Here is a 115343-nt window from a genome sequence, read left to right as displayed (position 1 = left end):
GCGGGCCGGCACCAATGAGGCGATCGGTACAGGACGCTCGGGGAAGAAAAAGCCATAAACGTCATCCTCTATGATGGCGAGATCGAGCTCCTCGGCGAGTTCAGCGATGCGCCGCCGGCGGGTAGGACTCATTGTGCGAGCCGTGGGGCTCTGCAACGTCGGCATGCAATAGAGCACTCGCGCTCGGGACGCCCGGCAGGCTTTTTTCAGCGCCTCAGGGTCCATCCCCTCCTCATCCATCTCCACGGGCACCAAATTGAGGTGGCTGGCAGCGGCGATGGCCTTGAAGCCGGAATAAGTCAAAGCATCCACCAAGACACTGTCGCCGGGCTTTGCGACGAGGCGCAGGGCGACATCGATCGCGTGCTGGGCGCCATTGCACAGAAACAGCCGTGCCGGTTCGACCGCAAAGGTGTTGTCAGACAGCGAGGCTGCGATTGTTTCACGATGCTGGGGAACGCCACCGTGAGGATGGTAGCCCAACAAGGGCGCAAGATCCGGCTCGCGCACCACCTCGCCAAACAACGCGGAGAGGACCTGCGTTTCGCTTCCTTGGGCAGGTACGTTCAGTGCTAAATTGACCGGTTCATGTCTTACCGTGGCCGCCTCGGCCTGCGCGGCGGAACGGCGCCGGACGAAGGTGCCCTGCCCGACATGTCCGCTGATGATGCCGCGTTGTTCGGCCTCCTGATAGGCTTTGCTGACGGTGCCGACCGACAGGCTGAGCTCTCGCGCCAGATCACGATGCGGCGGAAGGCGGTCGCCATCGCACAGCCGGCCGTCAGCGATGTCCCTCTCCAGAGCACTGACCAAGGCAAGGTAGCGCGGTCCCTCGGAGGCGAGTTTCCGCGGCCGCCAACCCGAAAATGTCCCACCCAAGCTCACGTCCCGCGCTCCTTTTCTTTTTGGTCTCATCGGCTGCTAGACATGAAGATGGCCGACGTATTTTCGTACCGTATAGGATTCTAAACCCTCAACGCCGCCCTCGCGACCCCAGCCGCTGTCGCCGATGCCGCCGAACGGAGTTTCGGGGATCGTCACCACCATCTGGTTGATGCCGATGACGCCGACCTCCAGCTTCTCCGCTATGCGGTTGGCGGTCGCGGCGGAGCGGGTGAAGGCATATCCGGCCAGACCGTAAGGCAACGCATTCGCCCGTGCGATGGCCTGTTCTAGATCGTCAACAGGTTGTACGAGCGCGAGGGGACCGAACGGCTCCTCTCGCATGGCCCTCGCTTTGTCGGGCATATCCGCCAGGATAGTTGGCCTGTACATCAGACCGGTCCCCTTCAGCCGTTCACCTCCGACGACAAGGCGGGCCGAATGCGATAACGCATCGGAGATCAGGTCGTCCATCGCAGCAACGCGGCGGGCGTTGGCGACAGGGCCGACAGTGGTGCCCTTTTGCATCCCATCGCCCACGACTTGTTTCTCCACGGCGGCACGAGCGTGTTCGAGGTACTCTTCATAGACCGAACGCTCGACGAAGAAGCGTGTCGGCGAGGTGCAAACCTGGCCAGTGTTGCGCAGCTTGATAGTCATGGAGAGCTCTGCCGCACGCGGGACGTCGGCGTCTTTCGCGACAATAACAGGCGCGTGGCCGCCGAGCTCCATTGTCGCCAGCGTCAACGTCTCTCCTGCTAAGCGAGCAAGATGGCGTCCGACTGCCGTCGATCCGGTGAAGGAGATCTTCCGGATCACGGGCGAACGAATGAGATACTCGGAGACGTCTGCCGGTGCACCGAACACCACGTTCAGAACGCCCTTGGGCAGTCCTGCATCGGTTAGGGCCCGTGCCAATTCTAGCGTCGTCCCCGGCGTTTCCTCGGCCGGCTTGATGATGCAGCTGCAACCAGCAGCAAGAGCTGGGGCGATCTTGCGCGCGGGCGTCACCGCCGGAAAGTTCCAGGGGGTGAAGCAAGCGACGGGGCCAACCGGCTCTTGTGTCACCGTCTGGCGCATATCGGGCAGGCGCGCGGGAATAACACGGCCATAGGTGCGCCGCCCCTCTTCTGCGAACCAATCAAAGAACTCTGCCGCGGCCGTGATCTCGCCTCTCGCTTCCGCCAGAGTCTTACCTTCCTCCAGGGTTAGCACCGTGGCGATGTGCTCCAGACGCTCGCGCATGAGATCAGCGGCGCGTCGCAGGATCTGCCCGCGTTCGTAAGGCGAGGTACGCTTCCAGCTCTCAAATGCCCGGCTTGCCGCCGCGATTGCGCGGTCAAGTTCTGGCTTTCCGGCGTGCGGCAGTGTGCCCAGAGGCTGTTCTGTAGCAGGATTGAGAACGACTTCACTCCCAGCGCCAGTTTCCGGGACCCATTCACCGTCGATAAGGAGTGCAAGTTTCGTATACATCTTCTATTCCTTGGAAGGCTGCGCTCAAATGCCAGCAGGCGGAGGCCCGATTGGACAGGCCCTTGCGTTTACGGGCTCGTTGATATTGGTGCGGTTACCAGCTGTGCATGCGAGTGCCCTGCAGCTGCTGGTCATCCCAACATCGGAAAACCCGCGCCTTCCATGGTGGGCTTCACCAGGAAATCGTGGATCCCTTGAATGTTGGAATGGGATCGCATGTTGCCGCACCTTAAGGTTTGGCCCAGCGGGCAAGACCGGCCTCGGCGATGATCTTGGCGATGGCCGCCTTCTGTTCGTCTGCCAGCGGCAGCAGCGGCAGGCGCGGGCTGCCCGCGTCGCGGCCAAGCTGGCTCATTGTCTCTTTGATCGCCGCATAGTAGGAGCCCGACTGGAAGCATCGATAGAAGGCGAAGACGTCACGGCCCAGGACACTTAACGTCTTATCGCCTGTGATGGCCTTGTCCCAGTAATCGCGGATCAAGGGCCCGGCGATTTGGTGCGCCATGGCGACCACCCCATGCGCGCCAACAGCGCGGGCTGGAACGATCATGGTCTCGTAGCCGACGAAGACGCGAAGTCTATCACCGACGCGCTGCACGAGTTCGCTGACCTGAGTAATGATTCCGGAGCTGTCCTTGATGGCGACGACCGTTGGCAGGTTGGACAGCTGCTCCACGAGAGCCGGGGTTATGTCGACGCCCGCGCGACGCGGGCTGTTGTAGAGCATCAGCGGCAGTGAGGTGTTGCGGGAAATATGCTCGAAGAAGGCCACGATCTCACGCGGGCTCGGCATGGCATAGATAGGTGGAAGAATCATGCCGCCCGCGCAGCCCGCAGCGACGGCCGACTGACACGCTTCCAGTACATCTTCGACACGCAGGTCGGCGACGCCTGCAAGGACGGGCACCCGGCCAGCCGCGTGGTCCACCGTCAACTTGTAAAGGCGCGCACGCTCAGCCTTGGTAAGCGCATAGAATTCCCCGGTGCTGCCCGCCGCTACGACGCCCTGCGCGCCATTGGCAATAGCCTCGTCGATAAGCGCCTTGTAGCGAGGCTCATTGATGGAGCCATCGGCTCCGAACGGAGTGACTAGAACGGGGAAGATACCGCCCCACTTTGTATCGGCCATGAGCTTTTATCCCTGGTTGGAAGATGTGGTGAGAGGTACGGCTGCCGGCGCTGCGAGCGGACCAAGAAGACGAGCCTGTTCGGTGAAGCGTCCGACGAAAGCTGCGAGCCGCAGATTGGCCTTCGACAGCAGGAGCTCACGGGGCGCGCCGCTGGCAGCAACAACGCCTTCGTCCATGAAGACCACCCGATCGGCCAACTCATAGGCAAAGCCGATCTCATGCGTAACGATGACCATGGTCATGCCCTCGGCGGCGAGCTGGCGAATTGCGGCGAGCACCTCGCCCACCAGTTCCGGATCCAGGGCCGATGTCGGCTCGTCGAACAACATGATGATGGGCTGCATGGCGAGTGCACGCGCGATGGCGACCCGCTGCTGCTGCCCGCCAGACAGCTGAGAAGGGTATTTATGCTCGGCGTCAGGAAGGCCCATGCGGGTGAGGAGCTCGCGCGCCCTCCCCTCGGCTTCGGGGCGGGGCATTTTCTTCACCACCACCGGGGCTTCGATAATGTTCTCCAGAGCCGTGCGGTGGGGAAAGAGGTTAAAGCTCTGAAACACCATGCCGGTCTTGATGCGGACGGCGCTGACCTGCCTGCCGGAGAGCTTCAGCCGCTCGCCGCCGGTGCTGCGGAAAAGAGGCGCGCCCTCAATGATGATCTCGCCCTGGTCTGGCTCCATCAAGAGGTTCATGCAGCGCAGCAGCGACGTCTTGCCTGAGCCGCTCGCGCCGATCAGACAGACCACCTCTCCGCGATGGACGTCGAGGTCGACGCCGCGTAGCACATGATTATTCCCGTAGGACTTCTCGATCCCGCGTACGCTCAATACGATTTCGGTGGATGTTGCGCTCATCACGCGGCCTCCTTGCGTTCGAACCGGCGCGAGAGAGCGCTCAGCGGGAACAGCATGAGGATGAAAACGGCGCCGATGACAGTGTAGACCTCCATCGGCCGGTAGGTGAAGCTCGCAATATAGCCGGCTTGATAGAGCAGATCAGGAATCGTCAGGACTGACAGAAGCGTCGTGTTTTTGAGCTGCATGATGGTCTGTCCCATCAGCGGCGGCACCATGCGGCGCAGTGCCTGCGGCAAGATGATCCTCTTCATGCGCTGCACATAGCCCATACCCAATGCAATCGCGGCGTCAGTCTGGCCACGGTCGATAGATTGGACTCCGGCGCGCAGGATCTCGGCATAGAAGCCGCTGGCGTAGAACCCTAGACCGAGGATGCCCGCAGTCTCTTTGCCGATCTGGATCTGAAGAAAGATTGGCAGCGCATAATAGGTCCACATCAGCAAGACCAGAAGCGGGATGTTACGGAAGAACTCGACCCAGATTCGGCCGGCCCAGCGCACGAGCGGCCAAGGCGTGAGCTGAAGGAGCGCCACAAAAAGACCCATCGCGAGCCCGATGGCGCAGGTGTAAACCGTGTATTTAACGGTGACGAGCAGGCCGTAGGCTAGAATGTCCCAATTCGCAAAGACGATGGACGGGTCGAATTTCATGGCGCTCTCTCCGTCAAATGGGAAGGAAGCCGGCGGGCAGCGGATCGCCTGTTTCCAGGACAAGGGTGGAAAAGGCCGTGACATGGGCCATGCCCCGAACCTCCGGAATTACGGCGGGCATGCCGTCACCAGCCGTGGTCAAGCCTGCTATCCTGCCTTCAAAGGGCACGCCCAGGACGTTTTCGGCCCGGTAGGAGGCGCCTACAGCCAGCTGCCCACGGGCGCTGAGCTGCGCAAGCCTGGCGGACGTGCCGGTCCCACAAGGCGAACGGTCGAATTTGTTGCCTGCCAAAACGACCAGATGCTGCGCGCCGCCTTCGACAGAATGATAAAAAAGAACGCTGTCAACCTGATGAACGGTGCTCCCGGAATTTAGCGCTTCCTTGATCGCAATTCCCGCGCCGCACCACCTGCTGGCATGTCCAATGTGGAAGGGAAGATCGATTTGGTCAGCCTCGACGAGGGCATAGGTGATTCCGCTATAAGCAACATCGCAGATGACCGTGCCGAGTCCTTCGACCTCTGAAACGATATCGCGGGCGAGAACGAATGAGGGCACGTTGCGTAACAGAACAGAAGCTAGCCGCCCTGCCTCGAACGTGCCGGTCACATGGACCACACCTGCCGGAGTCTCGATTGACATGCCGTTCTGTTCAAAGCCTGGCGGCAGCGCTCCTACAGCCGCCAGACTTGCGATGTAGCCGATGGTGGCATGACCGCACATGTCCGCGTAGACGTAAGAGAAAATGAAGAACAGTCCCTGATCTGCCTCGCGGGAGGACACGGGAATTGCCGCCGCCATTGCGGCGTGCCCGCGCGGCTCGTGTAGCAGTAGCGTCCTCAAGTCATCGTGAGTATCGCGGAAATAGTCCCGCTGCTCGCGCACGCTGCGCCCACGTAGCGAAGGAATGCCCGCGGTCACTGTGCGAGTGGGATGCCCCGCGGTATGGCTGTCAATGACAGTGAACAGACGGCTTGTACGCATGGTCAGCAATACTTGCCGGACTGAGGAACTACCTTCATGTCGATGCCGCGATCGAGCATGTAGCGGGTAATGCGCGAGCAGGCCAAGCCCAATGAATTTTGCTGGGACATCCAGTTGGCCAGGAAATTGGCGTAGCCCTCATTGCCGGCTTCGCGGCGGATACCGATCGTCGCCGGGTTGCGCAGCACGGGCGTGGGCACCACGGCTTTCCCAACCCCCTTGGAGTCGAGGAGCGCAGCGTCTTGGTCAGCAATGATTATGGCGTCGACCTTGCCTGATTGTAATTCCAGCACCGCCTGGTCGCGGCTGGGCACGGCCACGATTGTGGAGTTTGGGATCACCGATTCGGCGATCACCTGCATGGTGCCGCCCTTCTGCACGGCGACGCGCACTTCCTTTTTGTCCATCTCGCGCCAAGTTTTGGGCGCGAAGCCAGGACGCGCAACAAGCGCCCAAACGCCCTCGACAATAGCGCCGGGCACATAGTCGATGACGAGGCCGCGGCGAGGATTGGGATTCAGTGCCACAGCAAGGTCAATCTTGCCGGCCTGGAAGTCGGCTGCGAGATTACCCCAGCTTGTCTCGTAGTATTCGATCTGCACGCCCAACAGACTGGCGATATCCTTGCCCCAATCTACGAAGAATCCGCTCCACTCACCGGTGCGCGGATCCTTGATGTAGCCAGGCTCCTCCGCGACCATGACCGGAAATTTGAGCTTGCCGCTCGCCTTGATGCGCTCGAGCACCAGGGACGGGTTCTCGGCTCGAGCCGGCACCGAGGCTGGCCCAAACAGCGCGGCCGCCCCAATAACAGCACCGATGACAGCACATATCCAGCGACTCATTGGGATCTCCTCATATTGACCTATGTCAATTCACAGATTGGACCATATCATCTGTGCCGGACGGCGCAAGGTCAAACTGCGCGACTCGACCATTATCGGATGCGATAAGGCGCGTTTGAAATCCGGACAGGGCGGCCCGCGACAAGGTCGGAGATAATGGCTGCTGTCATGGGGGCGCCGCTGATACCCATGTGACCGTGGCCAGTGGCGAACAGGACGGCGTCGTGCCGCGGATGGCGAGCGATGATCGGCAGGCTATCGGGGGTCGATGGCCTTACGCCCATCCAGTCACACACCTGAGTAATGGAAATGTCCGGCAGCATCGCGCGCGCGTATGCCTGCAGCTTCTTGTTTTGCTTCGGATTGCGCGCCGCGCCTGGGGCATCGAATTCGGCGATGCCAACGATGCGCAGACCCTCCTGCAGCGGTGTAGCAACGAAGGCGGATGCCGCATCTGTGACCGGGCGGCTGATGCCGCCTGAAGTGCCAGGGATGGTGATGTGATAGCCACGCTCGCTGGCCAGCGACAGGGAAACTCCCAGAGCGTGCGCCAGATTGCGGCTGGCAATACCCGCCGCGATAACCACTGTGTCGCAGCGGTGAGCGCCGGTGCTCGTGTGCAGCGTTACACCTTCGGTGCAGGGCTCTATGGCTAGAACCCGCCCCGCCCAGATGGAAGCTCCGAGTGCTGCGGCTCGAGCCATTAGACCCTCCACCAGCGCCGGAGGTGAAGTCACATAGCCACTGCCCGGGAAGAAGATCCCGCGCTTGTAGCCGTGGGACAAAGCCGGCTCCAACTCCCGCAATTGCTCCCGGTTCAGCCTCTCAAAAGGCACCCCATGCTTCGCCCGCATTCTGTCCACCCGCTCATCGAGCGAGCTCGGCGATACGTCACGCCATACATGCAGGGCACCGCTTGGACGGAATAATCTCTGCCACTCGGTCTCGCCGAGCACGTCGCGGTAGAGAGCGGAGCATGGCTGGTTGAGAGCGTGCAGGGCGTCATACGCCGTCTCCCAAGCCTGAGCGCGTCCAGTGCGCAGGAACTTGAATAGCCAAGGCAGCGTGCGCGGCAACTCTCGCGGGGCAAGACGCACTGGACCATCGGCATCGGCGAACCACCGCAGCGCACGCCACATCACGCCGGGATAAGCCATCGGCAGAGCCGATCCCGCATTGTACTGTGCGCCGTTGCCCCAAGAGCAGCCATGACCGATCCGGCTCTCCTCGACTACGGTGACACGGTGCCCTTCCCGCGCCAGCATGAGCGCGCAACTCACGCCAATGACGCCCCCGCCGATGACTGCAACCGTGCGGTATTCAGCCATATGATGTCTCCTATCGCCACCCGCCGGGTCCAGTGTATCAATATTGGCATGGTACAATATGGTAATCGAGAGTCAATTGACCTATTGCAATAGTGGCGCTCACGGCGTGCGCGCTTAAGGTGTCAAGCTTACTGACGGGGGACGGTATGTCCTACCGCCTGACACCTCGCGCTGGGCGCGCGCCTATAATGACGTGGACCATGGGACGCCCGTTTAGCCGGCGCTCAAATGAGCCCGGCCTGATGTTCCGGCATCTATCCAGGGGCAACTTATCCGCGGGATCGTGCGTTGAATGGTCTTGGTGCTTTCTGTACCGCGCAACTTCCAATGCAGCGTTCACCATCGCCCAGCCAAGGTTATCCGCATCGCGCGAGGTTCGGCCGGATGCACGTGACGATCCGCTAGGCCGCCGATCGGTTCCCCAGGCAGACGCGACAGATAGTAATATTCGATCTGGTTAGTCTGGGCGTCGAACAGATTGAGTACGTCCAGCACTAGCCGCATGCCGTTGTTAAATCGGTAGCCGGCGCGCGCATTGAAGATCAGCGAGGAAGCTGAATGAACGGTATCGTCCTCGATCAATGGCCGCGAACCGAAATAGCGTAGCTTCAGCGCGCCGAACCAGCCGGTCTCACCGCCCGCGGTGACGCTGCCGCTAGCGATCCAGGCCGGCGCACCGGGAATGCGGTCGCCCACAGGATCAAAATCGGTGAAGCGCGCTCGCGTATAGGCAAGATCAAGGTCGAGGGTGAGCCAGGGCGCGGCCTTATAGCTATTGGTCCACTCCGCACCGGCGCGGCGGCTGGGGCGGCTCGGTTCGGTCGTGCCCGCGTCCCCGACGAACAGGAGTTCTGAATCAAAGTCGAGCACAAAGACTGCGAGCGAACTGGTAAGCCTGTCGATCGCCTTTGTGCGGATACCGAGCTCAGCGCCCCGCGAGCGCACAAGAAGGGGCACGCGACCGAGGGGGCTTACCTTGTCGTTTGGATCGACGGTAATGGTCGCGCCGCGGACATCATTGCTGTGCAGCCCATACCCGGCGTTCCCGTAGAACTCTGTCTTGAACCACGGGCCAAAGACAACACCGGCTTTCGGGCTCATCATTGAGGCCTGCGCCTTGCCGGAATTCTGGGGCGTATCGCTGAGAACGCGTCCGGCAAAGATATCCTCGCGAATTCCAACCGTGGTGCGCAACCAATCGGTCCATCGTGTGGTGCTATCTATCCAGACGCCCGCATTCCCTTGCTGCACGTGATCCGCCCGGACGGTCGAAAGCCATGCGCGCTGCTCGGTCTTGAACAGGCCGACCTGGATATCGTCCTCGCGGCCCTGCACACCGATCCGAGTTTGTGTCTCGCTCCCCCAGAAACGCCAGTCGAAAGCGTGCCGGGCATCGAAGCCGGCCAACACGCGGCGATCGCGCTGGCTGAACTGGTCGCCATTGAGCGGGTTTTCGAGGACATACGTGAAATTGTTAAAGAGCTGCAGGTCGGAGCGGATCACATAGGCGCTGATATTACTCTGCCCAAATTCGCTTGAACGGGCCCAATTGCTGGACAGGCTGAAACGGCTTGAGGTGCCGCCGTCGGTTGGGTCAAGTGAGCCGAAGCGGCCGATAACTCCCAGATCTATGGCGCGCTGCGCGATCTGGTCGCTCGAATTCCAACCATTTGAGTAGGCCATTCCAGTGAGGGTGAACCCATCGGTTGAGGTGCCCTGGCTAAAACGCAGCATGCCGTTGGCCTTGCGAACATTGTCCGGCACGTCCCAAGGGCCGTCGTATTTGTTGCCGTCGACCGCCGCTAGCAGAGTTCCGTCCCCGACCGCGGTCGAACTGGCAGCCAGTGCACGGCGGTAACCGAAACTGCCGAACGTCATCTCAGCGATGTTACTTGGCAGCTTGTTAATGTAGTCGATCCCGACTGCGCCGGCGGAGCCTAAGTCGCCGACGTCGGCGAAGTATGGACCCTTGCGGACATTCACCGAGTAAATTAGCTCGGGAATCAGGAAATTGATGTCGGCGTAGCCCTGCCCATGGCCGTGCGTCGGCATGTTGACCGGCATGCCATCGACGCTGATCGCGAGATCAGTGCCGTGATCCAAATTGAAGCCGCGAAGAAAATATTGGTTCGCTTTGCCTTCGCCGGAATGCTGCGTGACAATCAGTCCGGGTACGAGTTCCAGCGCCTCGCCTGGCCGCGAAAATGGAATCGCGTTTACCTGCTCGCCGCTGAAATGCATCGCGCTCGCGGCGGCAGGCTGAAGAGCGGCGCCCTCGGACGATGCCGCAGGAATGATCTGGTTGCTGCCGGCGGTCGTCGTTTCCGTCTGATTGGAGCCGATCGCACGCTTGATCCGCGCCTCCCTGTTGCGCGACGGATTTGGCCCGGCGGTTCGCTTCGCCGGTGCAACTCCCGGCGATGTCACCGTGACCGGTGGAAGCTGGGTGAGCTGCGCGGCCGGAAGCTCTTGCGCGGCTGATGGTTCGGCCTGCCCAATCATGGCAGCGAGGGTTCCACAGCAGAGCAACGTCCATGGCGACTTGAAGACGCGTTTCCTTCTGGCAGAGCTGAGATCCTGCGCAGCCCTGGCGCAACGAGCGTCTCTGCATTCCCTAAGGATTGCGATAAGGATCGATCGATCACGATTGGAAGCGCGGACACGCGGGAGACAAGTTCGCAATCCCCGCATCGTTGCCTGCCCCGTCGCGCAAAGTCAAAAAGTGAATACTGTCAGCTCATCGCGAAATTGTAGGCGAACGCCGTTGTACAGATTGTCAGTGCTCCGATCGCTGTGGTGACGACGCCGACAAAGGCTTGGAGCGCATGATTGGTCCAGGTCAGCCAGCGAGCCGAAATTGCAAGCGGCACCGCGATGACTATGGACAGGCAACCCATTCCAAACATCGATCCGATGCCAAAGAGCCCGACATACATCATTCCGTAGACCGGATTTGCGATCTGCGACACGGCAAGCACAAGCAATGCCGCTGAACCGGCAATTCCATGCGCAAGGCCTACCAGCAAGGAACGCCAGCGAAACCCGTGCACATGCGTGTGCGTGCTTTTTTGGTGGATCAAGGTCTCATGCCGGTGGCTATGGACGTGGCTGTGCTTTGTTCCGTCGCTATGTCCATGGTGATGAAAGTGAAGGCGATCACGCCAAAGCTTCCAGAGCACATTGAGCCCGAGGCCGATCAACATCACGCCGACGGCGCTTTCGAGCGGTCGCGCGAGGGTTTCTGGAATTGCGTGACCCAGCAGGACGGCCAAGCCGGCGAAGATGAACAGGGCCAGCGTGTGTCCAAGCCCCCAGGTCAGCCCGTGCTTGATGATATCGCCAACGTGAGTGCGCCGCGCTGCGATACTGGAGACCGCCGCAATATGGTCCGGTTCGAGCGCGTGCTGCATCCCGAGGATAAATCCCAGCCCTAGAATCCCCAACATCCGCGCCCCCCTTGCTCTTCCGGCACACGTAGCCAGTCGCGTTCCACCCGGCCCGCGCTCGCACAACAATGAAAGTTACCGCAGACTGGGTCCGGCTCTCCTGGACCTAAGCGAAAGCGGCCTCTCCGGCCTTATTCAGTTCGACCCGCAACCAAGCGTACCACTCGGGAAGTCCCTCGCCAGTTCGTGCTGAAACCTGAAACACGGTGATGTCCGGGTTGACAGTCCGGGCGTTGGTAATCGCCTGCGAGACGTCGAAGTCGACATGCGGCAACAGATCGACCTTGTTTAAGATCATGATCTCCGCAGCACGGAACATGTGCGGATATTTCAGCGGCTTGTCTTCGCCCTCGGTCACCGAGAGGATTACAACCTTGGCACGCTCGCCCAGATCGAACATCGAAGGACAAACCAGATTGCCGACATTCTCGATCATCACCACCGATCCCGCTGCGGGTTGCAGTTCGCGCAACCCGCGCGCAACCATGTCGGCCTCGAGATGGCATCCCGTGCCCGTGTTGACTTGCACTGCCGGCGCTCCGGCCGCCCGAATACGCTCGCCGTCATTGGCGGTCGCCTGATCGCCCTCGACGACGTAGATCTTTAGCGCGAGGTGTAGGTCGCGAATGGTGTGCTCCAGGAGCGTCGTCTTGCCCGAACCCGGCGAGCTGACCAGATTGAGCGCGAGGATTTCGCGACCTGCAAACCATGCGCGGTTTTTAGCAGCCAGCCCATCGTTCCTGGCGAGGATACGTGTTTCCAGCTCGATCACACTGCTCCCAGCGTGATCGTGTCGATGCTGCCCGCTGTGATCATCGTGGGCTGCATGACTGTGGCTGTGACGCGTGCCATCGGCGTGGACATGTTCGTAGACATGGTCATGGCCCTGGAGATCGTCATGGGCATGATGGTGATCGCGACTGTGCCTGACACCATCGCCAGGCAAAGGATCATGTTGGTGGTGATGCGCGTGCTCATGGCCGTGATCGCCATCATGTGAATGGCCGCTCATATCGATTTCTTTCCCGGTCTGAAGGTTAAGGACGGTGGCGCCTCGCTTGTCCCCGCATCCGCAATGACCGCACATCAGGCGACCTCCTCTCCCAGTTCCATGCTCTTGATGTTTAATTCCTCCCCCTGCAATCGCGTCAGGCGTCGCGAACCGCATCTGCAGGCAGTGAACAGCGTCGGAGTCGGCAGCTCCAACCCACAGGAATCGCAGCGGGCGCGTCCCTCAATCTTTCTGATCTCCAGCGCTGCGCCTTCCAGCATCGTTCCCCGGGCAACCGTCTCGAAGCAGAAGGCGATTGCGTCCGGCATCACGCCGGACAATTCGCCTACATCAAGATTGACGCGGCGGACCCGACGGCCCTTCGCGGCGTCGCCCACGATTGCGACAATGTTTCGGGTAATGCCTAACTCGTGCATGAGCGGCCTCAACAAATCCGCGGCAACTGCTCGCCCACCAGCATGTCAACGATTCGTTGTCCGCCAAAAACGGTGCGCATGGTGACGCGCCCTGGTTCTCCGCGATTGACCCGGCCGACGATTGCTGCTCTCCCACCCAGCGGGTGCGCCCGCATAGCTGAAAGTGCTGCGTCGCCTTCTTCCGGAGGTACGATCACCACGATCTTCCCCTCATTTGCGAGATAAAGCGGATCAAGGCCGAGTATTTCGCAAAACGCCTTCACTTCCTCGCGAATAGGAGTGGCACGCTCGTCGATTTCTATCGCAACCTGGGAGGCCTCGGCGATCTCGTTGAGTACGGTCGCCAATCCGCCGCGTGTCGCATCGCGCATGAATCGAACTTCGGGCGCCGCCTCTAGAAGAGTCTCGATCAGACCGTGAAGGCAAGCGCAATCGCTTTCAATCGTTGTATCAAGCGCCATGTCCCCGCGAGCGCACAAAATCGCTGCGCCGTGGTCGCCGAGCAGACCATTGACTATCACCACATCGCCTGGCCTGGCGTTGCCGACTTCGAGTTCGAGGTCTCTGCGGATCACGCCGATCCCCGTCGTTGTGATGAACAGCTTGTCGCACGCGCCACGTTGCACCACCTTGGTGTCGCCGGTGGAGATGACAACGCCGGCTGCTTGGGCGGTCGTTGCCATCGAGCGCGCAACTTGGCGCAAGAGATCGATGCTCGTCCCCTCCTCGATGATCACTGCACACGATAAATATAGCGGCTTCGCTCCACCGACCGCGAGGTCGTTGACCGTGCCGCAAACCGCAAGTTCTCCAATGTCGCCGCCAGGGAAGAATAACGGATCAACCACAAAGGAGTCCGTCGTGAAAGCGAGCCGGTCTCCATAGCCAGCCAGTTCGGCCAGGCTGAACCGAGCCTGATCTTCGAGGGGCGCGAGCGAACGATTGTCGAAAGCCGCGACGAACACGTCGTCGATCAGATCCTTCATTGCCTTGCCTCCACCACCGTGGGCAAGCGTGACCTTATCGACACTGACTTTGCCGAGCTTGCGAGCATGAATGAACGGCGCGACGTTCATACTGCCTCCTTGTAGCTCTTCTGGCCGCCATATTGGTAATAAGCTGCACAGGCGCCCTCGGACGAGACCATCAGCGACCCGAGCGGCATCTCCGGCGTACATGCCGAGCCGAATACTTTGCACTGCCACGGCTTGATAACGCCCTTGAGCACCTCGCCGCACTGGCACGACTTCGGATCGGCGATCTTTAAGTTGGGGATGGGGAACTTTTGCTCAGCGTCGTAGCCAGCGTACGTTTCGCGTAGCTTGACACCGGAGTGGTCGATCGAGCCAAGCCCGCGCCATTCGAAGAACTCACGCAGTTCGTAGACGCGTGAGACCGCTTGCAGCGCGGCTGCATTTCCGCCATCCGGAACGATGCGGGCGTACTGATTTTCGACCTCGCTGCGGCCGTCCTTGATCTGCTTCAACATCATCCAGATGGACTGAAGGATATCGAGCGGCTCAAAACCGGCCACCACCATCGGCTTTCGGTAGAACTTGGCGATGAATTCGTAGGGCGCTGTGCCGATCACCATTGAGACGTGACCGGGTCCAAGGAAGCCATCGAGCTGGAGGCCCGGGCTGTCCAGGATCGCCTTGATTGTGGGAACAATGGTGATGTGATTGCAGAACACGGAGAAGTTGGTAATTCCCTCGGCTTCCGCCTGCAGGACAGTCAGCGCCGTCGATGGCATCGTGGTCTCGAACCCGAGCCCGAAGAAAACGACATCGCGATCCCTGTTCTTGCGGGCAAGCGCAAGCGCGTCCATCGGCGAATAGACCATCCGGACGTCGGCACCATCGGCCTTCGCCTGCAGCAGGCTCTTCTTCGAACCCGGAACCCGCATGGCGTCGCCGAAAGTTGCAAAGATGACGCCAGGGTTCTCTGCAATCGACACGCAATCATCCACGCGTCCCATGGGCAATACGCAAACCGGGCAGCCCGGTCCATGGATCAGTTCGATCTCCTTGGGCAACATGCCCTCGAGGCCGTAGCGGAAGATTGAATGCGTGTGACCGCCACAGACCTCCATGATATAAATTGGCCTGTCGGGCGGCAGCGTCATGGTTGAGACTAGCGCTTCGATTTCCCGGACCAGGAAGCCGGCCTTTTCAGAATCGCGAAATTCATCGACATATTTCATGCTGCGGCCCCCTTCGTGGTGGCTGATCCGCGATCGTCCGCCAGTAGGGTGTGCACGAGATCCCACAAGATGTGATACGCCGCCACGTGACATTCCTGGACGCGGTGGATGGATGTCGTTGGCACCACCAGGCAGAAGTCGACCAGACCTGATGATCTCATCTTGCCGCCTTCGCCCCCGGCAAGACCGATCGTGAGAATGCCGATTTCCTTGGCCTTGGCGAACGCAGCCATCAGATTGGTAGAATTGCCGCTCGTGGAGATGCCAACCAGCGCGTCACCGGCTTTTCCCTGTGCCAGCAGCTGACGGACAAAGACGTGCTCGAAGCCGAGATCGTTGCCAACGGCGGAGATCATTGCGAGGTCCGCAACGAGATTAGTCGCGGCGAGTGCCGGCCGGCCTGCAGTGATGGGGTGAACAAATTCCACGGCCACATGGGAAGCATCGCAACTCGACCCGCCATTGCCCATCGAGAACAGCCGACCGCCCTGCCGGTAGACGTGGGCCAGGGCCTTGGCGGCGGCAACCAGAACCGGCCCCTGCTCGTCGAAGAAGCGGGAGTTGGTCTCGCGGGAATCGCGAGCTTTCTCATTGACGGAATGCAGGAGTGCCACGTCTAACCGCTCCGGTGACTGAGGTTGTCCGTGCAAAAATGGGTAAAGTGCCGTGAGATCGCTCTCGTTGGACATGGTGAGACCCTCCTTACTGGGCCGCCGACAGCTTCATTGCCTCGATCTCGGCCTGGGCTTCGCCGAGTTCGATCAGTATTTTCAAGGTCTGGGCTGCCTCTTCCTCGTTGATCCGGCTCATCGCGAAACCGACGTGAACCAGCACCCAGTCGCCTACGCACGACTCGACCGGATGGTCGTCGTTCACGATGCAGGCGATGTTAATTTGTCGCTTGACGCCACCAACATCGACCGTTGCGAGGCGCTTGGTCACATCGTCGATCTTCACGATGCGTCCGGGAATGCCGAGACACATGACCTGCTTCCTTCTGTTGACGGCCTTTGTTTATCGATCAGATGCGCGGCAGCGATGGCCGCTTGCCCCAGTGCAAGTCCACCGTCATTGGCGGGAACCTGAGCATGCGAGAGCACCGAAAATTTCGCCTGTTCAAGACGACGGCTGACTTCCTCGAATAGAACCCTGTTCTGGAAGCAGCCGCCCGACAAGGCGACCGTCGAGAAACGCGGTTGCGTCGCATCGTCCTCGCCGCCGGCGAGCTTTCTCGTCATGGCGACGATCGATATCGCCAAGCCCTTATGGAAGCGTGCGGCCATGACTGGCGCTGGCGTGTTCAAGATCAGATCACCCAACACCGCGGCCCACATTGCTCTCGGCTCAATGTACGGCAGTCCCGAACCGGGCAGATTCGGAATAGTCAAGGGATAGCCGAGCTCATCCCCCTCATTCAGCATCGTATCGGGGTCAACCATGGCTTCCAATCGCGCCGCGGCCTCGCCCTCGTAGGCCTGTCGCTCGCGGCAAACATCCAGCGCCGCGGCAACGGCATCGAACAGCCGACCACATGATGACGCCGGCAGCGCATTGATGCCCTTCTTGATCATGGCATCGAGGGTGCCGCGCGGCTTGGCTGACAAATAGCCATGAACTGCGAGCTGATCGAAATTCATGGAGAATTCCGGCCACTTCATCTCGGCCATCAGGTGCGCGTACAGGTTTCGCCAAGGCTCGCGGGCTGCAGTAGCCCCACCGATCATCGCGACCGGCTTGAACGTGCCAAGCCGTTGATAGTCCCTGTAATCGGCGAGCAAGAATTCGCCGCCCCACAGCGTACCGTCGCCCCCCCAACCCAAACCGTCGAGCACAATACCGAGCACCGCGGGGGCATCCAGCGGATATTTGTTGTCGGCCAGGCAGGAGGCGATATGGGCGTGGTGGTGCTGAACTGCAATCAGGGGCAACCCGTCGGCGACGGCACGCTCGTGGGCAAATTTCGAGGGCAGATATTCGGGATGCAAGTCGACGGCCAGAGCGGCCGGTGAGTGATCGAACAAGCGAGCATAAAGCACGAGATTCGTCCGGTAATCATCGAAACATCTCGCATCCTCGAGATCGCCCTGATGCTGCGAAAGGATAGCGGCACCATCCTTGAGGAGGCAGAAGGTCGACTTCAACTCGCCGCCCATCGCCAGCACATCTGGCGCTGCCTCGAATCCCCTAGGCAGGACTATCCACTCCGGTGCGTAGCCGCGGGCTCGGCGCAGCAGCCTCACGCGGCCGCCGAGGACGCGCACGACAGAATCGTCAATTCGGTTCGCGATTTCACGATCGTGGATCAGCGCATAGGAGGCGATCCCGCCAAGCCGTTCGCGCGCTTCCTCGTCTAACACAACCTGCGGCTCGTCCGAGAGGTTGCCGCTGGTCATCACCACCGGCCGGGCCATCCTACGCAACATGAGAAGATGCATCGGGGTCGTCGGCAGCATGAACCCCAGCGTGGCAAGACCCGGCGCAATTGTGGCCGGTAGTCTTTCCGCGCCATTGGCCTCGAGCAGCACGATCGGCCCTGAGGGAGTCGACAACAGTGCTGACTCTTGGGCGCTCACGCTGCAATAGCGACGGATCACGCCGAGATCACGGGCCATCAGGGCGAACGGCTTGGCGTCACGATGCTTCGTTCGGCGCAGCCTTGCGACGGCCGCGGCGTTCGTGGCATCGCAGGCCAGCTGATAGCCTCCGAGACCCTTGATCGCGACAATCTCGCCATTCTTTATCAGGCCACAGGCGGCATCGACATCATCCATCATCGAGAACTGGTCGAAGCTGAACGCCCGGCCGTCGAAGCGAACCAATCTCGCCTTCGGACCGCAGGCATGGCAGGCGATTGCTTCGGCATGGAAGCGGCGATCGGCAGGGTCTTCGTACTCGAGACGGCAGGCTGCGCACATCTCAAATGGCGCCATCGTGGTACTGGCGCGGTCATAGGGGATAGCGTTGACGATGCCAAGCCGCGGTCCGCAATTGGTGCAGTTGGTGAAGGGATAGCGATAGCGGCGGCCGAACGGGCTCGTAATCTCTTCGGCACATTCAGCGCAAATCGCGGCGTCAGGTGCAACTTGGGTATTTGCGCCGCCGGTAAGGCTTCCGGCAATGAGGAAGTGCGCCGGCAGACCGCCACGACCGGGCCGTGTCTCGATTGCATCGATACGAGCCAGTGGTGGCGAGTCAGTGTGGATGCGGGCGATGAGTGCAGCTATCGTGCGCTCGCTGCCGAAAACCCGGATCAGCACACCGTCCGCGTCATTTCGAACGTCGCCCGACAGACCAAGCTCACGCGCGAAACGCCAGACCGCCGGCCGAAAGCCAACCCCTTGCACGCGGCCGCGCACGCGAATCTCCGCTCCGACACTGGGCTCAGATTGCGCGATGCTGCTAAGATGGGTCACAAGCCGCCTCCCAGAGGAGTATGCGGTTATTGCCAGCGTCGGCCACGACCAGCAGATCATCGCAGGCTAAAGCAGCGTAGGGCCAGCAAAGGCTGTCCCGCGTGGCAGAACGCCACCGATTGTCTCCTTTGGCCGAGAACATGGGCTGCCCAGCCAGCGCTATGGCAGGAGAATCCATTGATAGCCCGTCCAGTTCGAATCCAAGTAATCGCGAATTGGCGGTATCGGTCACGATCAGCATTTCGCCTTGCACGGTCAGTCCGTACGGCATGTTCATCGCGCTAGATGTCGGATGATAGGAGGCGCGGTTGTGATCGAGGTGCGTGAAATCGCACTGGCCGAGCACGAAATCGCAGGCTTGACCGATGGAACGTGGAAATGTTCGCCAGGCCATGACTCGATTATTGCCAGCGTCAGAGACGAACAACATACCCCTAGAGACCGCTATGCCGTGGGGCCAGCGCATGCCGACCGCGCCGCCGGCCTGCCCAGCATTGTCATCGCGGGTCACAAAGTCGAGCTGCCCCAAGACCAGATCGGCCGGCGTGCCATTCGAGATTGGAATACGATCCCAGACCAGGACACGGCGATTGCCCGTGTCGCAGACGATCAGTTTCCCGTCCACGATGGCCACGCCGTAGCACCAATTCAATGTGTCCGGTCGGGGCGCGTCAGCGCCGCGATTGGCAAGACCGCTGGAAAAATCTGTCTGCCCAAGCACGACATCGGCAGGCTGGTTGGATGTTTCAGGATAGGTATGCCAGATCAGAATGCGGTGGTTCCATGCATCGGCTACGGCCAGGACGCCATTAGACGCTGCGATTCCAGTCGGCATGTTGAGCGTCGCTGGCCCCACATCGCCTTCGGCGTTGCGTCCTTCCCGTGAAAAATCCGGTTGGCCTATCACCAGATCCGCCGGTTCCTGATCTGCCAATGGCAGAGATCGCCAGATCATGAGCCGATGATGGCCTGTGTCAGAGACAAACAGCGGTCCGCCCGCGCCGGCAAGGCATGCCCCCCGCGGGCCGAACAGCGTCGTCGGGCCCGGCACGATTGATTGCGCCAGACCATTCGGCAGCGCCTCGCCCCCAAGGACCGCGCGTGCGCCGTCATGAGCCAAGAGCGGCCGCGCGACGTGATTGTCTCCGGCCCGGGTAAGAGCCTTATGCAATCGGCGAGGAGCAAAGGACACCTGCATGGCTACACCGAAATCCTGACCTCAACCTGAGCGCCGATAACGCGAACCGCATGGGATTGGAGGGCGACCTCTGGCGCGGTGAGGCATTCGCCACTCGAAAGGTCATACTGAAAGCCATGATGCGGACAGGTGATAATGCCGCTTTCCACCTCGCCGTCGTGGATCGGAAATCCCAGATGAGCGCAGGCATTCTGAAAGCAAGTGACACTCGCGCCGCCGCGGGACAACAATAGCTTCTCTCCGCCAATCGTGATCGCGCGAACCCCACCTTCCGGAATGTCGGCCAAGAGACCAGCCGAGAGCCAGTTCCCTTGTGCGTCAAGCGCGAACGGGCTGACGAAGCGAACGCCGTTGTCGGAGCTGCCCAGTCCCTTCACCTGTACAATCTCTGTAATCTCTGGACATGCCTCCTGAACTGCCTTCTTCACGCCGGCGTGGAACGTCAATGCGGATGCGGGACAGCCGTCGCATGCCCCGATGAAACGCACCTCCACCTTGGGTGGGTTCACTTTGACGAGCTCCACGTCGCCACCATGCGAGCCCAACATGGGGCGGACGGCCTCAAGCGCGGCTTCGACGCGTTCGTTTAGACTGGGTTTGACTATCTGATGCCGGCGCAAAACCGCGTAGACAACCTCGTCGGCGACGGCATTCTTCATCGCAGCAAGCGCGGCAGGATTAGTTTTGAGCGCACGGATCAACCGCCGCAACGCTTCCCCCTCGAGCGCCTCGATGGCTAGTTTGTAAGCGCCGACCGCCGCCTGCTGGGTATGGTCCCACGTCGCAAATATGGCCTCCAGTCGCTCGATGTCGCCGACCAAGCCGGCAAGATCGTCGCGCGTCGTCGAGGTCATATCGTGAGCGTTCATATCGTTCTCACATGCGGATTCCCGGCAGCGTCACCGATAGCGAAGGTTGCGAAACAGGTAGGGCTGCAACCCACCGCCGACGAACGCCGCGACGGGCGCCGCCATCCACAATGGGGCACCCAGCTTTGCGATCATGACCAGCAACGATGCAGTCACAAGCACGCCCAAAAAAATCATGAGGAATGCTTTGCGCGGTTCGGCAAACAACTTGCCGCGGAAGAACAGAACGATTGAATTCTGAGCCATTGCCCACATGATATCGTTCTCTCAGCCGACAATCGTAACGATGGCGAGCCCAAGAAAGGTGCCGGCAACGCCGGCCAGGGGCCCATAGAAGCCCCCCAGTAGCGCGGCCAGTTCATTCCCCAACACCTTGCCGCCGACGACTACGCCTCCGATGACGCCGCCGCCAATCGAGGCAACGACGCCCAGGATAAACGAAACAACCAACATTTCTGGAGAAGACGGTAGGGTCATAGATCGGATGCTCCGGTTTCGTTCGGTTGACGATTGCTAGAATGAGAACGCACGACTTGGCCATCGGCCGAATTCGATGCGAGCAGCTCGCGCTGAATCTGGTCGATCGCTTCGGCAACAACCTTTCCCTTCTCCAAGTCGCCATGCGCCATGAAGATCTCCCGCGCTTCGCCGTAGTAGGCGCGCGCTTGTAAAAGATTGGATCGATTGCCACTGTCTGGATCGCTGGGATTGTCGGGCAGATTCCACAGACAGTTCGCTTTGTTGCAAATCGTGTTCGCATATTCCAGAGGGGTCGTCTCGCGCGTACGCACCTTCAACGCTTCGTCGTAGGCCTCAAGTGCCCGTATGTTGTTCGCGATCGTGTGGCTCGAGGACACATATTGCAGAGCATTGCCGAGATTGTTTTGCAGCATCGCATATTCAGTTGGATTGTCGATCAGCGTGATGACTTTGAGACCTTCTTCGAAAGCCTGCACTGCGAGTGCTTCACGCATTTTTCCGCGTTCGTCCGTCATGGGGATCGAGAGAAACGCCGTGGCAAGGTTGTTCTGCAGGATCACGAACTCCTGCGGAAACTCAGATCGCGTGAAAGTCCGCAGCGCACGTTGATAAGCGGAAATGGCGTCTGTGATGCGGGCCTTGTTCACGCCTGCAAGATTCTGCAATACCAGCCCGAAATTCATCTCAGCTTCGGCAAGCTCCTCAGGCCTGCCGAGCTCGGTCATAGTCCGGATTGCCTGCTCAAAGGCCGAGCGCGCCTGCTCAAGCGCCGCTGTACCTTCCTCCGGTATGGCCTGTAGCGCAGTGCCTTTGCGCGCCAGAATTCGAGCCGACAGAAGCCGCATGTCCTCAGGACAAATCGCCAGCGCCTTGTCATAGAGGGCAACCGCAGCATGAAGCTGATCCGGCGATTTGGGCTGCCGCTGCAGACCCATCGCAATCTCCATCAGCATCTCGGCCCGCTCGGAGGGGCTCGCCTCGGCGTCATCAGCAGCCGCGAGGGCCGCACGCACTTCATCGCCGAGAAGTCCTGTAATCACTGCTTCCTCCGACCAGCGCATTTTTGGCTGCACGCTTGGTACGAGAGCTACTCTAGCAGCACGAAATCGGAACTGTCTATCTATTATGCGTTATGTAAACTTAGTTTGCAGGAAAGCGCCAAGGGCGATGAGCGCACCAGCTTCCGGCGACCACGCGACCGGCAGCTGCGAGGCGACGTATTCATCGACTGCGTGCTCGCGCAGGAAATCTGGCGCATGCACCACGCGGTCTCCTCGGCTGTTGCGAAGCTTGAGGAGATAGCCCCCGGCGGCGGCGTGACGGACTGGCATGATCCAGAGGTCATCCGCGCGGCGTAACAGGATGACCGCCTCCAACCCTGCAAAATAGCGGTCGTATGTTTCGCGGCTCAGATAAAGTGCCCCGCGCGCTATTCTGACAAAAAAGACAGCGGTCACGACGATCCCTCTGGACCAAGACGTGCATCGATGAGCGTGGCAATGCGGTCGGTCACTTTCGCGACAGCGGCTGATGCGGCATCAGAGAGGCCGATTCCCAATTCGACGGTCTGCGCTTCAATCAAAAGCACGACGACGTCCGAGGGAAAGTCGTCGCGAAAGATCTTCCGGCCTGCGAAAAGTGCGTGATCCCACCGGAAATCGTGCAGGTTAAGCGATGGCTCGTAGCGCTGCTCCAGCTCGCTCCCTGGCACTTCGAAAACCGCCCCTGGCGGAGAGCCCGAGCGACACGCATCCACAACAATCAGCGTCCGGCACCCACGCGCCGCAAACATGGTCGCCATGCCGTCAGTTCCTGCAGCCAGCAGACGGACGTTTTGTGGGCCCGCTCCAACACCGCGCGCTTCCAGCAGGCGCAGGACTTCAAGACCTGCACCGTCATCGAGGCGATTTGGATTTCCACATCCTATGACCACGATCATCGGGAGCCCGCTACCCCATTTGTCACCATCTGCGATCCCGCACGAGGCGACGATGTGTCATCGTGACATGATGCGCCGGGAACGACGCGGCGTATAGATCTGGTATCGGTGGCCCTGCGCGGCGCAGCATCGACACCTAAATGCGCCAAAGGCGGCAGGACCATTGGGGCTCAACGGGCACATCGAGCTCAGGCAGTTCGCAATAGCGGCGGTGGAGCTTGTAATACATGCACGTTTCACACAGTTGCTCGAGACCCTCGTGTTCGACCGGTTCGAGGGTAAATCCGCCGAGCACGAGCTTCCTCTTCAGCTCGTTTCCTGCGGCTTTCAGCCGGGAAACGATGGCCTGGACGTCTTCATGGGAATCGGCCCGTGGCAGTACCTCCGTTTTGAGGCCACCCGCCAGAAGAGAGCGAATCTCGTCCCGGATCTTCCCGTCGCACACGGCGTCATCTCTCCTGAGGTTCGCTCTCGCGGCTGTCAGTCAAGACATCAGATTCGCCACAATCGGCACCACCACTCTGGCTCGACGGGGACCGCAAGCTCCGGCAGGTCGCACCATCTTCGATGCACCAGATAGTACATGCACTCCAGGCATCGCTGGTTATCCGGGCCGTACGGATGGTTTACAAAGCCTCCGACCACCAGCTTGCCTTCAAGATCCTTCGGATCCAGCCGGCGAAGCTGGAGCAAAATATCGCCAAACTCCTTGTCGGTTTCGGGAAAAGGCTCGACTTCCGTTTTGAGCCCATTCTCGAGCATGTCGGCGATCGCCTTGAGCACAACCTCTTTGTCAGACGCCATGCGCGACCGCCTTTCGCTCGAAAAATTCAGCATATGACGTTACAACCGGCAATTTAAGCACCAGCGCCCCAATACCCACAGCGTGCCCGATGAGCGAACCTCAGGCCGTTCGGAAGCGCGCCAATTCCTCGCCTGTCTTTGCGTCATGTGCGTGGACGGTGCAAACCAGACAAGAATCGTACGAGCGGCAAACGTGACCGACCTCGACTGGGTCGTGCGGGTCCCTGATCGGAGAACCGATCAAGGCCTGCTCCATCGGGCCGCGAACGCCATCGGCCGACCTTGGGCCAACATTCCAGGTCGTCGGGGCAATGATCTGGTAATTTTTGATCTTGCCATCCTTGACCTCGATCCAGTGGCAGAGTGCGCCACGAATGGCCTCTGTAGCTCCCCAGCCGCGTCCATCCCGTTCGGTGGGCTTGATATACCAGGGGTCGTTGAGCCGAAATGCACGCAACGCGCGTTCGGCCTGGCGATAAAGCTTAACGCCTTCATGCATGCGGGCGAAGTGCCGCAACATGACGTTTGCCCCACCCAACTTCCTGTACATGTCGAGTACCAGTGGATCGAAGTGCTGCCAGGCTTCCCCATGCGTGCCGCCGGCGATCAGCTGACGAGACAGCGGTCCAGCTTCCAGGCGTCCTGATTCGTCGTGGCGCACAGCCGTCGACCAGGAATATTGGCCGTCCATATTGATGGTGTTCTTCTGCGTAGGTACCGTCTTGCGATCGAAAGGATGCACCCCACCCGGCTCATCGTACCAGGAACGCATCGTATCTTCCCGCGTGTGCTTCTGATCCATCAGCTTAAAGCTGTTGGCGTTACCGTCATAAACACCGCTCTTCATAATCAAAGCCGCGTTACGCCCATCGATCGTCGGCTTCTGATATTTGTCTTCATGCGGCAAGTACCCCCACGAGACGAACTTTTCGTGGCCCTTCCCGAACTTGTCCATCCCACAGTCAACGCTCATCCGCCAGAACATTCCTAGGTCGGAATTTGCGTGCTCGGACTTCTCGTCGAGCCAGGCCATGAAGTCGTCATAGGATTTGATCTCTTCGTAGCGCTCCAATGAACATCCGAGCCAGATTTTCTCCATCCAGTCACGGCGGAAATATTCCAGGATCGACCACGCTCTCGTGACGTCGGTCAGGGTCGGTGCGCACATCACGCCGCCCGGGACCATGTAGCTTGAGTGCGGCCACTGGCCGCCCAAAAGCGCGTAAATTTCCACTGGCTTGCCAGAGATCGTGACGCCGATTTCGTAATTGCTTCCGGTGAACGGTGCCCAGCGTTTGACGGCTTCTTCGTAGTATTTCGATTTCGAGTAGTTCTTGTGCGTGTAATCGATCATGAACAGACCGTAGTGATGACGCGGCAGGCTCTGAAGGCTTTCGACAAGCTGACCGAGATTCCGTGCCAGAATCGCATTGCGGGGCACTTCCGTTTGCCACGCGGTATCGAGTGCCCAGGCCGCGCACGTCAGATGCGAAGCACCGCAAATTCCGCAGGCCCGAGGTGTGACCACAAGGCCTGCCTGGGGGTCCTTGTCACGCAAGATCACCTCGAAGCCGCGGAACAACTCGGCCTGGGTCCAGGCGTCGACGACGACTCCATCCTGAATGTTGACGCGGACATCAAGGTCGCCTTCGACGCGCCCGACGGGAGAAATATCAAGTGTTTGAACGGCTGAGGGCATAGGAATGCATCCTGATTTTACAAGGTGAAATGTCTGCGCGGTTGTTGGGTGAGCTGGCAGCTCAAACGACGAAGATGTCTTCCTCGGCCCAGGCCGGAGACGCCGCCTTGGCTGCTGCCGTGAGCTTGATGTACCCGGCCTTGTCGACGCCGAGCGGCATGTCCTTTGGAACACCCATCATCGTTTGCGTCTTGAAAACCGTGCCCGGCATCAAATCGAAGAATGGGAATTCCGGCTCCGTGCACCCCATACAAGGCATGCCCGCCCGCGTCTTTGACGACTGGCGATTCCACAGGATCCGATTGCAAGGCGAGTGTGTCATCGGACCGCGACATCCGAGGTCATAGAACAGGCAGCCCTTGCGCTGTCCGTATTCGGTCGCGGATACCTTGTAGGCGAAGTGCATGTTACGGGTGCAGCCCGTTTGCGTGAAACTGGTGAAAAAAGTTTTCGGACGCTGGAATTCGTCCAGTGTCAGGTCGCCGCCGCGTCCCGTAGCGACCGCAACAACGATTTGGGTTATCCAGTCAGGATGCGCGGGGCAGCCAGGAACATTGATGACGGGCAGCCCAGCCTTGGATTTATAGGCCGGTCCGAGAAATCCGCCGTGCTTGCGCTTCAGAAATTGCAGCCCTTCGCTCTCCGACGGGTTCGGTGCCGTTGCCGGAATCCCGCCCCAAGTCGCGCAGTCACCGATTGCGACCGTATAGCCCGCCACCTTCGCAAGATCGGCGACCCAATCCTTCATCGGACGGCCCGCAAACCGATTCCATTCGCCTGTGCCGTTTGGTGCGTTGACCACCGAGCCTTCGAAGACGAAAATATCCAGTGGCATGGCACCAGACACAAGCGCATTCAGCATTTTTTTGAGGTTCTCACCAAGCTCCATGCCGAGCGAGGGATGCCAGAGAACATTGATGCCAAAATCAGTCACCAGGTCGCAGGCGCTCGGCTCCTCCGCATTGAGGAACGACATCGTATTTCCCGAACATGCGCCGCCCTGGAGCCAAAGTAGATTAGCCATCAATTTCCTCCACTATGTTCTATCGCCTACCAAAAACGGCGCTTGAACTATAGTACAGCAAGACCTGTGCCGGATTGGGCGGCCTTGAAAAGACCTCGTAAAGACAGATGCTTAGCGTCAACTCGTCCAACAAGCTGAGGTGTTTCCTCGCGTGCGTCGGCTGCAAAGCAAGTTGGCTATGCAAAGTTAGTTTTCAAATTCGATGGATCGATACAACACGGTCAAAGCGCGCCAATGGCCCCGTGCTCAGGCGATAATCCGCAGGCGCTCCGACGAAGAACACGATTGCAAGTGTCACAACGGTGAGCCGGGCGGCCGTAGGCCTTTGGCCTCCTCAGATCGCGCCGCGCGCCTGATAGATATCTACTCTCCGGGTTTTCGCGGGCAGCGAACGCCGGGCGCACAGTGGCTTGCGATTATCCTTGACGGTTGCCACACGACGGGCAAGTGACTTCCAGCAGGTATCCATACCAGATGCCGCGGCACCGGCTGCACCAGTGGCCGGTGGCCTGGCGTTCGGGCAAGCCAAGCGTTCTTGAAAGATCGCTAGTGCCAAGCTCTTTGAAGGGCTCGGAGCTTCCCGCCGGGTTTACCCGGGATTGCGGAAAACGGACGATTTCCGCTGACGTACCCTTATTGATTGCATCCTTGCCATCGGGCATCGCAACTCTCACTTAGCTTCGTCGAGACCGTACCGTTTGATCTTGTTGGCCAAGCCAACGCGCGACAGACCAAGTTCGTTCGCAGCCCGGCTTTGGTTCCAGCGATGGCGATCCAGCGCTTCGTTCAGAACCTGCTTTTCCAAACTCTCGACCTTGTCCTTCAAGGTGGTTCCTTGCGGGACAAATGCAAGCGCGGCGCTCGATCGAGGACGTGGCGGCGCCGCGAGAATTGACGATGACATGTACTTTGTCGTCAGATACTCACCATCTTCAGCCAAGGATACCATTCGGCGGATTTCATTTTCGAGCTCGCGAACGTTTCCGGGAAAGTCGAACGCGGCCAGCTTTTCGAGAGTCCCGGCGGAAATACCAAGAATTTTTCGCCCCATTGCGTCGGCATGTTTGGCAGCAAAAAACTCCGCGAGCGCCGGAATATCGACAGGGCGTTCACGAAGTGGTGGCACCTCGAGTTCGAAACCTTTGAGACGAAAATAGAGGTCCTGTCGATATTGTCCGGCGGCAACGAGCGTCCGCAGCGGCCGGTTTGAGGCTGCGATGATGCGAACGTTGCAGGTCTGCGTCTTGTCGGAACCGAGCGGCTTGACTTCGCCCTCCTGAAGAAACCGTAGCAGGCTCACCTGAAAGGATGGTGACACCTCCGAGATCTCGTCCAGGAATACCGTTCCGCCGTCCCCAGCCCGAAACAAGCCTAGACGGTCGGAGATGGCGCCCGTGAACGCACCGCGCTTGTGGCCAAACAATTCGGAGTGAAGCAACTCATCGGACATCCCGCCGCAATTCTGGACCATTAATGGGCTCGTCTTGCGGGGCGAATTGTAGTGAATTGCCCGGGCCAGCAATTCCTTGCCCGTGCCCGTCTCGCCTTGAATCAGAATGGGCAATTCCGTTCGCGCAGCTTTACGTGCAAGGTCACAGAGTTCGCTGAGCTTTTCGCTAACATAGACCAATTTTTCGAAACGCTGGCTCTCGATATGCAACGAAGCGCCATTTCGTCGCTGCAGTCCTAACGTATCGCCACGGATCTTGAATTCGCGCGACAGCATCCGATGGCGGCGTGAAAGCTCGCGCGATTCCAGGCCGCGCTCGACGACCAAGCCGATTTGCTTTGCATCCAAGGGCTTGCGCACAAATTGATAGATTGCGGCCGGTGAAATCGCCTGCTGGCTCAACTCCGTTTTTGCCTCAAGCGCGAGGACGCGGACGATGTCTGGGTGGCTGACCCGCAAGTTAACAAGGAATGTCAAACCTTCGCCGCTTGGGCCGTGTTCTGCTAGAACCAAATCAATGTGAGCGTCCGACAACGCGCTCGTCGCTTCCTCCGCCGAGCGGACGACCAGGACGCGATAGCCATACTCCTCAGATAGAACCTCTTCCGTCGTGGACCATTGGGGGCTAGCGCGGGCGACGATGAGCACTGTTCCTTGGGTTTCCATGCAATCCTTCTTGCCTAATTGGAAACTTTCTTAGCAATATTCCGGGGAACCTTCAACGGTCCCCTCCACGGCAGTTGTCAGTCCAGAAGACTGCGCCCCAGCTGGAGCAGCTGACATTTCGAAAACAAGCAAATCGTTGCCGCGAGTGGGGTCGCAGGCAATCTAACCAGACCCCCTGTGGTCTCCATCCAATCAGATCGAATGGCGGCGTGTGTGGAGGAGGCCTGGCCCGGAATCCTCGATCACGGAATGATTCGAGCTGGACGAGCTGCGAGCGGCCGAAGGTTGACAGCCCAACGTCATCCGTTAGCACGGCTTGAGGCGCTCAGCGCAGGGGCACTTGGAGCTTCAATATACCTGAGCAGCTCATCCGCTCGTCGCTATGCTTGGTTGCCGGCAAAGCCGATGCCGTTTTACCCCTCCAGGCTGGGTGGGCAGGATTACCGGCTTCGACGCTGCCAGTCTTCCGATCAGCCAATCAGGGCACCATTTTGGCGCTGCAATCGTGGACAGGCGTGAGCAATCATCCCTCGTCATTGGCGTGCTTTCGACGGATCTTTCGAACGGTCGACCAGATCGTCAACGCGGCAATCGGAACGAACCCCGCGATCATGTAGTTTGGTTCAATCGATACGCGACCACTGTCATGAGCAGCTTTGACAAAGTACCCAAAAAGGCCAACGACATAGTAAGTTATGGCGGCAACAGATAGCCCCTCTACGGTTGTTTGAAGCCGCAATTGCAGTCGCGTTCGTGCGTTCATCGATTGCAGCAACTGTTGGTTTTGTTGCTCGAGCTCGACATCGACACGCGTTCGAAGGAGATCCGCGGCTCGCGAAAGTTTGACGGAGAGAGTGGCCTGCCGCGCGTCGAGAGTGGCGCATGTACGCATTGCGGGAGCCATTCGGCGGTCCAGGAAGGACGACCACGTCGGAAAGCCGTCTAACTTCCTCTCGCCAATTGTCTGGAGCCGCTGCTGGACTATTTCCTCATAAGCGCGACTTGCGCCAAAACGAAAACCGCTGGCAGCCGCGCCCGACTCGACCTCCGCGGCCAGCTCCGTCAATTCATTCAACAGTCCCCTGTTGCTGGCAAGGTCATTCGCCCTGCGCATCTCGTCCATGACCTCCGCAAGTCGTTTTTCGATAAGGCCGACACTGGGCGCGAGCCGGCGAGCTTCAGGTAGGCCGAGAAGAGCGAACGTCCGATAGGTCTCGACCTCAATTATTCGCTGTACCAGCGCTCCCGCGCGCTCCCGGTCAAGTCCACGGTCGATAACGAGAATGCGAATAAACCCGTAGGAATCCGGCTGAAAATCGGTTGCATAGAACGCTTTCCCATCTGAATTCTCAGCCTTCACCAGACTTGCGCGGTCGAATGGAAGGTCGGGTATGGCTTCTCCTGCCTGTTCAGGAAGCAGATGCAAATCGAGAGCAACCAATAGTGGGCCCGGTTGCGGAACGCGATTCATTGCAGCTGCGAGAGAGGTAGGTCTCGGATCGAATGGCGCCACATCACTATCAGAAGCAGTTTCCCAGGTATAAGTTGTGAACTCTGAATGCTGCTCCCACCGTAAAGCGAGCGCGCCGAGTTGAACGCGGTGGTATCGTTCCTGCAGCGACGGTATGGCCAGGCCATGCGCCTTACAGAGCTCTGCAAGATTGTTGCGATCGGCCTCCGCCCGGGCTCCCGACGTGTCGAAGGCAAAGTGGAGCACTCGGCTGGGGACGGGAATTGGTGTGAATGGACGCGCGTGCAACTCGCTCAAAACTTGCGAACGCAACTGATGGGCCGCCAGCCTACCGGACTCGTTATCAGCAATTAAAACCACATCGTTCATTTGCAATTTGCGCAATCATTATTGAAATGGCGGCTCTGCGCGAAGATGCAGAGAGCGGCAGAACGCCCGTACGTGAGCGAACAGCCACGTTGTAACATCCTGCATCCAAATTCAAGACAACGATTTATGGTGTAGATCAAGGTCTATGCAGTGGGAAAACGGACTCAAAGAAGCGGTTTAGTGGGCCAAGCGGTTGTGAAGGCCTCATCCGCTCTCGACAAAGAACGCGCGCTGCTTGCTGCGATTGGCTTTCGGACGTCGCTGAGCTCGCAGCAACGAAGCGCATTTCCAAGTCGTTGCGGCAACTGCGGGCCGCTCCATTGGCCCCCCAAAGCAGCGCGTGATACAGGGCACGTTGCGGTCCGAACAGGAGCCGCTACGCGGCCTTTCTCCGGCCACCCTCGACGACGGTAAACCGAGCGCGCCGATCCTCCGGTGACGCCGGTTGCTCGGTCTGCTCGCCAACCGCCTCTATGTCTGATAGGGATGGTTCTACTCGGACGTTTTCCGGCGCTGTCGCTTCCTGCGCCGATTCGATACACCCCACGGCGGCTCTGGCGCTCTCTTCCATCATCTCAAGTGCAATCGCGCCCTTCGCGGTCAACCGCCAGCCGAACGAATATCTCTGCACGAAACCGAGCGAGAAGACATCCAGCGAAGGAAAGGCGTGCTATACTTCGCCCAATCCGAGCCGCTGGTCGCCAGAAATGCGAGGTCGCGCTTGATGTCCGACAGCGTCGCCGTTCGGGTAGCTAGCAAGCACCTTCGAAATGGACACTTGGAAATTCACAACCGCCCCCCACACCACTATACCAACCATTCTGTCAGCGATGCACTGTCCAAGGCAACCACTTCCAACTCGCTGCACGCTCAATCCGGCGTTTTTCTTAGCTATACAGGTCTGGGGCTGCCCTGAAAGTCCGGCGCCCGAAAGTTCGAAGAGCGGTTTCTTCGAATCTCGTGAGCGCCCGTCCCAAGGCTCACGGTTATGAGGTTCAACAGGCCGACCGCTGGTCTAGCGTCGCATCGGGCCCAACGGCGAACCACAGGTGCGACAGGAGCCACAATTCGGATGTTTTGGAACATGCCGCCTAACTGATAAGGTTTGCGGCCAAAGCTTATCAGTTAGCGGACTAACTCCATTTGTCGGATTTCCTTGTCAGTCACCAACTGACTCCGTTGCGGCATTTTCCTTACAAGTTGGCGAACTTTGCGCCGCACCTGGATGGTTCCCGCGATGCACGCGGGCCAGCGCGCGGTGCAGACCGTCAGGATCGGACGGCACCAAGATCAGATGCATGTGGTTCGGCATCAGGCACCAGGCCTACACTTCGACGTCTGCCGCTTACAATCCGCCGCGAGCAGACCGCGATAGATCGCATAGTCGCCATCCTCGAAGAACGTACGCGCCCGGCCATTGCCGCGCTGCGTAACATGGTGGGATGATCAGGAATGACGACACGAGCGAGGCGGACCATGCAGAAACATGCCCTGAAAACCGCGCCATATCATTTTAGTGCAGTCCAGCACCGTCACCGCAATTAAGCGATGAAGAAGATTGGAAGCAGAGTGATGCCGATTTTCGAGAGATTGCTTGGTCGCTCCTCGCGTCACGCGCTCGAATAGCTGACGGAAATGGGCCATCCATTCAAATGCGGGGTACTTGGCGTGATCAGCGCCGGCGGAGCAGTCGCGGCCGGCGACGCCGCGCGGGTTCGGCTGCCGTCATCTTCTTTTCGTGCCTTGCCGGCTCTGTAAGGACCCCATGCACAACTCGGCACCCCGATGGCCGAAGCGAAACGCGCTCGGTAGATCGGGGTGGCATGGCCGCAAACAAGGTAACGGCGGTACGCGTGGGTCTGGGGAGGCACTCGACAATCCGGACTATCAAGCCGACGAGCCCAGCTGGCGGCTTCTTTCTTTGATCAGGACGCGTTCGCCCTCGCTCTTTCGCACGCCTCGCGCCGGCGGTCGCGGCGTTCGCGCCGCCGCTTAGCACGGTCGGCGGGTTGCCGCAGCGGAGGAACTGGCGCTGTATCGGATACCGATTTGGAAGCCTCATGGTGTTCGGCCTGTTTGGGCCGGCTCGAATGCCGCCGGGCGGGTGTCCATGAACTCCAGCACTGCCCGACACTTTGCCGTGATCTTCCAGCTCCCGCTGATGCGCTCGACCAAGCCTTGAGAAAAGATGTCGAGGTCGGGGACCTGCGCAGCGAGGCGCCAAGTCCCGTCCGCCCATTCCCGGCCACTGGTCGCCAGGATAGCCATGTCCCGTTTCAGGTCTTCCATGACGGCGAAGCCGTCCGGATAACTCACAAGGATTGTCAGCACCGTAACCTGGAAATTCACGCCGCCTCGACCAATCAGCGCCACATCGTGGGCGCCGCGAAAGTGCGCCATGGCCGGCCTGCTGAGTTCGTTCAACCATGCGTCGCCTCTGGTAGCCGCCTCCAGCATCTTTGAGGCGACATGGCTACGCGCTCCGACCCTCGCGGTGCGAAACGCTCTCGCAGACCTCGGCCAAGACCGCGCGCAATAGCGCGGTGGTTGCCGCATCGAACATCGATGCTCCTCAGAAGCGAAAACGCGACTCAACAATGTTTCGATCGCGATAGGCCAGCTGGTCTGACCCGTACCTTTGGAAGATGCCTGCACGGGGGACTTGTCTTGTGAGATCGGACAATTCGTAAGGCTATCCTCGAGATCAGCAACATTCGCGTGTCGAGACCCGAGCGACTCTATAGGCAGGTCGTTCTTTCGATGTCGGTCGTCTTGCTCCTGGCAGCCGGCTACGCCGCCCAGGAGGACAAGAAGACCGACGAATCGAGACTATTGACGAGATCGACTAGCAAAAATTCGGGCGTCAGCGATTTGGGGAAGCGCGGCTCATACGGAAAGCAACCTTCCGATTGCCAAGCGGAAACTAACCGTAACGCTTGTGGTTGTCGACGACCGTCTTGTCCGTCGTTCCGACACCGACACCGTTGTGGGCGTAAGGTGTGGCCAGCAGAACGGTGTCGTTCTTTAGGAAAGCGCTCACGACATTGTCTGCGGCCGGAGCAAGGATCCGGGGCTTGAATGACGACGCCTCACATTGCACAAGGGGCAATGCTTGCGGTGCCATTCCCGTCGGCGCGTCCGCTGGGTCGGTCAGGCTCTACGCCATGCTGCTGCGGGAGCAGCGCGCAGCCGCAAGGTCTTCGCCCTCTCGGGTCACGATCCTTCGCGCAAGAGACTGGCGCAGCAATTGCGCTACAGTAGCTATGACCAACCACGATATCCGAGCTTGCAATACTTCGGCTGTGTCGATCGGGAACTAAGCGAACTGGATAGTGGATCGCATATTTTCGAATGCGCGAGAGCTATAGACGAAAGTTCAGGCCCAGCCTGCGGACCCCCCGCACTCCAAACGAATCATCTTTCCAGACGATCGGATCGCTCTGCAGTTCGACTTTGGCGAGGCGACGAACCAGCGTCGACAACCCAATCCTTGCTTGCAGCCGAGCCATCGGAGCTGCGAGACAAAAATGCGCACCATAACCAAATGCAAGGTGTGGATTATCTTCCCTTCCAATGTCGAGCTTGTTTGGCTTAATAAATTGTTCGGCATCTCGGTTCGCGGAGCTGAGTGAAAAGGTGACCCGATCGCCGGCTTGAATTTTACGTCCATGCAGGACCATCTCTTCGTTAGCAATTCTGCTGTCTATCGGTTGAGGTGGGTCGTAGCGAAGCAGCTCTTCGACGGCCTTTTCGACGTTTCCGGGTGCGTTTCGTAGTCGATTGAACTCCGGCTCATCACTTAAAAGGGCTAGCATGCCATTCCCGAAAAAATGGGTGACAGTCTCATTACCAGCGACCAGCATAAGGATGCTCGTAGCAACCAATTCATCTTCACTAAGGACGCTCCCTCTGTCTTCTGCCGCGATGAGAGCTGTCAAAAGATCGTGCTTGGGGTCGCGCCGCCGAAGAGACAATTGTCTTCGAAAATATCGGTCCGCCTGTTCTACAGCAGTCGTCGCAATCTTTCGCTTCTCAGGGGTGCGACGGTTGCTCAAAGCGAAACCGTTTATATGTTCTGTCCATTCTTTCAATTGCGGAGTGTCGCTGCGTGGAAGGCCGAGCTGTTGGGCTATGACCAATCTCGGCAGCGGTTCGGCAAAGTCAGCCAGGAGATCCATCGTCCCGGCGTCTATTACTGCATCGACCAGCTCGTCCACAATGCTTGCCACCGCGGGTGTGAACCCTTCCAGGGCGCGCGACGTAAAGGCCTTGCTTACAAGCGCTCGTCTACGCGTATGGTCAGGCGGATCATTAAAGATGAACCACAGATCCTGGAACTTGTAGTAAAGAGGAGATTCCGTGCGAGCGTCTTCGGTCGGCCGGGCCCGATTGGCCGATAAGCGAGGGTCGCGTAGGCCCGCTTTAACATCCGCATAGCGCGTAACTAGCCAGCCTTGCCAGGCGCTGCACCAATGAACTGGATCTGCGGAACGAAGATGCTCTAGGGTAGGAAAAGGGTTCGTGATGATCGCTGGATCGCGAGGATCAAATTCAATCGCCAAGTTCATCTCCATTACGGCGCCTGTCTGTGCGTTTCCCGTGTCCGGCAGTGCTTATTCGGTTTCTGACGGAGCCGAGCTAGGAGTTCTCGTGCGACGCGTCGGCGAACCGATCGAGCGATTTCGGGGTAAGGCGGTCCAGTGCATCGATCAGTTCTCGTCCCGCGCGTTCCGAGGACGCAATATCAATGGTGCCAGACCAGCGCAGCTGCACGAATAGTCGCTTGTAACCTTCAAAGTCGTCAGCTTCTATAAGCCGATCCAGCTCTGCAAGCGCTCCCAATAGTCTCGCTCTAGCCGCTTTCGAAAAAGGATTATCTTTCTGAATTTCCCAGTAGACATGCGGCTCGCCGCTTACCACGCGTGCTAAGAGAGCGGACAGGCAGCGGAATGGTGGCGGCAAAGTCTCAGTCAAGGTTGCAAGTTTGAAGTCACTGTGGAGCAGCGTGGCGCCAAACGCGAGGACGAGGAAATGAACAAGCGTCTGTGCCGCCGCCATTGTTTCGTCGTGCTCTAACGGTGTCATCCGAAGCAACTGCAGTCCCTGCGTTGCCAAGCGCTGTTCTAGCGGAGCAACGTTATCGCCTCCGGCGTAGGGCACCCAGGCGACACCGCCGTGAGTTTTACTGGCGCTTGGTCGGAATAATGGATTCAGTCCAACCGCTGGCGACGCCGGCAAACTCTTCCGTACTGCGTCACTAAATTTTGCTTTGGACGACAGGGTATCGACCACGAGACAATCGATCCTTAGCCTGCCCGCCAAGACATCCAACGCAGCTAACGCCTTGTCCGCAGGAATGGCGAGTGCGAGTACGTCGATTTCCGTGAGCAGTTGCTCAACGCGAGCACTCGGGTCCATCACGTCGCCGACAACGTACTCTGCACTGAAACGAATCGCCGTATCACCTCGTGTACGATGGTCAACCCGATCTAAGATTGATATTTGGCTGCCCGAGATGTGAAGAAACCGTGCGAGCCAACTGCCAACAGCTCCAGCGCCTCCAACTACTAGAGCGCGGCTCACGTTGGCTCTCCAACGGTCGAACGAGAGGGTTCCGCTCTGAGCGGTTCTAACATATCCGTCGAGATGTTAAGGCCGGCTAGCGACGAACGGGCTTTAACAAGCGTTTCTTCAAATTCAGCGTCCTCGTCAGACATGGCTATGATGGCGCCGCCAACTCCAAATGTTGCAATGCCATCCCGAATGACAATGGTTCGTATCACGATGTTAAGATCGGCTGCGCCGTTGAGTGCCAAGAAACCGATCGTTCCAGAGTAAACGCCTCGTGGTCCTTCCTCCAGTTCGTCTATGATTTCCATCGTTCGCACTTTTGGTGCGCCTGTCATGGAGCCTCCTGGAAAAGAAGCGAGGACGCAATCGACGGCTGTCCTTGTCTCGTCAAGTTGTCCACGGATCGTCGATACGAGTTGGTGCACATGTGAGAACGACTCGACTTCAAACAGCTTTGGTACATGCACCGTACCAACTCCGCACACACGACTCAGATCATTCCGGACGAGATCAACGATCATGAGGTTTTCGGCTCGATCTTTCTTGGATTGACGGAGCTCGTCGATTACCTGTTGGTTTCTTGCGGGGTCAGAGAGAACAGGCCTGGTTCCTTTGATCGGTTTCGACTCGGCAGTTCCGCTAGACGACACAGATAGAAATCGCTCCGGCGAAGAGCACAGCACGGCCATATCGCCAAAGGTTAGGAATGCTCCATATGGTGCCGGACTGGTGGTTCGCAGGTTGGCGTACACCGCCAGCGGGTCCTCGGTGCAATCAACACTAAGCATGTTCGTCAAACATACTTCGTAGGATTCGCCATCACGAATTTTATCGAGACAAGCCTGGATTTTCTGAAGGTAGCTCTCACGAGTGTGTCGCATCGTGAGAATGTTGTTGGCTGAACCCGGGGCACTTACGGGAAGGCGCGAAGGGATGGTAGAAATTGCATGGATCGAATTTTCGATTTGTTCTAACCACTCCGATGCGGCGTTTGCGTGATTGTCCTCGGTCAGGCAGAGCAACCAATATTCTGATCGCTCGTGATCGTAAGCGACCAGACGATCGAGAAACAGGAGCTGAGCATCCGGGAACGGCGAATTGTAGGCGATGGCCCCCCCGGCAGCCGCCTTCATCTCATACCCGATATATCCCACGTATCCCAGATTGAACTCGAATGGCAAATCGGGCGGGGATGCGGTTCGACGAGCCTTGAGAGTCGAGTTTAGGTAGTCAAAAAACTCAACGTCCTCCAGTGTAGTGGAGTCGACATTGGTTCGAATTGTGAGTCGCTTCTGCAACATTGAATAAGAAAGTTGCTCGGACAGCGGGCCCGAGGCATCTCCCAAGAACGAAAAACGGTGCTCTTTCGAGGGGCGGCTGGTGTCCAGCCAGATGGCCGAAGTGTTTGCCCCGTAGAGATCTTCGAAGACCTTCGAGGGGTCTACGTTCGAAGCAAAATGTCTTGTAAGGATCTGATATCGCTGTTGTCGGGGTGTTATGGATGAGCGGCCAAGCGCTCTTGGCGGCGAGCTGGTGACGAAATTGCGAATGAGCTGGAGCCCGAACTCGCTGCATATCGACTCCGGATGAAATTGCACGCCCCATTGCGGTCGATTGCGGGATCGAACGGCCATGACAAGCCCGTCGGCCGTCCTGGCTATGACTTCCAGGTCCTCAGGGATTTCCGACACGATCAGTGAATGATATCGGACAGCACTAAACGGCGAGGGAATCCCGTCAAAGAGTCCTGCTTCGTTGTGAAAGATTTCGTGCACCTCGCCGTGACATGGACGCGGAGCGTGGGTAACTTTTCCGCCGCGGATGTGGCATAAACCCTGATGCCCGAGACAAACGCCAAGTACGGGTACAGACGAATGCCGCAGAACCGTGCCACATACGCCGAAGTCTCGTGCATTCGCAGGATGCCCAGGCCCTGGCGAGATTACGATGTTGTCGAACTGTCTTAGATCTACCTTGTCATCGGGCGTGTCGTTCCTGATCACGTCCGGCTGGCGCCCGGTTGCGCGCCCGATCAGGTCAAACAAGTTCCAGGTAAATGAGTCGTAGTTGTCGATAAGCAACGTACGCATCGAGGTCTCCAGACTGCAGGAAAGGACACAAGGCACGGCCAGAACTGTCACTCGCCTTTGACAATCGCCTCCTCGATGCGGCAGGCCTCAGCAATTATCAGGTCGTAGAGCGATCTGAGGAAATGCTCCGGCAAGTCGTGTTCATCGGCGAACTTCGCTACCTTTGATCCAATTTCGGCAACTCGCTTAGCTTGCATGATCGGAATTGCGGAATTGCGCTTCACGATACCGACACGACGAATTATCTCGAAGCGATCGCGCAGGCAGGTAAGGAGTCGGTCGTCGCACTCGTCGAGTGCCCGGCGGTAAGGTTGAAGCAGCGCGTCGGGAGCCGTCAAGGGTCAACCCTCCGTTAGTTGAAGTTTTGGGTGCGTTTGGTGGAGCGACGGTGTCTTTCCGCTTCGAGTGATAAAGAATTGCTCGACCGCACAGGCCTTGACGTCGAAGGTCTCGCATCTGCCTGACGTAAAGACGTTGCGGAGATGATGTCTGGCAAGTATCAGAGACTTCAGGTCGGAATCCGAGTGGCCGATAACGTGCTGCTGATCGACTCTGAGAAGAGCCGCGAACTGCAGGCCGGTCCAAGTAATTGACAACTGAAACTGCGCCGGCGACGAGATCCCTGCGGGCCGCAATACATCAAGTAGAATCTCTTCTGACATATTGAAGCTGTCGATTAGGATCGACCATGCAGTCCGACCTTCGAGACGAATCCGCTTGGTATGGCTCCCGCACTCGCATGGCTCTGTAAGCGCTGTGGCCCGATCACCAATTCTGGATCGCAACAGGGCCATACCCGTATCGGAAAATGGAGTGATCAATAGTTCGCCGGATTGGCCAGTTGCCACTGGATCCCAAGTTGAGGGCGAGACAATTTCGGCATGATACGCATCCTGATTTATGTGATAAGTCGAGTGATCGCAGGACGCACACTGGTATCCGATAGGGCCCGTCTCGGTCGTGGTGTACGAGGTGGCCCGCACTAACAATCCTCTTTCTTCGAGAAAATGCGCATCCGGCTCCTGAATGCTGCCACTGTGGTAGAGGGCGTTTCGGAGGAAGCAGGACGTGTCGGCGGGAGCTTGCGCCACTATTGCTGTCAGGACTTTTGGGGTCGAAACAACGGTGTCAATCTGGTGGCGCCGAATCAGATCTAGCACGCGCTCGATGGGGGCTTTGATCCCTATGGGAAACGTCAGTACCGGAAGAAATTGCCCCAGGTCGTGGACGAACATTCCGGAGCCCAGAAGGTCTCCGAAGCTGGCGCAGTTCGCCAGCTTCTTTGGCAAAGAGTTCGCCAGAGCCGCCTTGAGTCCTCGCGCACCAATGAACTTGACCTGGTCGTTGTAGTCCCATGAATGATACATGAATTTCTCGGCACCTGACGTGCCGCTCGAGCCTAGCGCGATGCCGGGATCGTTAGGATTGAAGAGATAAGAATCGGAAGCCGGTGCCCGGCTGAGATCTGAGGAAGAGAATGGCGCCAGATGTCGCAGACCCTCAAATGTGTCGACGTCGCGTAGCGCGGGATACGTCTCCAGCAGGCGATCAACGGAACGGATCGCGGCGATCAAGTTCTTGAAGTTGCGTTTTGCCAGGCTGTCGATTTCGTCCGCTGACAAAGCGTCAAGATTCTCCGCAAGGATCATTTTACTTCTCGTCCGCGGAGCGATAATGGCTCTTGTCATGTGCATATCCTGGGTCTGCCTGGTATTTGGTGGAGCTCACATTGCAGAGACGTGGCGGATAACCTCCGCGGCGTGCGACAGCTGCTCGGGCGAGTGCAAGGCACTCACGGCAAAGCGTAGCAGGCCGGTACCTTGCGCCACGGTTGGATAAAACGCGGGAAGCAGCAATATCCCTTCTTGCCGGAGCTTCTTTGCTGCGGCAAATGCCAGCTTCTCATTTGGGATCCGCAGGCCGCGGATCGGAGTGGGTAAATCAGCATTTTCGAGTTGAGACTGTGTCTCGCGATCAAACTGCTGCAGGTTCGTTCGCAATATCTTCTGAAGCGCGAGTACAGTGCCATCGAGATGCAGACCGATGCTCGCGACATTTGCCGCGAGCAACGGCAGCATGATCGAATGTCCGAAGACCAGAGGATTCGCGCTCTTCCTCGCACTAGCCACGTCGTTCTGATCGGGCAGAGCAACATATCCTCCGGCTCCGCCGAATGCCTTCGACAGCGAGCCTACTAGGATTGCATTTCGAGGGATCGACGGCCCGAGCGCAGAAGCCGCATACCCTTGGCCAAAATCTCCGGAAATTGACGTGCCGTGCGCGTCATCGATGTAGAGATAGCCGCCGAATTCGCCCACGAGTCTTTGCAGGTACGCAACGTCAATCAAGCCGCCCATGGAACCGACGCCGTCGGTAAGTATCACAGGCGTTCTGCCCGCGGACGCCGCAGCCTCCAGCCCCTCTTTAAGAGTATTCGGAGCTGTAAGATCAAAGCGCCGAACGGGTCCGATTTGTTCCAGAACTCCTCTTAAGATCTGCATTGAGGCGTGGGCAGTTCGCTCGATTAGGAACGTGGGGCCTGCTTTTGCGATCGGGAAACTGGACAATCCCCCCGCGCCAAGCAGTGGAAGGATGCCTATGTGCACGTTACTAACGGAGCTAAAGCTCAAGCAGTGCATACCGCCATGAATCTGTCCAAGTCCCTCATCCAGCGAGGGAAGAAATGGCGGCATCATTCGGTTTCTCGACGATGAGAAATGAACACCGAACCTGTCGATCGCTGTCCGAGCGGCTTCGACCAGCCTTGGATGCGATTCCAGACCCAGATACGAACAGGAAATGAATTCCGTCGCCCAATCTCCATTTCGCAGTTGCACCGATTTGCCGTCTCGGCGTTCAAAGATGTGGCCCGTTACGCCCTCTTCGAAGCATTGGTCGATCATGGATGACGTGCGATTTAAGCGTTGCCGGAACCAGGAAGCTCCTGAGTGCTTGCGGTTTCCCAAATAATCGAATGATTGGCGCCGATCGTCATTCACTGAGCATGGCGCTCCGAGACGAATTGCCTTCGTCCAACGCGGCCTGTTCTCCTGATCGGTTTGGGTCTCCATTCCAGCGAAGACGCCCAGGGATTCAAGAATGCCGTGGACGGCCTGGCCCTGCTCGTCTCCATGCTCGACGAAGTAGGCTCCGCCAGGTTTCAGGAGCCTCGCCGCGATCACCGCAGTGCTCTCAAGCACGCCCAGTCCGTTTCGGTCGCTGTAAAGCGCCATACCTGGCTGATACTGTGCCCATTCGGGCGGGATTGTCTTCTCGGGGGGAACATAAGGAGGATTCGCCAGGACGAGATCGAAGCGGGCCTCCATGTCCGATAACAACTCTGGATCATTGACGTCCCCTTGCATTAGCCGAATGGGGGTGTCACCAGCGCTGAGCCGCTGTCTTTCATTATGATGTGCGTATACGAGCGCATCGTTGCTGAGCTCGACTCCGAACACGCCTGCATCAGGTCGATGATGGGCAACGGCGAGCGCGATTGCGCCGATCCCAGTGCACAAATCGAGCACCAGCGGAGTTGACCGATTCCCAAGGAAGTCTAGCGCCGCTTGAAGATACGTCTCCGATTGTCGTCGAGGAATGAAGGCGCCCGGGCCTACCCAGAAATCCAATCCTCCTAGACGAGCGGTCCTGGTCAGATACTCCAGAGGAACACGACGAGCGCGCTGCTCAATGAGCCTGTCAAAGATACCGGCGAAGGCGCTCTTACTTACTCCGCCCGCATCTGCTGCTGCGACCGCAATAAGAGCCAAGACGTCTCCTTGGGGGTCGCGGACGCCAGTGCCCTTGAGCGTCTGAACTGCATGCTCGAACAGAGAGCCAAGAAATTCATCTTGGGGTGGTACGACGGATGTGTGATTCATGGCTTTGCGCGACAGCTAGTTGTAGTTCTTGTAATAGCCGTCAAGCTTTGATCGAATTCCCTCGTGCATCATGGCGCAAACCAATATTTCTGCAGGGGGAGTGAAGGTGCTGTGAAGCTCTTCTGAAATCTCGACGTATCGCCGCTCAAGATGCTTAGCGATACGCGGTGGCCAGTCGACCGGGACATTCCAATCGGCCTCGTATCCCGTCGCAAGCATGTGGGTCACAGCTTGTTGGACAATTTCTTGACGTGTGCCCATGCAGAGTGGCCGCCGCACGGGTGAGAATTCCGGCGCGAACGGTGGACTGTCTGGGGCGAGGATCCGGTCCGCCAGTTTGGTCGCCAATAGAGGTGACTGGTGGAGACCGTCTCGATATGTGCCGGTCAGCATCCAGATGCCTGTGGAATCGATCTCGCCTATCAGGGGAAAGCCGTCGACTGGAACGGGTCGATTGCCGACTTGCAGAGCTATGACGCGCGCCGAGACCAGATCTGTGTGCAACTGCTTCAGGGCACAGCCGAGCAAGAAGTGAAGATCGCCTATAGCGGCGTGGGTTTGTGGCTCGTTGGATATTATGTTGGTGGCGCCGACATACAGGACCCCAGGCTCTCGCGGCACGGCATGAAGGCCGCAGGCGAATGCTCGATTTGGGGTGCGGGTCACTGTCGATGGACAGCCGGCCTCGTCGACCCTGAGCACGGCCGATATGCCGTATCCACTGACCATGGGAGGGACGTACCGCGCGACTTCTGGCAGAGCCCGGCTCAGAAGATCCAGCGACTTGACCCCGGCTGCTAGGACGACCTGCTTGGCTGGTATCCAGGCCCCGTCATCAAGGGTCACACCTTCGACACTTCCGCTTTTGGAGGAGATGTCTGACGCGTTCCCGTTGAAGAGCAGGCCGCCCGCCGAGACGAATGCTCGTTCGATCATCGGCAGGTAAACGGCCGCATTCACCGAGTGTTCGCCGGCTATGTGCAGCGCCTTGAGCGCCCGGGCTCCATCCTGCGGGGTCAGCCAATCGATGTCGGATTCGTCGAGAAGTTCATAGGGAGATTGATACTCATCCAAGGCCGATTTCATAGCCCTGAAGTTCGCGGAATCTACTGCTGATGTCCCCACCGTGTTTAGAATGACCGTCGTCCCGGAACGAGAGCGTACACTCGACGCGTTTGTTCCGGTCATATCCGCGAGCGAGGCAATCCAATCGCTCCAGAGAGCCGTCGCGTCAACATCCATCTGAAGCTTCATTCGTCCAAAGCGGCTGGAAAGAAGCTCACGAGTGACCTCGCCAAAGCAACCGTTCATCGCGCCCGCGGCAGGTGAGGCACCCCATTGCCTCGATGAAGGACCGATCACCGCAACCCGACAATTGCGCCTAGCGAGTTCAACGCCCAGGGCGAGTCCCAGAGCTCCATTTCCGACAATCGCCACATCGACGCCTTTGATCCCGGTAGGCCCATTTGCTTCAGTTCTTGATGCGGTCATGTTGCTACTTCAATCCTTCCAGCGTGTTGCATTTTTCAGCGTTCAAACTTCGTCACACCGTTTTTCGTTGGTGAGCATAGGCGTTTTAGCTGGTTGTCGGCGTCGGTCTTAAAGGCGCCGCCATTCAATGTTCAATCAAAACGGGAGTCAAGATTATGCGACCTAAAGATGTAAAAAAGATTCCGGCAATCGGGAATTACTGGAAGTTGACCGCATCTCTGATCCATGACTAAGGTTTTCAAAAATACAACCAGGTGTTGTTCAAAAATATATCAATTAAAGAACACACCTAGACGTTGCTCAATGATTGATCGTCATGCTGAGTTAGTGGCGAGACGAAAATCCCATCAATGGACGAGCATTGATGGACCAAATGAAGAGGTGTCCATGATGCGGGTTCGTGCCGACGTTTTCGCAAACGCAATTCATCAGCCAGTCCGTCACCTCGCAACGGAGTTCCTCTCTTCCCGCAGGCGAGTCATCGACTACACAAGGCTCCCGTCTGGTTCATTCGACCGGGAAGCACGTCACTGCACATCAGCGGCTCCGAGTGATATGCGAGGCGCGAGAGGATGATAAGGCACACCCGCCCACGCTCGTACGGCGAGTTCCTCAGCAAAGGCGCACACGGTGCTGCGCTTCATCTCTTGGATAGAGATGGCCGGCCGTTGGGTGAGCGGAGTGCTCCAGCGTTCGCGCTGGCCGGCGTGGAGATTGAAGAGCGAATCTCGACATTCCGTGGCCGGGAAGGAAAATCTATGAATTTTTCGGGCTATAAGCAGGTGATGAGCAATTGGAGTGCGTCTATCTCTGCTCTGCGCTCGCTTCGGAGAGCCTATCGTGACTATTCAGGTGCGGAGCATTTCGCCGTAAATCATCTTTGGAGATTTGCCCGGATCGTATCAAGTGTACCAGCTTTCCTTGTCTTTCGACGGAACGCTGCAATGATCGATGGTGAAATTCCCACGTACATTGCCGGCTTGTATAAGATCGGCGGAGGACCGTTCCTGACTAGCATCCGTGTGCTCATGGATAGCGATCCGGACGAGAGGTTCTTCCGTACGATGACGCCAGAGGCGTATCTCACCTACACGGAAGACAACGGTATTTTCAATGTTCGCTCGGGTGCGTGCGCGGCGCCACCCAGGTTAGTCCTCGACTTTTTGAATATGGTCATTGTCGGACGGGAAGATGCTCCCTCGGATCTTCGCGATGTTCTGCCAGACCTGGACGACGCAAATGGTTTCTTCGGCTATGGAGTCGCCTGCTTGAAGCAGGACTATCTTAAGCTGCAGTACTCGCTGCATGTGGTGGAATTGTATCTGCGCCTCCGGCTGGAGTGCCTTAGTAGTCTCGATCATTTGGCAATCATTGATCAAATCGCTTCCAGTATGCTGGAGGAGTCAGGATGGATCTTTGGGATAGGTAAGAAAATATTTGACGCCGAACTACTTTGTAGCCCCGACGTGGGGTTGTTGAGAAGGCACGAGGCTCAGATCAAATCGGCAATGAAGGCCGTACAACGAGAATTGCGTGATTTGTCGTGGAACGTCGAATGGAGCAGCCTCACGGTCTCCGGTCGAGCCGAGCCCGGCGATGGTGTGATGAGTAAAGGGTCGGGTCGAGTGAGCATCAGCTGCAGCGGCGTTCCAATCGATATGGCTGTCGGCCGGGCGCTTTCTAGTTTTGGGGCCGACCTGCTGTCGCTTGAGAGCTATTTTCTGAAGGCATTTGCGGACATTCAGGCCGAGATCGATGAATCACTGGGATGGGCGCGGCCGGAAAGTCTCTCGCGCGACATGTTGAGCAAGGGAACCGAAGGTCCTTCAATAGGAGATCTTGTTGCTTTCACGCTGTGATGGGCCGCGAGCGTCGAAGTCGAAGAGAGAATCCTCGGCGGTCAAATGCGGGAACTCAAGCGAACTCGATCCCTCGGAAAATGGGATCGCACCAGGTGAGATTTCCATAGGCATCATACGAGTGCGACCCACTCTTAACTAAGGTAAGGAAAGAAACTGTGGCAGCAGGCATGTGCTTTAAGGAGCGAATAAGAGCTGGATCCAAGATGATTGGTGCTTGGTCGTTGACCGGTTCTGCCGACGTCGCTGAAATCATGGCGATGGCGGGATTTGACTTCATCGTAATCGATCATGAGCATGGTCAAGGAAGCATCGAGAGCGCAGTCAGTCAGCTAAGAAGTTTGAAGGATACCGGCTGCGCTGGGATTGTGCGAGTACCCAGCAATGATCCTATTTACATCAAGCGTGTCCTTGACATTGGCGTTGATGGGATAATCGTTCCCAATGTCGGGGAAAAAGCGGCCGCAGAAAGGGCGGTTGCGGCATGCAAGTATCCTCCATCAGGTACGCGCGGCGCCTTTTCGGGCATGCGAGCTAACCGATATGGACTAGATGCGAGCTACCACCAAGGGTCGAATGATGCGATTACCATCATTGTACAAATCGAAAGCCGCGATGCTGTCGGAAACGTCGCCGACATCGCGCGGGTCGATGGCATTGATGCCTTGTTCATCGGCCCACGAGATTTGTCTGCGTCGTTGGGAAAGCTAAACCGCTTTGACGATAGCGAAGTATCGAGCGTCATAGCGCAAGCCGAAAGTGCTATTAAGCATTCTGGAATGCGGATGGGGAGCATTGCGCTTGGGCCCGAACGTGCTCGATCAATGCTGGCGAGCGGCTACGACTTTGTCGTTTCTGGCAGTGACACGTCGATCATTGCCCAATCAAGTGCGTCGATTGTTCGTACCGCGCTTGGTTCACCTTAAATTGCGGGGACACAGGCATCGCACTGATGGCGCGCCTTCTCGAAACCTCGAGAAGGTAGGGCGCAGAAGAGCAATCTTGTGATAGAGGGGCGCACTGGCTGCGAGTGGGTTCATGACTATTTCAAACGATCACAGAGATCGATCTACGTTGTGCGGCGTCCCGAACGGTGGCCGTATAGATGGCGGCAATTGGGTTGGAGAAGAAGGTTCTCATAAGAGACACGATAACTACAATTCTAACCCTATGCCGACCGTCGGCAACGAAAATTCTACAGCAGACGGCGGAAATGGTGATTACGATAACGGCAGCCACGGATACGGTCCTGAAGACCATTACTATAGCATTGAAGACTGCGGTCACGGCGGCTATGAGATCATGCACGGCATATTGCCATTGGAGTGAATATCGTTGGATTGCCGTTAGCTTGATCGTCGATGTGTCGACTGCGACGTCCAGCTGCTTGCAAGGGTAAGGAGGGCGACACGTCGGAGGCAGCCTCAAGCCCGGGCGAGAACTGTCTTTTCAGGCGCTTGAAGAAGACGCTCCGGGAACGAGCGCTGGGCACGAGACGCGGCCAAGCTTACGCTTGAGGATTTTGAAGCCGAGTTGGGCAAGCGTTACCCCGTGATCGGGGCAATTTCGCGGTGGGCGGGGCAGCACATTATCCCGCTCTTTGCCTCCCCCCCGGAGATCCGGAAAATAGTTTGATCTACACCAACAACGCGGTTCAGGCGCTCAACGGTCATCGATCCAGTCCCAATCGATTGCGGTCGATGATCTGGCCCAACCACAATCTCCAAACTGCGCTCAGCCCAAATCAAGACTCCAAGTCAGAGGCTTACATGCTACCCACAGCCGACTATCGACCTTGGCAACGTCGCGGCTCAGGGGCCTTCTTTCACGTGCTCTTTCGTGCGCATCGTCCATATCTGCGAATGAACTAACAAAAGTAACACAAGCGACATCATTGCTAACGCCGGCAAGAGCATTGCTATCCTTAGCCCCCACACAGCGCAGACAGTGCCAGCAATAAGGGAGCCGATAGGGCCGCCGCCACCCATGCCCAGCTGAAACAACGACATGAGGCGCGCTCGGTGACTGGGCGGTGCCATGATTTGCACAATGGTCCGTGCCTGCGTCAGGGTAACGCCAGCCCCGAGCCCCCATAGAAAGTTCAGAGCGACGAAGACGGGAAACGGGGGAATCGTCGATAATCCCGTCAACACCAGGGTGCCGACTCCAACCGCGATCGCAATCACCCTTCCGCGAAGCACAAGGCGCCGCGCTACGCTGGCCATGGCAATGCTCGCGATGATCGTAGCGGCCCAGAAGGCGAAGCTGGTATATGCCAGTTCTGCCGAACTTCCTGCATACGCGTCGCGCACGGCAAGAGGGATCACAGCCATGAATGGACCGACATAGAATACGCCGATACCAAAGTTGAGCAGCAGGACTGGCCAAATTTGCTCTGATCGCGCGGCCTCCGATACACCTTCAGTTATACCCTGCCAAAGACTTCCCTTCTTTGCGTTCGAGCTGCGTGGTTGGTCAGATATCCAGAAAAGCGCGGCGCAGCCTGACAGCAGAACAATGCTATTCAATAGCAAGAGTGGCGGTGCGCCGAAGTGATCGGCCTGGGACCCGCAAGCAATCCCGAGTAGCTGGCCGACGAATTGCATCGCGGTGACATAAGCAACTGCCGACGGCAATTCAGCGCGTTGCACGATGGAAGGTAGGAGGGCATCTCGAGTTGGAATCGCGAAGGCACTAATTGCGCCCATCGTGACGCCATACCCAATTAGCAACGGATAGCTGAGTTCAGCCTGCCAGATCGCCCAAGCAAGCGCGAGCGGCGGCAGCGCATATAAGATGTGGTAGAGCGCTAGCAGGCGGCGGGGGTTTCCACGATCGGCAACAAGGCCGCCTAGTGGTAAGAACAGAAGGCCCGGTGCCATGAGCGCGGCTTGGGCAATTCCGACGGCAAACGCGTCCATCCGCAAAACGACCGCGACCAGCCAAGGGAATAGCACCATCTGTACACCAAGCGGTGCGAACCAGCTCGCTAACCCAGTGAGGTAGGCAGATAAAGCAAATCGGCTTGAACTCACAGGGCAATCCCTTTTGGCTGATACCAACCACCATCGATCTTCAGAAGGGAGGCCCTAAGCAGTCCGATATCGGTCAGAAGAGTAAGCCGCATCGAATGTCCCAAGTGTCAGGTGCACTAGGATCAACTACAACTTGCCGGATGTCAATTTTAAGTCTTCCCGCAGCAGCGGCGTGTTCAATAGCCGTTCATACTCGCTGACCGCGACGCGCCCCCTCCTCGGCCGCCATCGTTGGCTGTTCACGGCGATCTTAGTTTAAGACCGCGTGTCAGCTCTGCAGTCGTTACACTCACGCACTCCGGTCTGCCGGTTGCGAGCCTTGGGTACCGCGTTGGCGCTCCCGTTGGCTACGGCCTGCGACGTTTGATGGTTGTTAGGATCGACTGAATTCTCAGATGCAGCGCATAGCTCGGCCATTCCTGGCACCTGCTGGTTATGAAAAGCTACGTCTCTTCGCGGTACTCTCTTCATTCCGCTTCTTGTTGATGAGATTCAACAACTGCGCCGAGGCCCGCGCATCGCATAAGGCTCGATGATGATTGGCGAGCGAGATGCCATATATATCGCAAAATTTCCCAAGTCCGTAGGCTTGTGTCCCGGATAGCGCGGTTGCATTCCGGCGCACGTGCAGAGCTTGGGAAATCTGAAGCGCCGCGTGATCCTGTCGAATTCGTAGGCCATGAAACCGTAGTCGAAGCTGACATTATGAGCGACGAAAATGCTGTCACCCATGAACTCTATGAAACGGTCCGCGACCGCCGCGAACAAAGGTGCGTCCCGAACCATTTGGTTCGTGATGCCCGTCAGCTGAACGATCTTTGCGGGAATGGAACGCCGAGGATTGATGAGAGAATGCCACTCGTCGACGACACAGTGATTATGAACCTTCATCACGCCGATCTTGGTGATGCCATTCGACCAGGAGCCGGTCGTCTCGATACCGACCACCACGTAGTCCTGCTCGGGACAAAACGATAATCCACCCACCGATCTCAGCGATGATGCCGGCGGCGCCGAGTTGGCGAAGGCGGGTCAGCTGGTTGCGGCGATCACGTCCTCCTCGGCCTTGACCTCCATGAAGAACGCTTTGCCGTCCTGCACCAGCATTAGGTCGGGGAAACCGTCCCGCATGCTGCGGAAATCGTCGCTCGTGCTGCGGACGATGCTGGCTATGGCGGTCGGATCGAATCCTTCGAGCAGCGCGCGGAGCGCCTCCACTTGAACGTGATCCCAACTGAAGATCCCATTCGGGCCGCCCATTTTGCTGCGACGGTGCGTAGGATCAACGGAAGAGAAGCTCCGGACGCGATCGCGGCCAGCTTCTCGTCGATCGTCACGGCAAGGAGCCGACGGAAGCTACGGGGTAGCCAGTCGAACCCGCTGGGCATTGGGGCATCTCTCGAAAGTCCCTCGAGACGCGCTATGAATGCGTGATGATCCGGGCCAAGCGAAGGCGAAGCCGGGTTATCTTCCTTCAGACCCCGAGCGACGGTCCGGAGCGCTCTGTCCGGAAGCGGCCGTTGCAGCTTCAGGCTTCCTTGGCTGCGGCGGCATCCATGTGTCCACTTCGTCTGGCGTCGTCAGGGGCATCGCCTTCGATGTGGCACCGACCTCCGCATTCGGCTCGGTCGTCAGAAAGACGTAGAGGTCGTTGGTGGTTTCGCCCTCCTTGACCTTCCGAACGGCCGTCCAATTGGTCCAGATGCCTGCGATATCCAGCGAACCTAATCAGCTCGAGCGCGAGGCGTCATCGCGGCTAGGTTGTCGTTGACCAGGACCTTTCGGAAAGACCGTTCACTATTGCGCTCAAGCTCTAGCGAACGGGTTCGTGATGGACATCGGAGGGAGACCCGCCTCTCCTTTCGATCTGGGCACGTGCTTATCCTATTGCCTTTCATTTCAGGCGTGGCAAGCTGCCCTGACCGCGGACTGGATCCGCCAAATCAGTCGGGACGCGTCCTTGGCTGCAGTGCGCTAGACCAGCCACAGTACTGATAAGCTTTCGTATGTAACCTTATCAGTACTGACGACTAGAGCCGTTCGCCCGAGTACTTGAGCATCGGTCAAACTCAGCAGGTTCAAATCGCCGGACGCAACAGACGCTCCCGTAAACTTGTCCTCTTTTCCCCTCCACCAGCATTGCAGCGGTCCCAAGACGGCCGTACCACCACCGACCGCGCGTTTCTAATGCCCTCGTTTCGCGCCCGTCAGGTCAGCAAGGTGCTTGAGGGCAGAGCGGCTGGGCAGGAAAAAATATCCTCCGGCCCGCACCGCAACAAAATTTTGCAAGTCACCGAGCCGAACCGGGCCGGAGATCGTCGGAATGGTGAACGAACTATTTTTCGAATGCCAGGCTACGAGCGGGTCAGGCTCGTCTCTCAATCCGTGGAACGAGGTCGAATTCACCCAGGTCTGCTGGACGAACTCGAATTGACGATCGAGATCCGCACATAGGCAGGTAAACAGCAGTCCCTTCTCGACCTTGTCGTCGGCCGGCTTAGGTCGATAATTGTAAGTTCTTCCGCGCCTCAACAATCGATGACGGTTTGTGATCGCCTGCTGAGAAGAATCGTCGGGCTGCATGCTGTCGCGGGGATTGGCCCGTCGGATATGCGCACCAAACGGACAGCTCAGCCCCTGGGGATCATCCATCCCGTAGTTGAAATCATTGTAGGACATTTCCGAGTTCCTCGGGCCAAAGGGACCCATGCTGGACTCCGGGCGTTCGACCAGCGGCGTCCCGTTCGGCCATCGCCCCATCATTTTCGCAGCGATCCATTCGGCGGTCACGGGAGTGCCCGTGGCCTCGTCAAGACTTGGGTAGTACGCGTCGACTTGCTGGACCGTTTGATCGAGGAACGTCTTGAACTTTTCGACATCCTGCTCGAGTTGCCGAATGACGAGGAAGCTTCCATTGCGGCCGAAATCACGCGCTGCTGTGTTGGCTCCCTCGAACGAAGGGAAGCGGCTCGGAATCTCCTGCAGAACGACAGGAAGACGATTGCCCGGATCGGATTCTGCACGAACCGAGGCAGTCGGTGGATAGTAACCCTGATTGTTTCGATAACCGAGGATGAACTCGCCGGGCTCTAGGATGTCGCGGATCGGCGGACGTATCAAGAATCGCTTAGTTCCCCGGATCACCGGCTGGGAAATGCCGTCGCGGAAGCCAAAATGCTCGAACTTGAGCAGATTTCGCTTTTTTTGTGCGTCGCTCATTCCCTGTCCGGCATCGCCGTGAGCAGGCCTGACATGCCCTTTATAGCCGTCGTTCTCATCGCCGTCGACCGTTTCAATGGTGGCGTTGCCCTCGCTGTAGACGACTCGCTCCCTCAGCGGCTCGGTGACGATCGAATGGAGCAGCGCATGGTCGCGGCCGCCCAGCCTCGCGAGATGGCAGTCCAAGATCCGGTCACATTGCTCCCGATCGTTGCCATAGATGAGCAGGACGGCATCAGCCGCTTTCGCCCGATCATCGCTCGCTCCTTGGCCAGCGATCTCGGCATCTCGCCAATGCCAGCGTGCCGATGGTGAGACTTCATCGTCGCCGAGGCTGCGCCCGCGGTTGGTCATGCCCATGTTGAACGTCGCGGGGAATGTCGCCAGACCATCCTGTTTGTCCGGCCCGCTCAAACCAAGCCTGGCAAGGCCTTGCGCAGTGAAGGCGACGAACACGGCGCTGCGGGCCGGCTCAGTATTGGCCGGGAAAGCGTGGTCGCCAAACGTGATTGCGCCAATTTGGGGAGCGAGTTCTTCACCGAATGGTTCCGGCACAAGACTGTCGAGCCAATCGGCGCGAGCCGCACGACCATTCTCGTCGTCACCGGGAAGCCTAATCAGCGCATAATTCACGCAGTAAAGGTGCCTCTGCGCGCTAAAGACGAGCGACTGGACCTCGCTGCTTTCGATCGCATAGTCGGGTCGCGGGATCGAGCCAAAGCAATCCAGCCAAGCTCGCGCCTTCTCTTCGGTCATCGCGCGGGCGAGCCCGTCCCGGATTAGCGCGTTGTTACGAATCTGATCAGTGGTGAGTTTCGGAAACCGGCTGTACCAGAACGGTGCGAGCACCTGCTGTCGCCGTACCCAACGCTTGAAGCGATCGCCGTCCTGTGCGCCACCATAGATCAGGAACTTCGTACGCGGGAATCCGATTCCGTTGCTCCACGCGGCGGTCTGACCCTTCTGGGCTTTCATGATGAAGTCTTCGAGATAGCTTTCCCAGCTGCCGTCATAGTTGGCCTGAAAAATCAATTTTTCCCGGCCCGGTAGGCGGAACCACTTTGCATAGTGGATGGTGCCCATGTCGAGCACGAAGCCCGGACGGAACCAGTGCAGCACCATCTGCTTGATGACCCACAGTGACAGCGCCAGAGTCACCCGCCTGAACCAGCCGCGTTTCAGCTCGGTCACGGCCATGAAATGATTGTGGACGAAGCCAGGCGGGTCTTCCACCCGAGCAACCGCGCGAATTGCATGCAGGGGCGGATCCCTATCGTCGGGAACGTCTTTGAGGTCGTGATAGTAGAGCAGACCAATAAAGCCCGCGACGATCAGACCGATCAGCAGGGCGCTGGCAGCGATGCTGCCCGTCGTCGCGAGCAACACCCTGCCGGGCAGGCCGAACCAGGTCGGACCGACCGCCCAGAATATCGCTGCCCACAGCGCTGCACCGACCACGCCCAAGCCAAGGGCAAACCACCAGAACGTCGGCGACCAGGCGAACGCGACCACTGCGTCGTTCTTGGTGCGCGGCTTATAGTCCGAGATCATCAACCGCTTGCGGCTCGGCACGATCAGATAGTCGGCCAGCTCAGTTCCCGGCAGCGTCTCCAGCGGATTGCGGAAGTTGGTGGCACGAGCGCTCATAAACTCGGGGTACCGAACGAAGTTGCGGATATAGGTCAAGGCCACCATCGCGAGACTGCCGTATCGGGCGTGGTCCGACATCGACGCGTCCAGAGCCGCCTTTGAGAACGCGGCCAGCTTGTCCTGCATGTCGATGTCCGCGACCGAGAATTCGGAGGTACCCGCGAAATTCAGTCCTATCGTTCCCCATGGACGGGTTTGCAGGTCGCGCGAGTAGTGGTTGAGCACCGCTTCCAGCGTCTCGTCGGCGCGTGGCATCTCCTCTTTAAATTTTGTGTTGTTCCTGAAGATCGCCTCCAGGTATCCGCCCGCAGTTGTGTCGGCTTTGACCACGGACGCAATGGCGGCTGCCTGCGATCCGTCGACGTTCAACTCGAGCAGCAGTGTCGGCAACGGGGACGTGGCATCGCCGGCCTCGATCAGCGAAAGCGATGCGAAATGAACGATGTTGGTGGCATCGAGCTCCTGACGCAGATCGCGACCGGCGGAAGCGCCTCCGCTGCTACCAGCGGGGTTGCCGAGTGCGCTGATCCGCGACTCGATGTCGGCCCGCGGCGCATTGCCCGTCAACGGGGCGCAGATCGTCAGCATCGTCTGCATGCCGAGCGACACGGCGGGATCGAAATCCATATCTAGCCAGCGCGGGAATGGTCCTACCCATTTGATGCCGCCCCACCAGCCCCAGCTGGACCTGCGGCGCCGCAGGTCCTTCTGCGACAGCAAGACCATGAAAAGCTCGGTGATCTGCTCGATCGCAAGATATTTGCCGAGGCATTCATGGATGCCGATGCCGAACAGCAGGTCGGTCGACGACGCCTTGCGATCCGCGTCGAACCCGCCGGGAGACGTGATCTCGCGGCCGTCGCGCAGCGCCGACATCGTCGAGAGGACCACCGTCTTGCCCTCCGAAATCGTGCGGCGAAACCGTCCCGCACCCGCCTCGCCCTGCAGCCTCGCATATCGCCACTGCCCGGGCGCGAGCGCCGGGTTGAGGCGCGCCGCTTCAAGCAGAATCGACCGCAACTTCTCTCGCTCCGGACGTTCCAGCTTGGCAGCCTGCTGATCGGCCGCTTCGTCCGCGTTGCGGGCCACGTGCGCCCTCTCCTTGGCCTCGCGCATCGAGCCGGGCCGGCGCAGCAGCTCCTGCAGGATCTTGCCGGCAGCAAGCGTGTTGGTCGGAATGAACCCGGTGATCAAGCCCACCAGGATGGCGCGAATCCTTGCGTCGGTAACGGCGGCGGGATCCTTCTCCTGAACGCGCAGCAGCCTGCCGAGAACGGTATTGGAAATATCGGCATCCCTGGTCCGCCGGTCCCTTATCGCTTTAATGGAATTATCGATGACATTGCGGACGCGTGCGGCACCGTTGAGGGCCAGCCGGCGGGTGGCTGGGACACCGGTTGGATCCGCGAACAGCAGGGCCGAGACTGACATCGTCCATTCGGCGAACGCGTCGGGATCCTCGACCGTCAGTCCGAAATATTCAATGCAAGTTTCGGTCGCGATCCTCGTAATGTAGTCCTTCATCACGTCGATGCGGCCGCCGGAAGAGCGGATCAGCGCCTTGGCAAACCGGTTGGTGAGCAAGGCGATCCGCTCGGGATCGCTCCTGTCGACGACGGCCGGCAGCAGCTTATCGTCCTCCCAGCCTAGGACGGTCTTGATGAGCTGCCGCTGTTCATCGTGGCGGCCCCCCTCGAGACCAAGGACGAAGTTCTCTCCGCCGGCAAGCTTTTGCATCTCCCGGCCGAACGGCACCTCGAATGTGTCAGGATCCGCCAATATCCTCCGAACATCTTCGGCGCGCGTGATGATGACGTAGGGGCCGATTGTGGCAACGGGCCAGAACGTGCGAAGCAGGAAAAGCGCCGGTGGAAGCACGACTCCGATTAGCCAGACCTTGAAACGGTGCGACCAGGTGTCCGCACCGATCTCATCGAGATTGAAGGGCGGAAAGCGAAGGCCCTCCTCCTTAGGATCCTCAGCCTGCGCCTGCTCGATGGCGGCGTAATATTTCGACTTCAACATCGGTCCCCTGACGAATTTTTGAGAATAAATGAACGAATATGACGTAATTCATGCGTTTGCGTCCTGATCGTCGTTCGTCAGCCAGTCAGCCGGGCTGCCGGGAACGCGCTTCAGGCCTTCGACAAAATGATCATTCCAGCTGCGATCCACAAACGGCAGCCAATCGACGTAGTGACGTGAAAATTTCGGTTTGACGCGCAACAGCTCCGTCAATGAATCGCGGGCGGCATCCAGTTCGCCCGCCCTCGACATCGCATTAATCCGAATCATGTGCGCGTACCAGTAAGCCGGACGACGGGCGATCGCATGGTGCGCGTGCTCGATCGCCTCGCTCCAGCGGCCGAGCAGCGTGAAGGACAGCGCGAGTTCCGCAAGCGTGTAGAAATCGTGAAGATCGTTGGAGTTCAGCCGTAATGCTGCATGAAGGTGCGGCAAAGCCTGCTCTGGCTCGGCAGAAAGGTTGAAGCTTCCGCCCAGGTGCGCGCGTGCGAGCGCGAGGCTCGGGTTCAGCCCGATCGCGCGCTGCAGCAGCTCTCGCGCTGCGATCGGATGCCGCAGCCACATATCGGCGATTCCGGCCAGCATGTAGCCCCGGCCATCGTCGCGGTCGGAATAGATCGCCTCCTGCGCCAGCTTCCTCATCTGCAGGATACGCTCTTCGGACTGGCGCTCGGCCCAGATGGACCAGCCCATTGCAAACGTCGCCTGGATAAGGGCTTCTGAAGAATGCGGATCGAGCTCGCGGGCTTCGGCAAACAGCTTCTGCGCCATATCGGAATCGGCACGCGTCAGCCGGTTGAGGTGCCAGCGCCCGCGCCAGATTAGTTCGCTGACCGAAAGGTTGTCATGCCGCTTGCTCCGGGTGCGGACCTGTTCGGCATGATCAATGCGGGTTTCCAGATGCGCCACCAGTTCGGTCACGAACTGACCGAACGAGTCCATCGAGAGCAGTGACTTGAGCTCGAAACGCTGGGTCCAGACCGTATGCCCGGTGGAAGCGTCGACAAGGCTGGCGGCGATCAGATACGCATCACGGTCGCGGCGGACACGACCTTCCAGAAGATATCTCGCGCCCAGGCTCTTGCTGACGAGCTTTCGATCGGCACCTTCCGGGAACGAAAAGCTGGAATTGCGCGCGATCACCGGCAGCCAGCGGACGCGCGACAGGCGATCGATCAACTCCTCGCTGATGCCCTCGGCCAGATAATCATATTGCGCATCGCCGGTCGTGTTGAGGAACGGCATCACGGCAAGCGCCGCGCTGCCTTCGAACCCGATGGGCGGCTGCGAAGTGTCGACGATGTGGGCGGGCAGTTGCGCGGCCGCGCGAGGCCCGTCCGTGCGGAGATTTGCCGCAGAGTCCGTCTCGCGCCGGTCGCGTGCCGCGCGCGCCAGCCCGCTCCTTTGCTCCCGCAGCCAATCCTCGAAACCGTCCTCGCCGGCGATATCGATACCTTCGAGGAATTCGCTGGTCACGGCTTTCGCTGGTTCGCGCCAGACATCGACGTCGATCAGGTCGAGGCGGAGCCTGACCCGGTCGCGCTCGCAGATCAGAAGCTCGTCGGAGTCGCTGTTCAGGCGCTTGCGCAGGTTCGACAATTCGCGCCGCAGGCTACCGCGGCCTTCAGTGTGCTGACGCTTGCCCCACAACTTGTCCTGCAGCCAGCTGCGCGTGCGTTCGCCGTCCCTGGCCATGGCGAGCATTGCCACCACCGCAACCCCCTTCTTGCTGGGGATTTCTATGCGCTCGCCTTCTGGTCTCAACAGCCGGAAGGGTCCCAAGAGCCCCAGCGAAAACCTCTTAGCCGCACCCATCATTGCCGAATTCGTCCTCGCGCCCAAGGCGATGATACCAGTTTTCACACCTCAATCACGCTTTTTTCACGAAGCAGGAACCCTTTGTTCGCGAATTGCGGACGGGGGGAGACGAACAGTAGGCCCAACTGCAGCGTGTCTCGCGTCAACCGGCGATCGGCCGCGGTTATCGACCCAATGGTGCATAAGGGGTAGTCACATGGATATTACGGCCGCAGAATCCACGATGAAGAATGTTTTGGATCTTTATTACAGTTGGTTGATTGCGATGATCGGACCGAAAGGGACCGACAAGATCGCCCTGATGAGCACGATCACGACGCACGACGTGATCGCCGAAGCCCCGCTGTACACCAACTTCACGTTTAGGCAGTTCGCAGATCGCACGATCTCGATTTCGCCGGAGGATTTCGGACCCGGCAACACCAACGACCGGTTTTCCCGTCTTTACAAACGAGTTGTTGAAACCGCGGCAAGCGACCTGTACGCGAATGCCTCGTTGAGTTCCGAACAGCAAAGCAGGATTGACAAGTACACCGGAGACATCACGGAAGCAGTGACAGAGATCAAGAACGTCCGCACGGCCAGTCTGAAGGAGTGGACGGAATACTGGAAGAGTGCCGGCCTGAAGCCAGACACGCCCCAGTGGGTTCTTGAGCAGGCGAAATTCTATCAGCCCTACATTTCGCTTATCAAGGATCAGCGCGACAAGATTGTCCAGGCGCAGTCAAAAAAGCGGGCAATCTGGCTTTCGGTGTTCAAGGACGACAAGCCCGCCCAGCAATTGGCCGACGTCTTTGAAAGGACGATCGCAGAGGACAATCAGCAGGCGCTGCCTTCCGACATCAATGTCGAAACCAAGTATAACATTGACCCGATCAATATCGGGGCGGCGGCAGACTCCGGAATTTACGCCTTCGAGAAAGAGCTCGGCATGCTGCCAAGCGGAACGTTGACGAAGATGCTGAACATGAAGGGTGAGCGAGGTGAGAAATTCCTGAGAGACGTCCAGGAAACTCATAATCACGATTCTGAATGGCACGCCAGCGCAAGCGGTCGCTGGGGCTTGTGGCACGCCGGCGGCAACGCACAGCAGGAGGAACATTTCCGTCAAAGCCTGCAGAATCTGGAAAGCATCGAAATCAGCTGCGACTACATGGGCGATTATTGGGTCAACAGGCGCGACTGGTTCAGCTCCACCATCCTGACAAACAAGTATGTCGCGCCAATGCTGAAGAATGACCCGCAAACTGCCGCCCGATTGGCAATGTGCATCTCGTCGATGGTCATCGTCCGTGGTCTGAAGGTCAAATACTATTTCAAGAGCGTGAATGACACCACCGTCTGGTCGTCCTACTCCTATAGCGGCGGCGGTGGTTACGGTGCGTTCGGCATCGATTTCGGTAGCGTGTCGGGTGGATCGTCCGGCAACAAATATGATCACACGATTGACACCAATGAGAAGTCAGTCACATTCTTCGACGGACCCGACGTTTGCCGCTTGCTGGCATTGCGGGTTTCGACATTGCTTCCGGTGTCTCCGGAGCGCCTTGCCCTCACGAGCCAATATCTCGAAGACACCCCGGTTGGCCAGGCGGTGCTGGCTGCCTGGAAAGATGGTACAGCGATTTACGGCGAAATGCCCGCTGCAATCCAGGCACAGCTGGAGCTGAAGTAGCCCATGCGCCTGGCCGGGAAACTCTCCGCGGTGACGGCGATGCTGTGGCTTGCGTCGGGGACCGCGCAAGCCATGCAATGTCCGAACGCAAACCTGAACCCCTTTGGTTGGGTCAGCAACTGCGGTTGCTCATCACCGCGGCCTAGGCCGCCACCGCCGCCGCCGACAACGGGCGTCACCTATCCAATCTGCTTCTACGATGTCGAACTGGGCGCTGTTGAAGCCGCGAAAGCCGCGTGGCCGGGATACGCCAAAAAGCTAGAAGCGGTGTTGTTGGGGCGCGTGCAGAATAAGAAGAAGGTCACGATCTTGAGTTCGCGGTCGGCCGTTGCCTGGACCACGACCTACGCGCATCGGCAGCTGGCCAAGGTCTGGCCGGAGATCGCTTGCGTCGGGCGATCGGGAGGGGGAGCCACCGAGGAGCAGCGAAAGCGGTGCGTAAAATTCGTCGCGATGACGCTGAAGTCACGATTGGACAAGGGGCCTGTACCAGGCGAAGCGGAAGAGCCAGTTTGTCAGACCTTCCTCGGCGTGCAGTAACCGAAGCCGAAATGCAGGAGTGATATGGTGAACGGACTGGCTGGCGGAATAGTTGCGGGTGTTGTCGCGTTGCTGGTGTTCGCGTCGAAGCCGACCGGCGCGCTCGCTTACAACGACGACATGCTGGGCCCCGGCACCAAGGTTGCCGGCGCGCCGTTCGTTACGGCAGTGCTGCTGGAGCGATCGCCGACCGTACTGAACTCCCTGCTGTCCACGGAAGAAAGCAGAGCCGCCAGCATGGAATTTGCCGGTGCAGACTCGGTCAAGGCTTTAGTTTTAGCCAAGGAGAAGGACGCGAATGTACGACTCGCCGTCGGATTTTTCGTGGCTCCTTTCGTAAGTGCGACCGGGATACGCGCGCTGGAGCCTCTGCTGAAGAATGCTCCATCGGCGGGAGCTCACGCGACGTTCTTCCACGCGCTCGATGTCCTCGTTAGCACCGGACTGCTGGTTGGCGGAAGTAACGCGGTGGCGGAGATTATTGACGTCACGTTTGGCGGTGTTTTCGAGCCATCCATCGCGTGGCTTGAGGCCATCCGCCAAAAGTCGCGGCCTCGAGCGCAGATCTATCACTCGACCTCCGTGACGTAAGGGAAGACCACCATGCACGCTCGTATTGTACCCACCGCGGTAATCGCGTTCGCTTGCTCGGTCATCGGAGCTTATGGCCAGAGCTCATCTGCCGGAGCACCCCGGGAAGCAGCTCCCACTATCGATCAGCTGCTTGCGCGCGTGCCTGACGAAGTGAGGTGGCAGGCCCTTGCGCCGGATCTACAGGCAGGGTTTGTACAACGCGCGTCAGCGCTTCTCGCCCACGACCGGCAATCGTGGGGTACTTCCGGATTGCAGCAGAAAGAAAATTTGCTGCTTTCCGGCGCCACGTCCGCGATGACCGAGAACATCGATCGCGTTCTCAGTATCACCTACGCCTCCGAGCTGCCCGATGGGTTCAGGATGTCGCGTGATGTCGCGAACGCCGATCTCAAGCGCCAGCTGATCAGGATCTATCTGGCGATCACGGAGGGGCGCGGATTCATGCTGAACAATCATCCCGAGTTCATGGCGTGGGACGGGATGCCGGTAAAGGATCTGTCTCTCATCGATCACGAGAACTTCAAGGCAATGTCCCTGTGGTATCGGCAGATCGACGATGGCTTGCGACGAATACCGGACAGCAATCTCTCTCTCCTGGAACAAGCCTTGCGCGCGAAGTCCTATTTTTCGACGAGGGCGGGAAAATATTTCGACAAACCTGCCGTCGCGGTCAACGGTTCTATTAACTTTTCAAACCTGTATTCCCGCCCGGTCGAGCAACGTCCGTTCCCGGATGACACCGCTTTGCTCGATGCCTACAACGCCTCGATGTTCGCGGAATTCCGCGAAGTCAACGTCGGTACACTGGATTCGTTTATCTATGATTACGAAAGCGAGTTCAACGCTGCGTGGCTGAAGAAGCAGGGAATGTCGGAAGTCCTTGCCAACAACGTCCTCAAACTGGCGAGGCTTTACCGCTCCCGCGTCCAGGAGTTGCCCGAGAAAGGCAAGCGCTGCACTATCTTCTCGCCTGCCGAGCGGAGCGCTTATTGGGATGCCTTTACGGGGCGGCAAATTTCCAACGCCGACGGCGTTGAGACAATGCAGTCCTATGCAGGACTGTATCAAAGCGTTGCCGCGCAGCGGCTCGCCGCCATGAGGGGCGTCGCACGCGCAAGCTTAGAGCGATTGTTTCCCGACGGCTCGCCCATGCTTTCGCTCAAGCAGAGAAAGCAAATCGCGGACAAATTAAAACAGGAGGTGCGGCCGGCGGCGATAATGGATACACTGCTTGCCGCCCTTGACGAGGTCACGGGCAATCCGTCTGCTTCGATGAAGGTCAAGGAGGTCATTGCGCAGCAACCGACTGTCGGTGGCGGCTACTCACACGGTCAAACCGTAAGGAACGAGGACAGAGCACAAATTATCGACATGTGGAACAAGATACGCGCGTTCATCAAGCGTGAATACAGCGGCTATCGCGTGGACATTGCGGCGCTGATTCCGTCGGAGCCGACGATCGTGACGATCGGGCAGCTTCAGTTTACTATCGGTGGCCAGGTCAACCTGGCGTTGGAGACGAAGTGGAATCTTGCTAGCTTCACCTCGACCCTCATGCACGAGATCAAGCACGCGATCGACCAGAATTCACATGCCGCGGTGGAAGGCGCCGCCTGGGAGGGCGCCGCTACGTCGATTGAACGTCAGGTCTGGCCGATTTTCATCGAAGAAGCCATGGCGAGCCAGGCCGCGCTTTTGCCCGTTGCAAGGTTGATGACCGAGATCGACAACGTTCGCTTCACCGCCACCACCGACGCAACGCTCAAGATCTTCCTGCGCGAGAGTTGCAGCGACGATGAGTTGGACACGATCGCATATGCCGAGAACATTGTCCGGGGTTACGGTTACGGTGACCCCGCGGTGTTGCGGCTGAGGTCACGCCGCGCACATTCGAACTCGCAATATCTGCAGTATGACTATGGTCTGGCGATGTACACCGAACTTCTGTCCTTTCTACAGAGCGGCATAGGCCCGACGCCTCGCGTGGACGCCTACCTCTTGCAGGCGTGCGGGATGCCCAATCCGAAGAAGCTCCCTTCTAGCGTGGACAATTTAAGGGCATGTATCCGCGATCGGAAATCTTAGAATTCACTTCGCCGGGCATCCTCGTGAAGAGCGCTATTCCCGCGTCATACCTTGTCAAAGATCAGCGATCCGATTCCCGGTTGCCTAGTTTTACTGTCAGTTGGTCACTGGTAAGGTTTGCGACCAAAGCTTATCAGTCCGCATCCGAACATCTGAGCATTTGCTTATCAATCACTCCTATCAAGACCTCACATGCCTCTCGATAAGGGTGCTTCAGTAGGCGCGCGCGAAGTCACCCGCCTGCTTGCCCTTGCGGTCTGGCTTGAGGGGGTCCCGCGCCGTTATCCTCGGGCTTGGCCTCGTCTGGGGCGGAAGCGAATTGACTCCTTGTGGGTTACGATTCTTGAAGTTCTGGTAGCGTTTGTGAGTTTGGTGATTTGTAGGCGTCCGACATCCCCGGTGCGTGCCGCCAAAGCGGAGATGCCGGGGATTCATCAAGCCCCAATTGGCGACGTGCATTTTTGCTTTTGACGTATACATCCGGTTGACTCATCCTTTCTTCTGCGAATGAAAAGATATGACTGTGCATCAAGAACATTGGCCCTACTACCCTATCGAACATGCATCGGCCCCGAAGCTCGCTACGGCTATCGCACGCCGCATCACCGTGTCCGCTGTTTTTCTTCTCGCTCTTCAGTGCGGTGTAGATGCCCTGTCCTGCTGGGCGGCGGACTGGCTAATTTAAAGGCCCCAAGGGCGAAGAACCGGTCGAACAGCCCACGGTTGAAGACGCGATACCCTACTAGCGGAACGCCCCAGCTTTTGTATGCTGGGGCGTTTCTAATCGAGATGGGTGGGATACGTGCTCTACTATTTTCTGCATGTTGTCGTAGCATTGATTATCGTCGCGCTTCTGGCAGCGAGCGTGATAGTTATAAGGCAGTTCGATCCGGCAAAATTTGGAGACCATATAGCGCGAACTCTAGTGGGTATTGGTATCGCTATAGGTACCGTTTTTGCTGCCGTGATGCTGTTCAACCTGCAGCTCGACGAACGTGACCGCCAAGAGTTAAAGCAACAGCGCTTGATATTCACCACGTTCTTGCGCTCGAAGATCATGGAAGCGCAGACCGCTATTAAATCCAAACGGGTTATCTATGAACTCAATGACGCGCTTTTAGCTAACCAACTTTTCGTCCGATGCGATAAAGACAACGACTTCTGCGAAATCGAGGCGACCTCGCAAGATGCTGCGGGTCGGCATCTGCAATATTTCCTCGCAAACGGAATAAGCATCGAATACGTCTTACCCGCCAATCGTGCTGATGTCTCGGGGTTAATGCGATCCACCCCGCGTGTCCAGGAATAGTACACGCATTGGTACAGCCCCTTCGGGGGCTTTTGATTAGGTGATTTATGGTTCAGAAGCGCTGCCTTTACCTGTCGACGCTTGGCGTTGGAGATAGCCCTCCAAACGATGGCGCTGAGGTGGTCTTCGAGACGCTCGTAGCTCCAGTTATGCGGATCGACTTCACCGATTTCGAGGTTGTTCGTTACCAACTCGAACAGACTCGCGGGACAATAAGTGAGAGGGTCTTGGAAGAAGTCATCTCCGCTGATTTGGTGATCGCCGACCTTACCGACCTCAGCTTGAACGGGTTCTATGAGCTGGGAGTGCGCCACGCCACGCAGCTCCCAACCGTACTGATGGCCCAAGCTGGCCACCCGCTGCCGTTCGACCATCACGAGTTTCGCTTTGTCGTGTACCAGTACGGGTACCGAGACGACGAAATGGAGCAAAGGACGCGTGAAGAGCTGATCAACGCTATCAGGGACGTTCTCCAAAAGCCTCACACCATCCCGGGTGTGAAGGTTCCTGCCCAGAAAAGGTCACCGCGCGAGACGCGCCGTGAATTGGCTGCGCGGATACACGAATCAGCGGATGCATTGCAGTCCTTGCGAATAAATTCGGCCAGCGACGTTGTGGCCTCTCTCCAAAAGATCGCCAATGACCTTGACTCTATCGAGGACGAAAAGACCCAGCCTGCCATCAGAGAAGCCGGCGAGAGAGTTCTCAAGGTCCTGGCGCGAGTCGCGGATCAACTCGCAACGGTAAAGGGCGCTAGGATAATCGTTGCCGGTATCATCTCTCTGGTACTCGGAGGTGCAGGCTTTCCAGCCATAACTGTGTACGGGCTGACGCTCGCGTTCTGGCAGGGTCCGGAGATATTCGCAAAGGCTATCGAAGCTCTGACCAAGAGAAAGTAATCATGCGCTATTTGCCCCTCATTTTCCTTTTGCTGAGCGCCACCTGGGCCGATGCTGAGACCGTCGATGTGAAGTACCGCGGCCCGGTCGATCTCAAACCCTTCGCCTGCCAGGACATCACCCGGAGCAGTGTCGTGAACCGGCTCTGCTACGACGCTTCAAACCAATACGCCATCGTCCAGCTGAAAACGCCCTACTACCACTACTGCGAAATGCCTAAGGCGATAGTGGATTCTTGGCTGGCAGCAGATTCCATGGGGCGATATTACAATGCCAACATCAAGGGCTCGGGTAAGGACGGGCCCTACGACTGCCGGACACACAAGGTGCCGGCGTACTGAGGCTTCAAATGAATGGTTGGCAACGGATCGGCGTCCTTCTCTCAGTCCTCTGGATTTTGGGCGGAGGGTTTTATCAGCGAAGCTCCGACATGCAGCGGGCTGGTGATATGGGAGGCTTCGCCATGCGCACCTGCATCGAGACGCAGAAGCTGAAGGGCTCCTACGACTTCTCGCGCTGCAGCGACGAGTTCGACAAGACGTTCCGCGTGTTCGCCGATCCCAGTTGGGGGGACGTGGCCATAGTGGCTTTTGTCCCTGTCCCGATCGCCTGGCTGCTGGTCTATATCGTGGTCTGGCTGACACGCTGGATCAGGCGCGGGTTCGCCGGGCAATCGCGATAACGACCACGATCAGGACCGCAGCCCCGATCGCCCAGACACCATCGGCGCTGATGCTTGCACCCCAGAGGTTGACCAGAAGTTTGTCCGACATGGCACAGTTCTCCCTAAAAACCTGAAGACCTGTGTTTCCGGGGGACAAAGATTCATACCAACCCGGCCTGACAAGCGCGAGGGTATTTCAAAATTATTTTAGACGGTCGAGAACCCGCCTCAGCCACTCCGCCCTCCTCGGCGCCAGAACAGCCCCGTAACCAGTCGGGGCTTTTCAATACAGCAGCCTCGGCACCAACAGTACGGCCAGGACAATCACGATTGCCGCCCCGATCCCCATCCACCCCTTGGCATCGACGTTAACCCCAGGGCCTTTGAACTTCAGGTGGTGGTCAGACATCACAGAACTCCGTTCGATTGCCTTCAACACGAATTTAAAGCAAACCGACGCAGAGAGATCTGAAATCGACCGAAAACCATGGGTTTCTTACGGGATTTGGCGCCTTCGTTCTACACCCCGAACATAGATCTCTCGTACTCCGACATCCCCTCAGCCAACACTCTTCCCAGAACGCGACTAAACCAGCTTTCACGCTTCTGGTTCATGCCTACCGTCATCCATGGTCCAGGAGTTATTTCCAGCGCCCGCCATTGGTCCCTGACCAGCTTTGCATGTGTGACACCGTGTCTGATTTCAAACCTGTCGTGGTCGGCGTCGTATTCGAGGTGCGCGCTCTTGGATAATCCGACCGCGAAGAAGTGGTGGGCTTTTAGCGCCCCACCAGTTTCCCAGAATGCAACGCCCCGAGGGTGGGAGCGCTCAACGGCGCGGAGTTTGGGATAGATCGGACACGGGACCCACTTGTCGCGCAGATGGGCGCCGAGCTGGTCGAAGTATCGGTTCTCAGCGGCGCTTGGCTTGCTCACCAGTTGTTCAGGCGTCGCAACAGCCAGCGCTTGATGATGTGCTTTAAGCGCTCTCGTTTGGTCGTGGCCTCATTCCAATACGACTTCATGAGGAACACTTCGCCCTGCAAGCTTACGAGCTTGTCGAAGTAGAATGTTTCTTTGCCAATTTGAACGGGCCTATTCATGACCGCAGAGTTCTCAATCTCGAAGCGTCGGCCCGACAATTCGCTTATCAGCTGCCGAAGAGCCAATTTCGCTGGCGTCTCCAAACAATCCCCGTTGCGCTTACGAAACCTCCAGAGAGCGTGCTGTGTGGCGTAGATCGTTATCAAGCATTTTGCTTTCCTTGGTTCATCATCTCGTAAATTTCCAACTCTGACTTGTCGGGGGGTTTCCTCAACAGTGTCATGTATTCCCTGCGCTTGTCGGCATCGACCCTTTCGGCGTCTGTTGTTTCCCGCACCTGGATTTCACCCTTGCCGAGCGGTGTTGGCTTTTGGAACGTCCCCTCACGCCGGCACCAGTTGCGCCACGTTGCTTCCCAATCGGCTTTGATTCCCTTTGACTCAGGTGCGGCCTTCCAGTGGTCGCGGAAAACATCGAAGACGGCATTGCAACGGTCAGGCGACCACGTGAATTGTTCCTGCGCCCACTTGAACCAGCCAAGGTCAAGATGCCTGTTCTTTTCCAAGAAGGCTTCGAGAGACTGAGCGCGCCCTCTCTTTTCAGTCTTTATCTTTTCAGGTTTACTACTACGGGCGGGTTCTCCGCTGCGGTCCGACCGCGACGGCTCGGCCGCGACGGAAAATCCGCCACGGTTGAGCATCAGCTCGTATTCGTAGGGTTTGAATATCCCGCCTGGGCCTTGCCCGCCTCCCGAACGAACGACCCAACCAGCAGCAGTCAGTTCGGCCATAGCGCTACGAACGGCATCCTTGCCGTCGTTGCTTTCGCGCATAAGGCAATCGTTATAGAAAATCCAACCGTCAGGCTTGGAGAACATGATGCAGTAGAGACCCTGGTCAGCCCTTTGTCGCGCAACAGGTCGTTGGGTATTGCTGTGAAGTCAGCCGAGGGGCGCTTAAGCTTGTTCACTACTATCGCCTTTCGCGCTGTTACAGCTCCAGCATAGCGCTTGATAATTATCGAATGCGCACTCTCCACCTTGGCTAAACGGGATGACGTGATCTACGCAGAGCCGATCGGTGGATTGGCAACGTACGCACCGATAATTGCTTTTGGCGAACACTCGCAACGCCATCTCTCTGCTGACCTTCTTTCGCTTGCGCTCATATGGCCGAGGCGGATTGAACTGCAGGTAGTCGCCGCTGTGACGACCATGCCAAATCGCATGGAGCTTTTCGATACACTTCCCGCAAAATCCGAGAATCTGATACTCAAACCGCCCATCACCGTGTTGCGGGTGAGGCTTTGGGAACCTCTCTTTGCAAAACGTGCAAGATTTTCTATCCCGAACATCATGCGTCTCCATGAACTCTTTGAGACCAGGCGGTAGATGCGACCATTTTGTCCAAGCCATTGGAATCATCCCTTCGCTGAGATTTTATTGTTTTGCGTCACCTGTTTCCAGCTCCAGACGCGGCTCATGCAGCCACCTCTACTCTATCGAGCAACGTAAATTCGCACTTATCGCGAACTCTCTTTTCAGCAATTCGAGCGTAATCCGCATTCAGCTCTATAAGGATCGCATGCCTGCCGTTGTCATTTGCAGCCAACGCGACTGTGCCAGAGCCACCGAACGGATCCAAAACAGTGCCGCCGGCCGGACAGCCCGCCAAGACGCAGGGTTCAACGAGATCGACCGGGAATGTCGCAAAGTGGGCGCCGCGAAACGGTTTGGTACTAATCGTCCAGACACTGCGGCGATTACGCAGCACGCCGTCGCCGACGGCCTTCATACTACCATTTGTCTTTCCGGGCACCCTCGATGAGCCTTGTTGCGTCAGCAGAGTGGGTTGAGCCAGCCGCTTCTTCGTGCTGGCTGCAACCGGCTCTTTCACGCTCTCAGCGTCGAAATAGTACCTGTCGGATTTTGTGAGCAGGAAAAGGTACTCATGCGCTTTGCTAAATCGATCACGCACGCTCTCGGGCATTGGGTTCGGCTTGCTCCAGATGATGTCTTGCCGGAGCATCCAACCGTCCCTTTGGAGAGCGAACGCCACGAGCCAAGGAATGCCAATCAGGTTCTTGGCAGGCAATCCCGACTTATTCTTCGCGTGCACTGGCATATGATCGTTGCGAGACTGCTTAGGCCAACGATCAGCGTCACGAGCACCACAGCCGCCCCCTGCGTAGCTGTCGCCGACATTTAGCCAGAGAGTGCCGTCGTCACGAAGGACGCGTCCTACCTCGCGAAAGACGGTCACCAACTGATCTACGTATTCTTCGGGGGTTTGCTCTAGCCCAATCTGCGCGTCATGTCCGTAGTTGCGCAATCCGAAATACGGGGACTTGTAACGACGCAATTTACTGACTGCGTCGGTAACGTTTTAAGGATTTGCCGGCAATCACCGACGAGAATTGTTGCATCCAAAGCTCCAGTCTTTCATTGGCACCAGTCAGTTTGTCTTGCCGAGGCCGCACCGACTGGAATGCGGCCTCTTGAAAACAGCCTGAGTCCAATCAGCGAAGCCGTCAACGACATCTGCAAAATAAATTTGCACTCAGGATTCCGGCTCGATAGATTCCGCCCATGATGCGCACCATCAACACCATGCGGAAATTCAAGTGCTCAGCGTGCGAAACGCCGACCGTCTGGATGTTTTTGAAGAAAGACCTTTGCCCCGCCTGCTACATTATAAATGTCAGCAAGCTCGAAATCACTATGACCGTTGATGGTGTGCCTGTGCCGCGCAAGACGCGCACCGGATGCACACTCCACTAGACGACCACGCCGAGACGGCGCAAGATTCTCACCTAACCAAACATCTTCACCCTTTTCACCATCGTAGCGATTCCACCCGTGGAGCAGCGACGAGGGGTATCACCGCGTGAACGGGCTCAAAGAAGCGCGGTGTAGCCTGATGACTTGCAATGTTGCGATGGTGAAATCTAACCGGAGGCTTCAATGCCGTTTGAAACTCGCCCATGCACCTGTGGGTCAGGACTCCAGCCTTACTGGGAGAACGACGCACGAGGAATTCCTCTCTGTCGCGTCTGTGACAAGTGCGCAGAAGAAAAGCTTTCGGGATACCGCCCGGAAGTTCTGACCGACAGCAACTATCACGCTGACGAACAGATAGAGCCCGACTGATGGCGAACATGCATCGCCATTGGTACCGATGCAACGTGGGCCACCAACACAATCAGTGGACCACCGAAGGCCCTGAGCCGACCAACTCGCCCTGCACTCTGTGCGGGTTGCTTCAAGTCCCCTGGGCGAGTGAGGACATGACGACGGCCAAGTTCAAGTCGGACAACGGCGTTGTAGATCCACCGCAGCTCGACCTCTTCCGCTGAAACTCAATGAACCGTTGTGACCCGCAAAGCTTCTCGCTTGCGCGGGAAGACGCGGGCTATTGGAGACGCCCATGAAACAGTGCTCGAAGTGCGGTGCTGCGTACGAGGACGTTCTGCCCTTCTGCCTTCGTTGCGAAGGCTACGAGGCCATCAGCTACGTCACCGTGGGGAATTACGTCTCGGTGACTTACCGCAAGAAATCGCCTCCGACCATGTGGAGAGAAGATGACGTACAGCATTAAGTTCGAGTGTGTCGCAAATCCCTGGAATGCCGGCGTCATCATTTTCGACGACGGCCAGGCGAAGCTCAACCGTCATCTCCTCTCGCCCGACCGGCCGGTGTTGGTTCAGCTTGAAGGTCTGACTCCCACGCCCGAGCAGCTTGAAATGGCCCGGCACCTGTGGGGACGGCTTTATGAGGAGATGGACTTCCGGGTGGCAAGTTTCTGTCCTGCCCTCTTGCCCCACAGCCAGACCATCATGGCGCCCACGAAGATCCCCGCTTAGGCGGGGATTTTTTATAAGCCGCTCAGCATTGGCGCGCTGATTGGGAAAGCAAGGCGCTGGATTCGCTCATGAATCTTGCGGCGCATTAACCCTTCATTTACGTAACCGTCGCATAGTGACTAATTAAGTCCATTTTTACTTTGCGCGTTTACGCTTCTTCCAAGAATGCGGGAGCGCGTAAATGTTTGAGCCCCTGATCTACCTGCTGTACGTCGCGGCAGGCCTGACCATATTTTTTGGATTGTTGCCTTTGGTCGTGAGCATTGCCTATCGCGGCAATCCACCGCCACACATCGACAGGATTCTTCAGCGGTACCTTGAGTTCTCGGCGTTCGGTGCCGCGAGCATTTTCACGCCCCTTAGATCGATGAAGGCCAAAGACAAGATCGAACCACCAGATAAGGGCTAGGGGCGCTGCCCCCATCGCATCAAGGGCATCCAAACGTCTCCCTACGGGCTGCCCGCGTTCGGAGCCTCCCTTGACGCGATACCCCCGCTACTCGCCGTGATGGCAGGGGTGATGCCCGCATCACCCTTTTTTATTTCTCCACTCCCGGTAAGCTCCCCAACATAGATACGCGACGAAGCATCCAGCTAGGAGCATCACGAACACTATTCCTGCGTTCCAACCGAAATACTCACGCCATGCGATGACAGGCAGGATGATAACTGTGATGACCGCAGCAACTGCTGGCGGGTTTGAGATGAGCGTTCGTCCGCTCATAAATTGCCTTGAGCCGAGAGATACAAAGAAGAGAATTGCTAGGTAAATCGCGCCGAGCCCCAGCGCGATACTGAAAAGCTGCTGCATTTTGTAGTCCCCGATCGATTAGTATGCAGAACTGTCGACGGAAATCAAAGGTTGTGCGCTGATTTCAACGCGCACTCTTCATGGTTTGGGTGTTGCCGGAATGGGGCTCTCTGTTGCAAGAACGCCCCATTCCACACGGGTTTGATGATTATTTTGGCAGACCGCGTGACAGGTTGACGAACACGGAGCAGGATTCTTTCCGCAACAGAGAAAGAAACCATCGTGAACTTCCACCTCGACACTCATCCAGAAAACCCAGCGAACATGCCGGAGCTTCCCGAGTTCGACTACATCTGCCCCAACCAGTTTGCAGGTGATGACGAAGAACTCCAACACCCCGCACTCGATGAAATGCTACCCGCCGACGAGGCAACAGCAGCGGCGCAAGAGATCGCCAATCAACTCGGTCGCCCGGTTAACGAATTCAATAGCACCGAGTTTACAAACTGCTGCGGCGTTGCTGTAGGGCGAGAACAAGAGAAATGCCCTTGTTGCAAAATCATACTTGATACTTTGAAACGGCCTCTCCCAGACGAATTAATGAAAGCCAAATCTCGACCAATAGCACCGGGAACGTGCGGCCCGACTAGCTGCATTTCGCAATGAGGTTTGGCCAGCTTCCCAACACTTGTCCGACAATACCCAGCGTGAAGCAGGTGGCTCCGATGACGAACATCACCCGGCGCCAACGCCATTCCTTCAAGAATAACGGTTGATAGATTCGCCAGTTGTCCTTGTCCGCGTCAGGGTCGATGTACTCTAATCCGTCAATCTCTGCGGCCTGTTGATCGTAAGCCTTCTTCAGCTCACCCATGCGCCTATCGTGGTCGCGCTTGAGCTGGTGATACCACTCCCAGGCGATGATGTAGAAACCGATCAAGTCGAGGATCTGCCCGACGACAGAAAACCAGTCTTGGCACATGTGAAATCCTATTTCTTAAAGAATGCGAGCACGCCAAAGATGCTGCCGATGAGTGCCAGGCCAAGGGTTACCCTCTGCGCCCAAAAATCCCAATCAGCCTTTTGTTCAGCCCTGATGTCGGCGCGTAGCTTTTGGGCGGCGGCAGCGGTCAAAACCGTCTCGTCCGTTCGAGCGCCCTGCTCCCAGCTATCCTCATCTTTAGGGACTGGTACGTGGTACCTGAAGGCTTGCTCGACGAGCCATTTCGACCTGAAGCGGGCAATTGCGAATTCCTGCCATTGCAGCTCGCGACCTACCGTCATTTTGTAACGTGGCTCGTCAGTCACGTTTTCTAAATCGTCTTCCGGCATTTCTTCGAATGCGCGATTGGTCGCTTTGTAGTCTTCGAGGTATTTTTTCAACGCCCAGCGATACCGCAGCTCCTCGAACATTTCCCGCCCCTACCTCGTGATCTTTCACGACACCTTCGAGATGATCTGCCTTGTCTTCATCGACAACGTCGCAGACTTCCTGACCTTCAAGGCCCAATACATCGCGCCCCTCGCTCAGCTCATCATGGCCTCTGACAAGCATTTTGAGTGGCAGGAAAAGGGTGCGAACGGCTGCAGAACAGACCCGCACGTTATCCGCACTTTACCCGTGCCCTTTGGTGCATTTTGCTGCTATTTCTTGCCCCGAACCGCCCGAACCAGAAGAAAATCCACAAACGTTCTCAAGGAGTTCTGAAAAATGAGATATCTCTGCACCATGACGCACGTCTGAAATATGAAACTGATCAGCTTTTGTTAGAAACCTTATCAGTGCAATAACAGGTCCGTTGCGACCACTGATCGGTCACTCACAATCTGACGTCACGTAGGTTCTGCCTGATCTGGCCTAGAAATCACTCCGCTGCTTCAGCGGCGTGACTTTTGAGCTCCGCAAACTTGGCAGCCATCGTTGGATTGCCCCGGGTCAGCTTCTTGATCGTCACGTCCTGGGCCTTGTCATTCGCCAGGCGCAGGTTGCGGTCGGCACCGATCAAGGCATCTTTGGTCTTCTGCAGGTGATCGATGGACTTTTCGATCTCGGTGATTGCGGTATGGAAATTCCTGGAAGCTAGATCGTAGTTCTTCGAGAACGCCGTCTTAAAGGTCTCCAGCTGGTTTTCAAACTGGGTTATGTCGATAGTCTGCGCCTTCACCAGCGCCAGCTCAGTCTTGTACTTCAGCGAGTTGTTCGCGGCATTCCGCAAGAGCGTAATCATCGGCAGGAAGAACTGCGGCCGGATGACATACATTTTCGGATAGCGGTGGAAGACGTCGACAATGCCGGCGTTGTAGAGATCGTTGTCCGGCTCAAGCAAGGAGACTAGGATGGCATACTCACAGCCCTTCTCGGTCCGGTCCCGGTCAAGCTCCTTGAGGAAGTCCTCGTTCTTGCTCTTCGTCGCGGTTTTGTCCCTTTCGTTCTTCATCTCGAACATGATCGAGATGATCTCGGTGCCGCCGTCGTCCGAGTCGCGGAAGATATAGTCGCCCTTGCTGCCGGTCCGCGCGTCATTGTCCTTTTCGAAGTACGCTCGCGGAAAGGCCATCGAGCGCACCCGGTTGAACTCGGTCTCACAGTGCTGTTCGAGGGTCTCGCCGACCATCTTGGTCGATAGGCGGGCTTTCATGTCCTTCAGGCGCTCGATTGCGTCGTCGCGATCCTTGATCTGCGTTTCGTACTTGTCTTTCAGCGACTGCTCGGAGAGCTGCTTTTCGAGCTGCACCTGCTTGATGCCGTTCTTCAGTTCATCGCGCTCTTTCTCGATGATGCCGACCGCCTCGGTCACGGCGAGTTTTTTCTGAAGCTCAGCAGCCTCGAGCTTGGCCTTCAGCTCCTGAATTTCCCTTTCCTTGGCGGCGGTGATTTTGTGCTGTTCGGTGGCAAGGAGCGCTTCAGCAAGCTCCGAGGCTGCTTTCTTCTCGCGCTCAGCCTCGGCCAGCGCGTTTGCAAGCCTGTCACGCTCCTTCTCCACGGCATTGAGCGCTTCGGTTACGGCAAGCTTCTGAGCGACCTCACTCCCCTCAAGCTTGGACTTCAACTCCAGGATCTCGGCGTCCTTTGCGGCCGCAGTCGTTTGCAGATCGTTGCTCACCTGGGCCTTGGCCAATTCCACAGCATTCTGCTTGTCACGCTCGGCTAATTCCAGCCGTTCGTGGAGTTGCTCTGCAAAATCGGCGTCACGAACCTGCTTCAAAATATCAGCGTAACCGGACTCGTCGACCTTGAAGGCCTTGTCACAGTGGGGACAGATGATCTCGTGCATGCTTCCTGTCCGGATCGGGGCTGCTGCTCTTGTCATTCAAAACATGGGCTAACGGCTGGCAGAATCGCCCTGCCGCCATGAGAACAAAATTAGAACAACGAAATTAGGAACGTCAAGTTGGAAGCAGCGGTTTCGCCCATTGTGACCTGACAATCCCCCGGTTTCCGATGAAAGCCCGTGGCTTCAGTCGAACTGGCAGGTAAGGCTCCAAGGGCCCCTTTGGAATGTGCGGGTGGTCTGTTGCGGCATGAATTCCGGCCCTATCACCCCCCAGCCGGGCAAGACAGGCCGACACCAAGAAGGAGGCCGAGATTGAACCGCAAAACTCAGTCACACATTGCCGGACGTCAAACCCAACGTCTGAAAAGCGCTTTCCATGACTTGCTTGGCGGTGAGCCCCCGCTTCCGCTAGAACAGCTTGGCCTTGCGCGCGTTCTCTCGAGAGGAATTCGCTAGTCGCTCTCATGCCCATGAAATGCACATCAATCGGCGACAGCGGCGTACGTATTCGTGGGAGAAACTGCAATGCCCACATTTTGATCCTCGGCCGATCTGGACGGAAGATTGCGATTATTCATGTCTCCAATATCGACGCGCAGAACGTATGATGTGTGATGGAATTTGGCGTCAAAGGTTGACTTGTAAGCTGCGCACTCAACTACCACCATCTCGACGTTGAAATCGGCGTGCTCATGCGCAGAGCGGTACTGATTCAGCACCTCATTCTTCATTACTACGACGTGCTTCAACTTGCTTGCGTCGTTTGGAAAGATCGCGTTCTGCGAATACGTGCTTTGTGCCTTGGTGCAAGCTACCTCGGTTGCCTTCGCCTCTTCTTCAGTCCTACGATGGAGATCCTGTTGGAGGTTATTTGCGTCATCCTCAGCCAAGTGGATAAACGCCGCGGTGCCGACACCCAAACCGAGCGCCGGGCTGGGACCATAGTTTCTGGCTTGCGTTGTGATGAGAAAAAACAAGGCTTCATCCCCGGCAACTAGCTTCGCAACAGGCGGCACTTCGGCATTTGCCAATCCAATCCAAGGCCGGCGATCAGTCTCGGCTCTTTCCCGAGCGATATCAAACTGTCTGAATGCAAAGAAGGCAGCGATTAAGCCAACTGCGAAGCTTAAGGCCTTTGCCCACTCCCTCACAGCCACCGGTAGCGTTTCGTTCACCGGTCGGAGGCCCATTCTCGAGTCACGCTCGCGAACGTCCCATAGGATAAGGCCAAGAACGGGAAAGTAACATGCGGCCACAAGTAGCCACGGGAGCCAAGCATCCATTGTCCACCCCCCGATTGAGATTGTTGAATTGATTACCAGGCCGCTGCGCGGCGGCGCAACATTCTTCGCGAGCGTAAGAACAATTCTCTAAAGGGCGCACAATTAGCGGCGGTCGGTTGCAACCGCAGACCTGAACGGGCACGTCGTTCGATTGGTCGCGGATGAACTTCCGTATCTCTGGACGTGTGACGCCCGTGATCCAAGAGTCGGATTGCTTGTCAGTGAGTGAGTCTATTCCATCGACGACCCGAGGAGCGCGCGCGTGCGGCCGGTGTTTCAGGTTGGGCGCGATATGAAGATCGGCGAACGGGGGGCGTTCCCACGCTTCCAGGATTGACGATGAGGCAACGGCTGGGTCCTTGCACGACAGCCTGCCGGTGGCTGTATCCGCACAGCACGGCCCGCGCCGACGGTGCGCTCCTGAGGCGATCAGGCACGAATTCGCGCCGCGCGAGCGCGAAGATGAATGACGTCGATCCGCACGCTGGCTTACGCAAACTCTCGAGCGGATCGCCCGAGGCTGGCCGATCTCTCAGATCGATGCTCTCAAGCCCTGGAACTTCAAAGCCTGCTTGGCGCTTACCCTGCATCGACGTAGGTGTGGTCACGAATACGAGCAGGTCACTCGCCCCCGACCAATGAGGATGGCGAGCGGCGGTTCGGGATTGACCGACATTTTCGACATGGTCGCGAAGACGCCGGGAACGGCCTGTTTAGAACCCCATTCAAGCGGTGGATGAGAACGTCACGGACCGGCAAGAATTGCTTACATAATGCAATCTGAACAGAATGATAAGCTTTGTAACCAACCTTATCAGTCTGTGGACCGACGGCGGCTATCTGCAAATGCGTCTCGAAAGTATCTTGGTCACCCTCCCGCGTCCAAAGGACACGGGATGGCAGCGTGACCCGACAGATAGCTAAAACGCTCGCCATCGAGACCATGGCCACAATTCCGCTAATCCTTTCGACCGAATATCCGACAAAAAAACGAGCCGTTTGTCGACCCGACGCCGGAACCGAATCAGGCCGCACAACTGCTAAGTCTTTCTGAAATAGAACCAAATTGTGCCGGCCAACAGCTCATCAGCCCCCGCGCGCTGTTGAAAAGCTTGATGTTTTCAGTGGATTTCCTACGCCTGCTCCTCGAGCCAGCAGTTCCACCCTTGCGTTGTGCCTCAAAAAAAGGCGTCTTTGCAGGGCGGTTGCGGCAGGCACCGTCCTCTCATCCAGAGTTGAATGCGAGAATGAAGCGGAGGGATCGTGCCTTTCTCAGACTGGTGCGACGTGGCAGAGGAAGACGTCGGCGATCATAGTCTTATTACTTTGGCGACCCGCGCCGCCGCTCGTGAGATCGGCCGCGATGCGACTGCGCTCTGCATCCCCTCGCATTATGCGTCTGAAGAGCGTATGGCCGAGCTGCTGCGTCGGCTCGGTAAGAGTGCGGCGGCTGAGTTCATTGAGCAAAAACTCCCCGAAAGCACCCGGATCAGATCGGGCGATTTGGGAGAGATACTCGCCACCGAATATATTTCAGAGAGATTGATCTTCACCGTGCCCATCAAGCGGCTGCGCTGGAAGGACCACCGCGGGAACTGCAAGAAGACCGGGCTGAGAGTGAGCGGTTCGAATGATGGCCGTGAAGTATTGTTCCGAGCCGAGCTCGCTTCTGACTGATGAGGTTTGACCGCAAACGGTCGCAGTTCTGCAACTGATAAGGTTTCTCTCAAAACCTTATCAGTGGGCAAAAGTACTGCGCTCATCGGCGCCAGTGCTGATCAAACCCCGTATCCGCCGATAGATGGATCGACAGAACCGAACGGGCATTGGGAGAGGCTCCCGCCGTACCTCGTCAGACGTTCTCAGGCGCATCGCCGCTGTGCTGTCCATCAAAGCGATCATCGATATAGCGCCTGAGTGCCGCAGCCGCGTTCAGCATATGCGCGCGCATTCGCCGCGCCGCAGTATCGCCGTCGCCCTCCGCAATCACCTGCATGATAGCTTCATGCTCGTCTCGGGAACGACGAATGCGATCGCCCTGCCGCAATTGCGTGCGGCGAAAGGCGCTGAGCCGCGAACGGACATCCTGAGCCTGCTCGGCGAGAAATGCGTTGTGCGTCGCGCGGTAGATGCCTTCGTGGAATTGCCGGTTGAAGGTGTCATAGGCGTCGACGTCATTTGCCTCGACCATCTTCAGCGAGCCCTCGTGGAGCTCGATCAGATCGCTGCGCTCGAGCGGGGTCATGCGATAGGTCGCGAGCCTGACGCACATCGCCTCCACCTCGGCGCTGGTCTCGAACATGTCCATGATGCGCTCGGGCGTCATTCGGGCAACCAGAAGCCCGCGACGCCCGCGCATTTCGACGAGCCCGCTGACGACGAGCTGCCGGAGCGCTTCCCGCACCGGAGTGCGGGAAGCCCCAAAGCGATCGGCAAGCTGCTGCTCTTCCAGCGCCGAACCGGCGACGAGCGCACCGGAGGCAATCTCGTCCGTGAGCGCATTACGGATGCGATCGGAGAGAAGGCCGCTATCTTCTTCCGCCTCAGGCGTAACTTTGAACAGACCTGCCATTCAGCTTCCTATGATTGCGCGCACCGTGAAGTAGAGGATCGACGGGGCGACCAGGCATCCCAAGCCGGTGTGAAACGTCGCGGTCAATGCGCCGTAGGGCACCAGACGCCGATCGGTCGCCGCAAGCCCCCCGGAAACACCGCTGACCGTTCCCATCAACCCGCCAAATACCATTGCGCTGCGCGGATTGTTGAGGCCGATCGTCTTCGCGACGAAAGGCGTACCGATCATCACGATCACTGCCTTGAATACACCCGTCGCGATCGAGAGCGCAATAACCGGCGATGACGCGCCGATGGCCGCCCCCGTGACCGGTCCCACGATATAGGTGACCGCGCCGGCGCCGATCGTCGTCAACGATTCGGCGTCAGTGTAGCCAAACGCGGCGGCGACGAGAACACCAAGAACAAACGGAACGACCGTCCCCAATCCGAGCGCGACCGCACCGATCAGCCCGGCCTTGCGCGCATGAACGACGTCGACCTCGAAGGCCGTGGCGACGATGGCAAAGTCCCGCAGCATCGCGCCTCCCATCAGGCCGATCCCGGCCAGCGCCGGCAGGTCCGCGACGCCCTTTTCACCACCGGTGGCGAGGCCCCCGAAAAAAGCCAGCACAAGACCCAGCATGATCGCGATCGCCGATCCGTGGATCCGCCCGAAGGTGAGATATTTCGAGATCGCTCCGGATATCCACATCAGGATGCCTACGGCCGCGAACGCGGTGATCAGCGAGCTGGCGGCGAGAACGTGAGATATCATGGTCATGCGATCCTCCCGGACTTGAAGTGGGGCACAGTCGCCTCAAGCGCTTCTCGCGCCTCGATCTCGTCCATGGTCTCAACCCGGCTGCTGAGCCGGCCGATCAGGGCCACCATCGCGAAACACACCGCGACCGAGCCGATCCCCGCAATGACGACGATCGGGCCGCCTTTCGCCGCAGCGACGACGTTCTGCTGGGCTGCCATGGCGACCACGATGGGAATGTAAAAGCTGCCCCAGAATTCGACGCCAATCTTGAGGCCAAGGCTGAGCAGACCGTGCCGCACCAGCCAGAGTCGGGCCGCGATCAAGAACATCATCGCAATGCCGACCCCGCCGACATTGGCCTTCACACCGAGCACCATGCCGAGCAGATCCCCGAGCAGGACCCCCAACAGTGTGCAGATCGCGAGCAGCGCTACGCCGGAAATGGTCACGGGCGCCTCCCCTGTGCGACCGGGGCGCGTGCCCCGGACTCAGAACGCTGTGCATGCATTCTCATCTCAAGTTCCCTCCGGTGTATGCGATTATCGATCACTTATAGGTGTGTGCATACGCTATTTGACATTACATGGCAATACGCATACATTTCGGCTCATGGAAGCCCACCTCGCATGCCAAGGAGCCGACATGAGCAATTGGGGTATGCAAAAGGCCGCGTTGGGAGAGCGCCTGGCGGCCGGCCGGCAGCACGCCACGGGGAAGGTCGTCCCGATCCCGAGCCTGCCCGCGTTCTTGAACGCGGTAATCCGGTCAGGGGACCGCGTGTGCCTGGAGGGCGACAATCAAAAACAGGCCGATATCCTGGCCTCGGCGCTCGCCAACCTCGATCCCGGGGATGTTCATGACCTGCACATGGTGCAGTCTGGCGTGGTCCTGCCCTCCCACCTCGACATCTTCGAGAAGGGCATCGCGCGGCGGCTGGACTTCTCCTATTCAGGCCCGCAAGCGGCGCGGATTGCGCGGATGCTGTTCGGCCGCAAGATCGAGCTCGGGGCCGTGCACACGTATCTCGAGCTGTTCGCCCGCTACTTCATCGACCTCACGCCGAACGTCGCGCTGATCGCGGCAGTCTGCGCCGACAAGGATGGCAATCTCTATACCGGGCCGAACACCGAGGACACGCCGACGGTGGTCGAGGCAACAAGCTATAAGAACGGTCTCGTAGTCGCGCAGGTTACTGAGATCGTGGACAAGGTGCCGCGTGTCGACATTCCCGGCGACCTCGTGCATTTCGTGGTGGAGGCCGGCCGCCCCTTCTACGTCGAGCCACTGTTTACCCGCGATCCCGCCGCCATCACCGAGACCCAGATCCTGACGGCGATGCTCGCCATCAAAGGCATCTACGCGCCCTATGGCGTGCGCCGGCTCAATCACGGGATCGGCTTCAACACGGCAGCGATCGAGCTGTTGCTGCCGACCTACGGGGAGAAGCTCGGGATCAAGGGCAAGGTCTGCACGCACTTCGCGCTCAATCCACATCCCACCCTGATTCCCGCGATCGAATCTGGCTGGGTCGACCAGATCCACTGCTTTGGATCCGAAGTCGGCATGGAGGATTACGTCGCAGCGCGCTCGGATATCTTCTTCACGGGACCCGATGGGTCGCTGCGATCCAACCGCGCCTTCTGCCAGACCGCGGGCCTCTATGCCTGCGACATGTTCATCGGATCGACCCTGCAGATCGATCTCGAAGGCCACAGTTCGACGGTGACGACCAGCCGCATCGCTGGATTCGGCGGCGCCCCCAACATGGGATCCGACCCACGCGGCCGCCGCCACCCGAGCGAACCCTGGCTCAAGGCCGGCGCAGAAGCTGACCCCGATTCCGACGCAGCGCTCCGCCGTGGCCGCAAGCTGGTGGTGCAGATCGGAGAAACCTTTGGCGAGCACAATGCGCCGCTGTTCGTCGAGCGTCTCGATGCGCTCGATCTGGCGCGGGAGCTCAAGCTCGATCTGGCACCGGTGATGGTCTACTCCGACGACGTCACCCATATCGTCACCGAGGAAGGGATCGCCAACCTGCTGATGTGCCGCAGCAAGGACGAGCGCGAGCAGGCGATCCGCGGCGTTGCCGGCTACACCGACATCGGCCGTGCCCGTGATGCCAAGCTGGTCGAACAGCTCAGGCAGCGCGGCGTGATCCGGCGCCCGGAAGATCTCGGCATCGATCCGCTCGACGCGGACCGGCGCCTGCTGGCGGCCCGCTCGATCAAGGATCTCATGCTGGCCTCCGGCGGTCTCTACCGCCCGCCCAGCCGCTTCCGCAATTGGTGAGGAGTTTTGCATGGAAAAGCTCAGCTTTAGACTGGCCGCTGCCAGATCCGCCGGCGGCACCCGGGCGCAGGCGATCGTCGGCGTGGTCGCTTCCGGCAATCTCGAAGTGCTGCTGGAACGGGCCTCGCCGGCCGACATGTGCACGATCGACATCGCAACCGCGGCCCACGGCTTCGGCGCGGTGTGGGACGCCGTGGTCCGTGATTTCGTCGCCCGCCGCTCGGCCGGTGGCTTGCGCATCTCCATCAATGACGGCGGCGCCCGGCCCGACACGGTCGCGCTGCGTCTCGCCCAGGGCATCCGCAAGATCGAGGAGCCCGAACGATGACAGCGCTCGCAGCCAACGATGTTTCACTGAGCTGGTACGAAGCGAGCGCCCGGCAGCGCATTGACGCGCTGGTCGATGCCGGCAGCTTTGCCGAATTCATCGGCCCCGAATTGCGCGAGATGAGCCCGCATCTCTCGATCTTCGACCTGCCGGCGCAGTTCGACGACGGCATCGTCATCGGCCGCGGCCGGCTGGACGGCTTGCCCGTGCTCGTCGCCGCACAGGAAGGACGCTTCATGGGCGGTGCCTTCGGCGAGGTGCACGGCGCCAAGCTCACCGGGCTGCTGCGCGCGGCGCGCGCGCTGCATCAGGACGTGCTGATCCTGTTCGACACCGGCGGCGTGCGGCTTCAGGAAGCCAATGCCGGCGAGCTCGCGATCGCCGAGATCATGCGCGCGGTGGTCGAGGCGCGGCGCGAGGGGCTCCGCGTGATCGGCCTGATCGGCGGGCGCGCCGGATGCTATGGCGGCGGCAGCCTGATCGCCGGCACCTGCTCGCGCCTCATCATCTCCGAACAGGGCCGGCTCAGCGTCAGCGGCCCCGAAGTGATCGAGACCAACCGGGGCATCGAGGAATTCGACTCGCGCGACCGCGCGCTGGTGTGGCGCACGATGGGTGGCAAGCACCGCTACCTCATCGGCGGCGCCGACGGATTCGTCGACGATGAGGCGACGGCGTTTCGCCAGGCCGCGATCGACGCGCTGACGGTCAAGAGCAGGTTGGATCCGAATGTCCTTCAGGCGGAGCAGAAGCGGCTCGAGCGACGGCTGCGCCACTTCGGTGAGGCTGAAGATGCCGTCGAGATCTGGGAGGCGCTCGACGTCGGCAAGCCGACGGAGATCCCCGCGCTCGGGACTGACGCGTTCCTTCAGGCGGCCGGCAAGAGGGAGAATGCCGATGACGCTCGATGACATCCTGGCCGGCCTGTTCCCGATCGGCCGCAAGATCGAAACGGACGGCGCGATGATCGCGGGACAGGCCATCCTGCCCGGCGGCGGACCAATCCACGTGCTCGGCATCACGCAAGGTCAGTCGCTCGGCGTGGACGAAGCCATCGTGCTCGCGGGGCGCGTGATCGAGATCATCAAATCCGCCGATCGGGCGCCGATCCTGTTCCTGGTGGATTCCGCGAGCCAGCGCATGAGCAAGCGCGACGAGTTGCTCGGCCTCAGCGAATATCTGTCTCATCTGGCCAAGGCCCTGTTGCTGGCGGAGGCGCAAGGACACCGCACCGTCGGCCTGCTCTATGGCGGCAGCGCCGCCGGCGCATTCATCGCCACGGCGCTTTCGACCGGCACCCTGGTGGCACTGCTCGGCGCGCATCCCGCGGTGATGGATTTGCCGTCGATGGCGCGGGTCACCAAGCTGTCGATCGACGTCTTGAAGGCGAAAGCGGAGGCCACACCGGTGTTCGCGCCGGGCCTCGACAATATGGTGCAGACCGGCGGTATTCACGTCGTTTGGGATGAAAATGCACCTTTGGCCCCGCAGCTTGCAGCTGTGCTGCAACGACCGCACGGACGGGACGATCGCGGTCGGCTCGGCGCCGAACGCGGCGGCCGGCGGAAAGCCGCCGAACTTGCCGAGCGCGTCGTCGCAGCAGCGTCACATCAAGGTGCGTGACATGGATGAGGCTCTCGCGCGACACAGCATAGTCACGGTCTCCGCAGTCGGGTGGGCCGCCGTGATGAACCGCTATCCCGAGCTGGCCAGCGAGCCGATCGTCTCGGGCTGGGCAAACGCCGGCCGTCCTCTCGTCGTTCGCCGGCGGGCTTGCAGCGATACCGCTGGGCTCATTCCGCTCGGGCTGCCGCTGCCGCCAAGCCATGGCAAACGGCGCATCGCCGTCTCGCTCGCCGCTGCTGATATCGTCGCGTCCGCAGCGCCTCCGCTGCTGGCCGATGTCGCCATCGCAGCGCCTGCGGCCTGGGGGAAGACGATCGACCTGCTCCTCGAGCTCCTGCCGGAGACCCGCACCTTCGGCGGCCTGGCATGGCAGCATCTCACCGGCCTCCCCTATCTCTCGGAGGGTTCGGATCTCGACCTGCTCTGGCCGTTGCCGTCGGCAGAGCAGGCGGAAGCATTGCCGTCCGAGATCGCGCGGATCGCAAGGCGGGCGCCGATGCGGCTCGACGGCGAGATCGTGGGACCGGCAGGCGGAGTTCAATGGCGCGAACTGATTGGTGCTGACGCGGACGAAATCCTGGTGAAAGGACCAACCGGGGTCACCAGTACGACGCGAGCCGCTTTTCTCGGGGGGTACGTGTCATGAACGTGGCGCTGAGATGGCACTCGCTACCGGAGCGTACGCTTGATCCCGAGCAGTTCGGCCATCTCGCGTCGCTTTCCCTGAAGCTCGAACTCGAGACCTATCCGAAACCGGGACTCGTTAGCCACATCGACAATGGCGCTCATAGCGATATGGACGCCGGGACGTTGTGCCGTAGCGCCGATGTCCTGGCGCCGTTCTTCAGCGAGCTGGCAGCGGCAGGCGCCGAAGGCGCCGGCATGAACCGGTTACGCGCGATCGGAGTTGTGGCGGAGCGCGCTATGTTGGTTGCGACCGGCGGAGTGAACACGCATCGGGGCGCGATCTTCGGACTGGGTCTGCTTTGCGCCGCGGCTGGATACCGGAAAGCCATCGGCATTCGCAAATCTCTCGGCAGGCTGGTTTCGGAACGCTGGGGCGAAGACATCCTTTCGGGCCCCGTCTCTCTTCGTAGCCATGGCGCGGCCGTCTCGCGGCGCTATGGCGCCGGCGGCGCCAGGGCCGAAGCGGCGAACGGTTTCAAGTCGGTCTATGACATTGCCTTGCCTGCGCTTCATGCGGCCCGACAGCTTGCACCACATGATAAGCAAGCGGAGCGCATTCAGACGTGCATGAGGCTCATCGCCCATGTCGACGACACCAACCTGCTGCATCGGGGTGGCTTGGACGGCTTGCGTTTCGCGCAAGATAGTGCGTCCACATTCCTTGCAGCGGGAGGCGTCGGAAACCCCGCATGGCGCGAGCGAGCTGTCGGCATTCATCAAGCATTCGTGGCGCGCAATCTCAGCCCGGGCGGGTCGGCGGATCTGCTCGCGATCACCCTATTTGTCGACCGGCTGGAACGCTGATGCTGGCCCTGCTCTGCGGCGGACAAGGTACGCTTTCGGACAAAATCTTTGATCTGGTCGCCGATCAACCTGCCGCAGAGCCGGTCTTTGCTGCGGCATGCGCCTGTCTGGGCGAGGATCCGCGGTCGCTTGTCAGGACGCGCGGCACCGACGAGCTTTCAGCCAACGATATCAGCCAGATCCTGACCGTCACATCGGCTCTGGCGATCCACGGCTGCATTGCCGACGTGCTGACCGGGCAAACCGCCGTCACAGGCTACAGTGTTGGCGAGATGGCAGCCTGGAGCATTGCCGGAATATGGACGGCCGACGAAGCGCTGCGGTTGACGGCTGTTCGCGCGGAACGGATGCAGGATGTCGCCGGACCGGATGGTCGCCTGGGCTATGTTCGCGGCCTCGATCAGCGCGCGCTCGAACCCCTCCTCGAAGCATATCGCTGCGAGATCGCGATCCGGAATCCCGACCGTCTCGTGGTGATCGGAGGCTCTGAGCACGACGTGATTGAGCTCTGCCAGCAGGCAGCTCGACAGGGCGCCGCGCGTAGCGGTCTTCTCGCAGTGAAGATTGCTTCCCACACCTCACGGCTCGTGCACGCCTGCAAACCGTTGCAAGAGGCGCTCGACGCCAGCAGGCGCCTGCCCATTGCAAGCCAGCGGATTCTGCTCGCGGGAGGCGACGGCGAGCGCATCTTCTCCGCAAGCGGCGCGACAGTGAAGCTCGCCTGCCAGGTCGCGCGGGTGGTCGACTGGTCGACGACGCTCGAGGCACTGGCGGAGCTGGGGGTCAGCAGCGTGCTGGACCTCGGTCCAGGACATGCGCTTGCCGAAATGATGCAAGCCTTCCGTCCTGACATTCGCTGCTACGCGGCCGATGGATTTCATACGCTTGACGGGCTGCGAAACTGGATCGCCTCCCAACCACTATAATCCGCAGCCGCTAGGCTCAGCCAGGTTGATCTTGGACTGGCTCGGCGAATCTGGGTGGTGCTGCCGTCGGGGCGGCTGATGCGTCCTCTGGACATACTCGGTATCCTGTCGCAAGGGGTTCTATGTGACACTCCCAGTGAGCCTGAACGGGCTCACACGCACTGAGTTCCCCGAAATGCCCCACGTTCCTCGCCAATACAGCCACGCTTGCGACGCTCCCGAAGTGTAGTATTGGTCCAGCGAAAATTCACCAATCTGGGCCTACCCACCTCCTCTCGTCTCGCCTTCCCTATTTGCTCCACAAGGCTGAATAGGGAGACTGACATGTCGGCGACCACTTCTGAGCGGGATATAACCTGGGACGAAGCTAATGCTTCTCTTGCGAAAAGCATGGATCGCTTCCAACGCCATGACGTCGAAGGAATTCTGAGCCGCTATGACGAGAACATCTCGATCCGTTTTGCCGACCTTCCGGAAATCCGGGGCAAGACTGCCGCGGAAAAGTTCCTGCGCGCGCGATTTGCGATTCAGAAGGACTACAACGTCCAAAAGTCACTCCTGCTTGTTTCGGGACAAAGATATGCGAACAGCTTCACCGCAGTTTGGGTCGATGCAAAATCGGACAAACGCTATGAAGCACGCGGCGTGGAGGCCCTCGAGCTGCGGGACGGAAAAGTGATCAATTGGGACTGTTCTTACAATCTTTGGCAGACAGACACGGCCAAAGAAATGAGCTACTTTCGGGATGCGGTCTGACTTCCCTGCTAGGAGCTGCTAACGACCGAAGCTCTCGGGGCGATGGCGGGTGCGTTTTTTCTCGGTCCGCCATCAAACTTCACAAGCCACGAGTGATTCTTAGAAGCTCAAGTCGACCGCACGAGCAGATCTCTCGAGTAAATCGAGTAACGCCGCAACACGCGATGCAACCGCAACCAATTACCTCGTATTCCTTCTGGAGATGACAATTCCGCCGTTCAATTGCAGGTGTTCGAACTCAAGCGCCATGCTCTCCTCCTGAGGTTAAAGCAGGCGTCCCAAAGAACAACTTTTGCGCGTTGCATTTCGATCAATTTGAGCTCGCAACCCTCCACTTTCTTGTCTGAGAATCTGTCACGTGCCGGTCCACAATCGAGCGCACTACAGCAACCGATGGCAAGTAAGGCCTGGATTGTCTGGCATCCCGCAATTGGTCCGGATCTGGTAAAATCATCTATTCGGTGGCGGCGGGGCAACTCGCATACAGACCGGCGGGCGGCCTGGCTCGTACTCACACTTGTGAAGGCAGGTGAGAAGAGAGGCCCAGGTTGCTGATCTTCTCTGACCAACGCGCAAGGGGCTCTAATCCCCAAACACTTCCGGAAAAGTCATACCAGGGCGAGTCCGCCCCCAACGATTTTCGCACCATCCAGCAATATCCTGCGGTCGCTCCCGGCATGTCCTTGCCGGAACCGTGGGGCGCGTCCAAGTCCCATCGCGACAGATTCACCGAGGCACATCTTGAACTTGGAGTCCGCCAGTGCGCCGTTGGCTCTTTGCGGTCGACGAACTTAGCGGGCGCCCGCCGAGTCGCAAACGCCAAGAATCCTAGTTCTTTCGCGCTGCGGCCCGTCGAAGTTCTACCGGCTTAAACAGCTCTTCAGGAAATTCGCTGAGGCGCGAACGATGCAAATTGTCCCCAAGGCCATAGAACTCGCGGAAACTCATGATCAGCGGCCGCCACTTCTCCGGATCGATGCGATCCTTGTTTTCCTCGCGCAAAATACTTGCGGCCGCATGCACTCGTACAATCCGCACCTCAATCGCCTTCATGGGTGCACGAATACTGGGATTGCCGATACCAAATTCGTGAACTGCGGCTAGTTCGCACTCTAGCTGAACGGGACACTCGAGAGCGCGCGGAGCGGCCACGACCTCAGATGCAATTTCAGTCAACCCCGCAAGTCCGAATTTGTCTTCCACATATCGAAAGCCCATTGGTACCTTGTTCGCTGGTACAGGGTTGCTGCCGGTAGTCAGAGCGAGCCGATCAACCGAGCCAACCTGGGCTTCGGATGGTAAGTTGAGGACACACTGTCTTGTTCGTAGCAGGTTCTCAGTGGTCTTGGAGCTGCTATTCAAGCCAAGCATACAGCCCCATCCCAACCACCACGCCGATGACATTGGCGCGAGGTTCGACGTTCCGTTCTCGTTCAACGATGAAATGAGAACAACAGGTGTCCCCATGTAAAGAATGGCGGGATCAATCGGAATCGTTCCGATTTCAGATAACTCGCCGTCATTAGTCCGTACTGCCAACATCTCTGACGTCCTGTCCGTGAATGCCTACTGTAAGCAGGCGCCCGCCGTGTTCGAAGCTTCGGAAGAAAGGCCGTGTTCAAGGAATGAGTTCGCTCCGCGGATCAGGCTCATTCCCCTTCTCACTGGTCATGCACGCGCCATCTTCTCTCATTTTCCGCTTGAATGCCGCAAAGCTGGGCTGCAGTGAACTTCCAGTTTTGAGCGATTGGGGTGGTCCACTCGCCGGTCGCGCAAACCTGCCGTAAGATACGGCGTCCAGTGCTGCGCCCATAAACTCTCACCTCACATTTTCGGCAAGGGAGAATAAAGGCCGCCTGTTTCCAAGCGGCCCTAGTTAGGGAGGACAGCACAGGAACTCTGTGCTGCGGGAGACACACTAACCCTGTCGTCGATCTCGAATAAGGTCCATATTGGTTCGAATCGAGCGCGATTCTGGTCTGACGATCAGCCCTCACCTTTCGCGGCGCGACGCAAGAAGACGCGCTTGTCGACGCGAACATCCGCTACGATGGCATCGAGAACGACTCTGATACGGTGCAGCCGTCGCACGTCTTCGTGGACGGAAATCCAATAACTCCTCCAGAGTCGCACCCTGTGGGGCAGCAACAGTTTCAGAAGCCGCCGCTCCCGTGCCAAAAACGTCGGCAGCACGCCAATTGCCGCTCCACACTCGACGGCATCCACCTGTGCCATCACGCTCGTGCTGCGGATTGCCGGCATGATCTCAATTCCATCACCGAGCTTCGAGAAGTTGAGTTCCTCGGTGAAAAGCAGTTCGGGGATGTAGCCCGAGAAAACGTGCGCCGGTAGCTCCTTCAAGGATTTCGGCCTGCCGCGGCGTTCGAAATATGCTTCGGATCCGTACAGATCGAGCGTGTAGTCGGTAAGCTTTTGGGAGGTCACCTGACCAGTGGCGGGCCTATCCAGAGTGATTGCGATGTCGACCTCACGCGCCGCGAGCGAATAGACGCGCGGAAGGGCGACAAGCTCGGTCTCGAGATGCGGATGTTGCGCTGAAAGCATCGCCAACCGACGCGCCAAATACCCTACCCCGAAGCCTTCCGGGGCTCCGACGCGGACGCGACCGGCGACGACGGTGTGGTCCTCCTTCAGCCCGGCCACCTTCCGCAAGATCAGCGATTCCAGCTCTTCGACAGTTTCGACGAGGCGCCGGCCATGCTCGGTGATCACCGTCCGCCGCCCGGCGCGCTCTACGAGAGCCAGTCCGATGGAGCTTTCCAGGCGAGCTATCCTCCTCCCAACAGTGGAATCGTCGATGCCAAGGGCCTTTGCCGCGGCGGTCATCTGACCGCTGCGTGCAAGCTGGAGGTAGATCCGAAGGTCGTCCCAGTCCATCGATCGATTCCTGCATATTTGCAGAGAGCAACCGTAATTATCAGCGTTGAGTGCAAAAATCCACTATGGCATCCAAGGCCCCTGCACACTCGTGGAGGAGGCCAGGCAATGCAGCTGCAAGGAGATTACGACTACATCGTCGTCGGGGCGGGCACGGCGGGATGCATTGTAGCGAACAGGCTGTCCGCCGACCGGCGCAACCGGGTGCTCCTGCTCGAAGCAGGAGGGCAAGATAACTGGATCTGGTTTCACATTCCCGTCGGATACCTGTTCGCAATTGGTAATCCGCGGTCGGATTGGATGTTCAAAACGGAGAACGAACCCGGGCTGAATGGTCGCTCACTCGCTTACCCTCGGGGCAAGGTGGTCGGCGGCTCGTCAGCGATCAACGCAATGATTTCGATGCGTGGACAAGCATCCGATTACGACGGCTGGCGTCAGCTCGGCCTGGACGGCTGGGGCTGGGACGACGTCCTGCCGGCTTTCCGAAGGCTCGAAGACCACTTCCTTGGTGAGAGTAACGTCCACGGTACAGGAGGTGGCTGGCGTATAGAGGCGCCGCGCGTTTCCTGGAAGGTCCTCGACGCTATCGCGGAAGCCGCAGTCGAAATGGGAATTCCGCGGACAGACGATTTCAACACCGGCGACAACGAAGGAGCGGGTTACTTCCATGTCAATCAATTGCGCGGGCGCCGCTGGTCGTCGGCAAGAGGCTTTCTGAAGCCGGCCCTGTCCCGGCCGAATCTCCGGCTGGAAACGGGCGTCTTGGTAGACAAGCTGCGTGTCGAAAACCGGCACGCAGTCGCTGTCCGTTACATAAAGGACGGGCAACCCATCGAAGCGAGAGCGAGAGGCGAGATCGTCCTATGCGCCGGAGCGATCGGATCGGTCCAAGTTCTCCATCGTTCCGGAATAGGCCCCTCCGACTGGCTCGTGCCGCTTGGAATTGACGTTGTACACGAAAGCCGTGGCGTTGGACGAAATCTTCAGGATCACCTCCAGCAGCGCGCCATCTACAAGGTGGAGGGCATCCGCACGCTGAACGAAACCTACCATTCGCTTGGTCGAAGGGCGTGGATGGGCATCGACTATGCCCTGCGCAGGCGCGGCCCGCTGACCATGGCCCCCTCGCAACTGGGTATATTCACCCGATCGGACTCAACCCGCGACCGGGCGAACATCCAGTTCCACGTCCAGCCGCTCTCTCTCGACAAATTCGGCGACCCTCTTCACCGCTTCCCCGGCGTTACAGTCGCCGCATGCAACCTGCGGCCCACATCACGGGGGACGATCCGGCTTGGCTCCAGTTCACCGCATGATGCTCCGCTGATCGCCCCCAATTATCTTTCAACGGACGACGACAGGATCGTTGCGGCGGACGCGATCCGAGTGACGCGGCATTTGATGCGGCAAACGGCGCTGAAGCGATACAATCCCAGAGAATACGTACCTGGCCCGACGGTCGGTGACGATTACGCGTCCTTGGCGCGGGCGGCAGGCGACATCGGAACGACGATCTTCCATCCGGTCGGAACCGCAAGGATGGGTTCGAGCAATGACCCTACTGCCGTCGTTGATGAGCGGCTCAGAGTGCGTGGAATGGGCGGGCTTCGCGTAATCGACGCGTCCATCATGCCGACGATCACGTCCGGCAACACAAACACTCCCACCGCTATGATCGCAGAGAAAGGAGCTTTGATGATGTTGGAAGAGGCGCGTCTACGGTAGACGGCCGCCTTAGCGGAAAGAGTCGCAATTCGCGTCTGAGCTTTGGATTCCTGCGCAATCTTTGCCTGAGAAGGCCGTCGCTGCGGGTTCACAGCAAAGTCTTGGAAGGTATCCGAAGGAGGCGGCGTGCAGCGGTCGCGGCGCCACTGCCGATCGGGCAAACTCGCTAAACTTCGTGATACCGAGGTGAGGAGCTTCGGGGGGCGTAGCACCCACCACAAGATAACGCTCCTTCACCATCCCTCGGAATTGGCCTATTGTTTGCTTCAGATTTCGGGAGAATAGGTGGACCAGAAGACCGATGGCAAGGCGCCGAAACATCATTGCGATCCCCTCGTTGGGTTGTCTCGACAGGACTGCGGGCCGGGTCGGGCATCAATTAACCCAAGCCCTTCGCGAGGCGATCTCGAAGGGGATCTTGAAGCCCGGCGAGCGCCTCCCATCCACTCGCGCTCTTGCGAATTCACTCCAACTCGCAAGAGGAACGGTCATTGAGGCGTTTCATCAGCTGCATGCGGAAGGCTACCTTGAGGCGCGGGCCAGAGGCGGCACGATCGTGGCCAACGTTAATGCTGACAGCGACCTCGTAACCCGCGCTGAGGCGTTTACCGGACCAGCACCGATCGGTCCTGTGTTGCCGGAAAACGTCGCGCGTCTTGCTCAGGTCGCGCGGACTCTCCGGCCTCAAGGCGCAGCACCGTTTGCGATCGCTCATCCGGCAGGTGCAGTGGCGCCCGACGACAAATGGCGGCGTCTCGGCAATCGGGTCCGCGCCCTTCGCCTAGCCGCTCCCTCCGGCTACATTGACCCGAAGGGATTGCCAGATTTGCGGATCGCGATTGCCGATTACGTCCGCAAGGCGCGCGGAGTCAAATGCGAGCCCGATCAGGTCGTAATCACGGCGGGTACGCAGCAAGGGCTTTTTCTGGCTGCGACCGTTCTTCTTTCGGACGGAGACGCGGTATGGGCGGAAGATCCCGCATATCCTGGCATTGTCGCGGTTCTCGGAAACTTCAACGTCCAGACCTCTCGGATCCCCGTCGACGCACAGGGCATCGATGTCCAGGAAGGTCTCGTCCGATGTCCAAAGGCTAGAGTCGCCTTCGTTACGCCATCGCATCAATACCCGCTCGGCATGCCGATGAGCATGGCGAGACGCACGGCTCTGCTGTCGTGGGCCCGCCAGAACAATGCGTGGATTGTCGAGGACGACTATGACAGCGAGCTTCGGTACGCGGGACATCCATTTCCGTCCCTGCAGGGACTCGATCCTACACGCGTCATCTATCTGGGGACGATGAGCAAGGTGCTGTTTTCCTCCATGCGGATTGGATACGCAATCGTCCCCGTTCCCCTGGTCGATGCGTTCGCGGGAGCCCGTGCTCTCATTGACCGCCATTCTCCGGCCGCCGATCAATATGTGCTCGCCCAATATATGCGTGAGGGGCACTTTGAAGCTCATATACGGCGTATCCGGGGCTCTTACGCAGAACGACGAGCCGCCCTGATCTCTGCCATCCAGAGAGAGCTCCCGTCGTGGGCGGCACTCCAACCAAGCGACCAGGGTATGCACCTAGTGCTTTGGCTTCCTGTCGACCTCGACGATGTCAAGCTTGCCCAGCAGGCGCACAAGGCAGGGTTGGTCGTGCGACCGATCTCGCCCATGTACCAAGATGCGCCGGCTCGTTTTGGTCTAATGTTGGGCTTCGGCGGCTTTTCCGTCACTGAATTGGAGGCGGCTGCAGTCCGCCTCAGAGGCGTGCTTGAGGCATCGGTCGGCGCCGACAAAAAACCCAAGCTGTCTAAGCCTCCACGGATGGAAACTGCCGGACAATATCTGTCTGCCAAGTCTACGTCATAGCGCCGGGCTCGTTCATTTCATCGTCGAAGGACAACCGCTTGCGGCCGCGGATAGGAAGGCCTTCTCACCGGGAATCGTCGCGAGAAGCTTGTAGTAATCCCAAGGCTTCTTGGACTCATTGGGCTGTTTCACTTCAAAAAGATACACATCGTGCACCATTCGACCATTGGCGAGGACCTTGCCGGTGGCGAAGTCATCATCAACCGGAAGCTCGCGGAGTTTGCCAGCGACTGCGTCGCTGTCCTTCGTGCCTGCAGCCTGAACTGCTTTAAGATACTGCAGCGTGGCTGAATAGGTGCCGGCGTGGACCATATTTGGCATCCGAGCGGTGCGCTTGAAGAACCGCTCGCCGAAATGGCGCGTGCGGTCGTTCAGGTCCCAATAGTATGCTTCTGTCAAGACAAGGCCCTGCGCGGCAGGCAACCCAAGGCCGTGCACCTCCGCTACAGTAAGCAACAGGCTCGCGAGCTTTTGCCCACCCGCCACGAGCCCGAACTCTGCAGCTTGCTTGATGGAATTGCTGGTATCCAGGCCTGCATTGGCCAACCCCACGATCTTGGCTTTAGAACTCTGTGCCTGCAGCAGGAACGAGGCGAAATCGGAAGCGTTGAGCGGATGGCGGACTGAGCCGAGAACCGCTCCCCCTTTCGCCTTCACAATCTCGCTGGTGTCTTTTTCGAGCGCATATCCAAATGCATAGTCGGCTGTGAGGAAGAACCAGGTGTTGCCGCCGGCTTCGGTCAAGGCGCCACCAGTGCCGATACCGAGCGCGTGTGTATCATACGCCCAATGGAAACCGTAGGGATGGCAGGCGTCTCCGGTGAGCCGGGATGTCGCCGCACCGGTGACGATATCGATCTTCTTCATCTGCTTCGCCAATTCGTGGACTGCCAATGCGACTGAGGACGCGTTGAGATCGGTTATCATGTCCACGCCGTCGAGCTCGAACCAACGTCTGGCAATACTCACGGCAAGATCGGGCTTGTTCTGATGGTCGGCCGTGACGATCTCGATCTTCTGTCCGATCACCATCGGCCCGAAATCCTCCACGGCCATCTTGGCGGCCTCAACCGACCACTTCCCTGCGAAGTCGGCGTAAAGCCCTGACTGGTCGTTGAGGACCCCGATTTTGACTTGGCTCCAACCGGGCGTCGCCCCCATAACTGTCGCAACGATCGCGACCGCACCAATCTTCTTCAGCATTCGTGTTCCCCATTTCACGGCAGTGGCACCGGCCCTTGATAGGCTCTCGACTCCACTCCTGTAAGTACAGTTCCAGATTCGAGAAAATGCGTTGGGCCAGATGATCGTGGCGCTTGCGCCGGCAAGTAGCCCAGCGCTGATGTGTCTGAGCCACAGCAAGAGAAGTGCCGCAATCGTGTGTTCGATCGCGACTTCCAAACGTCGCAGCACATGAGTTCGTGAACGTTGACCAGCCGCCGGGGTCTGCCACTGCTTGCCCCTGCCTCTTCATTGCGCAACGAGCTATGAGCCCGCACGGCTGGGCGCCGCCAGGTCTTAATATCTACGGCAAACCACTCGCACTCGCAGAAACAAGGGCTTGGTCTAGTTCCGAGACATCGAGGACGTGCTCGGAGGCGATGGCATCCTTGAGCTGCCGTATGGGTGCGGCGATGTCCCGGACGGAGCCCAATCCGCTGACGCCCCACAGCCGACCATCATTCCCGACCGACAGGTGCAATCGTGCCCCGCCGACCTCTCGCGTCACGGTGAGACTACCGAGTGCCGGTAGCCCTGCAACTTGCAGCGTAAGATCGTATTGGTTGCTCCAGAACCACGGCACAGGATCGAATGGCCTCTGCTGACCGAGCATGTTGCGCGCAGCAGCATCAGCTTGGTCCTCGGCGTTGCGCCAGTTCTCTATTCTTAGATGGCGGCCGAACAGCCGACTCTCGTAGCGGCAGACGTCGCCGCAGGCGAAGATGTTTTTGTCGTTGGTCTGGAGGAAACGGTCGGTGATGATTCCATCATCGACATGGAGACCCACGTGTATGGCGAGCTCTGTCCTAGGCTTTACGCCGACCCCATATACGACCGCGTCGCAATCCAAGGCCTCGCCGGACTCCAATCGGACGCACGAGACCTTATGCTCGCCCTCCAGCGCCGCAACGCTAACGCCGAACCGGATCTCAACGCCACGCCGACGATGTGCCTCAACGAGAGCGGCCGAAACAATCCGCGGAACGTTGCGTGCCATCGCAATTGGCGCCATCTCCAGCACATGGACGGCGCAGCCCCGTTCTACCGCGGCTGCTGCAACTTCGAGTCCAATGACTCCAGCACCGATCACCACCACGCGGGCACCAGGCCGCAATGCTCCGGCGATCGCATTGGCATGTGCAGGGGTCCGAAGGGGCCAAACCCCGTCGAGATCCGCCCCCGGAACAGGTAGCGTGTTAAGCGACGATCCGGTCGCCAACAGGAGCCGATGGTAACGAAGTTCATGCCCGTCGCCCAACAGAACGCGCGAGTCGTCACGTTCGATGCGCGCGACAGGCCTTCCCAGCAGGAGATCGATGCCCTTTTCGAAGTACCAGTTTTTCGGGAAGAACGCGCACTGATCTGCTGTCTTTGAGCCCAACAGCACGGCTTTCGACAGCGGCGGACGATCGTAGGGCAAATGACATTCATCGCCGATCAAGGTAATCGGACCGCTCCAGCCGTGCTTGCGCAGGGCTGCCGAGGTCTTGGCCCCGCTATGGCCTCCGCCAACAACTACGATAGGACGTTGCGTCACCAGTGTTCCGGGCATATCGCGCCGTCAGGCTTGCTCCGCCTTGGCCGCAGCGGCTGCGAGCATTGCATCGCCGATCACATCCTTGCCCTGCGCCTTGAGCGCGTTCCCTGCACCGAGAATGTCTCGGAGTTCTTTATTCTGGCTAAGCTTCGACTTGCCGACGAGGCGTGTAATCTCGATCTCGATTCCAACGATCATCTTGAGCATCATGTCGATGTAATCCTTGGGGCTGTCGGTCATCTTCCAAGGATCGGCCTGCTTCGCCTCGTGGATGCGCGTCAGGCGCGCAACCATGCCACGGACGTAACGTTCATCGTCGCGGATCGTCACGCGTCCGTACACATGAGCTACCATATAGTTCCAGGACGGGACCTGCTTCTTGAACTCGACTTTGCTTGGATACCAGTTCGGCGCGATGTAGGCATCCCCGGCACGGAAAACGATAAGCACCTCGTCGCCCGTGGTGACATCCTGCCAAACTGGATTTGCGCGAGCGACATGCGAATGAAGGACGCCCTGCGGCCCCTCGTTCGCGTGCAATTCGAACGGTAAGTGATTTGCGTCGAGCCCGCTCTTTCCATTGGTAAAAAGGACGCCAAGAGGATTCTTCTCAATGAGATCGTGAAGCGCCTCGGGGCGCAACTCAGCGAAATGTGGGGGGACGTACATATCGACTCCTAATCGCTCGTGCCGCTGCATCAACGGGATTTCGTTCAGACCTCGGTCATCTGGAATTCGGCCTTGCCTGCGCCGCAATCAGGGCAGCTCCAGTCGTCAGGGACGTCCTCCCAGCGAGTGCCAGGCGGAATCCCCTCGTCGGGCCATCCTTCCGCCTCCCTGTAGACAAGCCCGCACAGCGCACACATCCAGATCTTGTAGACTGGTGCGCCAGCCGTTGTTTCGGAGCGCACCTGAGGGCTTTCATTGCTCATCTCACAATCCCTATCCGTGGAGGGTCCATGAGGCCCGTGTAGGCTATAACTGGTTCATTCTACAGAGCCAGTTTGTGGCAGTTTTGATGGACCAGATTGGCATCGTTAGCCACCGCGGTCCGAGGCGGCCAGCGGCCGATCGGACGTGCCAATTGGTGCTGCGGTGGTCTGCACAGCCACAGCAACCTGAAAATTGCTGTGGCTAGATTGTAGCTTGCATGCGGGCACGAAGGACCGCTGGCCGAGTCGATCAGGCCGAGCTCGAGTTTATCAGGTTCTGCGAGCTACACGTCGGTACTCCTAGCGCCGAGGACCGAGATAAAGTCTGGTTCGATGCAGCGGAATTTTGGCTGGAACGAGAGCACGCCGGAGGTGAGGCCCCCTCTCGGAAATGATCGAGAAGGTTCGACCGTATCTGCCTCCTTGCATGGAGAATCACAGGAATGGCAGCACGCCCAAGACCGCGCGAACTAGGATCTATCGCAAAGCCCAGCGAAAGCCATGCCGCAGGTTGCTGCCGTCCTACTTCGTCCTAAAAGCCTGATAAGCGTGCGGAAAGGGACACAGTGAATTGCCGTCATTGCCTACGTCCGAGATTGAGGCCCTTTCCCCGCACCAGTTTTGCCTCGAGCATTTCGAGCCGGTCCTGGCCCCAAAATCGTTCGCCCTCAAACACGTAAAACGGCGAGCCGAAAACGCCAGCCTCTAGCGCGCGCGTGGTGTTGGCCGCATATTCTTGCCGCACATCAGCTGCGGTTGCCGCCTCCAAAAGGCCCCTGCCATCGTAACCGGCCTGAGCTGCGATTTTTACCAAGGCGTCACGATCGGCGAGATTCTCGTCCTCAACCCAAATGGCCCGCATCATAGCATTAGTGAGATCATTGACGTTCAATCCGCGATGCTGTGCGGCAATAAGCATGCATGACGCGATATCCACGTCGACAGGGAAATACGCGGGCTCGATGTTCACCTTCATGCCGAGACACTCGCTCCAGCGCTTGAGCTCCTCGGTTCGATAGGCGCGTCGCTGCCAGGATCGCTGTTCCAGGACGATGCCGCCGCTTCCTGCATAGACGTCCTGCATCCGCATAGCGATATAGTTGATGCGAGCTCCGTGACGGGCTGCCATCTGTGTAAACCTGACATGCCCGAGATAAGCCCAGTCGGACATCAGCCATACGTAGTAGTCGATAGATGGAGTCGCTTGCTGGAGCATCAGGGGCCCTCGGAACGGTGCTGTGTGAATCAATCTCGGCTGATGACGATGAGGACGGTCGCACGCGCGCCGACGCGCCGCACCTGGTGGACGAGGTGTCCCGGAAACTGCAAGAAATCGCCTGAGCCCATGATGACACTACGGTCTGCGAACTTTACCTCAATCCGGCCCGTAATGACGTAGAGCGACTCTTCGCCGGAATGTTCTGCGTGGCTTCCCTCGCTGAAGTGAGCTGGTGGCGTCATCAGGAACGCTTCTGCCCTTCGGCTTGATCCGGCCGGAGACAGTGGAACAAACGAATATCCGTGAACCGGGTCCTCCTCCGGCTCACGATTCGCAGTGCGGACGAGGTGAATGTCTGAATCTATCGTCTGCTCGCCGAACAGCAGCGCTACGGGAATGTCTAATGCACGTGAGAGTTTGACCACAGTAGCGATTGATGGAGCCTTGGCATCTTTCTCAATTCGAGAAAGAAAACTCTTGTTCAGCCCCGTCTCGAGAGCGAGCTCATCAAGGGTCATGTTCTTGTTGCGACGGCATGCGCGCAAACGCGCGCCTATTCGTCCAGCGGACCGTACATCAGGAGTGGCGTGCTCCGGCTTGCTCGCTCGAACTCTTTTGGTCATTGCGTTTGCATCGTCAGTTGGATCTCCCAGACATCGTGAATTCGATGCTCTGCTTGATCCTTCACGCAATATGCCTTGAAGCCGAAACTGGCAAGCAAGTTGGTCCAACGATACCGCCCCGGGCCCTTGTATTGCTCTGAAACACCGCCCTTTCAAAGCGCGGGATACTGAGATAGGGTTCATTGCGGGCAACATGTTGTCCAGCAGACCATCACGGAACGACGACACTGTCAAGGCAGCCGGGGCCGATCAACCTTCAATGGAGAAGATGATGACTGTCTACGAGAGTACGCCGACTATGACGACCGCAAACGACGCATCAAAGGGATGGGTGGCGGCAGCGACCGTGATCGGGACCACGATCGAATGGTACGACTTCTTTATATTTGGCACGGCTTCTGCGCTTATCTTCAACAAGCTGTTCTTCCCCAGCATTGATCCGATTAGCGGCACACTGGCTTCGTTCGCGACATTCGCAGTCGGTCTGTTTGCCCGCCCGTTCGGTGGGCTTATCTTCGGGCACTTCGGAGACCGGATCGGGCGAAAGAGCATGCTCCTCCTTAGTTTGTTTCTGATGGGCATTCCGACCGTCTTGATCGGACTTCTCCCAACCTACTCGCAGCTCGGGATCTGGGCGGCTGTGTTGCTTGTCATCTTGCGAATCTGCCAGGGAATTGCGGTCGGCGGCGAATGGGGCGGAGCCGTGCTGATGGCGGTCGAACATGCCAATGGCAAGAAAGTGTCACTGTTTGGCAGCTTGCCGCAGGCCGGCACTCCTGCTGGATTAATCATTGCGACTCTAGTGTTCGCCTATATGAGCACCTTCTCGGACGCTGATTTCCTCGCGTGGGGGTGGCGGGTGCCATTCCTCGCTAGCATCGTGTTGATCGCATTAGGAACGTTTGTGCGATCGAAGGTCGCTGAGAGCCCCGTATTCCTGCAAGCGAAGAATGATGGCCAGACTGTCGACGTCCCAAGTGCGGAAGTGGTGAGTAGGCATCTCCGCTCTCTGTTGCTCGCGGTGGGGGCCAAGCTCGCCGAAGTCACGTTATTCTACTTGGTAACTGTGTTCATTCTTCAATACTCGACCGCAACATTGGGCCTTTCAAGAGGCGAGGTATTGAATAGCATTCTCCTGGCCGCAACCGTCTGCTTGATCGCAATTCCCGTTTACGGTCACTTCGGGGACAAGCTCGGCGCGCGTACGGTCTATTGCGTCGGTGGCATATTGCTTGCGCTATTCGCGATTCCACTCTTCCTGATGATCAACACCAAGGAACCGTTGTTGATTCGCGTTGCGATAGTGATTTCGCTAGGCCTTATTTATCCAACAATGTTCGGTCTGCAGCCCGCGTTATATTCGGCTCAATTCCCGCCGGGCGTTCGCTATAGCGGTATGTCGCTCGGCGTACAGATCGCTGCGGCGATTGGGGGCGGACTTGCTCCGATTATCGCGACGGCGCTGCTTAGTGCAACGGGCAGCACCTTATCCATCGGTCTTTATCTGGGTGCGCTGGCCTTATTGGCCGCTGGTTGCGCATTTGCAATGAAGTCACCGAAGAAAGGAGTCTAGCTGCGCCAGCCGGAAAATCTGGTGCGCCGACGCGCGCACCAGACGCAATGGGTCGGAGCAGCGTGGAACGACGGGGGCGGCGAAGCGCAACTATGCCGGAGTGTACAGGTCGAGGTGATCTGCGCCGTACACCGCGTCTCCCGGGTAGTGCCAGTCGTCGCGCGGTTGGTTGCTGGGAACCAGTACGGACGAGTTTGCCAGGCTCGCTGCTGATGCGCGGGTGTGCTGCCACTGAGGCGGCACCAGGCCTAGTAGGGAGCTGATGAAGCCTTCATTGAGCCATTTCGGTGTGGTGAAGTGGATTGACCAAGAGAAGCACTGATGAAAAATGATTCGATAGGCTCAAGTATGTCGCTCCAGGCAGGCCGCTTGATTGTTGTCACCGGGACGGCCGGGTTAGCATATGAATGTGCTTCGGCGCTCGGGCAAGCGGGCGCGGAGATCATTCTGGCTGGTCGTAATAGAATAAAGGGAGAAGCTGCGATCGCGAAAATCCGATCGAGCCTGAGATCGGCAAATCTTCGCTTTGAGCCCGTCGACCTGGCCGATCTCGGCTCCGTTGCGGATTTCGCGAGGCGTCTGCGCGGTAACTACGAGCGATTAGATACACTCATTAACAATGCCGCCGTGATCATGGCGCCGCGCCAACAACTGACCAACGATGGTTTTGAATTGCATTTCGGCACGAATTATCTTGGTCACTTCGCATTGACCGCTCACCTCATGCCGCTCTTGCGGGCAGGACGTGACCCGCGTGTGGTCAATGTCTGCGCACTGGCGGCGAACGGTGGCGTCATCGGCTTTGGTGACATGCAGTCGGAACATCGGTACCGGCCGATGGCAGCGTATGCGCAGTCGAAACTGGCGAACCTGATGTTTTCACTTGAACTTCACCGCCGCGCGACTGCTAAGCAGTGGGGCATCAAGAGTATTGCCGTGCATCCTGGCTTAGCGCGCACAGATCTCTCAGGCATAAGACCTGATCCAACAAGGCAGAACAGAATGCCCTTCTTGCTTCGCGTGCTGGCTCCGCTTCTGCTTCAATCTTCCAAACAGGGGGCGTTACCGCTTTTATATGCGGCAACGTGCCCGGAGGCCAAAAGTGGAGGATATTACGGACCAGATGGTTTCATGGAAACAAGAGGGCCGCCAGCACCTGCGAAGGTGCCGCTTAATGCTCAAGACCACGCCGTTGCGAAGCGTTTGTGGGAGATATCAGAGGAAATGACACACGTCCGTTTCGGGGAATGAGCAACCATCGCTCTCAGTTCCGACGTTCGATCGAGATCGCAACGCCTCATACGTCATAGCTCTTCGAGAGGCTTACGATCTGCCCGCTAGTGGCCGCTCTTCCGAGCGAGGTACCGACGAACGAAGGTGGGGCATGTTGCCGCGAGACGATCAGGATCAACACGACCCGAACGGCTGATGTACTGGTGTGCGAACTCCTAGGCGGAGGCTTATGTGCTCATCAAAATGCTCGTACCAATCATTTGGGTCCGCAGCCCGACCGATCAAACCGAGCTCCGCACATTGATCGACCAGCTCCCCCATTGCCTGCTTGCTCATCGAAGCACGGCGGGCAAGTTCGGTTAATCGGGTCCCCTCCACATCGAGATTGCGGGTCAAGCTGACATGTGCAATTCGGGTCTCGGCGTGATCGCTTGCGCTCATCAGCTCGAGAACGCGGGCCTCCAAACGGTGGACCGCGTTATTAAGTAGCCGCCCCACATTGGCATGCCGCCAGGCTGTCCCAGAGTTCTTGGTTCTCAATTGACCTGAGTTCCGAATCGATTGACCAGATGTGGAAATGCATAGCATGCTTGGTTCAGGAACCGTAGGCGATGCCTTAGACTGGCTCCTCCGCCATGTCGTATCGGGCCCGGGCTGGTCGACTATGCTGCACGGAGGCTCGCCAGGAAGCGGTCGACCTCCGATCTCAAGCCGTCCGATTGCTGCCCCAGATCGTCTGCGGCTCCAAGGACACCGCTTGCCGCCTCGCCGGTCAGGCTCGCGGCCTCGTTGACGCCGACGATGTTGCCCGAAACCTGTTCAGTGCCTTGTGCGACCTGCTGAATGCTGCGTGCTATCTCACGCGTCGCGACCCCCTGCTCTTCCACGGCAGCCGCGATTGCGATCGCAATCTCGTTGATGCATGAAATCGTATCGCCAATGCCGTCAATGGCCTGAACGGCGCCAGCCATCGCGCCCTGCATTCCATGAACTTGCGCTGAGATCTCGTCGGTGGCGCGGGCTGTCTGGCTTGCCAGAGATTTGACTTCACTCGCCACCACGGCAAAACCCCTTCCAGCCTCGCCTGCGCGCGCCGCCTCAATGGTAGCGTTCAAAGCCAAGAGGTTAGTTTGGCTGGCGATTGCGCTAATTAGCTGAACGACATCGCCAATCTTGGAAGTCGCGGTGGCGAGCCCCTGCACGGTCTTGTTGGTTCGCTGGGACTCTTCCACCGCGTCTGCAGCCACCCTGGTTGACCGAGCCACTTGATTGCCGATTTCGGCAATCGAGGCAGACAATTGCTCTGTTGCGGAGGCAACCGTCTGAACACTCCTGCTCGCTTCCTCGGCTGCAGCCGCAACGACCTCGGATTGTTCGCTTGCCGTTTTCGCCGTGTCAGACATGCTTTGAGACGTCACCCGCATCGCGCCGGCAGAGTGCGAGAGAGATTCCAGGGACGTCCTCACCCCTTGCTCGAAATCGTCGGCCAGCTTGGCTTGAAGAAGCTTCTTTTCCGCTTCTGCCCTCAGTTTCATCGTGTCCTGCTCCTGACGCAGGCGACTGGATTCCAACATGGCCTGTTGAAATACTTGAACCGACATCGCCATCTCGCCGAGCTCATCCGCTTGGCCGAGTGCCGGAATGATCGATTCCGTATCGCCGCCCGCAAGCCTTCGCATGGCTGCGGTCAAGCCGGCGATCGGCCGGGTGATGCTGCGGCTGAGGAATATCGACAGCGCCAGCACAAGCACGAGGGCTACAAAGATGAGCAAAGACATCTGCCTGACTTGTGCGAAGAAGATCGCATCGATGTCATCCAAATAGATGCCGCCAGCAACAGCCCAATCGTAAGGCGCGAATCTGACGACATAGGCGATCTTCGGGAGCGGCTCGCCCGCTCCCGCCCGCGGGAAGCTGAAGGCCACGAATCCAGATCCCGCCGACTTCACAACATCGACCTGGAGGCGCGAGAAGTACACGCCGTTTGCATCGGCGGTATCTTTCATGCTCTTGTTCTGCAATTTGGGATTTGGATGCGCGACGAGGACTGAGTGGTTGTCAAGAGCGTAGAAGTAGTCGTCCTTCCCGAAACGCAGCGATTGCAGCAATTGTTTGCTTCGCTCCATTGCCTGCTCTTCGGACAGGCCGGCCTGTCTCGAGTTATTGTAATCCAGCTCTAGGGCTTGCTTCGCCAACAGTACAAGTTGCTGGAGTTTATCCTTCCTGTCTTCGAGCAAGCTGCTCTTGAGGGCCGAAAGTCCGGCCGCTGCGACTGCAGCAATGCCGAGTATCGAAAGGGCTACCATCAACATCAACTTGGACGAAATCTTGAGCTTGCGGAGCATGGCCTATCTTTCGGTTCCGGGCAGGTCGTCGACTGGACGGCTCCTCAAATATCGGAGATTGATAAAAATTGCCTTTAGAGACCCAGTGGATCATCTTGCGCATTGCCGAGATCAAAATCGCGGTGCAAGAAAAGCTGCAAACCTACTTGCAGGAAAACGCATCCGAGAAATGTGGTGACCCCGTTCATCACGAAATCAGATGAAGGTCATCTAGTCTCAAGATAACAGAATTCGGATTGCATCGGCCACCAGCAATATCTTGGGCGCGACCACAAACACAGTGGCGGATAAGAGGCCGTGCTGCGGCTGTTGCTAGTCCCGCTTTGGTGGCGAGGCCCACACCCCAACAAGGTCCATGAGAAAGGCAGCAGCCAGCGATGCAGCGCCGAGCAGGAATAACATGGTGTAGTCGCCTCCGCTACGGGCGAATGCAAAGGATAGACCGAATGCAGCCAGCGCCTGCATGATGGCAAAGCTCGTGGTCGCGGCGCTCCAGGCGACTTTCTGGCCCGTAGCATCGCGGGGTATCAGCTCATGAACACGGCCAAGTACGAGTGCGACGATCCCGGGGGTGAAAGCACCGATGACCAGGCTCGACATGGCGAGGCCGGGGGCGCCGAGGTGAAACACAGGTAAAGCAACCGCGATTGCCTGGACTGCGTAAGCAATACGCAGGGCCCGCCGAAAGCCGGTCGCATCGGCGAGACGGCCAGTGAGCAAGGGACCAATGATCGCGCCTACTCCGAACAGCACCCAGTATCGGGCGCCCGTCTGCAGACCCTGACCCTGTCCGCGGGCCACGAAATCGACGAGAAAGAGCATGTGCGGCACCAAGCCCACAGCATTAAGGCCATACTCTGCATAGAGGAGCCGCAGTGGTAGTGCCCCGCTGGGCTCATGAACGGGGGCCGGTGCCGCCGTGTTAGGTGTCGGAGGCCATCCGTTCCAGGCGATCAGAGTCAACACGAGGGCCAAGGCTCCAAGCCCGAACCAAGCTTGCTTCAGGCCGTGTTTGAGAAGCAACGGCACGATCGTACCCGAGGCCGCAATGCCGATGCCGACCCCCATGAAAATGATGCCACCGGCAAGGCCGCGCCGGGATGGAGAAATATGGGAAAGAACGGTTGGGGCAGCCAAGACCATGAGCACCCCGCCCGTGACTCCCGATGCTAGCCGCCAAGCAAAGAACCAGAGGAAAGAGATCGGAAACGCGCAGGCGATGAATGCGGCCGCTGCAAGTAGCATCATGGTTCGGATGACTAGGGCCGCCGAACCGATCTTGAGCATAGGGTGTGCCAGCAACGCACCAGCGAGATAGCCCGCGAGATTCGCGGCTCCTATATAGGCCGCAGCCGACGCCTCGAACCAGTGGGCTCCAACGACCGCCGGAAGCAAGGGCGTGTATGCAAACCGCGCCAGGCCAATTCCGACAAGGGTTGCGCACGACCCCGCTGCAGCTGCGCGCCATGGACTCAACGCCGGAGGGTTCCGGGATGCGACGTGGTGATCGTTCATGTACGCGCCCTCTAACGCGCGGTGAGATATAAAGCTTTCGAGCAAGCAGTAAAAATGATTTGATATGATAACTCCTATCTCGAAATGCGATAACCTGAGAAGCGGATTTGCAAAGGCACGCACATGGATCTCTCTGATCTCAAAGTATTCGAGGCGGTTTCGCGGCTTGGTAGCATGAACCGTGCAGCGTCTGAGTTGCATACGGTCCAGTCCAACGTCACCGCGCGAATTCGCATCCTGGAGGAGGAGCTCGGCCTGCCTCTATTTCAGCGTCACGCCCGCGGTGTGACGCCCACGCCGGCCGGGCGCAGGATCCTCCCTTACGTTGCTAAAATCTCAAGGCTTGTCGCGGATGCGCTCTCCGCTGCACGAGACGATGGAACGCCGAACGGCGCTCTTTTGCTAGGCAGCTTGGAGACGACCACGGCCTTGAGACTATCGCCCGCCCTGGTCAGGTTCGCGAAGGCATATCCCAAAGTAAGACTCGCTATCACGACCGGCACGACCGCTCGCCTTTTGAGTGACGTTCTCGAGTATCGCCTGGATGGTGCATTCGTAGCCGGTCCGATCAGGCATCCCGACCTGGAGCAGGAGACCTTCTTCCGGGAAGAACTTGTCCTTGTCACGGCACCATCCATCCGGACCGCGAAGGAACTGATCGCCATCGAGGGTCTAAAAACAATCGTGTTCCAGATCGGCTGCTCGTATAGGCAACGGCTGGAGACCAGCTTGGCGGAAATGGGCATCGCCACCGCCCTTCCGCAAGAGTTCGGCTCGCTCGATGCCATCATCAGCTGTGTCTCTGCGGGCCTCGGCGTCACACTTCTGCCGAGAGGCGTTATCGCTCCTGCGCTGCAAGACGGCAGAGTCGCCGTCCATAAATTGCTGCCGGCCCGGGCTATGGTAGAGACCGTGTTCGTGCACCGGAAAGATGTCTACGTCTCAAGTGCGATGAAGGCCATCTTCGATCTGATCAGGTCGCATTCTAAGTCCAAGAGGGCGGCCTGATTAGCGCGGCGTGATTAACACGGCCGTTGGCCTTCGAACTAGGGCACCAGGCCGGCACCAGGTGCGCAGTTGACGGTTTCGAAGATCTGCCCCTGTTCGGGTACAACGAACGACTCAAGCGGCGTACGTAGCTCATTTTTCCTACCGACTTGCGGTACCGCGCCATTGCGGCTCGGGGAAGCGGGCTGGGTGCGGGGTGATGACCAGCCCAATTGTCATTTGGCTCGCAGTTGGATATGCGCCGCCTTCACGACGATCCTGGTCCGCTCAACAGCACCATCTCGCTAGTTGGGTCACACTGGTGAACTTAGCTGGTAGAGAAGCTCAACGGCACATACGCTGAGGTGGTCGGGATGCCACGGTCAGTTCCACTGGCCGGGCATGTGGACGAATCGCGTCGTAGCCGCCGGCCTATCCCAGGCTGCAAAGCTTCCGAACGAGCGGATCAGTGTCCGCCGTTCGCGCGTCGTCTTGCTCGCGTTCGCCGCCAGCGGGTCAAGTGCGGCACTCGTAGGCCCCATTGCCTAGGCTCAGGCGAGCTGCTGTTCCGCAACAGGGCGACCTCCGAGTTCAGAGGAGTCGGTCGCTGCTGCCCGAGGCAGGCAAAACACATTCACGATCGCCGTCATCAGTGCGATTGCGATAGGGTAAATCAGGCCCGCGTAGATGTTGCCAGTGTAGCTGACGAGCGAGAGGCCAATTAGCGGAACGAAGCCCCCGAATATTCCGGTTCCGATATGGTAAGGTAGGGATAGCGAGGTGTATCGCAGCCGCGCAGGGAAAAGTTCGACGAGAAACGCGGCGTTCGGCCCGTAGACAAGCGCAACGAAGACGAGTTGCGCCAAAATCAGAGCGGTGATGGCAAGGTAGTTGTGGGCCGCTGCCGCCGTCGTGATTCCCATGTAGATCGGAATGTAAAGGGCCGCAGCGAGAAGCAGTCCAGCGACTATCAAGGGCCGGCGTCCGATGCGGTCCGAAACAGCGCCGCTGACGACGATCAGAGGTGTGCCGATCGCTAAGGCAACCGCGACACACACGTTCGCGGTAAGGAAGTCCACTTTGAGGACGCTCTGCAGGAAATAGAGCGCATAGAATTGTCCAGTGTACCAAACGCAGCCCAGACCAGCTGTTGCGCCGAAGAGAGCGTAGAGCGAGTAGCGAAGGCCTTGCCCCGAGCCGAAGCTTTCCCGGATGGGCGCGCGCGAGACTTTGCCGGCCTGACGCATCTGCTCGAAAATCGGTGATTCGCTCAGCTTCATGCGCAAATAGATCGACAGCATGAGCAGAAGGGCTGATAGCAGAAACGGGATGCGCCATCCCCACGCCCGGAATGCCTCTTCTCCAAGTGATAACCTGCACGCGAGCACGACCAGAATCGCTACGAAGAAACCAACTGTCGCTGTGGTCTGGATAAAGCTTGTGAAAAAGCCGCGACGGTTTGCTGGAGCATGCTCTGCGACGTAAATCGCGGCCCCGCCATACTCGCCGCCTATGGCTAGGCCCTGGACGAGGCGCAGTACAACCAGTGCTATGGGCGCAGCGAACCCGATATCGGCATATGTCGGCAGGAATCCGACCAAGGTGGTCGAAATGCCCATCAAAACCAAGGTGAGAAGGAAAGTGTGCTTGCGCCCGAGACGATCGCCTAGGCTACCGAAGAGAAGGGCGCCGAACGGACGAACGACGAATCCGGTTGCGAAAGTAGCTACACTGACCAGGAGCGCTGCCGTGGGGTCGTTTGGAGGATAGAAAAGAGTTGAAAAAAATACGGCCAGGCTGCCGTACAAATAGAAATCGTACCACTCGATGACCGTGCCTGCGCTGGAGGCCAGTACTATGGTCCAGATGCCCGGAGCTCGGGCATCCACTTTCGGGTGGCTCATGGGAGTCTCCTTCGCAGTTTTGGCAAGCGGGTTTTGTGGCGCGGACGTCAGAGCGCACGCGCTGTCGTCACCTGGCAAATACGTAGAAAGCTGGCGGCTTGCTTACGCGGCGATCGAGCGATGCGTGGGCGCGTAGCGCGAAAGACAAGCGCTGGCTTCTGTCGAGATCCGCTTCACCAATTCACCAGCGGTTGGGATGTCATGAATCAATCCGATACCCTCGCCAACGGTGACATTGGCAGTATCATAGTCGCCCGATGACCAGGCCGCTTCGACGCGCTGCAGCTCCGCCTCTTGGAGGTTACGCAACTCGTCCTCCCGGCCATGCCACTGCTCGATGAAGCCATTTTTCATGAGCCTGCCGGTGTATTCTGAGGGCCATGGCTTTTTGCGGACGACGTCGTAGACACGCGTGCGGATTGTTTCGTCGCCCGTGGCGGTCACCACCTTTTCCTTTGCGTTACGATGGATCACCGACTCTTGCGTGGCCCAAAAGCGCGTCCCCATCAACGCGCCATCGGCACCGAGCATCAGCGCTGCGGCCACGCCGCGTCCATCGGCGATGCCGCCTGCAGCAACCACGAGGACATGAGGAGCCCTTTGTGCCACCAGATCGGCGACAGCTGGAACGAAGGGCATCGTCGAACGCGTCGTTAGCCCGTGGCCACCTGCCTCGGTGCCTTGCGCTATCACGACGTCGGCCCCGACATCGATGGCGCGCTTCGCGTGTTCAAGTGTTTGTACCTGACAGATGAGCGGAATACCCGCCTGCTTCACCTTCGGTGCATAGGGTTCGGGATCTGAGAATGAGAGCATGATCGCCCTGTTGTGCCGCTGCAAAGCAAGATCGAGCAGACCAGGATCGTTTGCCAGAGCCCATGTGATGAAACCGCATCCAACGTCCGGGCGGCTCACCTTGGCCGATTGTTCTTCGAACCAGGTCCGGTTCGCATAACCGCCGCCCAGCATGCCCAACGCGCCGGCCGCGGAAACGGCCGACGCCAGTTCGCCGCCGGAGGCGGGGTCCATCGGCGCCAATATGATTGGATGCTCGAGTCCAAAAAAGTCGGTCAATCTCGTCTTGATGCCCATTTTCCGTCCTCGCTCAGGCGCGCTCCGCCTTTTCCATGCAAACGCTAGATCAGTCATTGACAACGGAAAAGTGATTAGTTTTGATCAAAGTCATCATTATGGGAGATGACCTATGGACAGCACCGATCTCAACTTCTTTACGGCGGTGGCAATGGCGGGCGGGATCGGCCGGGCGGCAAATGAGCTCCACACTGTGCAGTCCAATGTGACGCAGCGGATTCGGGCACTCGAGGTTCAGCTCGGTGTCCAACTTTTTCATCGATCAAAAAAGGGAGTGACGCTGACCTCGATGGGGAGCAGGCTGCTCCCTTACGCCAATCGGATCAGCGAGCTTTTGGCAGAGGCCCAGCGCGCGGTGAAGGACGAGGCCTTCCCAAGCGGCGAGTTGCGCATCGGTTCGATGGAGACAACGGCGGCCTTACGGTTGCCGCCTCTGCTTACGCAGTATGCGATCGCCTATCCCGACGTTGACGTTCAGATCGAGACCGGCCCTACGGCGGTTCTCGTCGACAATGTGGTTTCCCGCAAACTGGATGGAGCTTTCGTCTCCGCACCGATCACGCACGGCGAGCTCGCCTGCAAGCCTATTGTGGAGGAGGAGCTGGTGCTGGTGACGTCACCGATGGTGTTGTCCGCTCAACATCTTACCAAGTTCCTGGCAACAGGAAGCGGCCGCAAGGTGATCGTTTTCCGCGCGGGCTGCTCCTACCGTCAGCGCTTGTCGGAATATTTGGCGCATCGTGGTTTTGTCGACTTGCGCTGGATGGAGATGGGAACGCTCGATGGTATCATCGGCTGTGTCGCGGCATCGGTCGGCATTTCGCTCATTCCACGTGTTGTGGCGGAGCCGGCCGAACGGCAGGGCTTGATCCGGCTCCATCCATTGCCCAATGGCACCGGCACAGCGGTCACCGTGTTTGTTCACCGAAAAGATACGTTCGTCTCGTCCGCCCTGCGGGCGTTCATTGAATGCGCCGGATCAGGAGCGAAGCTCGAAGCTGTTCCGGAGCGATCTGCGAGCGTGGTCAAGACGCCTCGAAAGATGACCTAGCAGCCTTCACGGAGGAAGCGATGAAGCGGTGTACCTCCTGAACTCTCCGCGTTTCATGCGTGTCAGGATGAGAGGTGAGCCAGTAGTTTCGCACGAAGCGTAGATCCGGGAGCAATTGCCTGAGCTCGGGGTAGCGCCTGGCCGCGTAATCGTGAAGAATGCCAACGCCGTGGCCAGCTCGCACCGCCTCCATCTGCGCAACGACGCTTCCGCATTCGTAGCGGCGCGACATGAGACGGCCAAGAGTCGATGCGTAATCCAAAGCACGGCTATAGACGAAATCCTCAACATGCGTGACGAACAACCGCCCTTGAAGTTCGGCCTGAGTTTTGACTGGTCCTTCCCGTGCTAGGTAACTGTCCGCCGCGTAGACGCTAAGAGTGTAATCAGTCAATTTTGAAAGGATGAGCCGCCCCTGCTTGGGCCGCTCCAGCGTGATAGCGATGTCGGCCTCTCGCCTCGACAACGAGAAGGTGCGTGGAAGTGGGACGAGCTGAATTACCAGCCCGGGATGGCTTGCGGCCAGTGCGCCCAGACGATCGGCCAGGAAATAATTTCCAAGTCCGTCCGGCGCGCCGACCCGCACCGTACCGGTGATCGCCTCGCTCCTCGCTCCGATGCTGGAGCCCACCTTTAGAAATTCGCTTTCTGCGCGCTCGGCCGCAGCGAGCAGAGCCTCGCCGGACGCCGTCAATGTGCAGCCAGACGTGTGCCTTTCGAGCAATTTGGTTTTCAGGCTACGCTCCAGCGCTGTGAGCTGGCGAGCGACCGTTGCATGATTCAGGCGCAGGTTCTTTGAGGCCTTCAGAATCTGCCCGGCCCGCGCAATCTCGAGAAATATCCGGACCCGCTCCCAATCCATCGGCTATACTTTCTGCACAACGGAGCCGCTAATTCGGCTGTTGAAGCGCAATTCTATGCGCTCCATACGGGACTTGATCAAGCTCTGATACAGGAGAGAGTCCATGGCGGCGACTATTCCGAACTTCATCAATGGTGAGTTGGTACTTAGCCCGAGCACCCGCACTTCGCTCGTCTACAATCCGGCCACCGGCGAGCAATCCGCAACGCTTGGCCTGGCTACGGCGCAAGACGTTCAGGCCGCAGTCACGGCGGCTCGGAAAGCCTTTCCGGCTTGGGCAAACACCCCTCCGCTGCGGCGCGCGCGCATCCTCAACCGCTTTCTGCGGATCATGGAAGACAGGATCGACGAGCTCGCCGAGGCCATCACCGCTGAGCACGGCAAGGTGCTCTCGGATGCAAAAGGCGAGATTCAGCGTGGCATGGAGGTCGTCGAATTCGCGACCGCGGCACCGCAACTCCTTAAGGGAGAAGTCACCGAAAACGTGGGTACCCGCGTTGACAGTTACTCTTTGCGTCAGCCGCTTGGAGTGGTCGCCGGAATTACACCGTTTAACTTTCCAGCCATGGTGCCGCTGTGGATGTTTCCGGTGGCGCTCGCATGCGGTAATAGTTTTATCCTGAAGCCCTCGGAGCGGGATCCGTCAGCGTCGCTCATTCTGGCGCAGTGGTTGAAGGAGGCCGGGCTGCCAGACGGCGTCTTCAACGTCGTGCACGGTGACAAGGAGGCGGTGGACGCCATCCTGACCGACCCCGGCATCGTCGCCGTCAGCTTTGTGGGCTCCACTCCGATTGCCCGCTACATCTACGAGACCGCCACCCGCCACGGCAAGCGCTGCCAGGCTCTTGGCGGCGCCAAGAACCACATGATTGTCATGCCGGACGCCGACATGGACCAGGCCGTCGATGCGCTGATGGGTGCGGCCTATGGCTCTGCTGGCGAACGCTGTATGGCGATTTCGGTGGCGGTCCCCATCGGGGATACCACAGCCGATCGGCTGATCGAAAAGCTGGCGCCCAAGGTCCGCGCCCTGAACATCGGTCCAGGTACTGATCCCGAGGCTGAAATGGGCCCATTGGTGACAAAGCCCCACCTTGACAAGGTCCGGGGTTACATCGATGCGGGCGTCGCAGAGGGTGCAAAGCTGATTGTCGACGGACGCGACTTCCGGCGCCAGGGCTATGAAAACGGATATTTCATCGGCGGAAGTCTATTTGACCGCGTGACCACCGACATGAAAATCTACCGTGAAGAGATCTTCGGTCCGGTCCTCGCGGTGGCACGCGCCAAGTCTTATGACGAGGCAGCCGAGATGATCAACAACAATGAATTCGGCAACGGCACTGCTATCTTCACAAGGGATGGTGACGCGGCCCGTCAGTTTGCGCACCAAATTCAGGTGGGAATGGTTGGCATCAACGTCCCGATCCCGGTGCCGATGGCGTTCCACTCGTTCGGTGGTTGGAAAGCATCTCTTTTCGGCGACCACCACATGCATGGTCCCGAAGGAGTTCGATTCTACACCAAGCTCAAGACGATCACGACAAGGTGGCCGACCGGTATCCGGTCAGGCGCCGAATTTGTAATGCCAACGATGAGCTGATCTGTCGAAGCAGAGGGCCGTGGACGCTTACCACCGCGCCTTCTTGCCTCAACTTTCAAATTCGCTTCTTGCGTCGTGGCGAGCGGCTGATGTCTTTTCGTGCTTGCCGCGCGTCAAGCAACAGCGGCACTAAAGCTTATGTCCCTCGTAGACCAGCTCGTCCATGACGGAGAGAACAGCGGATTCAGCAATAGAGATAATCTCGTCGATTCGGATTTGGTGATGAACAGCGCAGACGCGAAGCCCAAAATATCGCCACGCCTGGATAGATCTGGGGAACATCCCGGCCTTGCCGCACTTTCACTCACAACCAGCATTTTTTTAGCGCGCATAGGCGATGACGGGATTTGAAACCGTGAGCGCTTTCCGATGACGACGTTATGTATTCCTGCTCATCGTTTTTCCATCTTGTGATTGTGCAGAACTGACGGGCTGTTCCGGGTAGGAACCTTTCAGGCCTCGGTCGCGCAGCGCGAGGGACGTTCGTATAAAGGTCGACTGGTCTTCTTACTTGGCTAGCGCCTCCCTGACTCTGGCCGGCGTGAATGGAATCCGGCGCAGCCGCCGGCCCGTAAGGGTGAAGAATGCGTTACCCACGGCGGCGGCGACCGGCCCGATCATTGGCTCGCCCATGCCTCGCGGTTTGCCGTCGAGGCCGAGAATGCGCACCTCGATCTCGGGCGTTCGGCGATTCGTGATGAGCGGGTAGCGGTCGAAGTTGCTCGGCTCAATGACGCCGTCCTTGACTGTCATCTCTTCGATCAATGTGGAGCTCAACCCCATGACGATCGAGCCTTGCGCCTGCGCTAGAGCGCCATCGGGGCTGATGACGAGTCCGATGTCAACCGCGCCGCTCGCGCGGTGTACCGTGATCTCGCCATCGGGCTCGATGGAGATCTCCGCGACCATGGCCGCGATCGCATCATGGTAGTCCGTCACCGCAATGCCGCGCGCGCGCCCGACCGGCACGGAGGTGCCATAACCACCGAGCTCCGCGGCCGCCATTAACGTGGTTCGGATTCGACTACTGTAGGAGGAATCGTCGAGGTGGTCGAGCCTGAACTGCAATGAATCGGCGCCGGCCACCGCCGCAAGCTCGTCGAAGAAGCTTTCGATGGCAAACGTGTTCGCCAGCGACGCAAGCCCGCGCAACGATCCAGTTTGGACGGGAAGGTGAACGGTGTTAACCCGCGTTTCGTAGTGCGGGATTCCACGATAGTGATTGATGCCGCTCATCCAGATGCCCGGGTCCGCGCCCACAATAGGCTTGAGCGGTGTAGGTAACATGCTGAACAAAACCTCGCCGCTCGCGACGTTGTGGGACAGGACGGAAATTCGCCCATCCTGGAGCACCGCGCGCATCAGATTCCGTTGTGCCGGCCGCACGGGCCCGCATCGCATTTCCTCCTCGCGCGTCCAGCCTACATGCACCGGCCGTCCCGTCGCCTTCGCGAGACGCGCAGCCTCCGGGCCGCTGTCCAAGCCCATCTTGCGACCGAAGGAACCGCCCAGATAGAGGTTATGCGCGGTTATGCCCTTGGGCTCAATGCCGAGAATCTTAGCGATCGCGTCGCGACTGGGTTCGAGCCCCTGTGCCGACACAAAGATCTCCTTGGCGACTGGATCGACAAGCGCTGCTTCGGGTTCCAATTGCGCTTGAACCGCGAAGGGCGTGACATATTCGGCCACGATAGCTTGCTCGTTTAGGGCGCCCTCGCCCGCGCCGCGTCGCCACACCGACGTACACGCTTCGCTGTCGGTCACGAGCAGCGCCTCGATCTCGTCTTGATTCCAGCGCCTCCCTGTGTCCCACTCAACCGACAAAGCCTGCGTGGCACGGCGGGCCTGCTCGCGAGTGCGTGCGGCGACGCCAGCGAAACCTGCTTTGACATTGATCACGACCGCTTCCACGCCCGGCATCGTCTCGGCCCCGCCCGCGGCGGCGGAGACCATCCGCGCCTCGATCGTCCGCGCGCGCGCGACTGCGCCGTAGAGCATCCCCGGCCTGTGTACGTCGTAGGCATAGACCGGCTTGCCGCGTAGCTTGTTCTCAAAATCAATTCTCGGCACGACCTTGCCGATGTAGGTAAAGTCAGAGGGTGACTTCAGAACAGGTTGATCAGGTGGGTCCGGCCAGACACTTACTCCGTCAACGATTTCGCCGAACGTCAGCCGCCGGCTAGGATCCGCTTTGAGCCTTACGACGCCGGCGGCAGCTTCTAGTTCTCCGGGGGGGACGCCCATCTTGCTGCCCGCCTCACCGATGAGTAGGGCTCTCATAGAGGCCGCCGCTTGGCGCAGGTGGTCATAGGAAGACATCACCGAGAAGCTGCCGCCGGTAGTGCTCGAGTCAGGCGGTCCGAAAGCCGTGCTCGACGGACGCACGTCCATCTGCTCCCACCGCGCTCCGAGCTCGTCGGCCGCAATTTGCGTCAGCGCCGTGTGAATGCCCTGACCCATCTCTATCTTGATGACGTTGAAACGTACGACGTCGTCCGGCGTGATTTCGAACCAAGCGTTAGGATCTGCCGTTGGTCCGCCTATACCCGCACTCATCATGCGCTCGATCTGTCCGGCAACAATACGATGTATGCTGTCGCGGCCGAGCGCGGCACCGAGCACGAGGCCCACGCCCGCAACTCCCGTGCCGATGAGAAATCCGCGTCGAGTGACGCGCAAACGCTTCCCCGTGGCTTGATCAGACATTCTTAGCCCCGTAGCAGATCGGCCGCACGCGCCACGGCAGCACGCACGCGAACATAGCAGCCGCAACGGCAGTAGTTGCCGTTCATCATGCTAATGATCTCGTCGCTAGTCGGCGCGCTGTTGTCGCGCAGCAGCGCAGCGGCTGTCATGATCTGCCCAATCATGCACCAAGCGCATTGCGGCGCCTGCTCGTCTATGAAGGCCTGTTGCACGGGGTGCAGCGGGCTGCCATCGCCCGCCAGTCCTTCGATCGTGGTGATCTCCGCGCCCAACACGCTCGCCACGGGTGTCACGCAGGAACGCGCCGGCCGGCCGTCGATGTGGACGGTGCACGCGCCGCAGATGCCGGCACCGCAACCGTACTTCGTACCCGTCAGGGCGGGGCCCGCGCGCCCCGCCCCCCCCCCCCACCCCGGCCCGGGGTGGGCCCGCCGCGCGCGTGGAGCGCCCGGATATTTAAAGTGGGTTGCTCACAACCCACCAAGAGCACGCC

At 58.7% G+C, this 115343-nt stretch carries 103 protein-coding genes and 4 pseudogenes (1 of these 107 running past the window's edge); 34 read left to right on the top strand and 73 right to left on the bottom strand.

What is annotated here, in order from left to right:
* The 38 genes and pseudogenes from AC0L3K_RS19480 to AC0L3K_RS19295 form a co-directional block, all read right to left on the bottom strand.
* Positions 1-885, bottom strand: partial view of an aminotransferase-like domain-containing protein gene (locus AC0L3K_RS19480; RefSeq protein WP_473366664.1) — the 5' portion only. It extends 507 nt beyond the left edge of the window; 885 of the gene's 1392 nt are visible here — the first part of the coding sequence; it begins with the start codon at positions 883-885; its stop codon lies off the left edge, out of view.
* A 36-nt stretch (positions 886-921) separates the two neighbouring features.
* Positions 922-2355, bottom strand: a complete 1434-nt coding sequence (locus AC0L3K_RS19475) for an NAD-dependent succinate-semialdehyde dehydrogenase (RefSeq protein WP_473366663.1) — start codon at positions 2353-2355, stop codon at positions 922-924.
* Between the two features lie 229 nt (positions 2356-2584).
* Positions 2585-3484 (bottom strand): dihydrodipicolinate synthase family protein, encoded by a 900-nt coding sequence (locus AC0L3K_RS19470; RefSeq protein WP_473366662.1) that lies wholly within the window; start codon positions 3482-3484, stop codon positions 2585-2587.
* Positions 3485-3490: 6 nt separating this feature from the next.
* Positions 3491-4336 carry an amino acid ABC transporter ATP-binding protein gene (locus tag AC0L3K_RS19465; RefSeq protein ID WP_473366716.1) on the bottom strand — a complete coding sequence of 282 codons (846 nt, stop codon included), beginning with the start codon at positions 4334-4336 and terminating at the stop codon, positions 3491-3493.
* Positions 4336-5052, bottom strand: a complete 717-nt coding sequence (locus AC0L3K_RS19460) for an amino acid ABC transporter permease (protein ID WP_473366661.1) — start codon at positions 5050-5052, stop codon at positions 4336-4338. Before AC0L3K_RS19460 ends, AC0L3K_RS19465 begins: the two co-directional genes overlap by 1 nt.
* A complete protein-coding gene (locus AC0L3K_RS19455) occupies positions 5003-5974 on the bottom strand; it encodes a proline racemase family protein (protein WP_473366660.1) in 972 nt (323 codons plus the stop codon). The genes AC0L3K_RS19460 and AC0L3K_RS19455 overlap by 50 nt, the downstream gene beginning before the upstream one ends.
* Before the next feature lie 2 nt (positions 5975-5976).
* Entirely contained in the window at positions 5977-6819 is an 843-nt protein-coding gene (locus tag AC0L3K_RS19450) for a transporter substrate-binding domain-containing protein (protein WP_473366659.1), read from the bottom strand.
* 92 nt (positions 6820-6911) lie between these two features.
* Positions 6912-8204, bottom strand: a complete 1293-nt coding sequence (locus tag AC0L3K_RS19445) for an NAD(P)/FAD-dependent oxidoreductase (RefSeq protein WP_473366658.1) — start codon at positions 8202-8204, stop codon at positions 6912-6914.
* Positions 8205-8483: 279 nt separating this feature from the next.
* On the bottom strand, positions 8484-10649 hold the full coding sequence (locus tag AC0L3K_RS19440) for a TonB-dependent receptor (RefSeq protein ID WP_473366657.1): 2166 nt from the start codon (positions 10647-10649) through the stop codon (positions 8484-8486).
* Between the two features lie 230 nt (positions 10650-10879).
* Complete coding sequence (locus AC0L3K_RS19435) at positions 10880-11593, bottom strand: sulfite exporter TauE/SafE family protein (RefSeq protein ID WP_473366656.1); 714 nt, start codon at positions 11591-11593, stop codon at positions 10880-10882.
* Between the two features lie 106 nt (positions 11594-11699).
* Positions 11700-12680, bottom strand: coding sequence for a hydrogenase nickel incorporation protein HypB (gene hypB, locus AC0L3K_RS19430; RefSeq protein ID WP_473366655.1), 981 nt, complete (start codon positions 12678-12680; stop codon positions 11700-11702).
* The gene (locus tag AC0L3K_RS19425; protein ID WP_473366654.1) at positions 12680-13021 is read right to left on the bottom strand and encodes a hydrogenase maturation nickel metallochaperone HypA/HybF; all 342 of its coding nucleotides are present in this window, start codon (positions 13019-13021) and stop codon (positions 12680-12682) included. Before AC0L3K_RS19425 ends, hypB begins: the two co-directional genes overlap by 1 nt.
* 8 nt (positions 13022-13029) lie before the next feature.
* Positions 13030-14097 (bottom strand): hydrogenase expression/formation protein HypE, encoded by a 1068-nt coding sequence (gene hypE, locus AC0L3K_RS19420; RefSeq protein ID WP_473366653.1) that lies wholly within the window; start codon positions 14095-14097, stop codon positions 13030-13032.
* Positions 14094-15224: a hydrogenase formation protein HypD gene (gene hypD / locus AC0L3K_RS19415; protein ID WP_473366715.1), complete on the bottom strand. Its 1131-nt coding sequence runs from the start codon at positions 15222-15224 to the stop codon at positions 14094-14096. The genes hypE and hypD overlap by 4 nt, the downstream gene beginning before the upstream one ends.
* Positions 15221-15913, bottom strand: coding sequence for a D-sedoheptulose-7-phosphate isomerase (locus AC0L3K_RS19410; protein WP_473366652.1), 693 nt, complete (start codon positions 15911-15913; stop codon positions 15221-15223). The genes hypD and AC0L3K_RS19410 overlap by 4 nt, the downstream gene beginning before the upstream one ends.
* Positions 15914-15926: 13 nt before the next feature.
* A complete protein-coding gene (locus AC0L3K_RS19405; protein WP_007594357.1) occupies positions 15927-16208 on the bottom strand; it encodes a HypC/HybG/HupF family hydrogenase formation chaperone in 282 nt (93 codons plus the stop codon).
* The gene (gene hypF / locus AC0L3K_RS19400) at positions 16178-18637 is read right to left on the bottom strand and encodes a carbamoyltransferase HypF (RefSeq protein WP_473366651.1); all 2460 of its coding nucleotides are present in this window, start codon (positions 18635-18637) and stop codon (positions 16178-16180) included. The genes AC0L3K_RS19405 and hypF overlap by 31 nt, the downstream gene beginning before the upstream one ends.
* Complete coding sequence (locus AC0L3K_RS19395; RefSeq protein ID WP_473366650.1) at positions 18624-19835, bottom strand: NHL repeat-containing protein; 1212 nt, start codon at positions 19833-19835, stop codon at positions 18624-18626. The genes hypF and AC0L3K_RS19395 overlap by 14 nt, the downstream gene beginning before the upstream one ends.
* Before the next feature lie 2 nt (positions 19836-19837).
* Positions 19838-20704, bottom strand: a complete 867-nt coding sequence (locus AC0L3K_RS19390; RefSeq protein WP_473366649.1) for a NifU family protein — start codon at positions 20702-20704, stop codon at positions 19838-19840.
* Between the two features lie 30 nt (positions 20705-20734).
* Positions 20735-20950 (bottom strand): hypothetical protein, encoded by a 216-nt coding sequence (locus AC0L3K_RS19385; protein ID WP_473366648.1) that lies wholly within the window; start codon positions 20948-20950, stop codon positions 20735-20737.
* A gap of 21 nt (positions 20951-20971) precedes the next feature.
* Positions 20972-21181 carry a hypothetical protein gene (locus tag AC0L3K_RS19380; protein ID WP_473366647.1) on the bottom strand — a complete coding sequence of 70 codons (210 nt, stop codon included), beginning with the start codon at positions 21179-21181 and terminating at the stop codon, positions 20972-20974.
* Positions 21178-22224, bottom strand: coding sequence for a hypothetical protein (locus AC0L3K_RS19375; protein ID WP_473366646.1), 1047 nt, complete (start codon positions 22222-22224; stop codon positions 21178-21180). Before AC0L3K_RS19375 ends, AC0L3K_RS19380 begins: the two co-directional genes overlap by 4 nt.
* Positions 22225-22314: 90 nt before the next feature.
* The gene (locus AC0L3K_RS19370) at positions 22315-22641 is read right to left on the bottom strand and encodes a hypothetical protein (protein ID WP_473366645.1); all 327 of its coding nucleotides are present in this window, start codon (positions 22639-22641) and stop codon (positions 22315-22317) included.
* Positions 22638-23123: a hydrogenase maturation protease gene (locus AC0L3K_RS19365; RefSeq protein ID WP_473366644.1), complete on the bottom strand. Its 486-nt coding sequence runs from the start codon at positions 23121-23123 to the stop codon at positions 22638-22640. Before AC0L3K_RS19365 ends, AC0L3K_RS19370 begins: the two co-directional genes overlap by 4 nt.
* 136 nt (positions 23124-23259) lie before the next feature.
* The gene (locus tag AC0L3K_RS19360; RefSeq protein ID WP_473366643.1) at positions 23260-23568 is read right to left on the bottom strand and encodes a hypothetical protein; all 309 of its coding nucleotides are present in this window, start codon (positions 23566-23568) and stop codon (positions 23260-23262) included.
* A 47-nt stretch (positions 23569-23615) separates the two neighbouring features.
* Positions 23616-23927 carry a hypothetical protein gene (locus tag AC0L3K_RS19355; RefSeq protein WP_007594380.1) on the bottom strand — a complete coding sequence of 104 codons (312 nt, stop codon included), beginning with the start codon at positions 23925-23927 and terminating at the stop codon, positions 23616-23618.
* Between the two features lie 100 nt (positions 23928-24027).
* Positions 24028-25626 carry a nickel-dependent hydrogenase large subunit gene (locus AC0L3K_RS19350; protein WP_473366642.1) on the bottom strand — a complete coding sequence of 533 codons (1599 nt, stop codon included), beginning with the start codon at positions 25624-25626 and terminating at the stop codon, positions 24028-24030.
* A 61-nt stretch (positions 25627-25687) separates the two neighbouring features.
* Entirely contained in the window at positions 25688-26650 is a 963-nt protein-coding gene (locus tag AC0L3K_RS19345) for an NADH-quinone oxidoreductase subunit B family protein (RefSeq protein ID WP_085395748.1), read from the bottom strand.
* Positions 26651-27320: 670 nt separating this feature from the next.
* A complete protein-coding gene (locus AC0L3K_RS19340; RefSeq protein ID WP_473366641.1) occupies positions 27321-28766 on the bottom strand; it encodes a sigma-54 dependent transcriptional regulator in 1446 nt (481 codons plus the stop codon).
* A gap of 523 nt (positions 28767-29289) precedes the next feature.
* Entirely contained in the window at positions 29290-30606 is a 1317-nt protein-coding gene (locus AC0L3K_RS19335; RefSeq protein ID WP_473366640.1) for a DUF3422 family protein, read from the bottom strand.
* Positions 30607-32531: 1925 nt separating this feature from the next.
* Positions 32532-32955: pseudogene (locus AC0L3K_RS19330) on the bottom strand (hypothetical protein).
* Positions 32956-33968: 1013 nt separating this feature from the next.
* On the bottom strand, positions 33969-35168 hold the full coding sequence (locus AC0L3K_RS19325) for a cytochrome P450 (RefSeq protein ID WP_473366639.1): 1200 nt from the start codon (positions 35166-35168) through the stop codon (positions 33969-33971).
* Positions 35169-35244: 76 nt separating this feature from the next.
* Positions 35245-36189, bottom strand: coding sequence for a prephenate dehydrogenase dimerization domain-containing protein (locus tag AC0L3K_RS19320; protein WP_473366638.1), 945 nt, complete (start codon positions 36187-36189; stop codon positions 35245-35247).
* Positions 36186-38267, bottom strand: coding sequence for an aminodeoxychorismate synthase component I (gene pabB, locus AC0L3K_RS19315; RefSeq protein WP_473366637.1), 2082 nt, complete (start codon positions 38265-38267; stop codon positions 36186-36188). Before pabB ends, AC0L3K_RS19320 begins: the two co-directional genes overlap by 4 nt.
* Before the next feature lie 47 nt (positions 38268-38314).
* The gene (locus AC0L3K_RS19310) at positions 38315-38605 is read right to left on the bottom strand and encodes a chorismate mutase (protein ID WP_473366636.1); all 291 of its coding nucleotides are present in this window, start codon (positions 38603-38605) and stop codon (positions 38315-38317) included.
* A gap of 3 nt (positions 38606-38608) precedes the next feature.
* The gene (locus tag AC0L3K_RS19305; RefSeq protein ID WP_473366635.1) at positions 38609-39955 is read right to left on the bottom strand and encodes a phenylacetate--CoA ligase family protein; all 1347 of its coding nucleotides are present in this window, start codon (positions 39953-39955) and stop codon (positions 38609-38611) included.
* Positions 39956-39991: 36 nt separating this feature from the next.
* On the bottom strand, positions 39992-42148 hold the full coding sequence (locus AC0L3K_RS19300) for a HemK family protein methyltransferase (RefSeq protein WP_473366634.1): 2157 nt from the start codon (positions 42146-42148) through the stop codon (positions 39992-39994).
* 15 nt (positions 42149-42163) lie between these two features.
* Positions 42164-43639, bottom strand: coding sequence for an NAD(P)/FAD-dependent oxidoreductase (locus AC0L3K_RS19295; RefSeq protein WP_473366633.1), 1476 nt, complete (start codon positions 43637-43639; stop codon positions 42164-42166).
* A gap of 572 nt (positions 43640-44211) precedes the next feature.
* Here AC0L3K_RS19295 and AC0L3K_RS19290 point away from each other — a divergent pair.
* From AC0L3K_RS19290 to AC0L3K_RS19280, 3 genes are all read left to right on the top strand, one after another.
* Positions 44212-45498 (top strand): hypothetical protein, encoded by a 1287-nt coding sequence (locus tag AC0L3K_RS19290; RefSeq protein ID WP_473366632.1) that lies wholly within the window; start codon positions 44212-44214, stop codon positions 45496-45498.
* Positions 45499-45656: 158 nt separating this feature from the next.
* Positions 45657-46424, top strand: a complete 768-nt coding sequence (locus AC0L3K_RS19285) for an HpcH/HpaI aldolase family protein (RefSeq protein ID WP_473366631.1) — start codon at positions 45657-45659, stop codon at positions 46422-46424.
* 112 nt (positions 46425-46536) lie between these two features.
* Entirely contained in the window at positions 46537-46827 is a 291-nt protein-coding gene (locus AC0L3K_RS19280) for a hypothetical protein (protein ID WP_473366630.1), read from the top strand.
* A 482-nt stretch (positions 46828-47309) separates the two neighbouring features.
* On the opposite strand, the gene AC0L3K_RS19275 is transcribed toward AC0L3K_RS19280, so the two are convergent.
* From AC0L3K_RS19275 to AC0L3K_RS19250, 6 genes and pseudogenes are all read right to left on the bottom strand, one after another.
* Positions 47310-48533: an MFS transporter gene (locus AC0L3K_RS19275; protein WP_473366629.1), complete on the bottom strand. Its 1224-nt coding sequence runs from the start codon at positions 48531-48533 to the stop codon at positions 47310-47312.
* 492 nt (positions 48534-49025) lie between these two features.
* Positions 49026-49484 (bottom strand): 3'-5' exonuclease, encoded by a 459-nt coding sequence (locus AC0L3K_RS19270; protein ID WP_473366628.1) that lies wholly within the window; start codon positions 49482-49484, stop codon positions 49026-49028.
* Positions 49485-49565: 81 nt separating this feature from the next.
* Positions 49566-49751 (bottom strand): VRR-NUC domain-containing protein, encoded by a 186-nt coding sequence (locus tag AC0L3K_RS19265; RefSeq protein ID WP_473366627.1) that lies wholly within the window; start codon positions 49749-49751, stop codon positions 49566-49568.
* Between the two features lie 248 nt (positions 49752-49999).
* Positions 50000-50243, bottom strand: a pseudogene (locus AC0L3K_RS19260) (SOS response-associated peptidase); the annotation flags it as partial.
* A gap of 474 nt (positions 50244-50717) precedes the next feature.
* Entirely contained in the window at positions 50718-55427 is a 4710-nt protein-coding gene (locus AC0L3K_RS19255; RefSeq protein WP_473366626.1) for a cytochrome P450, read from the bottom strand.
* A gap of 48 nt (positions 55428-55475) precedes the next feature.
* Positions 55476-57131 carry a hypothetical protein gene (locus AC0L3K_RS19250; RefSeq protein WP_473366625.1) on the bottom strand — a complete coding sequence of 552 codons (1656 nt, stop codon included), beginning with the start codon at positions 57129-57131 and terminating at the stop codon, positions 55476-55478.
* A 310-nt stretch (positions 57132-57441) separates the two neighbouring features.
* Here AC0L3K_RS19250 and AC0L3K_RS19245 point away from each other — a divergent pair, with 310 nt between their 5' ends.
* From AC0L3K_RS19245 to AC0L3K_RS19210, 8 genes are all read left to right on the top strand, one after another.
* The gene (locus tag AC0L3K_RS19245) at positions 57442-58920 is read left to right on the top strand and encodes a hypothetical protein (RefSeq protein WP_473366624.1); all 1479 of its coding nucleotides are present in this window, start codon (positions 57442-57444) and stop codon (positions 58918-58920) included.
* Positions 58921-58923: 3 nt separating this feature from the next.
* Positions 58924-59460 (top strand): hypothetical protein, encoded by a 537-nt coding sequence (locus tag AC0L3K_RS19240; RefSeq protein ID WP_473366623.1) that lies wholly within the window; start codon positions 58924-58926, stop codon positions 59458-59460.
* A gap of 24 nt (positions 59461-59484) precedes the next feature.
* Positions 59485-60051 carry a hypothetical protein gene (locus tag AC0L3K_RS19235; RefSeq protein WP_473366622.1) on the top strand — a complete coding sequence of 189 codons (567 nt, stop codon included), beginning with the start codon at positions 59485-59487 and terminating at the stop codon, positions 60049-60051.
* A 12-nt stretch (positions 60052-60063) separates the two neighbouring features.
* Positions 60064-62139 (top strand): hypothetical protein, encoded by a 2076-nt coding sequence (locus AC0L3K_RS19230; RefSeq protein WP_473366621.1) that lies wholly within the window; start codon positions 60064-60066, stop codon positions 62137-62139.
* 802 nt (positions 62140-62941) lie between these two features.
* Positions 62942-63448 (top strand): hypothetical protein, encoded by a 507-nt coding sequence (locus AC0L3K_RS19225; protein WP_473366620.1) that lies wholly within the window; start codon positions 62942-62944, stop codon positions 63446-63448.
* Positions 63449-63495: 47 nt separating this feature from the next.
* Positions 63496-64347 (top strand): hypothetical protein, encoded by an 852-nt coding sequence (locus AC0L3K_RS19220; protein WP_473366619.1) that lies wholly within the window; start codon positions 63496-63498, stop codon positions 64345-64347.
* Positions 64348-64349: 2 nt separating this feature from the next.
* Positions 64350-64688, top strand: a complete 339-nt coding sequence (locus AC0L3K_RS19215) for a KTSC domain-containing protein (RefSeq protein ID WP_473366618.1) — start codon at positions 64350-64352, stop codon at positions 64686-64688.
* Positions 64689-64810: 122 nt separating this feature from the next.
* Positions 64811-65029 (top strand): hypothetical protein, encoded by a 219-nt coding sequence (locus AC0L3K_RS19210; protein ID WP_473366617.1) that lies wholly within the window; start codon positions 64811-64813, stop codon positions 65027-65029.
* Here the strand turns inward: AC0L3K_RS19210 and AC0L3K_RS19205 are convergent.
* From AC0L3K_RS19205 to AC0L3K_RS19190, 4 genes are all read right to left on the bottom strand, one after another.
* The gene (locus AC0L3K_RS19205) at positions 64998-65120 is read right to left on the bottom strand and encodes a hypothetical protein (RefSeq protein WP_473366616.1); all 123 of its coding nucleotides are present in this window, start codon (positions 65118-65120) and stop codon (positions 64998-65000) included. The genes AC0L3K_RS19210 and AC0L3K_RS19205 overlap by 32 nt on opposite strands.
* A gap of 823 nt (positions 65121-65943) precedes the next feature.
* On the bottom strand, positions 65944-66261 hold the full coding sequence (locus AC0L3K_RS19200) for a hypothetical protein (RefSeq protein ID WP_473366615.1): 318 nt from the start codon (positions 66259-66261) through the stop codon (positions 65944-65946).
* Positions 66258-66932, bottom strand: coding sequence for a hypothetical protein (locus tag AC0L3K_RS19195; RefSeq protein ID WP_473366614.1), 675 nt, complete (start codon positions 66930-66932; stop codon positions 66258-66260). The genes AC0L3K_RS19200 and AC0L3K_RS19195 overlap by 4 nt, the downstream gene beginning before the upstream one ends.
* A gap of 78 nt (positions 66933-67010) precedes the next feature.
* Positions 67011-67109, bottom strand: coding sequence for an HNH endonuclease (locus tag AC0L3K_RS19190; protein WP_473366714.1), 99 nt, complete (start codon positions 67107-67109; stop codon positions 67011-67013).
* On the opposite strand from AC0L3K_RS19190, the gene AC0L3K_RS19185 reads away from it, so the two are divergent.
* On the top strand, positions 67065-67445 hold the full coding sequence (locus AC0L3K_RS19185; RefSeq protein WP_473366723.1) for a hypothetical protein: 381 nt from the start codon (positions 67065-67067) through the stop codon (positions 67443-67445). The two genes, AC0L3K_RS19190 and AC0L3K_RS19185, sit on opposite strands and share 45 nt — an antisense overlap.
* An 88-nt stretch (positions 67446-67533) precedes the next feature.
* Here AC0L3K_RS19185 and AC0L3K_RS19180 read toward each other — a convergent pair whose 3' ends face one another.
* Positions 67534-68415, bottom strand: a complete 882-nt coding sequence (locus tag AC0L3K_RS19180; protein ID WP_473366613.1) for a DNA-methyltransferase — start codon at positions 68413-68415, stop codon at positions 67534-67536.
* 227 nt (positions 68416-68642) lie between these two features.
* On the opposite strand from AC0L3K_RS19180, the gene AC0L3K_RS19175 reads away from it, so the two are divergent.
* The 3 genes from AC0L3K_RS19175 to AC0L3K_RS19165 all read left to right on the top strand — a co-directional run bounded on the left by AC0L3K_RS19175 (position 68643) and on the right by AC0L3K_RS19165 (position 70325).
* Complete coding sequence (locus tag AC0L3K_RS19175) at positions 68643-68834, top strand: hypothetical protein (protein ID WP_473366612.1); 192 nt, start codon at positions 68643-68645, stop codon at positions 68832-68834.
* An 800-nt stretch (positions 68835-69634) separates the two neighbouring features.
* The gene (locus tag AC0L3K_RS19170; protein ID WP_473366611.1) at positions 69635-69916 is read left to right on the top strand and encodes a hypothetical protein; all 282 of its coding nucleotides are present in this window, start codon (positions 69635-69637) and stop codon (positions 69914-69916) included.
* Between the two features lie 181 nt (positions 69917-70097).
* Positions 70098-70325 (top strand): hypothetical protein, encoded by a 228-nt coding sequence (locus AC0L3K_RS19165; protein ID WP_473366610.1) that lies wholly within the window; start codon positions 70098-70100, stop codon positions 70323-70325.
* 120 nt (positions 70326-70445) lie between these two features.
* Here AC0L3K_RS19165 and AC0L3K_RS19160 read toward each other — a convergent pair whose 3' ends face one another.
* On the bottom strand, positions 70446-70727 hold the full coding sequence (locus AC0L3K_RS19160; protein ID WP_473366609.1) for a hypothetical protein: 282 nt from the start codon (positions 70725-70727) through the stop codon (positions 70446-70448).
* A gap of 222 nt (positions 70728-70949) precedes the next feature.
* Here AC0L3K_RS19160 and AC0L3K_RS19155 point away from each other — a divergent pair, with 222 nt between their 5' ends.
* A complete protein-coding gene (locus AC0L3K_RS19155; protein WP_473366608.1) occupies positions 70950-71333 on the top strand; it encodes a hypothetical protein in 384 nt (127 codons plus the stop codon).
* Here the strand turns inward: AC0L3K_RS19155 and AC0L3K_RS19150 are convergent.
* Together AC0L3K_RS19150 and AC0L3K_RS19145 are read right to left on the bottom strand one after the other, a co-directional pair.
* Entirely contained in the window at positions 71314-71649 is a 336-nt protein-coding gene (locus AC0L3K_RS19150) for a hypothetical protein (RefSeq protein ID WP_473366607.1), read from the bottom strand. The two genes, AC0L3K_RS19155 and AC0L3K_RS19150, sit on opposite strands and share 20 nt — an antisense overlap.
* Before the next feature lie 8 nt (positions 71650-71657).
* Positions 71658-72080, bottom strand: a complete 423-nt coding sequence (locus tag AC0L3K_RS19145) for a hypothetical protein (protein WP_473366606.1) — start codon at positions 72078-72080, stop codon at positions 71658-71660.
* Between the two features lie 40 nt (positions 72081-72120).
* Here AC0L3K_RS19145 and AC0L3K_RS19140 point away from each other — a divergent pair, with 40 nt between their 5' ends.
* Positions 72121-72375 carry a hypothetical protein gene (locus AC0L3K_RS19140; protein WP_473366605.1) on the top strand — a complete coding sequence of 85 codons (255 nt, stop codon included), beginning with the start codon at positions 72121-72123 and terminating at the stop codon, positions 72373-72375.
* A 157-nt stretch (positions 72376-72532) separates the two neighbouring features.
* Here the strand turns inward: AC0L3K_RS19140 and AC0L3K_RS19135 are convergent, their stop codons facing one another.
* On the bottom strand, positions 72533-73942 hold the full coding sequence (locus tag AC0L3K_RS19135; protein WP_473366604.1) for a DUF2130 domain-containing protein: 1410 nt from the start codon (positions 73940-73942) through the stop codon (positions 72533-72535).
* Between the two features lie 482 nt (positions 73943-74424).
* The gene (locus AC0L3K_RS19130; RefSeq protein ID WP_473366603.1) at positions 74425-75117 is read right to left on the bottom strand and encodes a hypothetical protein; all 693 of its coding nucleotides are present in this window, start codon (positions 75115-75117) and stop codon (positions 74425-74427) included.
* Positions 75118-75678: 561 nt separating this feature from the next.
* On the opposite strand from AC0L3K_RS19130, the pseudogene AC0L3K_RS19125 reads away from it, so the two are divergent.
* Positions 75679-75791, top strand: a pseudogene (locus AC0L3K_RS19125) (transposase domain-containing protein); the annotation flags it as partial.
* 697 nt (positions 75792-76488) lie between these two features.
* The gene (locus AC0L3K_RS19120) at positions 76489-76902 is read left to right on the top strand and encodes a Hachiman antiphage defense system protein HamA (protein ID WP_473366602.1); all 414 of its coding nucleotides are present in this window, start codon (positions 76489-76491) and stop codon (positions 76900-76902) included.
* A 175-nt stretch (positions 76903-77077) separates the two neighbouring features.
* Here the strand turns inward: AC0L3K_RS19120 and AC0L3K_RS19115 are convergent, their stop codons facing one another.
* From AC0L3K_RS19115 to madL, 3 genes are read right to left on the bottom strand one after another with little or no spacing between them, the layout of a single operon-like run.
* On the bottom strand, positions 77078-77797 hold the full coding sequence (locus AC0L3K_RS19115) for a GntR family transcriptional regulator (protein WP_473366601.1): 720 nt from the start codon (positions 77795-77797) through the stop codon (positions 77078-77080).
* Entirely contained in the window at positions 77798-78562 is a 765-nt protein-coding gene (gene madM, locus AC0L3K_RS19110) for a malonate transporter subunit MadM (RefSeq protein WP_473366600.1), read from the bottom strand.
* The gene (gene madL, locus AC0L3K_RS19105) at positions 78559-78993 is read right to left on the bottom strand and encodes a malonate transporter subunit MadL (RefSeq protein ID WP_473366599.1); all 435 of its coding nucleotides are present in this window, start codon (positions 78991-78993) and stop codon (positions 78559-78561) included. The genes madM and madL overlap by 4 nt, the downstream gene beginning before the upstream one ends.
* A gap of 193 nt (positions 78994-79186) precedes the next feature.
* On the opposite strand from madL, the gene mdcA reads away from it, so the two are divergent.
* The 8 genes from mdcA (at position 79187) to AC0L3K_RS19065 (ending at position 85960) form a co-directional block, all read left to right on the top strand.
* Positions 79187-80833: a malonate decarboxylase subunit alpha gene (mdcA, locus tag AC0L3K_RS19100; protein WP_473366598.1), complete on the top strand. Its 1647-nt coding sequence runs from the start codon at positions 79187-79189 to the stop codon at positions 80831-80833.
* Positions 80834-80843: 10 nt separating this feature from the next.
* Positions 80844-81161, top strand: a complete 318-nt coding sequence (gene mdcC / locus AC0L3K_RS19095) for a malonate decarboxylase acyl carrier protein (protein ID WP_473366597.1) — start codon at positions 80844-80846, stop codon at positions 81159-81161.
* Complete coding sequence (locus AC0L3K_RS19090) at positions 81158-82072, top strand: biotin-independent malonate decarboxylase subunit beta (protein ID WP_473366596.1); 915 nt, start codon at positions 81158-81160, stop codon at positions 82070-82072. The genes mdcC and AC0L3K_RS19090 overlap by 4 nt, the downstream gene beginning before the upstream one ends.
* Entirely contained in the window at positions 82059-82784 is a 726-nt protein-coding gene (gene mdcE / locus AC0L3K_RS19085) for a biotin-independent malonate decarboxylase subunit gamma (RefSeq protein WP_473366595.1), read from the top strand. Before AC0L3K_RS19090 ends, mdcE begins: the two co-directional genes overlap by 14 nt.
* Position 82785: 1 nt before the next feature.
* The gene (gene mdcG / locus AC0L3K_RS19080; protein WP_473366594.1) at positions 82786-83433 is read left to right on the top strand and encodes a malonate decarboxylase holo-[acyl-carrier-protein] synthase; all 648 of its coding nucleotides are present in this window, start codon (positions 82786-82788) and stop codon (positions 83431-83433) included.
* The gene (mdcB, locus tag AC0L3K_RS19075) at positions 83430-84278 is read left to right on the top strand and encodes a triphosphoribosyl-dephospho-CoA synthase MdcB (RefSeq protein WP_473366593.1); all 849 of its coding nucleotides are present in this window, start codon (positions 83430-83432) and stop codon (positions 84276-84278) included. The genes mdcG and mdcB overlap by 4 nt, the downstream gene beginning before the upstream one ends.
* The gene (locus AC0L3K_RS19070; protein ID WP_473366592.1) at positions 84278-85204 is read left to right on the top strand and encodes an acyltransferase domain-containing protein; all 927 of its coding nucleotides are present in this window, start codon (positions 84278-84280) and stop codon (positions 85202-85204) included. The genes mdcB and AC0L3K_RS19070 overlap by 1 nt, the downstream gene beginning before the upstream one ends.
* A 324-nt stretch (positions 85205-85528) precedes the next feature.
* Positions 85529-85960, top strand: a complete 432-nt coding sequence (locus AC0L3K_RS19065; protein ID WP_473366591.1) for a nuclear transport factor 2 family protein — start codon at positions 85529-85531, stop codon at positions 85958-85960.
* Between the two features lie 828 nt (positions 85961-86788).
* On the opposite strand, the gene AC0L3K_RS19060 is transcribed toward AC0L3K_RS19065, so the two are convergent.
* Positions 86789-87502, bottom strand: coding sequence for a flavin reductase family protein (locus AC0L3K_RS19060; RefSeq protein WP_473366590.1), 714 nt, complete (start codon positions 87500-87502; stop codon positions 86789-86791).
* Positions 87503-87946: 444 nt separating this feature from the next.
* On the bottom strand, positions 87947-88858 hold the full coding sequence (locus AC0L3K_RS19055; RefSeq protein WP_473366589.1) for a LysR family transcriptional regulator: 912 nt from the start codon (positions 88856-88858) through the stop codon (positions 87947-87949).
* A gap of 108 nt (positions 88859-88966) precedes the next feature.
* Between AC0L3K_RS19055 and AC0L3K_RS19050 the strand changes: the two genes are divergently transcribed.
* Together AC0L3K_RS19050 and pdxR are read left to right on the top strand one after the other, a co-directional pair.
* The gene (locus tag AC0L3K_RS19050) at positions 88967-90586 is read left to right on the top strand and encodes a GMC family oxidoreductase (RefSeq protein WP_473366588.1); all 1620 of its coding nucleotides are present in this window, start codon (positions 88967-88969) and stop codon (positions 90584-90586) included.
* Positions 90587-90887: 301 nt separating this feature from the next.
* On the top strand, positions 90888-92447 hold the full coding sequence (gene pdxR / locus AC0L3K_RS19045; RefSeq protein WP_473366587.1) for a MocR-like pyridoxine biosynthesis transcription factor PdxR: 1560 nt from the start codon (positions 90888-90890) through the stop codon (positions 92445-92447).
* A 12-nt stretch (positions 92448-92459) separates the two neighbouring features.
* Here the strand turns inward: pdxR and AC0L3K_RS19040 are convergent, their stop codons facing one another.
* From AC0L3K_RS19040 to AC0L3K_RS19015, 6 genes are all read right to left on the bottom strand, one after another.
* Positions 92460-93650 (bottom strand): ABC transporter substrate-binding protein, encoded by a 1191-nt coding sequence (locus tag AC0L3K_RS19040; RefSeq protein WP_473366586.1) that lies wholly within the window; start codon positions 93648-93650, stop codon positions 92460-92462.
* A 322-nt stretch (positions 93651-93972) separates the two neighbouring features.
* Positions 93973-95205 carry an NAD(P)/FAD-dependent oxidoreductase gene (locus AC0L3K_RS19035; RefSeq protein WP_473366585.1) on the bottom strand — a complete coding sequence of 411 codons (1233 nt, stop codon included), beginning with the start codon at positions 95203-95205 and terminating at the stop codon, positions 93973-93975.
* 24 nt (positions 95206-95229) lie between these two features.
* A complete protein-coding gene (locus AC0L3K_RS19030; RefSeq protein ID WP_473366584.1) occupies positions 95230-95874 on the bottom strand; it encodes an FMN-binding negative transcriptional regulator in 645 nt (214 codons plus the stop codon).
* Between the two features lie 44 nt (positions 95875-95918).
* Positions 95919-96137 carry a rubredoxin gene (locus AC0L3K_RS19025; RefSeq protein WP_473366583.1) on the bottom strand — a complete coding sequence of 73 codons (219 nt, stop codon included), beginning with the start codon at positions 96135-96137 and terminating at the stop codon, positions 95919-95921.
* A 577-nt stretch (positions 96138-96714) separates the two neighbouring features.
* Positions 96715-97353, bottom strand: coding sequence for a DsbA family protein (locus tag AC0L3K_RS19020; RefSeq protein WP_473366582.1), 639 nt, complete (start codon positions 97351-97353; stop codon positions 96715-96717).
* A gap of 29 nt (positions 97354-97382) precedes the next feature.
* Positions 97383-97979: a helix-turn-helix domain-containing protein gene (locus AC0L3K_RS19015; protein WP_473366581.1), complete on the bottom strand. Its 597-nt coding sequence runs from the start codon at positions 97977-97979 to the stop codon at positions 97383-97385.
* A 259-nt stretch (positions 97980-98238) separates the two neighbouring features.
* Here AC0L3K_RS19015 and AC0L3K_RS19010 point away from each other — a divergent pair, with 259 nt between their 5' ends.
* Positions 98239-99552: an MFS transporter gene (locus AC0L3K_RS19010; RefSeq protein WP_473366580.1), complete on the top strand. Its 1314-nt coding sequence runs from the start codon at positions 98239-98241 to the stop codon at positions 99550-99552.
* A gap of 321 nt (positions 99553-99873) precedes the next feature.
* Positions 99874-100803, top strand: a complete 930-nt coding sequence (locus tag AC0L3K_RS19005; RefSeq protein WP_473366579.1) for an SDR family oxidoreductase — start codon at positions 99874-99876, stop codon at positions 100801-100803.
* 237 nt (positions 100804-101040) lie between these two features.
* Here AC0L3K_RS19005 and AC0L3K_RS19000 read toward each other — a convergent pair.
* The 3 genes and pseudogenes from AC0L3K_RS19000 to AC0L3K_RS18990 form a co-directional block, all read right to left on the bottom strand.
* Positions 101041-101373, bottom strand: a pseudogene (locus tag AC0L3K_RS19000) (MarR family transcriptional regulator); the annotation flags it as partial.
* A gap of 74 nt (positions 101374-101447) precedes the next feature.
* On the bottom strand, positions 101448-103130 hold the full coding sequence (locus AC0L3K_RS18995; protein ID WP_473366578.1) for a methyl-accepting chemotaxis protein: 1683 nt from the start codon (positions 103128-103130) through the stop codon (positions 101448-101450).
* A 312-nt stretch (positions 103131-103442) separates the two neighbouring features.
* Positions 103443-104645, bottom strand: a complete 1203-nt coding sequence (locus AC0L3K_RS18990) for a YbfB/YjiJ family MFS transporter (protein ID WP_473366577.1) — start codon at positions 104643-104645, stop codon at positions 103443-103445.
* 123 nt (positions 104646-104768) lie between these two features.
* Between AC0L3K_RS18990 and AC0L3K_RS18985 the strand changes: the two genes are divergently transcribed.
* A complete protein-coding gene (locus AC0L3K_RS18985) occupies positions 104769-105653 on the top strand; it encodes a LysR substrate-binding domain-containing protein (RefSeq protein ID WP_473366576.1) in 885 nt (294 codons plus the stop codon).
* Positions 105654-106183: 530 nt separating this feature from the next.
* Here the strand turns inward: AC0L3K_RS18985 and AC0L3K_RS18980 are convergent.
* Both AC0L3K_RS18980 and AC0L3K_RS18975 read right to left on the bottom strand, forming a co-directional pair.
* Positions 106184-107536, bottom strand: coding sequence for an MFS transporter (locus AC0L3K_RS18980; RefSeq protein ID WP_473366575.1), 1353 nt, complete (start codon positions 107534-107536; stop codon positions 106184-106186).
* Positions 107537-107638: 102 nt separating this feature from the next.
* Positions 107639-108628 (bottom strand): NAD(P)H-dependent flavin oxidoreductase, encoded by a 990-nt coding sequence (locus AC0L3K_RS18975; RefSeq protein WP_473366574.1) that lies wholly within the window; start codon positions 108626-108628, stop codon positions 107639-107641.
* Between the two features lie 112 nt (positions 108629-108740).
* On the opposite strand from AC0L3K_RS18975, the gene AC0L3K_RS18970 reads away from it, so the two are divergent.
* Positions 108741-109679, top strand: coding sequence for a LysR substrate-binding domain-containing protein (locus AC0L3K_RS18970; protein WP_473366573.1), 939 nt, complete (start codon positions 108741-108743; stop codon positions 109677-109679).
* Here AC0L3K_RS18970 and AC0L3K_RS18965 read toward each other — a convergent pair.
* Entirely contained in the window at positions 109654-110541 is an 888-nt protein-coding gene (locus AC0L3K_RS18965; RefSeq protein ID WP_473366572.1) for a LysR family transcriptional regulator, read from the bottom strand. The genes AC0L3K_RS18970 and AC0L3K_RS18965 overlap by 26 nt on opposite strands.
* A 103-nt stretch (positions 110542-110644) precedes the next feature.
* On the opposite strand from AC0L3K_RS18965, the gene AC0L3K_RS18960 reads away from it, so the two are divergent.
* Positions 110645-112144 (top strand): CoA-acylating methylmalonate-semialdehyde dehydrogenase, encoded by a 1500-nt coding sequence (locus tag AC0L3K_RS18960; protein WP_473366571.1) that lies wholly within the window; start codon positions 110645-110647, stop codon positions 112142-112144.
* A 507-nt stretch (positions 112145-112651) separates the two neighbouring features.
* Here AC0L3K_RS18960 and AC0L3K_RS18955 read toward each other — a convergent pair.
* Complete coding sequence (locus AC0L3K_RS18955; RefSeq protein WP_473366570.1) at positions 112652-114850, bottom strand: xanthine dehydrogenase family protein molybdopterin-binding subunit; 2199 nt, start codon at positions 114848-114850, stop codon at positions 112652-112654.
* 2 nt (positions 114851-114852) lie between these two features.
* Complete coding sequence (locus AC0L3K_RS18950; protein ID WP_473366713.1) at positions 114853-115227, bottom strand: (2Fe-2S)-binding protein; 375 nt, start codon at positions 115225-115227, stop codon at positions 114853-114855.
* Between the last annotated feature and the right edge of the window lie 116 nt (positions 115228-115343).

The organism is Bradyrhizobium sp. MI1.10 (genome assembly GCF_055811035.1).
Note: the sequence above shows the minus strand (reverse complement) of the source record. Positions and strands in the feature narration are given on the sequence as shown.

Bases quoted from the DNA above. Each gene is read 5' to 3' on its own strand.
- AC0L3K_RS19475 (WP_473366663.1), bottom strand. From the start codon at position 2,355: ATGTATACGAAACTTGCACTCCTTATCGACGGTGAATGGGTCCCGGAA.
- AC0L3K_RS19470 (WP_473366662.1), bottom strand. From the start codon at position 3,484: ATGGCCGATACAAAGTGGGGCGGTATCTTCCCCGTTCTAGTCACTCCG.
- AC0L3K_RS19465 (WP_473366716.1), bottom strand. From the start codon at position 4,336: ATGAGCGCAACATCCACCGAAATCGTATTGAGCGTACGCGGGATCGAG.
- AC0L3K_RS19455 (WP_473366660.1), bottom strand. From the start codon at position 5,974: ATGCGTACAAGCCGTCTGTTCACTGTCATTGACAGCCATACCGCGGGG.
- AC0L3K_RS19450 (WP_473366659.1), bottom strand. From the start codon at position 6,819: ATGAGTCGCTGGATATGTGCTGTCATCGGTGCTGTTATTGGGGCGGCC.
- AC0L3K_RS19440 (WP_473366657.1), bottom strand. From the start codon at position 10,649: ATGATTGGGCAGGCCGAACCATCAGCCGCGCAAGAGCTTCCGGCCGCG.
- AC0L3K_RS19435 (WP_473366656.1), bottom strand. From the start codon at position 11,593: ATGTTGGGGATTCTAGGGCTGGGATTTATCCTCGGGATGCAGCACGCG.
- hypB (WP_473366655.1), bottom strand. From the start codon at position 12,680: ATGTGCGGTCATTGCGGATGCGGGGACAAGCGAGGCGCCACCGTCCTT.
- AC0L3K_RS19425 (WP_473366654.1), bottom strand. From the start codon at position 13,021: ATGCACGAGTTAGGCATTACCCGAAACATTGTCGCAATCGTGGGCGAC.
- hypE (WP_473366653.1), bottom strand. From the start codon at position 14,097: ATGAACGTCGCGCCGTTCATTCATGCTCGCAAGCTCGGCAAAGTCAGT.
- hypD (WP_473366715.1), bottom strand. From the start codon at position 15,224: ATGAAATATGTCGATGAATTTCGCGATTCTGAAAAGGCCGGCTTCCTG.
- AC0L3K_RS19410 (WP_473366652.1), bottom strand. From the start codon at position 15,913: ATGTCCAACGAGAGCGATCTCACGGCACTTTACCCATTTTTGCACGGA.
- AC0L3K_RS19405 (WP_007594357.1), bottom strand. From the start codon at position 16,208: ATGTGTCTCGGCATTCCCGGACGCATCGTGAAGATCGACGATGTGACC.
- AC0L3K_RS19395 (WP_473366650.1), bottom strand. From the start codon at position 19,835: ATGCAGGTGTCCTTTGCTCCTCGCCGATTGCATAAGGCTCTTACCCGG.
- AC0L3K_RS19390 (WP_473366649.1), bottom strand. From the start codon at position 20,704: ATGAACGCTCACGATATGACCTCGACGACGCGCGACGATCTTGCCGGC.
- AC0L3K_RS19385 (WP_473366648.1), bottom strand. From the start codon at position 20,950: ATGGCTCAGAATTCAATCGTTCTGTTCTTCCGCGGCAAGTTGTTTGCC.
- AC0L3K_RS19380 (WP_473366647.1), bottom strand. From the start codon at position 21,181: ATGACCCTACCGTCTTCTCCAGAAATGTTGGTTGTTTCGTTTATCCTG.
- AC0L3K_RS19365 (WP_473366644.1), bottom strand. From the start codon at position 23,123: ATGATCGTGGTCATAGGATGTGGAAATCCAAATCGCCTCGATGACGGT.
- AC0L3K_RS19355 (WP_007594380.1), bottom strand. From the start codon at position 23,927: ATGGCGTCTGACAAAGAGGTTGTGCTCAAGGCGATCGCCGACATGCTC.
- AC0L3K_RS19350 (WP_473366642.1), bottom strand. From the start codon at position 25,626: ATGCCCTCAGCCGTTCAAACACTTGATATTTCTCCCGTCGGGCGCGTC.
- AC0L3K_RS19345 (WP_085395748.1), bottom strand. From the start codon at position 26,650: ATGGCTAATCTACTTTGGCTCCAGGGCGGCGCATGTTCGGGAAATACG.
- AC0L3K_RS19340 (WP_473366641.1), bottom strand. From the start codon at position 28,766: ATGGAAACCCAAGGAACAGTGCTCATCGTCGCCCGCGCTAGCCCCCAA.
- AC0L3K_RS19335 (WP_473366640.1), bottom strand. From the start codon at position 30,606: ATGAACGATGTGGTTTTAATTGCTGATAACGAGTCCGGTAGGCTGGCG.
- pabB (WP_473366637.1), bottom strand. From the start codon at position 38,267: ATGCGTACGTTGCTTATCGACAACTACGACTCATTTACCTGGAACTTG.
- AC0L3K_RS19305 (WP_473366635.1), bottom strand. From the start codon at position 39,955: ATGACAAGAGCCATTATCGCTCCGCGGACGAGAAGTAAAATGATCCTT.
- AC0L3K_RS19300 (WP_473366634.1), bottom strand. From the start codon at position 42,148: ATGAATCACACATCCGTCGTACCACCCCAAGATGAATTTCTTGGCTCT.
- AC0L3K_RS19295 (WP_473366633.1), bottom strand. From the start codon at position 43,639: ATGACCGCATCAAGAACTGAAGCAAATGGGCCTACCGGGATCAAAGGC.
- AC0L3K_RS19290 (WP_473366632.1), top strand. From the start codon at position 44,212: ATGATAAGGCACACCCGCCCACGCTCGTACGGCGAGTTCCTCAGCAAA.
- AC0L3K_RS19280 (WP_473366630.1), top strand. From the start codon at position 46,537: ATGACTATTTCAAACGATCACAGAGATCGATCTACGTTGTGCGGCGTC.
- AC0L3K_RS19255 (WP_473366626.1), bottom strand. From the start codon at position 55,427: ATGTTGAAGTCGAAATATTACGCCGCCATCGAGCAGGCGCAGGCTGAG.
- AC0L3K_RS19250 (WP_473366625.1), bottom strand. From the start codon at position 57,131: ATGCTCGCCATGGCCAGGGACGGCGAACGCACGCGCAGCTGGCTGCAG.
- AC0L3K_RS19245 (WP_473366624.1), top strand. From the start codon at position 57,442: ATGGATATTACGGCCGCAGAATCCACGATGAAGAATGTTTTGGATCTT.
- AC0L3K_RS19240 (WP_473366623.1), top strand. From the start codon at position 58,924: ATGCGCCTGGCCGGGAAACTCTCCGCGGTGACGGCGATGCTGTGGCTT.
- AC0L3K_RS19235 (WP_473366622.1), top strand. From the start codon at position 59,485: ATGGTGAACGGACTGGCTGGCGGAATAGTTGCGGGTGTTGTCGCGTTG.
- AC0L3K_RS19230 (WP_473366621.1), top strand. From the start codon at position 60,064: ATGCACGCTCGTATTGTACCCACCGCGGTAATCGCGTTCGCTTGCTCG.
- AC0L3K_RS19220 (WP_473366619.1), top strand. From the start codon at position 63,496: ATGGTTCAGAAGCGCTGCCTTTACCTGTCGACGCTTGGCGTTGGAGAT.
- AC0L3K_RS19215 (WP_473366618.1), top strand. From the start codon at position 64,350: ATGCGCTATTTGCCCCTCATTTTCCTTTTGCTGAGCGCCACCTGGGCC.
- AC0L3K_RS19210 (WP_473366617.1), top strand. From the start codon at position 64,811: ATGCGCACCTGCATCGAGACGCAGAAGCTGAAGGGCTCCTACGACTTC.
- AC0L3K_RS19205 (WP_473366616.1), bottom strand. From the start codon at position 65,120: ATGTCGGACAAACTTCTGGTCAACCTCTGGGGTGCAAGCATCAGCGCC.
- AC0L3K_RS19195 (WP_473366614.1), bottom strand. From the start codon at position 66,932: ATGTTCTCCAAGCCTGACGGTTGGATTTTCTATAACGATTGCCTTATG.
- AC0L3K_RS19175 (WP_473366612.1), top strand. From the start codon at position 68,643: ATGATGCGCACCATCAACACCATGCGGAAATTCAAGTGCTCAGCGTGC.
- AC0L3K_RS19170 (WP_473366611.1), top strand. From the start codon at position 69,635: ATGACGTACAGCATTAAGTTCGAGTGTGTCGCAAATCCCTGGAATGCC.
- AC0L3K_RS19165 (WP_473366610.1), top strand. From the start codon at position 70,098: ATGTTTGAGCCCCTGATCTACCTGCTGTACGTCGCGGCAGGCCTGACC.
- AC0L3K_RS19160 (WP_473366609.1), bottom strand. From the start codon at position 70,727: ATGCAGCAGCTTTTCAGTATCGCGCTGGGGCTCGGCGCGATTTACCTA.
- AC0L3K_RS19150 (WP_473366607.1), bottom strand. From the start codon at position 71,649: ATGTGCCAAGACTGGTTTTCTGTCGTCGGGCAGATCCTCGACTTGATC.
- AC0L3K_RS19145 (WP_473366606.1), bottom strand. From the start codon at position 72,080: ATGTTCGAGGAGCTGCGGTATCGCTGGGCGTTGAAAAAATACCTCGAA.
- AC0L3K_RS19140 (WP_473366605.1), top strand. From the start codon at position 72,121: ATGATCTGCCTTGTCTTCATCGACAACGTCGCAGACTTCCTGACCTTC.
- AC0L3K_RS19135 (WP_473366604.1), bottom strand. From the start codon at position 73,942: ATGCACGAGATCATCTGTCCCCACTGTGACAAGGCCTTCAAGGTCGAC.
- AC0L3K_RS19115 (WP_473366601.1), bottom strand. From the start codon at position 77,797: ATGGCAGGTCTGTTCAAAGTTACGCCTGAGGCGGAAGAAGATAGCGGC.
- madM (WP_473366600.1), bottom strand. From the start codon at position 78,562: ATGACCATGATATCTCACGTTCTCGCCGCCAGCTCGCTGATCACCGCG.
- mdcA (WP_473366598.1), top strand. From the start codon at position 79,187: ATGAGCAATTGGGGTATGCAAAAGGCCGCGTTGGGAGAGCGCCTGGCG.
- mdcC (WP_473366597.1), top strand. From the start codon at position 80,844: ATGGAAAAGCTCAGCTTTAGACTGGCCGCTGCCAGATCCGCCGGCGGC.
- AC0L3K_RS19090 (WP_473366596.1), top strand. From the start codon at position 81,158: ATGACAGCGCTCGCAGCCAACGATGTTTCACTGAGCTGGTACGAAGCG.
- mdcE (WP_473366595.1), top strand. From the start codon at position 82,059: ATGACGCTCGATGACATCCTGGCCGGCCTGTTCCCGATCGGCCGCAAG.
- mdcG (WP_473366594.1), top strand. From the start codon at position 82,786: ATGGATGAGGCTCTCGCGCGACACAGCATAGTCACGGTCTCCGCAGTC.
- mdcB (WP_473366593.1), top strand. From the start codon at position 83,430: ATGAACGTGGCGCTGAGATGGCACTCGCTACCGGAGCGTACGCTTGAT.
- AC0L3K_RS19070 (WP_473366592.1), top strand. From the start codon at position 84,278: ATGCTGGCCCTGCTCTGCGGCGGACAAGGTACGCTTTCGGACAAAATC.
- AC0L3K_RS19065 (WP_473366591.1), top strand. From the start codon at position 85,529: ATGTCGGCGACCACTTCTGAGCGGGATATAACCTGGGACGAAGCTAAT.
- AC0L3K_RS19060 (WP_473366590.1), bottom strand. From the start codon at position 87,502: ATGTTGGCAGTACGGACTAATGACGGCGAGTTATCTGAAATCGGAACG.
- AC0L3K_RS19055 (WP_473366589.1), bottom strand. From the start codon at position 88,858: ATGGACTGGGACGACCTTCGGATCTACCTCCAGCTTGCACGCAGCGGT.
- AC0L3K_RS19050 (WP_473366588.1), top strand. From the start codon at position 88,967: ATGCAGCTGCAAGGAGATTACGACTACATCGTCGTCGGGGCGGGCACG.
- pdxR (WP_473366587.1), top strand. From the start codon at position 90,888: ATGGCAAGGCGCCGAAACATCATTGCGATCCCCTCGTTGGGTTGTCTC.
- AC0L3K_RS19040 (WP_473366586.1), bottom strand. From the start codon at position 93,650: ATGCTGAAGAAGATTGGTGCGGTCGCGATCGTTGCGACAGTTATGGGG.
- AC0L3K_RS19030 (WP_473366584.1), bottom strand. From the start codon at position 95,874: ATGTACGTCCCCCCACATTTCGCTGAGTTGCGCCCCGAGGCGCTTCAC.
- AC0L3K_RS19025 (WP_473366583.1), bottom strand. From the start codon at position 96,137: ATGAGCAATGAAAGCCCTCAGGTGCGCTCCGAAACAACGGCTGGCGCA.
- AC0L3K_RS19020 (WP_473366582.1), bottom strand. From the start codon at position 97,353: ATGCTCCAGCAAGCGACTCCATCTATCGACTACTACGTATGGCTGATG.
- AC0L3K_RS19015 (WP_473366581.1), bottom strand. From the start codon at position 97,979: ATGACCAAAAGAGTTCGAGCGAGCAAGCCGGAGCACGCCACTCCTGAT.
- AC0L3K_RS19010 (WP_473366580.1), top strand. From the start codon at position 98,239: ATGGAGAAGATGATGACTGTCTACGAGAGTACGCCGACTATGACGACC.
- AC0L3K_RS19005 (WP_473366579.1), top strand. From the start codon at position 99,874: ATGAAAAATGATTCGATAGGCTCAAGTATGTCGCTCCAGGCAGGCCGC.
- AC0L3K_RS18995 (WP_473366578.1), bottom strand. From the start codon at position 103,130: ATGCTCCGCAAGCTCAAGATTTCGTCCAAGTTGATGTTGATGGTAGCC.
- AC0L3K_RS18990 (WP_473366577.1), bottom strand. From the start codon at position 104,645: ATGAACGATCACCACGTCGCATCCCGGAACCCTCCGGCGTTGAGTCCA.
- AC0L3K_RS18985 (WP_473366576.1), top strand. From the start codon at position 104,769: ATGGATCTCTCTGATCTCAAAGTATTCGAGGCGGTTTCGCGGCTTGGT.
- AC0L3K_RS18980 (WP_473366575.1), bottom strand. From the start codon at position 107,536: ATGAGCCACCCGAAAGTGGATGCCCGAGCTCCGGGCATCTGGACCATA.
- AC0L3K_RS18975 (WP_473366574.1), bottom strand. From the start codon at position 108,628: ATGGGCATCAAGACGAGATTGACCGACTTTTTTGGACTCGAGCATCCA.
- AC0L3K_RS18970 (WP_473366573.1), top strand. From the start codon at position 108,741: ATGGACAGCACCGATCTCAACTTCTTTACGGCGGTGGCAATGGCGGGC.
- AC0L3K_RS18965 (WP_473366572.1), bottom strand. From the start codon at position 110,541: ATGGATTGGGAGCGGGTCCGGATATTTCTCGAGATTGCGCGGGCCGGG.
- AC0L3K_RS18960 (WP_473366571.1), top strand. From the start codon at position 110,645: ATGGCGGCGACTATTCCGAACTTCATCAATGGTGAGTTGGTACTTAGC.
- AC0L3K_RS18955 (WP_473366570.1), bottom strand. From the start codon at position 114,850: ATGTCTGATCAAGCCACGGGGAAGCGTTTGCGCGTCACTCGACGCGGA.